Below are 115,343 nucleotides of genomic sequence, written 5' to 3'. Positions count from 1 at the left end.
TGTATTTTCTTGAATGGTTGAGAATAAAGGCATAGATGCCATCGGTTCTACGATCGTGCTTTGTGTAGGAAGAGTCGGATGTTTTTTGGAGCTCAGCCAACGAGCGAACATATGGTATTTTCTCCAAGCTCTAGGATGTTGTGCTAGTATCTTTTCCTTAAGTTTCCTGCGGTATGCGTGTGAAAAAAAGCTCGTTGGGTGCGAATAGGTTCATCATTAGCATGTTGATTGCGCTGATGGTTTGAAAGAACAGAATTTCGGGTAAGTATGCTTAGGATGCCTAACATTCATGTAACGATCAAAGGAGGAAAAACCTATGTATAACCACATTCTTGTTCCTATCGACGGTTCTCAGCAATCTGATCAAGCATTGGATCATGCGATCAAGCTTGTTAAGCATATATCTCCGAATGCCCGGATTACTGTTATCCATGTGAGTCCTCTATTGATCTTAAACGAACCACCGATAAGTGTTCCGCTTAGTGAAACACTGGCTGAAGAAGGACAGAACATTGTTGAGCCTGCGTCGGCGAAATTGATGGAGAGCAGGATCGCTTTCAAAAGTGTGACGTTGACCGGTGATCCATCAACGACCATCTGTCATCAGGCAGAAATAGATGGCCACGACTTGATCGTGATGGGTTGCCGCGGTGTTGGTCTGATGTCGGAAATCCTCCTCGGCAGCGTGAGTCACGGTGTGATCAAACATGCGAACTGCCCAGTTTTGATCATTAAATGAGGCTTAAATGAATAAATGCTGCACCTTAACGGCTAATGGCCGAAAAGGTGCAGCTTTTTTGTGGTATTGGACTGGCACGTATTTTGAAATCGAGCAACGCAACCAGCATCAATTAACGCTGCTGCGGGGTGGATGAGAGGAATGCCGCTCGACAAAACGGGTATCCACCCTGATTTTGGAGGTGGCCTCGACGCCGTGCTCGATGGATTCGATTAACAAATCGACGGCTAATTGAGCCATGCGTTTTTTCTCGACATGAACGGTGGTCAGCTCCGGTGAAATGATGCGAGACTCCGATATATTGTCAAAACCAACGACAGATACTTGCTCAGGTACCCGAATCCCAAGCTCTGTCAACGTCTTCATAGCGCTAATGGCAATGTAATCACATTCACAAAAAATAGCGGTGGGGAGTTGGCGGCCCGTTTCCATATACGCCTTTATTTGTTTCTTAAGGTCCTCCTGGGACGATAGCATCGTCGGGGCTACAGCAAAGATGTGGTCAGGATGGATCTCGAGCCCTTGTTCATGCAAAGCCTCATAAAAGCCAACTTTACGCTCCTCAAAATTCTGAATCCGAACATTGGAAGCAATATAGCCAATTTCCTTATGTCCGATGCCGCATAGATGTGCGCCCGCTTGATAGGCCCCCATGAAGTTGTTCATGCTCACAAAGTGGACTGGCAGCTTATCGAAGCAATTGTCGAGGACAACAAGGTGAGGCCCCAGCCGATTGGAAATGTCCAGAATTTCCTCAGGACTAAGGTTATTCCCGAGTAAAATGATGCCATCGCTTTGGTTATCCTCCGCAAGCGTTCGAATTTCGCGTTCGAAATACTCCATATCAACAGATGAAAAAAGCAAGGAATAACCTTTGGAGCGGCAGCGATCCTCAATATAATGAATCAGCTCTCTAAAAAAAGGCTGCTGATAATAGGCTTCAAGCACGATTCCCGAGTTGGTAAAAACGAGAAAAGAGAGTGACTTCACGGCGTTTTCGGCAGCAGATACCCGAGGCTTCGGGGAATAACCACTTTCCCTGGCAATTTCAAGCACACGGTCGCGGGTCTCCGAGCTGATTCCCGTTTTACCATTTAGAGCAAGTGATACCGCAGATTTGGAAACTCCGGCCATCTTCGCAATGTCTTCCATTTTCAAGTCGAACAATCCCCATTTACTAAATTAGTTGAGTGAGTTTAGTTTATCCTTATCGCCAATAAAATGCAATGAATCATTTGAAATCAACTAAACAATTTATATAAAATTAACTAAATATAATAATAAACAGCATTGACGTCCTATTATTGACGTGTTAGCATGAGTTTATTCATAAAATTAGCTAAACAAATAGGAAAGTAAATATAATCATTTTAGCAAAAGTTCATCTCAACATTTTATTTGTTTAGCTAAACATATCGGGAGGCACATTCATGAAAAAATTAAAGCTGGGCTACGCACCGACTCGCAGATTCGTTTTTAGCGCTGAGGATGCGTTTAAGTACAAAGTGCTCATTAGGGAAAAAATCCAAAACTTCGGATTGGACATCGATATTGTCGATCTGGAAGGGATCAATTCGGAAGGCCTTCTCTATGACGATAACATCAACGCGGATCTCATCATCAATCGATTCAAACAAGAGGAAGTAGATGCCGTATTTTTCCCGCACTGTAACTTCGGTACGGAAGATACGGTTGCGCGTGTGGGTAAAGCGTTAGGCAAGCCGGTGCTGTTATGGGGGCCTCGCGATGAAGCTCCGCTCGAGGATGGTATGCGGCTTCGAGATACACAGTGCGGTCTATTCGCAACGGGCAAGGTGCTTAGGCGCTTTAATGTACCATTTTCCTATGTGACGAATACGCGTGTGAATGATCCTGTTTTTGAAAGGGGTTTCTCAAATTTCATATCTGCGGCCAATGTTGTTCGCCAATTCCGTTCTCTGCGTATCCTGCAAATCGGGCCGAGACCGTCGTCATTTTGGACGATGATGTGCAATGAAGGGGAATTACTGGAGCGTTTCGGCATTGAGCTGCACCCGATCACACTCGTTGACATTCAGCGCGCTACTAAGCGTATCGAAAATGGCCAATCCTCAGAATTGGCACAAGCGATGGATTACATCAAGGAGAAGCTGGACTGGTCGGAAGTGACGGAAGCGGATGTAAGGCGAATTGCCTCGCTGAAGGTAGCAATGAAGCAGTACGCTCAGCAAACAGGCAGCACGGCAATTGCGATTCAATGTTGGTCATCGCTGCAAGAAGCCATGGGGATTATGCCTTGTTTGGCGAACGCCATTTTGACCGATGAACAAATCCCGGTGACGTGCGAGACTGACATCCATGGTGCGATTACTTCCGTTATGGTTCAAGCTGCAGCGATGAATGAAGCGCCGACTTTTTTTGCCGATTTGACCGTGCGCCATCCGGAGAACGCCAACGGTGAATTGCTTTTCCACTGCGGGAATTTCCCAGTATCCCTATCCGTCGAGAATAAACCAAAGCTGCGTAAACATTTCTTGTTCGATGATCATGCCCCTGGAACTCACGAAGGTGAGATTAAAGGCGGCGGCATGACGCTGGCACGTTTTGACGGTGATCATGGCGATTATCAATTATTTCTTGGGAAAGCCAAGGGAATTCAAGGCCCTTATACACGTGGATCTTATGTATGGGTTGAAGTGAACGACTGGCCGCTATGGGAAGAGAAACTTGTGAAGGGGCCATATGTGCATCATTCTGTGGGCATTCATGCCAATGTCATTCCTGCTTTATATGAAGCATGTTCGTATATCCCTGGACTAACCCCTGACCCCGTGGATCCGACGGAAAGTGAAATTCAGGCTTGGCTGCGAGGCAAAGGCCTGTAAATAAGGAGGACATATGGAAATCAGAGCGCTTCAAGCGAAAGCAACGCAAATCAGGATGGATTTATTGCAAATGATTGCACAAGCACAAACAGGTCACACCGGCGGTTCACTTAGCAATACTGACATTTTAACCGCACTTTATTACCGCGTGATGGATATTGATCCTGCGAGACCAAAGGCGGTAGATCGCGACCGGTTTATTTTGAGTAAGGGGCATTCGGTAGAATCGCTTTGGTCGATCCTTGCGGACCGCGGATTTTTCCCAAAAGAGGAATTGGCGACTTTCAGTAAATTCGGCACGAAGCTCATCGGACATCCGAACAATAAGGTGCCAGGCATTGAGATGAACACAGGCGCACTTGGCCATGGGCTTGCAGTCGCAGTCGGTATGGCGCTTGCTGCGAAAAAAGACGGCGCAGCCTATCGAACTTACTGCCTTATGGGAGATGGTGAGCAAGCGGAAGGCTCGGTATGGGAGGCTGCAATGGCGGGATCTCACTACAAATTAGATAATTTGATTGGCATCATTGACCGCAATCGGTTGCAGATCAGCGGCTCCACGGAAGACGTTATGGGCCTCGATCCGCTCGAGGATAAGTGGACAGCGTTTGGCTGGCATGTTGTTTCCATCGACGGCAACGATATGCAAGCTTTGGTAGAGACTTTCGAAGCCGTACCCGCACACACTGGCAAACCGACGCTTGTCATGGCAAATACGGTTAAGGGCAAAGGGGTTTCTTTTGCAGAAAATGTTCCACACTGGCATCATCACGTGCCTAACCAAGTTGAATTGGAGAAAGCTCTGGCAGAACTAGCTGCCGCATTCGACAACTATGAGCAGAAAGGACAGGTGCGTTAAGATGAACACGATTCCAAATCGTCAGGTCATTTGCGATACATTGCTAGAGAAGGCACAGGATGACCGCTCCATTATGGTGCTTGCCAGCGATTCGCGAGGTTCGGCGGCTATGGGGCCTTTTGCCAAAGCATTCCCAGAGCAATTCGTTGAGGTAGGGATCGCGGAACAAAATATCGTGGGGATTTCCGCAGGACTTGCCCATAGTGGGAAAAAGCCGTTCGTTACGTCGCCGGCCTGTTTCCTCAGCATGCGCAGCATTGAGCAAATCAAGGTAGACGTGGCTTATTCGGCTACGAACGTGAAGCTGGTTGGAATCAGTGGAGGCGTTAGTTATGGCGCGCTTGGCATGTCCCACCACTCTGTTCAGGATGTGGCCGTTATGCGGGCGATACCAGGCATCGCCGTTATGATGCCGGCTGATCGGCATGAAACGAAGCGGATGACGGAAGCGCTTGTTGAGCACGAAGGCGGCGTCTATGTACGGATTGGCCGCAACGCGGTGGAAGATGTGTATGAATCTGACGACTACGAATTCATCATCGGCAAATCCGTGCAAATGCGCGAAGGCAGCGATGTGACGATCATTGCCGCAGGGGAAACGGTTCGTGTCGCATTGGATGCTCATGAAGCCCTGAAGGAAGCAGGGGTAACTTGCCGGGTGATCAATATGCATACGATAAAACCTTTGGACGCAGATGCCATTATTCAGGCGGCGAAGGAAACTGGGCGCATCATCACTGTGGAAGAGCACAGCGTTCATGGCGGACTTGGCGCAGCTGTGTCTGAAGTGGTTGTTCAAAATTGGCCCGTACCCATGCGAATCATCGGTATCCCGGATGAACCGGCGATCGCTGGGAAAACGGCCGAGGTTTTTGGTCATTATGGCATTAGCAGCAGCAATCTTAAGCGTGTGGCGCTTGAAATGCTTGGCAGACAGGAGTAATGATGATGGAAAAGTCCTATCTGCTCGCGATTGATCAAAGCACATCAGGTACGAAAGCGCTTGTTATTGACCGCGCAGGCCAGATAACGGCTCAAAGCGCGACTCCACATCGTCAGTACTATCCGCGTCCAGGTTGGGTCGAGCACGATCCTATGGAAATTTATGCGAATGTGATTCGTTCTGCGCATGAAGCTTTAGCGATTGCCGGAATCGGCCCGGATTCGCTAGCTGCCTTAACGATCACGAACCAGCGGGAGACGGCCGTGTTGTGGGATCAAACGACGGGGCTTCCCGTACATGCCGCGATCGTATGGCAGTGCCAGCGAACGGCAGACGAGTGCGCCGTCTATCAAAGGGCTGGGCACGAGGAGACCGTGCGCAGCAAGACGGGATTGATGCTCGATCCGTATTTCTCCGCTGCGAAATGGGGCTGGATCTTGCAGCACGTAGAGGGAGTGCGCGAAAAGCTGACGGCAGGCAAACTGCTCGCAGGTACGATCGACAGCTGGCTGCTGTGGAAACTGAGCGGGGGTAAGACGCATGCGACGGATTACACGAATGCGAGCCGCACCTCGCTTTTTAATATTCACACATTACAGTGGGATGAGGAGTTGTGTGGTCTCTTTGGCGTGCCGTCGGAGCTGCTTCCCGAAGTTAAAGCTTCGGATGAGATTTATGGCTACACGGAAGATAGAGAATTATTTGGCGATTGTCGTGTTCCCATAACCGGCGTGATCGGCGACTCACAGGGAGCTTTGTTCGGCAATCAGTGCTTCGAGACTGGTATGGCGAAAGCCACTTACGGCACAGGCACTTCGGTGCTGATGAATGTAGGGGATAATCCGATCCCGTCTGGCAACGGACTTGTGAGCGCCATTGCTTGGGGCAGAAAGGGCAAAGTGACCTATGCCGTTGAAGCCGTTATCCGTACCTCGGGTGACAGCTTGACCTGGGTTCGGGATAATTTGGGCTTGTTTCGTACATTTGAAGAGATGGAGCAGATGCTTGAGCATACGCCAGATAGTGAAGGCGTATATTTGGTGCCTGCGTTCGTAGGGCTTGGCGCCCCCTATTGGGACTCTTATGCGAGAGCTTCCATCACGGGGATGAATCGGGGTACCACCAAAGAGCATATTATTCGGGCAGCCATTGAAAGTATTGCTTTCCAGGTGCACGATGCTGTTAAACTAATGGAAAATGAAACCGCTGTTGCGCTCCAAGAGCTTCGGGCAGACGGCGGTGCATCCGATAATGTGAATTTGATGCAGTTTCAGGCTGACTTGTTAGGTAAAATGGTCGTGAAATCGGAGATTGCGGAATTGTCCGCTCTAGGCTCCGCGTATTTGGGCGGCGTCGGTATCGGCTTTTGGCCGTCACTTGAAGCGATAGGTACAAAGCTAGAAGGCTCTATCAAGTATCAGCCGAACATGTTGCCGGAACTGCGCGAAGCCCATTGTTCCGGCTGGAAAAAGGCAGTATCTTCCGTTTTAACACGGAATGTTTAGGTGTAAGAAGAAGCGATTACCGTGATTCAGTGGTCGTTAGCGTTGTAAAACAAGCTTAAATGCCGCGTGGGGCCTCATCCCGCGCTCTTGGCACGCCGTAACGTTGTTTTTTGTCGCTAACGTAGCTGCCATGCGCGAACAGCACTCGTTAGCGATGTAAAACAAGTTTAATTGCCGCGTGGAAGCCGCGCCACCTCCCCCAATCCCATCCGAGAGAGCCTAAAAGGCTGTCTCGTGCCTAAAAGTAGCCACAAACCCGTCAAATCTCCAGCGAGAATGCCAAAAACGCCCTCTCACAACCGCCACCTCCCCCAATCCCATCCGAGAGAGCCTAAAAGGCTGTCTCGTGCCTAAAAGTAGCCACAATCCCGTCAAATCTTCAGCGAGAATGCCAAAAACGCCGTCTCACAACCGCCACCTCCCCCAATCCCAGCCGAGACAGCCCAAAAGGCCGTCTCGTGCCCAAAACTAGCCACAATCCCGCCAAATCTCCAGCGAGAATGCCCAAAACGCCGTCTCACAACCGCCACCTCCTCCAATCCCAGCCGAGAGAGCCCAAAAAGCCGTCTCGTGCCCAAAACTAGCCACAATCTCGCCAAATCTCCAGCGAGAATGCCAAAAACGCCGTCTCACAACCGCCACCTCCCCCAATCCCAGCCGAGACAGCCCAAAAAGCCGTCTCGTACCCCAAAAGTAGCCAGAACCAGTCATCCACCACTTTAGGCATTCGTATTTAAGCACCCACAGTCCCATTAAATTAAGTTTCAGCTTTGATCTATCCCGAACGCTTTGTAATGTGGCACTGGTGGAGGATTTATGAAAACGTTTAATTAAAAATCACTCAAAGCTGATCCTTTGTCAGGCTCATGTTTGATAAACACAATACTTCAAATGTCCATTTATATGATCCCTTCTGCAGCTGAAATGCTTAGGATTTATCTCAATTCTTTGTAATTTAGAAATTACAATTCTACATATATCCAGTTTCATCAAAGCATGGTATGATGTGTGATGTTACAATATTTCGTATACGAATGATTTTTGTATGTAAGAGGGGGGCGCATTTTGGAAGAGGTTAAAGGACTTGTAGCTGAACTTACAAGACTGCATAAAGCACGGGCTTCTTTACTGTATCGAGAACTTCAGCGAGAAGAGCTTACAGGACCTCAGTTATTTATCTTGCGGGAATTGTTCTTGAAGGAACCAAGAAAGCTTGGTGATCTGGCCAAGTCTGTTCAACTCAGTAATAGCACCGTATCTGGTATTGTAGACCGGCTGGAACGTAATGGGATGGTGCAGCGAAATAGAGATGAGCAAGATCGCAGGGTGGTCTGGATTGGTACGACAGATTTCTGCCAACAGATGAAGAAATCGAAGGTTGAGACAATGAACAATGAGTTTTTTGCAGGTCTAGAGAACGTCTTTACACCGGAGCAGATTGCGACTTGCAGAGAAGTGGTTGGTACACTGATTAAACATTTGGAGAAAAAGCTGGAGGGAACGGAATGAAACGTAAATTAATTTTAATTATTATTCTGGCTGTTATTGTAATTAGCGGAGCCTATATCGGCGGTTATTACTGGTATCAGGGCGCTAACTACGTTGCGACGGACAACGCCCGTATCTCTGGGGATATCTATCGTGTCATGCCTCGAATTGCCGGCAAAATTAATACGCTTGGCATTAAAATGGGGGATACGGTTGTGGCGGATCAAATCGTTGGGCAGCAGGATATTACGAACTTATCAAATAGTTTATTAGATCAAGCGTCATTACGCTCTCCAATAAGTGGAACAGTCATTCAAACTTCTGCCAAGGTTGGCGAAGTGGTGGCCCCTGGGCAGTCAGTAGCGATGATTGTGGATAAAAATGCCCTATTCGTATCCGCAGATATTGACGAGACGAAGATCAAAAAAGTTCATGTGGGGCAGCTAGTAACCTTTGATGTCGATACATATGGCAAAACAGAATTCCAAGGAAAAATCTTGGAGATTGGTCAGGCAACAGCTTCTACGTTCTCCTTGCTTCCAACTACAAGTTCAAGCGGAAATTTCACCAAAGTAACACAACGCATGAGTGTAAAGATTTCTATAGACGATCATAAGGGATTGGATCTAGCACCGGGAATGAATGCTGCGATCAAAATCCATATCAAAGGGGAGTAAGGATTGCCCATGAAAAAACATCTTAACGTCGTTATATCTTTAAGTGTTCTAGCCGGTTCCATGATACTTGCGAGCGGCTGCACTTCCTCGTCGACTAGCGCAGCACAATCAACCGTGCCTTCTGTTAAAGTGATTACAATCAACAGTGCAAATGCCGTCGGAGCTAGCGGTAAATTAGCATCGGATCAAACCGTTCAAGTCGTGTCCAAAATCGGTGGTAAAATTGCCACTGTTTCCGTAGAAGAAGGCGCAAAAGTGAAAAAGGGCGATGTGCTTGTGCAGTTAGATACGGAAGATTTGCTCCAGCAGTTGGATCAAGCGCAAGCAGGACTGACGGCTTCGCAAGCCAAACTTGCTGATACAGAAGCGGGTGCCCGTTCGCAGGATGTGCAGGCGGCAGCATCAGGTGTTGAGCAAGCCAAAGCGGCTGTTAATCAAGCCAAAGCTGGTGTATCACAAGCGCAGGCGGCTTATGATCTTGTGACCAAAGGATACAATCATGCGAAGAATTTCTACGATCAAGGCGATGTTACTTCGGACGAATTGGATAAAGTAACGCTTGATTTTGAAAAAGCGAAGGCAGCTAATGATTCCGCTCTTTCACAACAACAAGCAGCGAATGCGCAATTGTCTGCGGCCGAAGCGAAGCTAGGCTTGCTTAGAGAAGGTGCAACGGCAAATACGTTAGAACAATTAAAAGCCGATGTAACCGCCAAACAAGCAGCTCTGAATCTCGTTCAGATCGCTGTGAAAAATGCGGGAGTCGTGTCTCCCATCGATGGCGTCATTGTTAAAAAGAACATCAATGCAGGCGAAATGGCGCAAGCTGGCGCTGCTTTATTGACCGTTGTAAATATGGATAAAGTGAAAGTGGAAGTTAGCGTGCCTGAAGGAATGATTAATTCGATCAAGCAAGGAGCCAAAGGAAACGTTATTGTTCCTAGTGTTCCAGGTAAAACGTTCGAAGGAACAGTTTCCTTTGTAAGCCCGGTTTCTGACACGAATAATAATACATTTCCAGTTAAGCTGACGGTAAACAACCCAGATGGAACCTTACATGCAGGTGCTGTAGCCAGTGTCGACTTCGGAGGCAGCAGCAGTGAAACTCGCGTTGAAGTGCCTAAAGTTGCGCTTATTCAAAAAGACGGCAAATCCGTCGCCTTCAAACTGAGCGGTGACGCTGTCCAATCCGTTGTGCTGCAGACCGAAGATAAGAACCAAGACTGGGTATATCTCAAAGGAGACTCGGCTCTGAAACCGGGAGATAAAATCGTCTTGAACCCAGGTGACAAGCTGACAGACGGAGCCAAGGTTCATGCCGAGTAAAGGAGGCTGCTACAATGTCAACAACAACGGCAGATACAGCTACTCCGGCAGTTGAGCAACAAGAGGAGAAAATTACAGTCTACCAGTGGTTAGCGCTGTTAGTACTCATTCTAGGCACATTTCTAGCCATTTTGGACAATAGTTTAATGAACGTTGCGATACCAAAACTCATGGCTGTATTCGGTTCCACATCTACGGAAATTGAATGGGTTGTCACGGGCTATATGCTCGCTTCAGCGGTTGTTGTTCCTATGGGGGGCTTTCTAGCGGACCGATTTGGTTATAAAACAACGTTTCTATCAACGGTGACAGCTTTTATCATCGGCTCCGTATTATGTGGGATCGCATGGAGCGACACGAGTCTTACTATTTTCCGAATTATTCAAGGACTTGGCGGCGGTTTTATTATGCCAGTCGGTATGGCCATGCTCTACCAGATCATGCCTCGCAGCAAAATCCAAGTTGCCATGGGGATCTGGGGGATTGCAGCGATGGCTGCGCCTGCGATGGGGCCAACCTTAAGCGGATATTTAATTGATAATTTTAGCTGGCGATATTTATTTTACATCAACGTTCCCATTGGTATTATTGCCGTAGGTCTTGGTTTGATTATCCTGAAAGAGACACCGAAACGTGCAGGACTGAAATTCGATTATGTCGGCAGTATCTTGTGTATGATTGTTTTCAGCACACTGCTATTGGCATTAACGGATGGCCAAGTGGAAGGTTGGACTTCTTTCTATATCGTGGGTTTGTTCTTCATCTCTATTTCAAGTTTTATCCTATTAATTTACATCGAGCTTGGTAAAGACAATCCGATTATGGATTTTCGATTGTTCAAAAACTCTGTGTTTACGTTAAGCTTGGCAGCCTCAAGTTTCGTTATGATTTCCATGCAGGGTGGGATCTACATGATGCCGATTTTTCTGCAAAATGTTACAGGGTTGACACCTATGCAAACAGGGCTCGTCATGATGCCGCAATCGATCGCGATGGCTTTCATGATGCCCGTTGCAGGAAAGCTTGTTTCCAAATATGGGGTCGTGCCACTTAGTATCTTAGGTTTGGCTATTATTGGCTTCACAACCTTAGAAATGCATGTGCTTTCCCAGCAAACGTCTACACATTGGATCAGCGGTTTGCTCGTTATCCGAGGAATTGGTATTGGTCTGTGCATGATGCCATTATCTTCGGCTGGGATGAATACGCTGCCTAACCATTTGATTGGCAGGGCTTCCTCCGTATCCAACGTTGTGCGTAACGTCATGGCATCGCTTGGTATTGCCTTGCTGACTAGTATTATGAATAACAAATCAACGCAGTTCGGAGTAAGATTCAATGAATCCATTTCTACGAGTACACCTGCGTTTGCTGATTTTCAGACAAATGTCGTTAATCGTTACTTAGAACTCGGAACGGACGCAAGTTCTGCTTCCGGTGGTGTTATCGGCGTTTTATTCGGGCTCGTACAAAAAGAGGCTTTAACAAGAGCCATAGCTGACACCTTAATGGTATCTGCGGTTCCGGCTTTCATTGCGATCGTTTTGGTCATTTTTATGCGGAAGAGAAAGAAAAGTCAGGCGGCCGAGCAGCAAGCTACCAAAGATTCTGATGCTCAGCACCATGTGATGATTGAAATGTAAAACGCTTAGGAGGAACGAAAAAAAATGAAAATTCAATTCAAACAAGTAGCTATGACGCTCGTTCTGTCATCGGCTTTGCTGATGTCGGGACTTCCAGCGCTAGCAGAAGGAACGGATGCTACGGTTGCTCAAACAGCAGCAGCTCCGGTCTACAAGATAAGCGATAACCTTCAAGTTGCAATCGAAGGTGTCTCTAGCGAGAAAACAGCAAGCGGAGTGCGTCTCGGTTCTGTCATTAGAATCATAAACACGAGTAATCAGACCCTTCGCATTCCCGACTATGAGCTTAAAGTAAAAACGACGGATGGTACCGTGTATACCTTGCGCCCAAGCAGCAGCAATGCACACGGGGTGCAGCCGGAGTCAGAAGTCGAATTGACGTATTTGAAAGTCATTAACCGTCAAACAGAAGTGGATCTAAGCGATCTATCGCTGATTGATGTTAACTATGATGTGTATCCGAAACAGGAAACGATTCTATTTTCTGCTCCAATCGACGGGTTGGTATGGAACGGAAATCGTGGAGGGTTTAAAAAGGCTCCAACGTCCATCAAGTGGGGAGAAACGTTCAGCATCCCAACTGTGGCATCACCCCTGCAGTACAAAACGGTAGATGTAACCAAAAGCAACAGCAATGATGGCGTTGTGTATGTTGTGAAGCTTCTGGTAACCAATCCGAACGATCAATCCGAAACATTGCCAGCAATTGAATTGGATGGCAAGTCCAAAACGAATCTGTATACAGGCAAACAGGTTGAAGCGGATCCTGTTGTGTTAGATGCAGGTCAGAGTAAATATGTACATTATGCGATTAGCGCTGATATGGATACCGTACTGGACAGCATCAATGTCCTTACATCCGAAAGCTTTACGCAAGCTGATGCAGCAGGTAATGTAAAAACCTCTGCATTCACAATCGGGAAGCTGAATGTTGAGATGCCAGGTACTGCAGGTGCCATTGGCAGTTATACTTTCGGAACGCCGATTGCTTTTGAAAAGTGGAATGACGTTATTAATCAGGATCTTGATGTAGCTTTGGTAGAGCTGCATGTGACGGATAACAAAGACCAAGGCAGCAAAGTCGCTTTTGCTAAATTTACATTGACCAACAAGGGGGTAAGTGACATTCCTGTCCCAGCTTTCCAAACGATGTTGTCGAGCTCAACTGGTTATGATTACACAGGTTCCAGACAAAATGATGCTCAGAAGTCTATCGCGCCTGGAACTTCAACGGTTGTCAGTTATGCATTTGTTCTGCCAGTGTCTGAGACAAGTGATAAATTCACGATGAAAGTGCAGAATGAAATCAATGGACAAGCGGACGGAGAAACCAAACCAACGTTCAAGTCAACGATTGCCTCTTATCAGGTAGCTGTACAGGAGCCAGAAGATAGACACGAAATCTCCTTGTATCCCTATAAGGTTAATCTGAAAGACTATATGTTGTCACAAATCACGTCCCCTGGACAAACGATAGCTATCAATTACACCTATAAATTACAGCTGTATATGGATCTCATTCGTGATCCTAAAGTGTTGGTAGACAATAACTTCTCCAAATTGAAATTTGAGTTGGTAGATCGTTCTGGAACTATTTTGGGTTCTAAAATCTTCCCATTCACTGGCACGGATCGTTTAGTTAATGGCAAACAAACGTTAACCTTCAGCAACTTAACGACGGACCAAATTCAAAATAATGTATTAGTTAATGTGTATGAAGTGTTGAACACACCTTCAGGCGAAGTAGATCGACTAATTGCAGAGTTGAAATAAATGATGGGTGACCCTTACTTTTGTAAGGGTCTTTTTTTATTTTTGCGAAATCGCCAATTGTTTTGGAGAAATCATCAATGATCCTACCGAAAATCATCATGCGTTTTCTCATTTTACGCATAGGAACGGACTCCCCCTTCCATTAGGCTTAAGGAAGAGATGCATCTCACCATAACCATAATGGAGGGTCAATGAATGAAGAAAATGTTAGCTTCAACAATGACCGTCATGTTGATGAGCACAATGATCGCCTGCTCTTCTCAGACGGAAACTACGCCGCAGACCAATGAGACGAAATCACCTGGGGCGGCAACTGCCACCACATATCCAATCAAAACGGATAAAACACTTACTTATTGGGGTGAGTTAACAGGTAACCTAACGGGGGTGAAAACATCTCATAATGATGTGCCTTTCTTCCAGGATTGGCAAAAGAAAACAGGCGTACCGCTGAAATTCACGGCGCCACCAACAGGTCAGACGAAAGAGGCGCTTAACGTTATGCTGGCGTCCGGAGATTTGCCGGATATGATCGAGTACAATTTCCTGAGTGATTTCCCAGGTGGGCCTGAGAAAGCGATTAAGGACGGTTACATTCTCAAATTGAATGATTTGATCGATCAATACGCGCCGAATTTGAAGAAATACTTAAAGGAACACCCGGAAATTGACAAAATGGTCAAAACGGATAACGGCAGCTATTATGCGTTTCCTTTCATAAGAGGGGATGAGTATCTCCAAGTTTTCCAAGGTCCGATTATTCGGAAGGACTGGCTGGACGAGCTGGGACTTCCTGTACCGGAAACGATTGATGAATGGACGACGACGCTCAAAGCGTTCAAAGAGAAGAAAGGAGCAGCGGCACCGCTTTCTTTCATTTCCAAGCCGCGTTTCTTCAATGAATCTTATAACGGCGCATTCCTGGGCGCTTTTGGCATTAATCGCGGTTTCTATTTAGAGAATGGCGACATTAAATTCGGACCTGCAGAGAAAGGGTTCAAAGAGTATTTGAGCTTGTTCAATAGTTGGTACAAAGACGGTCTTTTGGATAAAAATATTGCCACGGTTGATACGAAGGCGTTGGATGGCAGCTTCGCTTCAGGCGGAACTGGCGCAAGTATCGGCAACGCAGGCGGCGGGATCGGGAAATGGCAGCCGCTTGTTCAAGGGAAAGATCCGAAGGCGCAATTGGTCGCAGCGCCGTATCCGGTGCTGAAAAAAGGCGATTTGCCGAAATTCGGCCAAAAGGATAGACCTTACTCTTCCGGAGGTATCGTAGCGATTACTTCCAAAGCGAAAGATCCTGAGTTAGCTACAAGGTTGCTGGATTATGGCTACAGCGAGGAAGGCCGCATGTTCTTCAACTTCGGAACGGAAGGCGTAAGTTACAAGATGGAGAGCGGATACCCGAAATATACGGATTTGTTAATGAAAAATCCAGATAAATTAGCTCCTGCGCAGGCGATGTCCATGTACGTACGCGGCAGCTATAATGGTCCATTTATCCAAGATAAACGGTATGCTGAGCAGTTCTTTACGATGCCTACGCAGCGTGAAGCCGTGGACATTTGGAAGAAAACGGACGCTGACAAATACAGCTTGCCGCCGCTGACACCAACACCGGAAGAGAGCTCGGAATACGCGAAAATCATGAACGACATCAACACATTGGTCGATGAGATGACGCTCAAAATCATTTTAGGCAACGAACCCGTTAGTCAGTATGAAAGTTATATTGCCAAAATGAAGTCGCTAAACCTGGATCGCGCAATCGCGATTCAAAAAGCAGCGCTTGAACGCTACAACAAGCGGTAAGCATGGGAATACAGATAGGGAGGGCTTCTAGCAGCCCTCTCTCCTACTTTGAATTGGGGTGAGGATGAAGGTGGAGAATGCCAGACCGCTTGAGAAAGCGCAGCTTGCCAGGAAGAAAGTGGACGTTAACCGTTATGTCCGCGACTTCATTTTAAACAAATATTTATATCTGATGATGGTACCCGTTCTTGCTTATTATCTCATTTTCCACTATGCACCGATGTATGGAGCCTTGATCGCATTTAAAGAATATTCACCAATGAAAGGGATACTGGGTAGTCCCTGGATCGGATTTAAGCATTTCCAAGACTTTTTTGGCAGCTATTATTTCTGGCGTATTTTGAAAAATACGATCGTAATTTCCTTGTACTCCCTAGTGTTTGAATTCCCGGCGCCGATCATTTTGGCTCTGCTTATCAATGAAGTGCGCAGCAGAATGTTTAAGCGGGTAGCCCAAACGATCACGTACATGCCGTATTTTATCTCGATGGTCGTTATTTGCGGGATTATTACCGATTTTACGAATGCAGATGGGGTTATTAATAAAATAATGATGGTGTTCGGTTATGACGGACAAGCGATGCTGCAGAAGCCGGAGTTATTCCGTCCTATCTACATTCTGTCGGAAATTTGGCAGCGAATTGGCTGGGAGTCCATCATTTATATTGCTGCATTAATGGGAATTGACCAGGAGCAATATGAGGCGGCTCGGATGGACGGGGCTAGCAGATGGAAGCAAATTATTTATATTACGCTGCCGGGCATTATGCCGACCATTGCCATTATGTTTATTTTGCGGATGGGGAACTTGCTGAATGTAGGGTTTGAGAAAATTATTCTGCTATATAACCCTGTAACTTATGAAACCGCAGACGTGATCTCGTCTTTCGTCTATCGTAAAGGACTCTTGGAGTTCGGATGGAGCTACAGCTCAGCCGTTGGTTTATTTAACTCGGTCATCAACCTGATCCTCTTGATTACAGCGAATTATATTAGCCGCAAAGTTAACGAAAGCAGTCTATGGTGAGGTGAAGGTTATGACAAAACAATCTAGCATACTTGAGAAATTGTTCGATGCCGTTATTTATTTAATCCTGATCGCGCTAGTCATTGTAACCTTATATCCGCTGCTTTACGTGCTTTTTGCCTCGTTAAGCGATGCGGGGCGATTAGTTGCGCACAAAGGGATTTTGTTCAAATCACTTGGTTTTAGCTTGGAAGCGTACAAAGGTGTCATGAAAAATCCAGGCATTCTTATTGGTTACCGGAATACGTTGTTCATCGTTGTCGCTGGCGTTACGGTGAATTTGCTAATGACAGCGCTTGGAGCATATGTGCTTTCTCGTAAAAATGTCATCTGGAACAAAGCGTTCATGCTCATTATTGTGTTCACGATGTTTTTCCATGGAGGCTTAATTCCCTTATATCTAGTTGTCAAAAATGTGGGTCTGCTTGATTCCCTATGGGCGACAATCATTCCTTTCTCCATCGGTACGTTCAATCTGATCATTATGCGTACAGCATTCATGTCCATCCCGGACAGCTTGGAGGAATCGGCCAAAATCGATGGCGCGAACCATTTTACAATTTTGTTCCGAATCATTATTCCGCTTTCCATGCCAGTCATTGCCGTTATGATCCTGTATTATGCGGTGGATAAATGGAATGGTTGGTTCTACGCTTCGGTGTTTATCAAAAGCCGAGATCTGTTCCCGCTGCAGCTAGTCCTCCGCGAAATTCTGATCGCGAATTCAACGGACGGGATGTCCGTCGGTGCGGATGCAGGCGATCGTCACCAAATTGGAGAAACCATTAAATATGCAACGATTATTGTTGCGACTTTGCCGGTGCTTTGCCTTTATCCATTTGTGCAACGTTTCTTCGTCAAAGGGGTTATGGTTGGTTCTTTGAAGGGATAAAACCGTTAAAATCCGGTCCAAATAGAGCTTTTGTCAATCGAATTTGTCATTTTGGACATTCCTCCTCTTGTATATAAAGGTATAATATAGGGAAGTGGAGACGATCCCTTCAGTCCTGTATCGATCATCCAATGGGAGGAGGTCCATATTGAACATCGGTTTTTTATGGCGAAAACGAAAAAGTATTATTTTTACGTGGATGATCTCCTATAGCGCTGTTTTGTTCATCCCAATGATGATGAGCTTAATCATTTATTCGCAATCCAGCAACGCGTTAAAAAGCGAGATTCACCGGGCCAATGACTCTTTACTCAAACAAGTGCGCTATACCATCGATGCACAGATCGATTTAATGAAACGATTAAATATGGAGATCACATGGAATGCGAAGCTGCAATCCTTGATGTATTCCAACATCCGTCAGAGTGACGATCAATTCCTTGCTTTTCAATTAGTGAAAGAATTTCGGATGTACCAGACCTCCTATGCGATGATTGACGAATTCTATGTGACTTGGGATCAGACGTCCTCGATTCTTCGGCCTGGTAATGTCCGTGATATGAAAACAGCGTTCGATACCATACATAATACAGGCACGCTCAGGTACGAGCAGTGGCTGGATACGATTAACAATGCTGCGAACAATCAGTTTCTCTTGCTGCCGCATACAGATGCGGAAAGTCCGCAAACCTCCATTGCGTATATTGCGCACCTGCCCAAAGACCTGAACGGGAAACAAACGGGGACCGTCGTTGTAATGGCGGATTTGGAGCGATTCCAGAAGGCGATGGAAACGATTTCTGGTTTTAGCGGGGGGCAAATTTTAATACTTAACCATGACAATCAAGTTCTGCTTTCCAATTTACCTGTGTCAGTCAATACGAACCTGATTCTGGAACAAGCGTTAGATCCGGATCATGTGGCGTATTCGCCGGCAAAAAACGGGGATTCAGAACTCTTTTATATGCAATCGGCGGTATCTGATTTAAAATATGTGCTGGTTATTCCCAGTGGAATTTATTGGGAGAAGGCGGAATATGTTCGCAACTTCACCTACGTTAGTATTCTCATTTCGCTCATTGGAGCTGGTGTGTTAACCTGGTTTTTCATGCGCCGCAACTATTCGCCGATTCAACGGCTGGTACAGTCGCTCTCGGACAAGCATTCCACTGAGGAGCGGACAGATGGGAATGAGCTGAGCTTCATTCAGCGAGTTATCTCCGATACCCGCAGTGAAAAGGATCAGATTGAGCTGCAATGGCAATCACACCAATATGTCCTGCGTTCCAATATGATGAACCGGCTTCTGAAAGGGAAGATCGATACCCTTATCTCCTATGAGGAAGCGTTTAAATCTTTTGATATGGAACTTATATCGAATGAATTTGCAGTTATTTTATTTGCTGTTGAAAATAATGATAAACTTTCGTCCAATTTGCCGGGGATGGATATGAATGAAAGGCGGAAGCTGATTCAGTTCATTATTACCAACGTGGTTGAAGAGCTAGTCGGACATCGCCATCATGCCGGTTATGTCGCGGAAGTTGACGATATGATGGTTTGTTTAGTCAATTTTACCGAAAATGAGGCCGCTGAGCGGAAGGAAGATCTGAGCTGGATCGCCTCTGAAGCCCAGAGATTTCTGCTGCGGTTTCACATGGACTTGACCATTTCAATCGGAGGCATTCATTCCACTCTCTTCGGTGTGGCGCAGGCTTATCGTGAAGCACTGGATGCGATGGAATACAAGATGGTGCGAGGGAAAAGTGAGATCATTACGTATGATGAAATCCGGATCGATTCCGCAGATAAGCTTCAACTAGGTTATTATTATCCACTGCAGGTGGAACAGCAAATTATTAATTTGATCAAAATTGGCGATTATGACTCGGCTTCTGCGAGCATGAGCGAGATCATGGAGCGGAATTTCAATAAACCACTTGTGTCGCTGACACTGGCTAGATGTTTAATTTTCAATCTTGTGGGTACGATGGTGAAAGCGATTAATGAACTTGGGGACGGCGATAGTCGATTGCTGGGTGATAATCCATTATGGATGGATTCCATTATTGCATGCGACACGATTCTCGAAATGCAGCAGGAGCTGCTTGCTTTGCTCAAAGAAGTGTGTGCGCATGCTGCGGCAAAAATGGGATCGAACTCAAGCAAAGAACGCGCAGAGACGCTGCGTGAGCTGATTGCGAATGTCACCCGCTATATTGAGGATCATTACCAAGATGCTAATCTGAATGTCAATACAATCGGCGAACGCTTCGAGCTCAAGGGGAGTTACGTATCGAAGTTGTTCAAGGATGGAACCGGCGAAGGTTTGCTGGATTACATTACGAAATTCCGAATTCAACAGGCTAAGCGAATGATTGGCTACAAGCAGGACTCGATCTCCGAGATTGCCAAGAGCGTCGGCTACAATGAAGTGGCGACTTTCATTCGTGTTTTCAAAAAATATGAGGGGATCACGCCTGGGAAATACAAAGAGATGCACTGATCTGCTTGGTAGATCCCAGCTGATGGAGGATGACTAGATGAGAATGCATAGAAAAATACTCTTCCTGAACATGGTGATCAACGCCCTCGTGCTAACGGCCTGTTCAGCGGCGTTTCCCACTGCGACGCCGGGTGGACATACAACACAAGAAGAGGCAGCTCAGGAAGAGGGGCAACCTGATGCGCCTAAGACAACATTAACGTATTGGGCGGAGCTTAACGGCAACGCCGCAAGCGTAAAGCCGAATACGCAGGATATTCCATTTTTCCAAGAATGGCAAAAAAGAACGGAAGTCCGGCTCAAATTTATCCAGCCGCCAGCCAATCAGGCCAAAGAAGCGATGAATGTGCTTCTGGCGTCCGGGGATTTGCCGGACATGATGGAATATGAATGGGATAGCCATCCCGGCGGCCCCGAAAAGGCGATTAGTGATGGATATATAATGAGATTGAACGAACTCATTGATAACTACGCGCCAAATCTCAAGAAATATTTAGCGGAGCATCCGGATGTAGACAAGCAGGTCAAAACCGACAATGGCAGCTATTATGTATTTCCGTTCATTCGTGGAGATGAACTGCTGCGCACGTTTCAAGGTCCGATTATCCGCAAGGATTGGCTCGACGAGCTGGGCCTACAGACCCCGACGACCATCGATGAGTGGTATACGGTGTTGAAGGCTTTTAAAGAGAAGAAAGGCGTCGAGGCTCCCTTAACATTTCTGGGTGTTCCGAATCCGTTATTCGGCATTGAAGGCGGTGCTTTTGTTGGCGCTTTTGGGGTCAAGAAAGGTTTCTACCTGGATCAGGGTCAAGTGAAATTCGGCGCCATGGAGCAAGGGTACAAACAATTTCTCGCAACGTTCCACAAATGGTATGCAGAAGGGTTGCTGGATATCAATATAGCTACCGTGGATACCAAAACGATGGATTCGAATATGATTAGTGGACGAAGCGGCGCAACGGTCTGGAATGCTGGCGCAGGGATCGGAAAATGGCAGCCTATCGTGCAAGAGAAGGAACAAGGTGTCATGTTCGCCGCCGCGCCTTACCCGGTTTTGAAAAAAGGCGACAAACCGGAATTCGGACAGCGCAGTTATGCGTATGTGGGAACAGGCGGAGTAGCGATTTCGAGTAAAAGCAAACACGCAAAAGAGGCCGCCAAGCTTCTTGATTACGGGTACAGCGAGGAAGGACATATGCTGTTTAATTTCGGTATCGAGGGAACCAGCTATACCATGAAAGACGATTATCCGACGTACTCTGATTTCGTTTTGCGCAACGGAGATAAACTGGCTCCGTCTCAGGCGCTAGCGATGTATACGCGGGCCAGCTATTTTGGGCCTTTTGTTCAAGATATTCGGTATATGGAGCAATACTATACCTTACCTCAGCAGAGGACAGCTATTCTGGATTGGTCGAATACGAATGTTGACCAACATATGATGCCGCAAATTCCGAGAACGGAGCTGGAAAGCGCGGAACTTTCCTCCATTATGAACGATGTCACAACGCTAGTTGATGAGATGTCTTTGAAAATTATACTTGGGGTAGAGTCTGTGGAAGCTTTTGATAGTTATGTGAGTAAAATGAAGTCGTCCAAAATAGATCGTGCGATACAGATCCAAAAGCTAGCTATTGATCGATATGAACAGCGTTAAGTAAGAATTGGGGTTAACGCTTACCCTTCCTGTTATTTTTTTAAATACAGATAGGCAAACGATTCGTAAAGCCATATAATTAGAAGGACAATCAAAGTTATTCAGGAGGAAGGGAATCATGTCATTAATCGGAGAAGAACGCAAAGACTATATACTAAACCTGCTTAACCTTGAGGGTAAAGTAAAAACAACAGACTTGGTTGATAATCTGAATGTTTCTTCCGAAACGATTCGCAGATATCTCGAGGAATTGGAAGAAGAAAATAAGTTGAAGCGGGTATATGGCGGTGCCGTCAAAATCAATATCTCCCGTGAGGAACCGTCCCACCTAAAGAGAGAAGTTTTGCATGCAGAAGAAAAACGAATCATTGGTCGTTCAGCGGCTACATTAGTAGAAGATAATGAGGTCATTTTCATCGATGATGGCTCTACGACGCTGCACATTATTGATTATTTGCTAAATAAGAAAAATTTGACAGTACTTACTAATTCAGTTCCTGCTCTTTACTTGCTTATCGATTATAAGAACAAGGAACTGCTCTCTGGAGATATCTTCTTTATCGGAGGGAAAGTAAGCTCATTACAGTCTCGTGTCGTTGGTTCGATGGCTGAAAAAATGATCGAGAACTTTTATGTGGATAAAGCCTTTATTTCGATAGACGGCATTATGCTGGACAAAGGGATCACAGCTTTCGATGAAGATCGCGGGCAATTTGCGAGGAAACTAATTGACCAATCGAAGATTAGCGTTGTGGTAACGGATAGTTCGAAATTTGGACAAGTCCAATTTTATAAAATTGCGGATTTGAACAAGATCGATATTATCGTTAGTAATGTGGACGCTCCGAAAGAGTGGAAGGAACAGTTAGTACAAAAAGATATTACTTGGATTCAAGCGGAATAGAAAATAGGCGATGAAAATCGCTTGGGAAGAGAAGCATCTGAGGGTACGTCCTTAGATGCTTCTTTTTTATCTGCCTCGCGATAAAACCCATTGCTTCACCCATATCCGAGAATCGAGAAAGCCTAAAAGGCCTTTTCAGCGCCGGAAGCGACTCAGATGGCAGCCGAGAAGTCCGAAAAGGCTGTCTCGCGATGAAAACCCATGGCTTCACTCACATCCGAGAATCGAGAATGCCTAAAAGGCCTTTTCAGCGCGGGAAGCGAGTCAGATGACGGCTGAGAAGCCCGAAAAGGCTGTCTCGCGATGAAAACCCATGGCTTCCCCCACATCCGAGAATCAAGAAGGCCTAAAAGGCCTTTTCAGCGCCGGAAGCAACTCAGATGGCAGCTGGCATCCTCATACACCGAATTATCCCCCCCACAATCAATTCTTTCACCCATATATCGGTAATTTTTCGACTTTTTTATGAAAATACTCCACTCTCAATTGAAGCGTTTACAGCTAAGATGAAAACAGTAAACGATATTGAGGTGACTAACAGAAGTGATACATCCACTCGTGCAAATGGCAGGTATTGATAAATATTTCCCAGGGGTACAGGCGCTTTCGAACTGCCAATTTGAATTAACCCCTGGTGAGGTCCATGCCTTGGTTGGTGAGAATGGTGCAGGCAAGTCGACGATGATGAAGATTCTAACCGGCATCTATCAGAAAGACGGCGGACGCCTCCTGTTGAAAGGCAAGGAGGTTCAGATCCCTGATACCAAGACAGCGCAACTACTAGGCATTAGCATCATTCATCAAGAGCTCAATTTAATACCCGATTTGACCATTGCTCAGAATATGTTCATTGGCCGGGAGCCGCGTAAAAAGCTGCGATTTTTATTAGACGAAAAGAAAATGAATGACGACACGAGTGCGCTCCTGGATCAGCTTAACCTAAGCATGGATCCACGTATGAAAATATCGGAGCTTAGTGTGGCCAAACAGCAAATGATTGAGATCGCCAAGGCTTTGTCTTTCAATTCCGAGGTGCTCATCATGGATGAACCAACCGCGGCACTGACGGAAACGGAGATTAACGAATTATTTCGGATGATTGAGAGGCTGCGCCATAACGGTGTAGGCATCGTTTATATTTCCCATCGTATGGAAGAGTTAAGAAGAATAAGCGACCGGATAACGGTCATGCGGGACGGCCATTATATCACCACAGTGAAGACGCAAGATACGTCCATGGATACGATTATTTCGATGATGGTTGGAAGGGAAATCGTTGTTGAGAAACGGCCAAGCCAGCAAACTGGATCGCAGAAAACCGCCTTGCAGGTTAGAAATTTGAGCAGAGGGAGTGCCTTCAAGGATATCAATTTTACCGTGCATGCCGGTGAAATAGTAGGCGTTGCCGGATTGATGGGAGCAGGCCGAACGGAGATGGCACGTGCTATCTTTGGGGCAGACCGTATGGACACTGGCGAAGTCTATGTGGATGGGAAGATAGTGAACATTCGCGGAACCCATGATGCGGTGAAACACGGTATTGGTTATCTCTCCGAAGATCGGAAGCGATATGGGCTTGTTGTGGATATGGAGGTTGGGGCGAACATTGCACTGCCATCCTTGAAGAAATTCCGGAATCGATTCGGATGGATGAAAGACGGGCGCATCGAACAAGTCTCGGGTCAATATGTGGAGTCTTTGAAAATAAAGACGCCAAGTGTTCAGCAGAAAGCTAAGTTTCTGTCAGGAGGTAATCAGCAGAAGGTCGTCATCGGGAAATGGCTGCATCGCGATTGCCAGATTCTCATCTTTGATGAACCGACAAGAGGTATCGATGTGGGGGCCAAATCGGAGATTTATGCGCTGCTCGAGGATTTAGCCAAACAGGGCAAGGCTATTCTGATGATTTCCTCCGAGCTGCCCGAAATTTTGCGTCTAAGCCATCGTGTTCTGGTGATGTGTGAAGGCAGGATAACCGGTGAGCTTCCAGGGGAGCTAGCCACCCAAGAAGAGATTATGAAATTAGCGACAAGCCGCAAGTAAGAAAGGATGGACATCCATGCAATTAAGCAGTTTGAAGTCTTCTAGGCCAATCATTCGAAAAACAGCCGCAACACAGAAGTTGTTAGCTTTCGCCAGCTTAGCGCTATTAGTTGTTATTTTCTCGGTATCTTCCAGCAATTTCTTGCAATTCACGAATATCGTCGGAATTCTCTTATCAACCGCTGTGATCGGTGTCCTGGCGTTAGGCTCAACGTTTGTTATTATTGCTGGCGGCATTGATCTCAGTGTCGGCACGGTCATGACCTTCTCTGCTGTGATGACCGGTGTGTTCATTACGAACTGGCATTTGCCGATTCCCATTGGGATTCTGGCAGGAATTTTAACAGGTATCCTCTGTGGATTGTTCAGCGGATTTGCTGTAGCCAAGATGAATATTCCGCCGTTTATTGCAACGCTGGCTGTCATGATGATGACGAAAGGCCTGTCACTTGTGATTTCGCATGCGAAGCCGATTTATTTCAATGAAACGCCAGCGTTTCGTGAAATCGTGATGGGCACAGCACTGGAGAAAGTGATTCCGGGCTTTGCCGTTCCGAATGCCATTCTGATCTTCTTCGGGCTTGCCATTATTTCAAGCTTGGTGCTGATGAAGACGGTTATTGGACGTTATAACTTTGCATTAGGCAGCAATGAGGAAGCGACGCGATTATCCGGTGTAAACACCCGTTTCTGGAAAATTTCGATCTATGTATTAACTGGTTTGTTTAGCGGAATTGCAGGGGTCATGATCGCCTCGAGATTAGACTCCGCTCAACCGGCGCTTGGCATGGGGTACGAATTGGAAGCCATCGCGGCGGTCGTCATTGGGGGCACTTCGTTAAGCGGCGGCCAGGGATCTATCTTGGGGACTGTAATTGGAGCTTTGATTATGAGTGTGATGACCAATGGTTTAAGGATTTTGTCCGTTCCTCAAGAATGGCAGACGGTAATCGTTGGGATTGTGGTTTTACTTGCGGTGTATGCAGACATTCTGCGTCGGCGTAAGGCGGGGTAATGACCTCCGGTATTCCTTCTTTGTAAGAATTCATATACCAATTTCATGTAAAAGGGAGACGGCAAAATGATAAACAAAATGATAAACAAAATGAGTAAAATGGTCATGACTACCGCTGTATTAACGCTTTCAGTAGCTCTTCTGGCTGCTTGTGGATCAAGCTCAACATCCAGTACAACAACGTCAGCATCTGCCAAACCAGCTTCTTCAAACGCTTCAAAGCCTTACATTCCTGTCATTTCCAAAGGTTTTCAGCACCAGTTCTGGCAAGCAGTGAAGCAAGGAGCAGAGAAGGCTGCCAAGGAATATGACGTGAATATTACTTTCGAAGGTCCGGAAACCGAAGCGCAAGTCGATAAACAGATTGAAATGCTGCAAGCTGCCTTGGATAAAAAGCCTACCGCCATCGCTTTCGCAGCGCTGGACAGCAAAGCGTCCGTCTCGCTGCTGCAGAAAGCGAAATCGGCGAATATCCCGGTTATCGGTTTCGATTCCGGCGTAGACAGTGATATTCCCGTCACGACAGCTGCAACGGATAACAAGAAAGCCGCAGCGCTCGCCGCTGACAAAATGGCGGAGAAGATTGGCGATGCCGGCGAAGTTGCGCTGGTTGTGCATGACCAGACGAGCCGCACCGGCGTTGATCGCCGAGATGGCTTCGTCGATCAAATGAAAGCGAAGCACCCGAACATCAAAATCGTTGATATTCAATACGGCGGCGGCGACCAATTGAAATCAACCGATTTGGCCAAAGCGATCATTCAAGGGCACCCGAACTTGAAAGGTATTTTCGGAGCCAATGAAGGTTCGGCGATTGGTGTCGTCAACGCGGTAACAGAGCTCAAAAACGATAAGCTTGTCATTATCGGCTATGACTCTGGTAAAGCGCAAATTGACGCTATTAAGAGCGGTAAAATGGCTGGAGCAATTACCCAAGATCCGATTGGAATCGGCTATTGGTCCGTCAAAGCGGCGGTCATGGCGAGCAAAGGCGAAAAAGTAGAGAAGACCATAGATACAGGCTTCCATTGGTATGATAAAACGAATATTGACTCCGCTGAAATTAAAGCATTGCTGTATAACTAAGTTTAGATGAGGTTGCTCCTACGCGGGCAGCCTCTTTCTCAAAAAGAAATTCCTCCTCTCAAACAGGAAATGTAAGCGCTATTCTCGAATAGAGTTGAAGTTCAGAGAGAATTTGTTAAACCTGAGGTGGTACGGTGTATTATACCCTAATCATAGTTGATGACGAAGAAGCTGTGCGAGAGAGTATTCGTGAGAAAATAGATTGGGAGGCCTATGGCTTTGAGCTAATTGGTTCATACGGGGATGGGAGAGAGGCTTTGGATTCCCTAGAAGTCCGTCTGCCGGACGTTATGATTACGGATATTTCTATGCCCCATATGGATGGGCTGACTCTTGCTGCTGCAATTGCGGATCGCTACCGGGATATTACCGTCATCATCATGACGGGGTTCGGAGAATTCGAATACGCCAAACAAGCTGTGAAGCTGAAGGTTTATGATTATGTGATGAAACCCGTTAGCCAGGACGAATTTACGGGTATTTTACAACATTTGAGAGATGAGCTGGATGAGAAAAGGATAAGGAATGAAGATGTGTCCAGGCTGCAAAGCCAGCTAAATATGAGCTTGCCTTTATTGCGTGAGCAGTTTCTGGAACGCATGGTAACCAGTGAAGTGAAGAAAGAGGAAATTCTCAATAAATTTGCTCTGTTCCAATTGTCACTGCCCGGGCCGTACTATATGGCGGCAACGTTAGACGTGGAAGAGTTTATGTATCCAATGGCAGCGAAAATAAGCTCGGAGACCGAATTGCTGCGGTTTGCCGTGTATAATATTGTTCACGAAATTTTTGAATTGGAGCAAGGCGGTATTGTCTTTCGAACGCGAGATGAGAGAATCGGCATTATTTTCGCCGGGGAAATGACATATTTGATTCTAGCCGTCCAGAAATATGCGGAGCAAGCCGCGCAGTGCATAGAAAAGTATGTGAGAGTTCGCGTTTCGATCGGGATTGGCAGACCGTATCAAACGATGGAGGAGCTGTCCAAATCCTATGCCGAGGCGGTTTCGGCGCTCGATTATCGATTTATGGTCGGTAAAAACAAGATTATCTCAATTGAAGATATCGTGCATGGCAAGGGCCAGCTGCAGGTGCATCATGCGGAGTGGGAACGTAAGCTGATCGCTGCGCTGAAGACGGGGAATAAGGAGCTTTTCGCTAGACTGCTGAATGACTGGATGCATGAGCTGCGCGCTTCGCAATCATCAGTAGAACGCTGCTACATTTATGTGCAAAGGTTTCTTGTCTCCATCATTCAATTATTTGAGGATTCCGGACATGACACCCTGGAGGCCGCAGATATTCTGGGACAGGTACGAGCTTACAAAACATTAGATGAAATAAAGGTATGGCTGGAGTCGTTATGTTTGCAATTGTTCGAGCAAGTAATGATGAAAATGGCGCAGGATGTAGATTCATTGTTAATTCGGTCTGAAGTGTATATTCTAGAAAACTATCACAATGAGAACTTGTCGCTGAATGATGTTGCCCAACACGTATACATGAGCATGAATTATTTCAGCGGGCTGTTCAAACAAAAGAAAGGCCAGTCCTTCATTGAATATGTCACATGGATACGCCTAGCCAAGGCGAAAGAGCTGTTAACCGAGACGAATTTGAAAGCCTATGAAATTGCCGCGAAGATCGGATATGGCGACCCGCAATATTTCAGCGTGATTTTCAAGCGGCATCATGGGATGACGCCCAAAGAATATAGAGCAGCAAGTAGAGAGGGGATCTCTCTTGAATAAGAGGCGTTTGTTTAGATTTAAAAGCATACACACGAACATAGCTGTCGCTTTCTCTTGTTTGATCATAGGCACTACGCTTATTTTGAGTTATAACACGTATCGCCAGTCGTCGGACTCCGTTACCGAAAACTCCGTGCAGTACACGAATGAACTGATCAATCAGGTCGGAACGACCATTGAGACGTACATTGATAATATGAAAAGTATTTCCTCCCTTCTATATAACAATGGGCAAATCAGACAGTACTTAACGATGGCGGATCCACATTCAGATGTAGGACTAAGCCTGGTAAACGCTATCGAAAGCTCCCTGCACGTGATCGTTCAATCCAGAAATGATATTAGTGCAATTCTTTTCATAGGCTCCAATGGAGCAGTGATCTCGGACAGAGAGCAGGGCGCTCTGAAGAGTTATCCGGAGTTGATTGCACAGGATTGGTATACGAAAGCGAAAAATGGTTCCATCTATATCTCCTCTTCGGAGGTTGAACATGTCTATCGAAACGAATATCCATGGGTCATCTCCATGAGTCAGCAATTTCGAGGTAACGACCGATTAGACAAGACCGGCGTGCTGCTGGTTGATTTGAACTACACGATTATTAATGACCTCTGCAGCCATATTCAACTTGGCAAAAGAGGTTATGTGTTTATTGTCAATTCCGAAGGTGACCTCGTTTATCATCCTCAGCAGCAAATCATACATACGAATTTGAAAAGTGAACCCATTGAAGCGATTCTAGCCTCGGAAGACGGGCAGCTATCTTTGAAAGAGAATCAGCATGAGAAAATATTATCGATCCGAACGACGAATTTCGGTTGGAAAATTGTCGGTGTCACGTATCCCGAAGAGCTAGTTGCCAATAAGAAAAAGATGCAGCTCTCTACGGTTCTATGGGGCAGTGTTTGTTTGATTATCGCGCTGGGTATTTCGATCGTACTTTCTTTTACACTCAGCAGACCGATTAAGAAGCTGGAAGCGAATATGAAACAGGTTGAGCAGGGCAATTTTGACATTCGAGCGGATATCACGCAAGCCGATGAGATCGGGAAGTTAGCGAGAACCTTCAATGTGATGATTGTCAAAATAAAAGACCTCATGAAGCAAATTGTTCATGAACAGGCGCTGCTTCGGACAAGTGAAATCAAAGCGCTGCAATCCCAAATCAATCCCCATTTCTTGTATAACACACTGGAATCTATCATTTGGATGGCGGAAACGAACAAAATGAGAGAAGTCGTGAAGATGACCATGGCACTCTCCAAAATGCTGCGGTACAGTATTGGTAAAGGGGAACAAGAGGTTTCCGTCTCCATGGAAATGGAGCACTTGGCTAACTATCTAACGGTTCAGTCGATGCGATATACGAATAAATTTTCTTATGAGATTGAAGTTGAACAAGAGCTGCAAGGCTGCCGCATTCTAAGAATAGTTCTTCAACCGCTCGTGGAAAATGCGATTTACCACGGCATTAGGCGAATGGAAGAACAGGGGCATATTCGGATTCAAGGCCAGTTGGTTGACGCAGTTATTCAAATTACTGTAAGCGATAACGGTTTAGGTATGGATAAAGCCAAGCTGCTAGGCTTGCTGGGGCCTTCCAAGGATCAGGGGCTCGGCGTTTGGAATGTACATCATCGTATTCAGCTGTTTTATGGTTCAGCGTATGGCTTGTCTTTCGAAAGTGAGCTTGAAGAAGGAACGACGGTCACATTGCGGATTCCTTGCTCGGAGTTGGAGGTGAAAGACGAATGAAGCGCTGGTTATTCTTAATTGTCATCGCGTTTTTGTCCATTGTTGTTTATATGTACGGCTTAAAAACAGCAGGTAAAAATAATCAGCCCATCGTTTTTGTACCCAAGACGATCGATAAGCAAATTGAGTTCTGGCAGGTCGTCGAGCAAGGCGTCAATGCCGCTGCCACAGAGATGGGGAGTGAGGTGAAAGTAGTCGGCACAGAGACCGAACAAGATGTCGATGGTCAAATTCGGCTATTACGCGAAGTAATGGCGATGAAGCCGAAGGCGATTGTCTTGTCGGCTCTAGATTACGAGCGAACGGTGCCTATCGCACACGAAATTGTGAAAGCCGGCATTCCCTTGATTACCGTGGACTCTGGTCTCAGGGGAGGCATTTCTAAGTCCTTTATCGCCACGGATAATGTGGAAGCGGGGAAAAAAGCGGGTGAAGCGCTGATCCAGACACTCCCGAATCGCGGGCAAGTAGCCATTATTAATTTCATTAAAGGGTCGTCTACAGCGATTGAAAGGGAAAACGGTCTTCGTGCTGCCATTCAAAAGGACATGGGATTTCAAATTCTTAATACCTATTACAGCGAGGGGTCTTCGGGCATAGCTTACGACATTACGATGAAGCTTCTGAAGGATTATCCGGATCTGAAGGGGATTGTCGGATTAAATGAGCCTTCAACCCTTGGCGCGGCAAAGGCGCTTCACGACTCGAGGAGGCCTGGGGAGGTCAAGTTGATTGGCTTCGACAGTTCCATGGAAGAAATCGGTTTCCTGGAAGAGGAAATCATTCAGGCGATGGTCGTCCAAAAGCCGTTCAATATGGGTTATGTGGCGCTAAAGACAGCGGTTCAACTGAGTAATGGACAGAAGGTGAAGGGAATGATCGATACGGGTTCGGAGGTTATTTGGAAAACGAACATGTTTACCAAACCGAATCAGAAGCTGCTGTTTCCAATCCTGGATAAGCGCCCTTAGCGGATGCATTCAGGATGGTTTCTTTTCTTGTTTTCCTTGCTGAAACTGACGAATATCGTCGAAAATTCACCTGATGAAATGGTGAGTACGACGGAATTCGACACCAAATTATTCCAAAAAAACTTATTGCATTTTCCAGTAATCCGCTGTACGATACAGGTATTAGTTAAGCGCTTACATTCTAAGTGATCAAGATTAAATCGGTTTAACAAATATCCATACCATACGTTTAATTCCTCTCGGAAGAGGGGGATTACCCTGTGGTTATGTGCTTTGTTAAACCGATTTAATCGGTTATTTGTTGTTCTCTTTGGCGCGATATTAAGAAAGCGCTTTCCTTAGTTCTCATTTTACTTAAACCGGTTTAAGCTTGAATCTATCTAGGGGGTGGAAGGGAACCAATTTCCAGTTCGTGATGAGGAAGATTGAAGTGCCAGATGAATGATGGAGGGGATAGGTTTGAAAATAAACCGCCTATTTTTGGGCTTAATGATGATGATTTTTGCTATTGTTTTTGCTGCCTGCGAGAGTGAAAGTGAAGTTAGTCCCAAGGCGAGCTCTGCCGTAGAGGCAACGACGGCTCCTGTTGCCTCCGCTCCAGCAAAAACAGATGGATTCAAAGAAGCTCCTATGCTTACTAAGCTTGTGAGCGCAGGCACACTAAAGCCAGTGACTGAACGGATGCCTGCCAAGGAAGATATCATGGTAGAAACCGTAACCGAGGAGATCGGCAAATACGGCGGAGATTGGAAGATGCCATGGACCGGACCGAATGACCGTTGGGCAGTAGGTCAGCCTACAGAGGAAGCTCTGTTCCGTTTCAAAAAAGATGGAAGTACGGTTGAACCTAATGTGGCCAAAAGCTATGAGGTGAACAAAGATTCTACCGAATTCACGATCCATTTAAGAAAAGGCATGAAATGGTCAGACGGAGTGCCGTTTACGGCCGATGATGTTCTCTTCTACTGGGAGCACATGCTTACCAAAGAAACGTTCGGCAAAAAAATATATGATGCCTATTACTCTGTTGACCCTGTAACAGGAGAGAAGGCTTTGGCGACAGTTACTAAGGTTGATGACTATACGTTTAAGGTTGTGCACAAGTATCCAAGCGTACAATTTCTGGAACGCGTCGCGATAGACAACAAATGGTTCTTCGCACCAGCGCATTTCCAAAAAACGATTCTTCCTGAATTTGTCGGCCAAGAGAAAGCACTTGAGATTGCGAAAAAATGGGGCTTTGAAGACGTAAAAACGTTCTTAGTCGCAACAGGCTACTACTATTGGGTGAATCCACAAATCCCGACCTTGCGAGCTTGGGTGGCAAAAAATGACCCGAACAGCGATCAGTTTATTATGGAACGCAATCCTTATTACTGGAAAACAGATAAAGAGGGCAATCAGCTTCCGTATATGGATCGCATCGTTGCTACCAAAGTACAGGATCCTGCACAACGTATTCTGGGAACACTGGCTGGTGATTATAATCTGCTTGATTTCGATTTTAAAGATTTCACAGTCCTCAAGGAAAATGAGAAAAAAGCAGGGTTCCGTGTTATGCCTTGGACGACTCCCAATTGGTCAAGTGCTGGCCTGCAGCTGAATCAGACGATTGCAGATCCGAATCTGCGCAAGCTGTTTCAGGATATTCGATTTAGAGAGGCATTGTCTGTTGCCGTCGATCGAAAGGAAATTTCGGAAATTGTTACGAACGGTTTAGGCGCTCCTCAGCAAGCATCGGTTCCTGAAGGGTTGGTTGGTTACCAAGCAGGATGGGCAAATCAATGGAGTAAGTTCGATGTGAATCGGGCTAATCAGCTGCTGGATGAGATTGGTTTGACCAAACGCGACAAGAATAATTTCCGGCTGAATGCAGACGGTTCTGATCTGACGATTACAATCATTGAAGGTAGTACGAATACAGCTAGTTTCCTGGAGCTTGTCAAAAAGTATTATGAAGCAGTAGGCATTAAAGTAGACCTTAAAGTTGTGGATCAAGGAACTCATCAAGAGCTTAAATATGCGAATAAAATTCCCGCGACAACAGAAAATATCTCGCTCGTTAACGTAGCTTTCCGTCCTGATACGCTTGTTCCTCTGAGGGTGTTGACGCCTTGGTATGGACATTATGGATTGTACTCGTCTTCCAATGGCAAAGAAGGTGTCAAACCAGAAGGCGATGTAGCTTTAATTCTCGACTACTGGAATAAAGTTAAAGCATCTACAAGTAAAGAGGAGATCGAGAAGTGGAGTAACGAGATTGTGAAGCTGCATCAGAAAAATCAATGGATTATCGGCTACGCTGGTCCTACACCACGTCTTGTGGTCGCTTCCAATAAAATGGGTAACGTACCCAAAGAATTAGTATATTCTGATGAATTCCGCAGCTTAGGGCACGGACATCCCGCGCAATTTTTTATCAAACCATAAATAAGCTTTGAGCGGCATAGGGGGATTCCAATTCCCCCTGTATCGTTCAGCGGCATTCTTGAATGATACGGAGAGGATAGGGTAGAGATGCTCCACTATATTTTAAAAAGAATCGTCTTGGTTATACCGGTTATTTTCTTTATCTCCATGATTGTCTTCTACATTATTCAGCTTCCACCAGGTGACTATGTGTCTACGTATGCCGCTAAAATGTCGGTTGCAGGCGATGTCATGTCAGAAGCCGATATAGCTGCAATGCGAGCAAGCTTGAAATTGGATCAGCCTTGGTTTATTCAGTATGTAGCTTGGATGAGCAATATGATAACGAACTTCGACTTCGGATATTCCTTCAGCTATAACAAACCGGTTACGACGGTTATCTCGCAATATATGGGGTTAACGATTATCGTCTCTTTGGTGACTATGGCATTCACATACGCAGTAGCGGTTCCGATCGGTATTTACTGCGCTGTAAAGCAATATTCGATTGGTGATTATATTTTTTCGGCTATCGGCTTTCTTGGCATGGCAACGCCGCATTTCTTAATGGCAATTATATTAATGTATTTGTCCTATGTATACTTTGGCGATCCCTTGTTAGGTCTATTTTCAAGTGAATTCGTTAATGCCGGTTGGTCGTTAGATAAGGTAATGGATTTACTCAAGCATATGATCATTCCAGTTATCGTTATTGGTTTGGCGAATACGGCCGAGTTGATTCGAGTTATGAGAGGTCAAATGCTGGACGAACTGAATAAGCCAAATGTGGTGACAGCAAGAGCAAAGGGCTTATCCGAAACGAAAATATTAGTCAAGTATCCGACACGTGCAGCTATGAACCCGATCGTGAGCACAATAGGCTGGTCGCTAACATCCATTTTCACAGGTTCCACCATTACAGCGATTGTTCTCAATCTTCCCATCCAGGGACCTGTTATGTATAACGCTCTCTTAGCTCAGGATATGTATTTGGCGGGTACATGGCTATTGTTTATGGCTGTTTTGACGGTTCTGGGTACATTGATTTCAGATATTTTATTGGCATGGCTCGATCCAAAAATTCGCACTGAGTTCAGAGGTATGTGACCATGAAAACAATACCAATCGTCGGAAGACAGAAGATAGCGCCAATCAAAGATGCCCCCAAAGGTGATCTTTCCCACAGTTCGCAGTGGCGACTGATGTATCGTCGTTTAAAAAAGCATAAATTGGCCCGCATCAGCTTAACTATTCTCGCGTGTTTTTATGTAGCGGCCCTATTTGCACAGTTTCTTGCGCCGTATGGCTTGCAAAGCTATGACAGTAAATATGTCAATGCGCCTCCTGTAAAAGTAAGCTTCAAGGATGCAGAAGGCCAGTTTCATCTGAGGCCATTCGTGAATGAGCTGAAGTCGGGAAGGGACCCTGTGACACTCCGGAAAATATTTGTCCAAGACGAGAACGTTCGTCATCCGGTTCGCTTTTTTGTAAAAGGTGAAACCTATAAGTTTTTAGGTCTATTTTCAACGAGTATCCATCTATTTGGTGTTGATGCTCCGGGACGCATATTTCTGTTCGGTACGGACGGTATGGGCAGAGATTTATTATCCCGTGTTTTCTTAGGAAGTCAAATTTCATTAAGTATCCCCCTTATAGGCGTATCAATTAGCTTTATTTTAGGTTTGTTTATCGGAGGGGTATCCGGTTATTTCGGTGGTTGGCTGGACTCGGTTATACAGCGGAGTATTGAAATCATTCGTTCATTTCCGACGCTGCCGTTATGGATGGCATTGTCAGCTGCAATACCGGCGAGGGTTCCTATTGTCACTATGTATTTGTATATTGTCATCATCTTCGCCTTTATTGGTTGGACGGAATTAGCCAGGGTTGCTAGAGGGAAGTTTATCTCTTTGAAAAATGAGGAGTATGTGTTGGCGGCCAAAATTGCCGGGGTCAGTGACGCGAAAATTATTATTAGACATCTGTTGCCTGGATTTATCTCTTATTTGGTTGTAGCGACGACCTTAGCCATACCTGGTATGATTCTTGGCGAAACAGCCATGAGTTTCCTAGGCCTCGGAATACGCTCGCCTGCTACGAGCTGGGGAGTTCTGCTGCAGGAAGCACAGCAAATCGAGAATGTTGCTTTGTATCCGTGGAAATTGATCCCTTTGGGTTTTGTTATCGTGACGGTTTTAACTTTTAACTTTCTTGGTGATGGATTGCGCGATGCTGCTGATCCGTACAAGAAGTAACTCATTCTAGTCTAAAGCGAGGGGATCCTATGACATCGCAAGCCTCCGTTTCACAATCTGAACGCCCCCTTCTGTCTGTCCAAGATCTTAAGATTCGCATTCAAATGGATAATGGAGAAATGAAGGCCGTTGATGGCGTTGACTTTGACATTAAAAAGGGGAAGACGCTGGGCCTTGTTGGTGAGTCCGGCTGTGGGAAAAGTTTGACTAGCAGAGCGATTATTAGCATTAATCCCAAAGAGTGCGAAACCACTGGAAAGATTGTGTATCACTCCGAATCGGAGAAAGCATTAAATCAGTTGGATTTATTGTCGTTACCTACACGTAGTAAACAAATACGTTCGATTCGTGGCAGAAAAATAGCCATGATCTTTCAAGAGCCGATGACCGCATTTTCACCGATGTACACGATCGGGAACCAGATCATGGAAGCTATTTTAATCCACCGAACCAAGAACAAAAAAGAGGCTAAAAAAATTGCGCTGGATATGCTTAGTAAGGTCGGGATTTCCGATCAAGAGAAGCGTTTTGACCAGTTCCCGCATGAGTTCTCCGGGGGGATGCGTCAGCGGGCGATGATTTCAATGGCCTTGTCCTGCAATCCAGAATTGTTAATTGCCGACGAGCCTACTACAGCGCTGGATGTAACGATTCAAGCGCAAGTACTGGAGCTTATGAAGGAACTTCAACGTGAATTTGGTATGGCTATTTTGCTGGTAACTCATGATCTTGGGATTATTGCAGAAATGTGTGATGAAGTTGCTGTTATGTACTTGGGGAAGATAGTCGAACAATCAACAGTGAAAGAAATTTTCAATAATCCTAAACATCCCTACACCAAAGGGCTGCTCAAATCCATGCCCAAGTTATCTGGAAACAGGCATGCAAGGTTGGAATCCATCGATGGAACAGTGCCAATGGCAACCAATATGCCACCGATGTGCGGTTTCTACGAGCGCTGTTCAGATCGAATCGAAGGTGTATGCAATACGCAAGCTGTTCCGAAAACGCATATCTCCGATAACCACATGGTGAGATGTTTTCTCTACAAGGCTGAGGGCGAGGGAGAATAAGCATGTCTAAACCAATTTTGAAAGTAAATCAGTTGAACAAGGATTTTCAAGTGAAATCCACAAATAAGCTGTTTAGTAAACCTTCCTCCATCCGTGTGCTGAATAATGTTTCTTTTGAACTTTTGGAAGGAGAGACGTTAAGCATTGTCGGAGAGTCAGGCTGCGGTAAAACGACTTTAGGACGATGTATTGTGAGAGGGATGGATGCAACATCGGGGCAAGTTCTCTATCATCCGGAGGGAGAAGGGCAAGTAGACTTTTTGGGATTACGGGGAAAAGCATTCAAGAAATATCGCAAAGATATTCAAATGATTTTTCAGGACCCTTTTTCATCTCTAAGTCCTAGAATGAGCGTGTATGACATTATTTCCGAGCCGCTTTTGGCCAACTTCAAGCTGTCGAAATCACAATTGGATGAGAAAGTGACCTTAATTGCCGAAAAAACGGGCTTAAATGTCAGTTATCTCAAACGGTATCCTCACGCTTTCTCTGGCGGGCAAAGACAGCGAATAGCGATTGCGAGATCTCTCATTTCCCAACCAAGACTGATCGTTTGCGATGAAGCCGTGTCGGCGTTGGATGTCTCGATTAAAGCCCAAATTATTAATTTGCTGAAGGATTTGCAAGAGCAGCTTCAGATCACCTATATTTTCATTTCGCATGATTTATCGATCGTACAGAACATTTCCGATCGGGTCGCGGTCATGCACTTGGGTAAAATCGTAGAGTTGGCGCCTGTTGATTCGTTATTTACCCATCCGATGCACCCGTATACCGAAGCGCTTCTGTCAGCCGTACCAGAGCCAGATCCCAATACGAAGAAGGACCGTATTATTCTGGAAGGAGAAGTTCCTAATCCGGCTAATCCTCCGAGCGGTTGTCATTTTCACCCGAGATGCCGGTATAAAACGGATAAATGTGTTGGGCAAGAACCTGAATTGCAAGCTATAGGCAATGATAATAATCATTTTGCTGCGTGTCACTACGCGAATCAACTAAACCTGAGAGGTGTAACTCATGAGTCATGATAGGACGAATATTTCAGCGCAAAAGAAACTAATTGTTTTCCTGGACTGCGGCGACACCATTATCGATGAAGGCACTGAAATTAGGGATGATCATGATATTGTTATTCAAGCTAATGTGATTCCAGGAGCTGATATCATGGTGAAGACGCTGGCTGAACGGGGGTATACACTTGCAATTGTAGCAGACGGCAATGCCCAATCTTTTAAAAATATTTTGACGCAAAATGGTCTGTACGATTATTTTACGACGATGGTGTATTCGGAGACGGTCAAAGCCTCCAAGCCAAGTCCTCGGATGTTTAAAGCAGCGATTGGCGCTTTAGATCTCAGCGAACAGGACTGTTACCGGATTGTCATGGTCGGCAACAACTTGAGCAGGGACGTCAAAGGGGCCAACCAAATGGGGATCACGAGCATCTTCTTGAGCTGGACGCCACGATATCCGAAACTGCACGCAGACGAAAGTGAAATCCCCCAATATACTATCAGCCATCCGCTGGAGTTAATTGAATTAGTGGAGCAGCTCAATGAAAAATTAGCATAAATGGATGGTTTTCTGAAGGGATGTTTATACAGATATGGCTAAAATAGATGACGTTGCCAAGTTAGCAAAAGTGTCGAAGGGAACCGTTTCCAATGTTTTTAGCCAAAAGAGACCCACAAGCAATGAAGTGAAAGAGCGAGTATTACGTGTTTCCAAGCAGTTGAATTATGTGCCGAATCATATCGCTCGCAGCTTGGTGACGAAGAAAACGATGGCGATCGGGTTAACAATCCCGCATGGCAACTTCTTTTTTAGCGCCTTTCATACACAATTCATCAATGGGGTCATACTCGAAGCCTCCTATTACGGATACCGGGTGCTGCTGGATATGATTCCTTTGCAAAAGGTTCAAACCCCGTTCTTGTCTAGTTACCCAATCGATGGTGCTGTTGTCATGCGTCCAACAACAAATGATGAGCGAATTCATCTAATGGACTCGGAGAACATTCCATTCGTTACGGTTGGCAGGGTCATGAATCCAACGGTTCTTAATGCGTATAGTGTAGATAATGACAACCGAGCAGTAAGTTATCATATTTGTGAATATTTAATTGGAAAAGGTCATCGAAACATTATGTTTTTAAATGCTAACGAGTTAATGACAGTATCCATCGATAGAAAAGAGGGCTTCATCAAAGCAATGGAAGATCATCATCTTCAAGTCGAAGAGCACATGATACACCATAAGCCTGATCTAAGCTCAAATGTATACATGGATTACGGGTACGAGGAAACGATGGCCACTCTCGGGGAACTTAAGAAAGGGGTAACTGCAATCATTGCTGATGATGACCGCACGGCTTTCAGCGTTCTTAATGCAATTAAAGACCTTAATCTCAAAGTCCCTGAAGATGTTTCCGTTTTCGTTATATGCGGAGATTTATCCATGATGGTTCAATCGAATCCATCGCTAACCAGTATGGATTTGCAGCCATCGGAATTAGGTGCTCAATCGGTCAGACTGTTAATGAAACAACTAGGTGTACTATCGGCTGACGTCCAGAGAAATGTCATCATTCAAAGTAAAATAATTGAAAGAAGTTCTTGTTCCACGCTGGGGGAAGCAGAGGGACGAGAGAAAATGTTTTATGGACATTACAACCCTTTAGAGGAAGTTAAGTAGTTAGTCAAGAGAGGCTGTCCCGAAGTCATTATTTGACTGAGGGACAGCCTTTTGTGCGCTTGTGAGAGCACCTCCTTAGATTAACGGGAATAACTACCGCTAAATAATGAAGTAACACGGCTGCAGCATGAATAAAGGGAATTTCTCCTGTTGATGGGGATGATTGAGCTTGGAAGCAGGGTTAAAGAGTAAATTAACGGTAATTTTTCCAGTTATTTTGTTTTCTGAACTAGAACTTGCTTAAATAAAGGGGGTTTTTCCCGCTATTTGAATCGGCTCTATAAAGAGGCTGTCCCATGTCATTATATGACCGAGGGAAAGCCTCTTTTTTGTATTTTTCGATGGTTTCGTGTGATGTTCGCGTTATATTTCATGACGCAATCGGGTTGATATTCCTGTTTTCTATGTTTTTAGGAGTATTTCGAAAATAAATTGCTGTCATGTCACCTATAGTGACATTAAAGTGGTTGACACATTCGAGGAGAAAAGCTTATAATTCCATTATAAAAACAACCAAAAACAATTAAAATCAATTAAATAAGGTTGTTTTTAAGTTTATTACTGAAGGAAAACGATGTGGGGGGGATCTTTGATCGATAGCCGATCAGCGTAAACAACGTTTTGCACCCAGACCTTACAAAATTAAAGTAGAGAGAAGCGTGTGTAGTATCGGAAGGAACAGATTATAACCAGGAGAGGAATCGGAACAATGAAAAAATTAACTAGAAGTTTAGTCGTTGCGGTTACATTGGTTACATTATTATCGGCATGCGGCAAATCTGCAACCATCACTGAGTCGACACCTGGAGCAGTCGCAAGTTCTGCTGGAAAAGGCAATATAGATTCAACCAGTAAGGAATTGACGGTGTATACGGCACTGGAAGATGATGCGATCAAGAGCTATCTAGCTAGTTACAAAAAGAAATATCCCGATATTAAACTTAACATTGTCCGAGATTCGACGGGAGTAATCACAGCTAAGCTGCTGGCCGAGAAAGACAATCCGCAAGCAGATATTGTATGGGGATTAGCGGCAACAAGCTTGTTGGTGCTCGACCAAAGTAATCAGTTAGAACCCTATGCTCCGCAAGGGGTAGATCGCATACTTCCAGAATTTAAAGATAAAAATGTACCGGCACATTGGGTTGGCATCGATGCTTGGGAGACAGCTTTCATCGTCAACAAAACGGAGATGGATAAGCGTAAATTGCCAATTCCTGAATCGTATGCCGATTTAATTAAGCCGGAATATAAAGGGCTTATCACGATGCCTAACCCGTCCTCCTCAGGAACAGGCTTCCTGACCGTATCTGGATTAGTCCAATTGGAGGGGCAAGAAAAGGCTTGGGACTATATGAACAAACTGCATGATAATGTTGCCATGTATGTTCACTCCGGATCGAAGCCCGCTAAGTTGGCTGGCACGGGAGAGTACCCAATCGGTATTTCTTTTGGATATCGCGGTTTGCAGGAGAAAAAGAACGGTTCTCCGGTAGAGGTTGTGTTCCCGAAAGAAGGCTCCGGATGGGACGTAGAAGCTAATGCACTTATTAAGAAAAAAACGATTAAACAAGTGTCCCAACAGTTCCTGGACTGGGCAATTACAGATGAAGCTATGAAAGAATACAACAAAAACTATGCCATCTTGGCTATCAAAACTGACAGTTCAGTACTTCCTGAAGGTTACAAAGTGGACCCGATCAAACAATTAATCAAAAGCGATTTAAACGAAATTGCGAAGAATCGGGCAAGTATTTTGGCTGAATGGGATAAACGATATAACACGAAGAGTGAACCGAAATAACGAAGCCAGTTTATTGAACGGCTGCTGCCTAGACCTGTCTAGGTCAGCAGTCGCTCCCTTCTCAAATCTAAGTTCAAGGAGGCAGCTTATGACAGAAGCATATTTATCTATTCAAGGTGTGAACAAAACATTTGACTCCTTTACAGCGCTCAGAGAAATAAATATTGATATTAAAAAGAATGAATTCATTTGTTTGCTCGGCCCAAGCGGCTGTGGTAAAACAACCTTGCTGCGTATCATCGCCGGTCTTGAGAAACCGACGCGTGGGCGAATAACGGTTGGGGGCAAGGACATCACGAATCTGCCGCCATCCAAACGAAACTTCGGTATGGTCTTTCAATCTTACGCCTTATTTCCAAATTTAACAGCAGCTCAGAATGTGGCTTACGGGCTGCAGGGGAGGAAACTTACGAAGAAGGAAATTAGTGACAAAGTAAGTGAGGCGCTGTCGCTGGTCGATTTACTGCATTTGAAAGAACGCTATCCTTCACAGCTTTCAGGAGGCCAGCAGCAGCGTGTTGCCCTTGCCAGAGCTGTCGTTTTATCGCCTGATTTTCTCCTGTTAGATGAGCCATTGTCGGCCTTAGATGCCAAAGTTCGGACCAAACTGCGTGAAGAAATTTGTAGCCTGCAAGAAAAATTGGGTATTACAACAATCATGGTCACCCATGATCAAGAAGAGGCATTGACCATGGCAGATCGGATTGTCGTTATGAATAATGCTGAAATTATGCAAGTTGGAAGCCCTCAGGATGTGTATGATCAACCGGAATCGCCTTTTGTAGCGGATTTTATAGGATCCATTAACTTCTTGGCCTATGGGCTTCGCAAAGGGAACATACCGCTCACCAATTTTGCCGTCAGACCCGAACATATTCGTATTTCTTCTCCAGGTTCAGGTTACCAGGCTGTCGTTAAGCACATGGAGTTTAGAGGTCCGTTTTATAGATTGCTTTTGCAGCCCATCCGTGAGTTGAAGGAATTGTTAGGGAATCAGATGCTCTCCGTGGATGTCTCTTCCCAGCATGCACAGAAACTGAATTTGATGAAGTTTGCTGAAGTATCTGTTGAGTTTCCGCAAGAAAGAGTCATTACCTTTACACCAGATGACATGGTGATTGCGTGATGGAGAAGCGAAGCGATGCCTGGACACCGCCTGTTCGCCGAAACTGGGGAGAACTCCTCAATTTACAAAACTTCCTTATCGTTGTACTTGTTATCACTTTGACGTTTACGATATTAGTGCCTCTCTGTTTACTGTTCAGTAAAGCTTTTTTCAATACGAATGCAGAGTTCATCGGAATTCAGAATTTTATCAAATATTTTACAACACCATCTTTGGCGCAATCCTTGTGGAATACGGTGTGGGTTTCATTGCTTTCTACAGGTATTGCCGTTACCCTAGCCTTCTTATATGCGTATGGGATAAGCCGGACGGCCATCCGAGGTAAAGCCTATTTGCATTATGTCGCAATGCTGCCGCTTTTTGAACCGACCATGATGCATGGAATTGCTTTAACGTATCTTTTTGGCAATCAAGGAATTCTGACATCTGGTTTTTTTGGAGCATTGCCGAGTGGTATTCATATCCCGATCTATGGTCCTGTGGGCATCGTCATTTCCGAAGTCATTTATTTGTTCCCACAAGCTTTTCTCATATTCATTACTGCTATGTCGATCACAGATCAGCGTTTGTATGAAGCGGCGGAGACATTGGGGGCAGGCAAAGTGAGAACGTTCCTGACGGTTACCTTGCCTTCGGTCAAGTATGGATTAATCAGTGCCATCTTCGTTTGTTTCACGGCTTGCTTTACGGATTTCGGGGCGCCACAAGCAATCGGCGGCAAATTCAACGTATTAGCCACTGATATTTATAAGCAAGTTATTGGTCAGCAAAATATGTCAATGGGCGCTACAGTTGGTATTTTGTTAACCGTTCCAGCGATTATCGCTTTTGTAGTAGACCGAATGGTAGAAAGAAAACAACGCTCCATGCTTTCTTCCAAATCAACACCCTATCGGATTGTTGCGGGGAAAGCTCGCGACACCGTCTATCAACTGTTTGGTGTAATCATTTCTATCCTAATACTCATTCCATTACTTACGATCGCATGTGCTTCGTTGATTAAAGTTTGGCCTTATAACTTGAATTTCAGCTTCAAACATTATGATTTCTCCCATGTTGCAGGGTCAGGACTTGATCCGTTCTGGACCAGTTTGCAGGTATCGTTCTTCACAGCAATTGTCGGGACAATCGTCACGTTTCTGTTTGCCTATCTAATCGAGAAGTCGCGTCATTTGAACGGACTTAGGCAGATTGGCTATTTTCTGTCGGTACTGCCGTTAGCACTGCCGGGGATGGTCATTGGTTTGGCTTACATTTTCTTCTTTAATAATCCGAACAATCCCATGAACTGGATTTATGGATCCATGATTATCCTTGTACTTGCCAATATCACCCACTTCTATGGGGTGCCTTTCATCACAGCAACCACAGCACTGAAGAAGCTGGATAAAGAGTTCGAGCTCGTTTCCGAATCGATGCGCGTACCCTTTTACAAAACACTGCTGAGAGTAACGGTTCCTATGTGTCTGCCGGCGATCATTGAAATTGCGATGTACCTTTTTGTCAACTCGATGGTTACTGTTTCTGCTGTTGTGTTTCTGCGCTCTGCGGATTTGAACTTAGCGGCAGTGGCATTGGTGAGTATGGAGGATGCAGGAGATGTAGCTGCGGCAGCAGCAATGGCGGTGCTCATCGTGATTACGAATATTATCGTAAGACTGCTATACACCCTGCTTTCCAAAAAAGTAAGAAAGAAAACAGAGGCTTGGCAGATCCGAAAGTAGCCGCTACCAATTAACAACGAGGCAGTTGTGTAAGGAGGTTAACGTTCGTGTCACTTATCGGGGAAGAACGCAAGGAGTATATCCTTAATCAAATCAATTCCGAAGGCAAAGTTATTACCAATGAGCTTGTCGAGGTGCTCCAGGTTTCTTCGGAAACCGTGCGCAGGTACTTGGAGGATCTTGAAGAGTCTAACAAGTTGAAGCGGGTCTACGGCGGAGCGGTGAAGGTTAATCATTCCCGAGAAGAGCCTTCCCATTTGAACAGAAAAGTACTGAATGTAGAGGAAAAACGTAAAATAGGCAAAGCAGCTGCTGCCCTTGCCCAGGACAATGAAGTGATCTTTATCGATGATGGCTCGACGACGCTGCAGATGATCGAACATTTGCTTGATAAGGAGAATCTCACGATATTAACAAACTCCATTCCTGCGCTCCATTCGCTCATTGCGTATAAGAACAGGGAGTTGTACTCCGGGGAAATATTTTTCATTGGCGGCAAAGTAAGTTCACTGCAATCCAGGGTTGTCGGCTCATTGGCGGAGAAAATGGTGGAGCATTTTTATGCAGACAAAGCGTTTATCTCCATCGATGGGATGATGATTGACAAAGGGATCACATCTTTTGATGAAAAACGCGGTCAGTTAGCGAAGAAGATGATGGAACAGGCCAAAATGAACATTGTGGTCTCCGACCATTCCAAAATAGGCATGGTGCAATTTTATAAAATGGCGGACTTGCGGGATATCGATGTCATCGTCAGCAATGTTCCTGCACCGGAAGAATGGGAAGCTGAACTAGAACAAATGCATGTAGAGTGGATCACGTCAGAATAAATATAGATTTGCTAACTAGGAGAGGGATGGTAATGATGTCGAGAAATTATGAAGGTCAGATTCAAGCGGTTATTTTTGATTGGGCAGGTACGATGGTTGATTATGGATGTTTTGCACCACTGGACGTATTCTTGCGGATATTTGAGAAGCGGGACATTGCCATAACAGCGGAAGAAGCGCGCGGTCCGATGGGACTTTTGAAATGGGATCATATCCATACGTTATGCGCCATTCCAAGAATCGCACAGCTATGGAAAGATAAATTCGGAGCTTTGCCTACCAATGCGGATGTGGATGATTTGTATGCCGATTTCGAACCTTTGCTTTTTGAAATTTTACCGAATTATACGGATCTGATCCCTGGAGCCCTGGACCTAGTAAAGGAACTGCGAGCTAGAGGACTGAAAATTGGTTCTACGACCGGATATACCGCAGAAATGATGGAAGTTGTGAGCCGGGAAGCGAAATTGAAAGGGTATGAACCGGATTCTTTGGTTACTCCTTCCGAAGTTAAAGCTGGGCGGCCGTATCCGTGGATGTGTTACGCGAATGCCGTGAATCTAGGGGTTTATCCGTTCCAGGCAATTGTCAAAGTAGGCGATACGGTCAGTGATATTCAAGAAGGTGTCCATGCAGGCGCATGGAGCGTAGGGGTTGTAAAAGGAGGAAGCGAGCTCGGTCTTACCGAGGAGGAAGTCCATACACTGCCTGCTGCGGAATTGGCAGCAAAAATGGCCGTTGTGGAAGAACGTTTCCGTCAAGCTGGGGCTGATTACGTGATCCCGACGATCGGCGATCTTGTGAAAGTGATTGATGATATTAACGCCCGTTTATCAATAGGTGGCCAATAGATGAATATACCTAAGGAGGTTTCAACAATGAATATTGATTTGATCGAAGATAACCCCTATTTGCTTTTGACCCCTGGACCCCTATCGACTAGCAAAAGGGTAAAAGCAGCCATGTTGAAAGACTGGTGTACGTGGGATGATGATTATAATCGAATTGTACAGGATATTCGCGCTAAACTTGTCCAATTAGCGACCAAGGAGACTTCGCTTTATACCTCCGTTCTTATGCAAGGCAGCGGCTCATTTTGTGTAGAATCGGTCATCGGAAGCGTTATTCCACAGGATGGCAAAATTCTGGTTATGGCGAATGGTGCTTATGGTCAACGGATGGCTCAAATGGCAAAAATGCTGAACATTCCGCTGGTTCTCTTGGATAACGGGGAGGTTCAACCTCCAGATTTGGATCAATTGGAATATACGCTGCGCAAAGAAACGGATATTACGCACGTGGCTGTTGTTCATTGTGAGACGACGACAGGCATGTTGAATCCGATAGAAGCGGTGGGCCACATAGTTAAGAAATATAACAAAACTTATATCGTAGATGCGATGAGCTCCTTTGGCGGAATTCCGATGGATATCACGGACTTACAGATTGATTTCTTGATCAGCAGCGCTAACAAGTGCATACAGGGTGTCCCAGGATTCGGTTTTATTATCGCCAAGATTGATGAAATGAAAAAGTGTGCCGGATGGGCGCGTTCCCATTCCCTTGATTTGTTTGACCAGTGGGATAAAATGGAGAATTACAATGGCAAATGGCGTTTTACATCACCTACTCACGTCGTACGTGCTTTCTATGAGGCACTGAAAGAGTTGTCAGATGAAGGCGGAGTTATCGCCAGATACAATCGATACAAAACAAGCCAACGGGCACTCGTCAAAGGAATGAAGGTACTCGGATTTGAGACATTACTGCCAGAGGCGTTGCAGTCGCCAATCATTACTTCCTTCCTATATCCGGAAAGTGAAGCGTTCCAGTTCCAAACTTTATATGAGAAATTGAAGCTCAGAGGTTTTGTGATCTATCCGGGTAAAATTACGAATGCCAACACGTTCCGAATTGGCAACATTGGTGAAGTGGAAGCCGCCGATATGATTCGTCTTGTGGATGCCATACAGCAAGAACAATTCTGGATATAGGTGAAGGAGATGTATGAGCATGATTATTGGTGTGCCGAAAGAAATTAAAAACAATGAAAATCGTGTTGGAATTACCCCAGCGGGCGTAGCCTCTTTTAAACATTATGGGCATGAGGTTTGGATTGAAGCTAGTGCTGGTTTGGGCAGCGGCTTCGAGGATAAGGATTATTTGGCGGCAGGAGCAATAATCGTGCCTACGGCTGAGGATGCTTGGTCGGCTGAGATGGTGCTTAAAGTAAAAGAACCGCTTGCTGAGGAATACGGGTATTTCCGCGAAGGCTTAATTCTGTTCACTTACCTGCATCTTGCTGCAGAATCCGAGTTGACCCGGGCGTTAACGGACAAGAAAGTCATCGCCATCGCTTATGAAACCATTCAACTAAATAACGGATCTCTTCCGCTTCTGACACCGATGAGTGAAGTGGCTGGCAGGATGTCCATTCAAATCGGCGCACAATTCTTGGAGAAGTCCAAAGGTGGAAAAGGCATTCTCCTTGGCGGAGTTCCAGGAGTAGCGCCAGCTGAAGTCGTGATCATCGGCGGAGGCGTGGTGGGGACGCAAGCGGCCAAAATGGCTGTTGGTCTTGGAGCGAGCGTGACGCTTCTTGATGTAAATCCAGAGCGGTTGCGCCAATTGGATGACCAGTTCCAAGGACGTCTACGCACGTTGATGTCGCACGGAAGCAATATTGCCGAAGCTGTCAAGAAGGCGGATCTGCTGATCGGCGCCGTATTGATTCCGGGCAGCCGTGCGCCACGACTTGTGACTGAAGCTGTTGTCAAAACGATGAAACCAGGTTCCGTCATTGTGGACGTAGCCATCGATCAAGGCGGCTCGATTGAGACTATCGACCGTATTACAACACACAGTGATCCGACCTATGTGAAGCACGGTGTTGTGCATTATGCTGTTGCTAATATGCCTGGTGCAGTCGCGCAGACATCCACAGTTGCTTTAACGAACGTCACGGTAGGCTATGGATTGCAAATTGCCAATAAGGGCTATCGTGAAGCTGGGTTGCAGCATCAAGATTTAGCGAAAGGTTTTAATACAATTGAAGGTAAAGTTACTTATAAAGCTGTTGCTGAAGCGCAAGGGTATCCCTATGTTGAGATTAATGACATACTAAACGGTCTTTCCGTATCCGTATAACAAGCCTCGTGTTGTAGTCAGATGCAAGTTGAGAGGAGAGACACAGTGTTGATATCTCCCTTTGTTATCAAGTTAGGTATTGCTTTATTTCTTGGAATGTTAATCGGAATTGATCGTCAGCTGAAACATAAGCCGGTAGGCATGAAAACAAACATGGTTATTTCTGTTGCTAGCTGCTTAATCACCATGGTTTCGATCGAATCCGTAAGCCGTTTCTCTATTCCAGGTCATACCAACATGGACCCAATGCGGCTTGCTGCGCAAATCGTCAGCGGCGTCGGTTTCTTAGGCGCAGGCGTCATTTTAAGAAAAAACAATGATGAAATTTCCGGTTTAACGACAGCATCCATGGTGTGGTCAGCATCTGCGCTCGGGATAGCAACTGGTGCTGGGTATTATTTGCAGGCATTTGTAGCCGTCATTTTTATTATTTTCTCTGTCAATTTGTTTCCTGTCATCATTAAATGGATCGGCCCTCGCTCACTCAAGCAAAGATATCTTGAAGTAAGAATCATTTGTCATGAAAGTCAGGATCCCAACCGGATTTTCAAAAGGTTGAAGGAACTAAACATTCAGATTGAACGCGTTAAAGTGAAAGATGTAGAAGGCAGCTCGAGTCAGATGGAAATGAAGTTGTTAACGTATGAAAAAGTGCAAGTAACGGATCTCTATGCTTCGCTCAAATCTGTTGAACATGTTTCTTTTGTGGAAGTAGAAAGCAGATAACTTCGTGGTGGGAATCAAAGCCCCAGTCCTTTTACAGCGGACTGGGGCTTATTTTTATTCTGGTAGGGAGACTCCAGCCCAAGGGATTGGACTACTCTCCGTCGACCTACCGACTGGCATATACATGGCCCCATCAACATCCAGGATTTGTGCGATGACTTGATTTGGCAAGAGATTCCGACCATCAAGCACATAAGGCCGATGCATGAGGTGAAGCAGGTAGGGCCAATCGAGTTCTGCGAACTGCGGCCATTCGGTCATAATCATGACAGCGTCAGCCTGGGCTGCTGCGGCATAAGGGGAATCCATCACCTGAACGGCTTTGGCTCCAACTTGCCTGACGACAGGATCGAAGGCTTGAACCGCAATGCCATGACGCTCACAATGAGCTAATAAGGTTAGAAATGGCGCATCGCGAACATCATTTGTATTTGGCTTGAACGAGATGCCTAATACGCAGAGACGCTTGCCTAAGGGATTGCCCCAAAGAGAGATAAGTTTGGCCATCATTCTTGGAATGCGCTGATCATTGACCTTAGCGACAGCTTCCAAAATTGGAAGCGAGCTGCCGATCAGCTTCCCGGTTGTTAGCAGAGACTGCAGATCCTTGGAGAAACAGGAACCTCCATAGCCAACACCTGCCGACAGGAATTCAGGTCCGATGCGCTGGTCGGCGCCAACTCCGCTCATGACGTGGCGGATATCCGCGCCATAGCCTTCACACACATCGGACATCATATTCGCGAATGAGATTTTCATCGCAAGGAAGGCATTCGAGGCGTATTTAATGAGCTCGGCGCTTCGTCTGTCACAAACATGTATGGGAGCGTCGATTCCTTCATATAACTGGCGAAGCAGCGATTCGGCTTGAGGAGTTTTACAACCGAATACGATGCGACCCGGCTCCATGAAGTCGTTGAAGGCGCTGCCTTGCCTTAGAAATTCAGGATTAAAGGCTACCTCTGTACATAGTCCAGCCGCTAGCAAAGTAGCTTCCAGTTCATCGCAGGTACCAACGGGTACCGTGCTTTTTATGATCACAAGAGGGGGACATGTGCCGGATTGCATCAAGTGAGACAGCACTTCATGGATATGCCCGAGGTCCGTATGACCGTCCGATCGTGTGGGAGTGCCCACAGCAATCATCAAAACATCTGTGTCTGATGAAGCTTCAACAATATCTGTCTCGAAGCGGAGTAAGCCCTTCGCATAGACATCAGCTAACTCTGGCTCCAGTCCAGGCTCCCAGACAGTCAACTTATTTTCCTTCAATCCGCGAATGACGGGCTCGCGGTCAACGGCAATGACTTCGTGCCCCAGCTTCGCAAAGCATACAGAGGCAACCAAGCCTACATACCCTGTTCCGACTAAAGCTAATCGCATGGATGTCCCCTCCTTTAAGCCGTATAGAATCCAAGTTTGCTTCCAAGCTGGCGAGTATCAATAATTTGTTCGTAGTCCTCCAGCAACCTATCAAAGATAGCGTCCCATGAGCGTCCGAGAGCAAAACTTCTTGCTGCGTGCCGGAAATCTACCCAATGTTCCGGTGCATGGACGAAATCGTTAATGGCACGGATGAAAGATTCCGGCTGGCGAGGCTCGCATAAGGTTCCTGTCTGTCCGGGAACGATCATGTCCCGTACGCCTCCGCTATTTGCGGCGATTACCGGAAGGCCGGAAGCCATCGCCTCTTGGACGACATTGCCGAATGTTTCGGTACTGGAAGGGAAGACGAAGAGATCTGATGAGGCATAGATTTCTGCGAGTTCTTCCCCTTGCTTGTAACCGGCAAATGTCACATTATTCGGTGCTTGCTCGCGCAGCTCGTCAAGTTGTGGTCCGTCTCCTACGATGAGCCAGTGAACACGTTCTTTCAGAGAATCAGGCAAAGTGCGCATAATAGCCGATAAAGTATCAATATCCTTTTCAGGCGCAATGCGCCCCACATAGAGGAGGAGGTAAGGGGCTGTAATTCCGTATCGTTCGCGAACCGCGTTCTTGTGCTTATCGGGAGTGTAGAGCGCGCAATCGACACCTCTGGACCAGAGCAGCATGCGGTCGAAGCCTTGTGCATGAAGCTGATGCATGGTATCGGTTGAAGGGACGAAAGTGGCGTCACAGGATTGGTGAAACCATTTCATGTACGTCCAATACAAAGGGACAGCTCTTTTCATCCGGTAGTAGGTCAAATAGCGATCAAAGTGGGTGTGATAGGAGGCTACATGCGAAATTCGGTGCTTGCGGGCGTAGTGGAGACCGCATAAACCGATGTTAAACGGTGTTGCCATATGGAGCAGTTGGGGACGGAAGCGGTCAAGCTCAGAACGCATAGACATAATGTTGGGCAAGGCAATCCGGCATTCGGGGTAGAGGAAAAAAGGGACGGAGGGTACGGGGCGAATCAGTTCGGAGTAAGCCATTTCATCCGTACATTTCGGTGTGAACACAAGATGCTCAACACCACGACGGTTCAAGTAATCCGTAAGACGTCCTAACGTAAGTGCAACGCCATTCATTTGAGGAACATAGGTATCGGTAAACAACGCGAGGCGCATAAGAATCCCTCCTGTAGTTCCTAGATGCGTTTAGCGTAACATCCGATTATTTGTGGAACGTTAACCGCATGTTAATTCTTTTTTAAATAAGCAAGGGCTTGATTACAGGCGTAAATTCCCATTTTGTCGAAAATCAATGGGGAAATGGTTGCAGAAATCGACATACAGCAATGAGAGATTTGGAATATGATAGAGAGGAAGGTAGAGTTCACTCGTAGAAGGGGCTGATCGTTGTGGGCAAAATACAAATATCCTCAAAAGGGATCGAAAAAACTCTTCGTAAATTTGATTATTTGCAGGCGATTTCCGAATATATTTGGAACGGCTTCGACGCGCAAGCTACAGTGGTAGACGTTAAACTTCAATTGAATGTGCTCGGCGGCGTTGACCATATCGTGATCTCGGATAATGGCTACGGCATTGATAGGCGCGAGTTGGAACGGAAATTCACGCCATTTTTTGAGTCGGAGAAGCAGATAGATCCAGAGAAGCGGACTAGAACCACATCGGCGATGCATGGCAAAAATGGGATCGGCCGCTTAACCTTCCATCGCTTTGCTACAGATGCGACATGGAAAACGACCTATGTGGACGGCTTGCTGAAAAATACATATACCATTCAAATTCGCTCAAATTATTTGGATGACTATAAGGTTTCGAGTATCAAATTGACGGATGGAGAGCCAGGCACGAGTGTAACTTTTCACAATATCATGCAGGATTTCATCGTTGAGCATTTATCTGCTTACTTATGCAAAGAATTTGGTTGGTTTCTGGAGCTGCACGCGGACAAAGATTTCGATCTTCGCCTGGATGGCGAATCGCTGGATTATTCGAGTCTGATTGGGGAAAAAGAGTGCTTTGACCTCGTTCATCCTGGCAGCCAAACTCCCTTTCAAGTTAAATTTGTACGTTGGCAGGATCGGATTAACCATGAATATTCCAAGCTATATTTCATAGACTCTCATTTGGAAGAAAAGTATAAACAGCCAACCACCTTTAATAATAAAGGGGACTCCTTTTACCATAGTGTTTACATTCAAAGTAAACTGTTCGACTATTTTGATTTTGAGAGCGATGATCAAAGCGGGCAGTTGGAAGCAGCTTTTGGTGTGAGCAAGAAAAGCGACGCTTTCCAATTTTTGTTGGAAGAAATCAATGCATTTATTAAGCAAAAAAGAAAGCCATATTTAGAAATACTGTCTGACCATGTCATTCAAGAATTTGTGGAAGCGAAAGCTTTCCCGGATTTCACGGACGGTCCTGAGGATACTGTGAGGAAAAACGAGCTGGAATCCGTCATTCGGGAACTGTGCCAGTTGGAACCGCGGGTGTTCGCTAGATTAAACCTGGAACAGAAGAAATTAATGGCGCATCTTATCCATTTGGCGATGGGCTCGGCGGAGCGGCAGCGGTTGTTGGAGGCTTTGTAAGCGGATGTGAATCCCACCTCGGTAGTTGCATACAGAGTAGATCTGTATGTGTCTACCGAAGTGGGATTTTTTCATGGGTGAAAAACGGCCGTAACGCGCTTTGCCCGTACTGCAACGATGTTTTGCATCGTTGCAGTCGTTGAAGGAGCGGCGGGGAGCCATGTAACGATGATTTGCATCGTTACAAGTGAGAAAAACGGCCGCAACGCGCTTTGCCCGTTCTGTAACGATGATTTTCATCGTTGCAGTCGTTAAAGGAGCGGCGGGGAGCCATGTAACGATGATTTGCATCGTTACAAGTGAGACCTTTGCTCGGCCTACGCCATAGTTTAAGACCGCTGCCGATTTCGGTACTCCGAAGGGGAGATGCCATAATACAGCGTGAACTGTTTGCTGAAATGATGAATGGAGGAGTAGCCTAAATCCTCAGCGATGTCCGTGACCGATCGGGCACTTTCTTTTAATGCGGCTGCGGCTTGCTTCATGATGACGGAAGTCCAGTAAGCCTTGGGAGACATGCCCGTGGCTTGTTTGAACAGTTGGTGGAATTGCGTTTTCTTCAGCTTGCTTTGTTTCAGCCAAGATTCATAACTGGAACCCAAGTAGGCTTTTCTGTGAATGTTATCGAGCAGAGGCTTGATTCGGAAATCAATGAAAGGCGTGTAGGTATGCAGCTGTACAATTTTTAGCAGCAAAGCTTGGAGAAGGCTTTTGGCGATAGCATCTGAATAGGGGGCAGAATTCTGATGCTGCTCTACGACTAGGGCGAACAGATCGGTAATTGCGCTTTTATGCTGGAAATGGAGCAGGTTAGGCAAGTTGTCTAAGTCAGGATTCGGTTCGATAGCTGTCAAAATGTGAGGATCGAAGTCGGCTTCTTTCCATACAAGATGCTTGTGCCCAGCGTCTGGGCGCGGTTCCCACAAGTCACAATAAATATTATAGGTGGATAGCGCATGTGCAGCGTCAGAATGAAAAGAGTGCTGCAGTTTAGGCGGAAAATAGAGCAAATCACCTTTGGCTATGGGGAAGGTACCGGAAGCGAGGGTAACAGCTCCTTTGCCGCCAGTCACGAGGTGGAAGGCATAGCAATAGCCTAATCGGAAAGATTCGCTGCCATTTTTCTCATAAGGAAAACGGTAGTGATGGGCGGTTCTTACGGTTGGATTCATCGCTGTCAAAATCGGCATCAGACAGTCTCCCTTTTACGCGCAGGTTTATCATCTAATTGTATGTCATAATGCCTGGGTTGAAAAGAAATAACCGGAAGAATTGATCAATCATTGAACAGCCGGATAAATACGATTTACCTCAAAGATGCTAAATTAATAAGTGTAGATCACCTTTGGGGAGGAATGGTAACAATGAACGTGAGCCAAATCGGCGGAAGTTTGAGCAAAGAGCAAGTTGACTTTTATAATACGGAGGGCTATCTGGTAATTCCTAATCTGCTTCAGGAGGATGATCTCGCGCAGGCAATTGAAGCAATGACGACCAAGGTCTCGGAAATTGCGGAGGAGCTTATGCAGGCGGGTCTCATTCATGATAAATTAGAAGATCGTCCATTTAAATATCGTTTGGCGGAGTTGTTCAAAGATTTAACAGCGGAGCATTTTCTGAAATATGGAAGAAGCTGGAGAGATAGGATTCCCGGTTATTTTCACTTAATGAGCAATCCCAAAATTTTGGATGCGGTTGAATCCTTAATCGGCGGAGAGTTGTTCTCCAATCCGGTATATAATACGCGACCGAAAATACCAAAGGTTGCCGCAGGCGCTGTGCCTTGGCACCAAGATAAATCCTATTGGCCTGATGCCAATTCCAATCCAGTGATCACGGTTTGGATTCCGCTTGTGGACGCAAATGAGATTAACGGTTGTTTGCATATTAAACCGCGCACACACCGTAAGCGCTTACTGAAGTGGCATCAAGAATCAGATACAGGAACAGGGTACACGGCTTTGCGTGAAAACCAATTGGGCAAAACGAAGACAGTAGTTCTTCCGGTTTCTGCAGGAAGCGCGATTCTGTTTAATGACCGTTGTCTGCATATGTCAACGCCTAATTTATCCGATGAGGTGCGTTGGAGTGTAGACCTGCGTTATCAGCCTACAGACCAGGACCCCATGCCGGGCCATGGAGCAGGTTTCCTGGCAAGAAGCTATAAGTATCCAGATCGAATTGCGACCTTGGAGGATTGGCTGGCAAATCGGATGGAACATTCACCCATCTCGTCTGTCTAGTCCATTATAATATGGAAAAATATGGTCGATATTTGGGGGGATACTGTCCCTAAACAAGGAGTAGGCTCTTCCTGAGCCGCTCCTTTTTGTACATTCGACATTATCCATAAAGTGGAAAATTGCTTTTTGCCCTTATTTGGAAAGGAAAATGCAGAAGAACATAGAATTGTTACTAGATAACATGCGTTTATTGATAGGGTGAGGACAAACAACATGGATAATAGGATACAGAGTAAACCAATACCGACAAATTGGATGCAGCAAATTAACCAACTATTCGACCTTTGCTTTCACCATACAAATGCCAGCATTGCGGTTATTGATCTTCAAAATCATATTTTGCAGGTGAACGAAGCGTATGAACAAATGTACGGTTGGACGAATGATGAAGTTTATGAAAAGTGTTTAAAGACGGTTCCCTTATACGAAGTAGATCGCGTAAGAAATATCCATTCACATGTGATTCTTCATGATCAGGCTGAATGTTATGAGACGCATAAACTTCGCAAAAATGGCGATTCTTTTTTTGCTAGTATGACTATTTCCCCGCTAAAGGACAATGAAGGCCGTATTTTTGCGCTAGTCGAAGTGGCTAGAGACATCTCTAATCGTAAAATGGAAGATGTGAAGCTGAAAGAAAGCGAAGAACGCTATCGTAATTTGGTCGAGCACTCACCGGAACCCATTATAGTGTACTGCGATTCGGTTATCGTGTACGCAAACCCTGCTGCATTAAGGCTAGTAGGTGCTGAAAGTGAAAATCAGCTTCGAGGGAAATTAGCTTTAGAATTTATTCATCCGGATGAAAGAAATGAGCTTCAAGCGCAGATCGAACAGTTACTGAAAGCAGAGAAGCCTACAGATATTATTGAAAAGAAATTGGTAAGGCTCGATAATCAACTGATCAATGTCGAAATCAGAGCGGTTCTAGTTGAATATTTGGGCAAACCATCGATCCAATTGCTGTGCAGAGATATTACGCATAAAAAAGTGATGGAATCAATCGTTCGCGAACGAGATGAAGAGTATAGGCGCATGATTAAATTACTCCCTGAGCCGATCGTAGTGCATCAGGAAGGAGTTATCTGTTACATCAACGATATCGGGCTCAGTCTATTAGGGGCATTAACGCCGAATGAAGTTATAGGTAAAAGTGTCACGGAATTCATACACCCCGATTTCCATGAGATTTTTCAAGAGAGAGTCAAGTCCGTTGAGCTAGTTGATAAATATATACCATTTATTGAACTGAATCTGTTAGGTCTGCACGGAGATCGCATTGCTATCGAGGCATCATCTGTCGTTCTACATAACTATTTGGAACGTCCTGTTATCCAGACAGTTCTACGAGATATCACCGAACGCAAGACAGCGGAAGAGATGTTGCTTCAATCGGAGAAGCTCTCCGTTGTCGGACAGTTAGCCGCAGGAATCGCGCATGAAATTCGAAATCCACTGACTTCGCTTGTTGGATTTTTGAAGCTTATTAAGTGTGCTCCTACCAAAAAGATCGTCGAGTACACAGATATTATGCTGGTTGAGTTAAATAGAATCAACAGCATTGTGAACGAGTTCATGCTCATTTCGAAGCCGCAAAGAAGTAAGTTTGAAGATAAAAACATCTGTGACATTATCGATAATGTGGTCTCCCTGCTTCAACCCCAGGCGCTCCTGCATAATGTCGAGATTCAATTCAATAGTAGGAACGATGACGTGTATATGGTTAAAAGCGATGAAGGCCAGTTGAAGCAGGTATTCATTAATCTGTTGAAAAATTCCGTAGAGGCCATGCCCGGTGGGGGCATCATTGATATTGCTATTCAACGTCTTGGAAATAAGAAAATGTCGATTAAGCTCAAAGACAATGGGATTGGAATCGCTGAGGAGCTTATACCTAGACTGGGTGATCCCTTTTTTACGACAAAAGAAGAAGGAACTGGGCTCGGAATGATGGTTTGTTTTCGGATTATAGAAGCGCACCAAGGGAGTATGAAGGTTCAAAGCAAGCTGGGAGTAGGAACTATGATTGATATCGAACTCCCTTTTGTGCTATAAAAAGAGTACTTTCAACGTCTTTTTCATTTGAAATAAAATTTCACAATTTCTTCAAAGCATGTCGACAAAGTTTTACAAACTTCTGAGGAATCTTGATTTATAATAAAGAAACTAACGAAACTGAACAGAAGTGGTGTGAACTGTTGAGATGGAACTATTACTACTGAAAATTGAAGCATTACGCATGAAGATGATAGAGGAAGCCGAACGTCACGGCTGTTTTACCCATGAAAAGGTCGTTGCGATTAGCCAACAATTGGATGAATATATTATCCGGTATTACGTGCTGAAATAAAAAATCAGCAGGTTGACGATGAGACATCGCGGTGATAATATGGGATTAATCCAAGTGAGTAACTTGGTTTAAGTGAAGCAGTTTGACCGACCGTAGAAAACGGAGGCAATCCTTTGATGGATTGTCCTTTTTTTTTTAATAACCAATGGACAGGGAGATGTGGATATGAGTATTGGACAAAGACGACTAGGCAGATCAGGGCTGCGCGTATCAGAGGTAAGTCTAGGCACGATGGCTTTCGGCAGATGGATCGGGGAGAAGGAATCTGCGGAAGTGCTGGATACGGCGCTTGATGCAGGGATTACCCTTATTGATACAGCTGATGTATATGGCTCTGGGATGGACAAGGATAATCCGCTTGAAACAGGCGAGTCCGAAACCATTCTCGGTAACTTGCTTGGTGCTCGCCGTCATGAAATCGTGCTTGCGACCAAAGTTCACGGACGTGTTGGACTAGGTCCGAACGATGCTGGTCAGAGCCGATATCATATCTACCGAGCTGTTGAAAATAGTCTTAAACGGTTGAAAACGGACTATATTGACTTATACCAAGTACATAGATTCGATGAACAAACGCCGCTCGAAGAAACTTTGCGAGCGCTCGACGACCTTGTTCGTCAAGGGAAAGTCCGCTACATTGGCGCCTCGAACTATGCGGCGTGGCAGCTTGCTAAAGCTCATGGCATATCAGCGCTGCAGCGGCTTGAACGCTTCGAAAGCGTCCAGCCCGAATACAGCTTGATTGCACGAGGAATCGAACAGGAGCTGCTGCCGTTCGCCATCTCCGAGGGCGTAGGCGTTATCGTGTACAGCCCGCTGGGACGTGGTCTTCTGACAGGGAAATACGCCTACGGTCAGCAAGCGCCGGCAGGAACTCGCGGTGCTGCGAATGAGAAACGGCTGCAAGCGCTGCTGGAGCAAGAGCGGCACTTCCATCTTGTGGAGCAGCTGAAGCCAATCGCAGCACGCAAAGGCTGGACACTTGCTCAGCTGGCGCTGAGCTGGGTTCTTAGTACGCAGGGTGTCACATCCGCGATTCTCGGTGTATCCAAACCGCATCACATTACGGATATTTTGCCAACGGTTGCTGAGAAGTTGACCCAGGAAGAGCTGAAAGAGCTCGATGCGGTGACGAGAAGCACACAAGCGGATTTGGTTCGAAATTAAGACAGTAAACAGAAAGCTGCTCCTGGAAGATTATCTTCTGAGGGGCGGCTTTTTTTTGTATATAACTTATATGTTTTTGGTGTTTTGAAAAACTACAGTCCGCTATTTCTCTGAAAAGGTATGTTTTTCACAGCAAGGGGAACTACGGTCCGCTATTTTTGCCGATTCACCTGAAAAACGAACCATGGAGGACAAATAAGAGCTTGTAGTTCCGTCAGAAGGAAAAATGCTCGCTTTTCTCCAAATAGCGGACCCCAGTCCTCCCTGAGTGAACCCCAGTCCTCCCTGAGTGAACCCTTAGTCCTTTTTCCGCTTAGGATGACTTCCTCCCTGACGGTTTTTCTTGTACCCACTCTAGGAATAACACAAGTAAACCTAAAAAAAACGCTACAGATACAGGAAAAATTTAACTATAATGAACATTGTTAAGCGCTTACACGGAAATAAACGTTAGTATTCAAACATGAAAGGAGGTCGCGCTTCGCTTTAAACCATCTGTTCACTCTAAGCACGCCTCACGCCTGTTTATCTGAATTAGCAGCAATGCGTACTGCTTCGAACACAAAAGTTAATCATTGACTAGGAGGATTATGATGCGAAAAAAAGTGCTAAAACCGATTCATTACTTAGTTATGCTTTCCTTGTTGTTATCGACTGCGTTAATTTTTAGCAATGTTACCTCGGTGACAGCAGCATCCATTGCGATCACGAACCCTGGCTTCGAAAGCGATGCAACAGGATGGACGAAAGTTGGTTCCGCTGCGATCTCAACAAGCGATCATCACAGTGGCACTCGTTCGGCCAAATCCACAGCTACCGGTGGCGGTTATAAGCAAACAATATCCGGCCTTACAGCAAACACCAGCTATACGCTGAAAGCTTGGATTCTCGGTCAAGGCGCTATTGGCGCTAATACCTTTGGCGGCAGTGAAGTTACGGCAGGCGGCAATACGACAGCTTGGACGCAATTTACCGTCAATTTTACGACAGGTGCGACGAATACTAGCGCCGTGATTTTTGCTAGAGGCACGAGCTCTTCCGACGTGCGTTTTGATGATTTTACCCTTGACAGCGGCACTAGCTCGACACCAACTCCTACCGCAACGCCAACATCCACACCAACACCGACGCCACCTACAACTCCTACACTCCCATCTGATGTCCTATATTTGAAAAATTGGAAAATCACTTTACCGATTCCGAAGCAATCCGGCTCCACAAGCCCACTCGAGGTGTTACAGCCAGCGTTAAATACGTATTCGATTGATCCTTGGTTTAAAGTTGTGCACGATGCGGATGGTTATGCCGTTCAATTCCGAGCTAACCATGGCGCTGTTTCAACGTCCGGGTCCAGCAACCCAAGAAGTGAGCTGCGCGAGATGAAGGATAATTATACGACGGGAGACTCCAGTAATCAGATGGCCTGGGGCAGCAATGACGGGAAAACGCATACGATGTACATTAAGCAAAAAGTGACTCACCTGACAACGGTTAAACCGCAAACGGTCGTTGGCCAAATCCACGATGTCGATGATGATGTGACTGTCTTCCGTGTCGAAGGTAATAATCCTGGCGGCGTTTCCACAACAGCCAAAATTTACATTACAGACGGGGACAACACCCATGGCTATTTGCTCGATAGCAACTATACGCTGGGAACTTTGTTTACGGTTAAAATCATTGTAGCAAACGGTGTTATCTCCTATGAGTACAATGGTCAAACAGTGCCATACACGCAAACGAAAAATGTAACAGGATGTTTCTTCAAAATTGGGAACTACACGCAGTCCAATGACTCAACTGCACCTGGCGAAAGCCCAGATGCCTATGCGGAGAACTGGGTGTACGACTACTCAGTCACACATCAATAAGCTGCTATAAGAGCTACTGATCTGGTGTGTCTTTAAAAAGCGTAGCGCAAAATTGACTAAGACTCATACCTGTTTTCCTTTTAAAAATTTTACCGAAGGCATGGATATTCGTATAGCCGACCTCATTGGCGATTTCGCCGAAGGATTGGCCGGACTGGAGCGCGAGTTCCTTGGCTTTTTCCAATCGAACCCAGACCAAGTATTGCACAGGCGACATGCCGAATGCGCTGCGGAACTGCGTAATGATGTAGTTACGGCTCCAGCCGGTTAGCTTCTCTAGATCTTGATGCGTAAAGCCAACTTGCAAATGGTTGGAGATGTAGTTGCGAATAAGAATGAGCTTCGCTTTGTTAGCATCTTCTTTTTTTGAAGTGCTGACGGCGAGCTCTTTTTTTTGTTGGGACATTTGAAGCAAGACTTGTGTCAGCAGACTTTGGCATAGAAAATGGTCCGTTATCTCCGGCATTCGGTAATGATGCACGAGCTCGGTCAGTTTATGCTCGATCGTGTGATTTTGGTAATTCCCCATGTAATGAGGGCCGATTTCTTTGGAAGCATGAATGACTTGGTGGATGGGAAAACCGGTTTCACCGAAATGAAAAACAATCGAGATGCAGACATAAGGCTCGTTCTGCCGTGTGGTGATGTAATGAGGCTCGTTCGGTCTATGAAACATCAAATCACCGCGTTCTGTCACATAATCGTGCCCGCTAATATGATAGTCTGCGACTCCCTCAACGACATACTGCAGTTGATATTGCTTCAACGAGCGTTGTTTCAATTTCCAGCCGTTAGGGGCATGGAACATGTGGGCAAGCGTAATATACGGTGGGAAATAATATTGCTTTAACTGTTCAAGCGTTTCACTTGGCTCCATAAAATAAAGCTTATTCGTCATCGTTGGCCTCCGCATGATCCGTCCAAATGCATGACTCCATTATACAAATTTATGGAAATCTACAATAGTGTGATTTTGGTAACCATTTTGTTACTTTGGGATAAATACTTCCGTGGGGCTGGTCTGTACAATGAAAGCATATTCATCAAGGAGGGGAGGCACTCAGCGATGTCTTCAGCGAGTGGAAGAAGAGATTACAGCCTTACAGGCAAGGAGAACCAGCGCGCCCAAGATAGGGGGCTCGTAACCACAGAATGGTACACATCGCCCATACCTCGTCAGAGGATGAAGGAGCTAATGAAGCGTAAAGATGGGCCTGCGATACGGGACACGATTATTTTATTCGTGCTTCTTATAACTGCTGGAATCCTTGCGTATTACTCGTGGGGAACTTGGTGGGCTGTTCCAGCATTCTTCATTTATGGCACGTTATATGCATCTCCGGGAGATTCGCGTTGGCATGAATGCGGGCATGGGACGGCTTTCAAGACACCTTGGATGAATGAAGTGGTGTATCAGATTGCTTCCTTCATGGTACTGCGCTCTGCTACACCATGGCGTTGGAGTCACACGCGTCACCATAGTGATACGTATATTGTGGGGCGTGATCCCGAGATATTTATGGAAAGACCACCGATCTGGCGCATTCTCATTATGGAGATTCTTCATCTCTACGGCGGACCAAAGGAAATCAAACGATTTTTTCAGCACTGTCTAGGGAAAGTGGATAGCACGGAAAATGAATACATCCCCCAGTCAGAGCGTCCCAAAGCCTACCTGGAAGCACGTATCTACTTGCTTATTTTAGCATCTGTTATCGCGCTTTCGATTTACCAAATGAGTTTCCTGCCGCTAATGTTTATTGGCCTTCCGACCTTCTACGGTACATTGCTGATGCTGTTATTTGGATTATCGCAGCATTTGGGGCTGCATGAAGATGTGCTGGATCATCGTTTGAATACCCGCACGGTGTATCTGAATCCCGTGTTTAGGTTTCTTTACTGGAATATGAATTATCACGTTGAGCATCACATGTTTCCAATGGTGCCCTATCATGCACTTCCTGCGCTTCATAAGGAGATGCAGGGAGATTGTCCGAAGCCATGCAGTAGTTTGGGCGCTGCGCTGAAAGAAGTGATGATCGCGCTGATCAAACAAGGCAAAGACCCGTCGTATACGATAGTTAAACCCTTGCCCAGTACAGCGCGTCCTTATTACTATGGACCAGCGAAGATGCCCGATGCCAAAGAAGTGAAAAGCACGGAGACTAACCCTGCGATGACCGGAGGAATGACGCATGGTGCCTGATGAGTGGATTGTAGCATGCAGAGCGGACGAAATTGAGCGGGAAGACGTGATCCGTTTCGATTATAGCGATCGTTCCTTCGCTATCTACCGAACGGATAGAAATGACTATTATGCGACGGATGGTTATTGTACACATGGGAAGTTTCATTTGTCAGAAGGGCTTGTCATGGGAAATATAATTGAATGTCCGAAGCATAATGGGAGATTCGATGTGACTACCGGGCAAGCGAAGCGGGCGCCGGTTTGTGTGGATCTGAGAACCTATCCAGTGAAGGTAGAAGCTGGGAAAGTTTTCATTAAGCCTTAGAAGATTTTAAGGAGAATCAGGCCTTAGGGAGGATGAATGTGGGAGATAGGAGTGTCGTGCAAGTTCAGGCAGGAATATATAAAGGATGCAGCTCTCTTACCATTGAAAATGAACAGCTCAAAGTAGAGCTAGTCCCGCAGCTTGGCGGGAAGCTGGTTTCAATGATCTATAAGCCAACTGGCAAGCAGTGGCTGCTTGATTCAGGGACGCGTCCTCTTGAGCAGCCAGCGTTTGGCTCAACCTTCACGGATTGGGATATGAGCGGATGGGACGAATGTTTTCCAACGATCATTGCCTGTCCTTCCGGCGTGGATGAACATATTCTATTGCCGGATCATGGAGAGCTTTGGTCGCTTCCCGGAACCTGCAAGGTCGAAGAGGGGACTGTTGACTGTACAATCGCTAGTCCACAGCTGCCCTACCGATTTTCAAGACGACTATCTTTGGTGGACGCAGACAGAGTTAGGCTAGCGTACCGCGCCGAGAATGATGGCGATAAACCCATTCCCTTCCTATGGGTACCACATCCCCAGTTTGCGATTACAGAACGGACGCGACTTCTTCTCCCTGATGCCATGGAGCGTATGTTGTGTGTTTTTGGAGGTAAAAAGCTTGCGCTTGGCAATTCCTATTCCTGGAAGGAGGTCTCACAGCTTTCACCGAATGTAACTGGAGATGCACGCAAGTTTTATTACGAAGGGAAAGTAACCGCTGGATGGTCGGGTCTGTATGAAGAAGAAAGCAGTAACTATTTCATTATGTCTGTATCGATGGACAAAGTTCCCTATATCGGCATCTGGATCGACGAAGGAATGATCAATGATCGTGTTACCTGTGCGCTTGAGCCGAGCATTGGCTACTATGATTCTCTAGAGAAAGCCATAAACAATGGGACGGCGCAGGTCATTCCGGCAAAAGGTTCTTTCGAATGGGAAATGGAACTTTCACTTGGTGTTGGTGATTGGTCAAAGGGGATTCAACCCATGTAAATGCCTACAGAAGGCTTAAACGTTAGGTGGTTACAACTTTGTTGCGTTAAGCTGTATACTTCACTGGGCCTGTCTAATATAATGGAAATAGATGGAATGATTGTTTGATCTACATAATCTTAAGATTTTGAAAGCGTTTCCCCTATGCAAAAGATGAGGATGGTTCACGGATGTTTGATCGACGAAAGTGACATTTCAAATTTGGGAGGAATTCGAAGATGGCAGGAAACAGAGCAGTCGTGTACAACAAACCAGGGAGTGTAGAAATCCGGGATACGGATTTTCCGGATCTTATTTTACGTGATGGTCCAGGCGTGAATCCATTAAACGTGGGACGTAAATGCGAGCATGGCGTCATTCTAAAAGTTGTCACGACGAACATTTGCGGCAGTGACCAGCACATGGTCAGGGGAAGAACGACGGCGCCGTCGGGCCTTATTTTGGGACATGAAATCACGGGAGAAGTGATTGAAGTTGGACGGGATGTGGAGTTTATCCAAAAAGGGGATCTAGTCTCCGTTCCGTTCAATATTGCCTGTGGACGCTGCCGCAATTGCAAAGAGCGCCATACGAATGTATGTCTGAATGTGAATCCGGATCGTCCCGGATCGGCCTATGGTTATGTCGATATGGGCGGTTGGGTAGGCGGGCAATCCGAATACGTCATGGTGCCGTACGCTGATTTTCAATTGCTGAAATTTCCGGACAAAGCACAAGCGATGGAAAAAATTCTTGATCTAACGATGTTATCCGATATTTTCCCAACGGGATACCACGGTGCAGTTAGCGCTGGTGTACGTCCAGGCTCGACCGTATACGTTGCCGGTGCAGGTCCGGTCGGACTAGCTGCAGCGCATTCTGCGCAACTGCTGGGCGCAGCGGTTGTTATTGTTGGCGATTTGAACGCAGAGCGGCTCGCTCAAGCGAAAAGCTTCGGATGCGAGACCGTCAATTTGCGTGAGCACGCTAATTTGGCGGAGCAGATCGAGCAAATTTTGGGCACGCCGGAAGTGGATTGCGCGATTGACTGCGTCGGCTTCGAAGCTCATGGACATGGAAAGGCGCACGGCGAGGCGCCAGCGACTGTGCTAAACTCCATCATGGAGGTTACGCGTGCTGGCGGCAGTCTGGGTATTCCGGGGCTGTATGTGACCGGCGATCCTGGGGCTGTGGACGAGGATTCCAAAATTGGCACGCTTAAAATTCGGTTCGGGCTCGGCTGGGCCAAATCCCACACGTTCGTCACTGGCCAAACGCCAGTCATGAAATATCATCGCGACTTGATGATGTCGATTCTCAGCGGCAGAGCGCAAATCGCGAAAGCGGTGAACGCGACAAAAATTTCCTTAGAGGAAGCGCCTAATGCTTACCAGGAATTTGATCGCGGTGTGTCGCGGAAATTCGTGATAGATCCGCATGGGCTTGTGAAATAGAGGGTTTTGTTGAAGACATTCTCAGTCCATGGACTGGGGATGTCTTTTTGCGTTGTGCGGCGGTTGTCACGCTGGAATGAATTAGCTCGAGCGCGGAGCGAGTACTGCAACGATGTTTTACATCGCAGGAGCTGCTGTCGCCGAGGTGGTTGGGCGCTGTTACGATGTTTTACATCGTTACAGGTGAAAAAGAGCCGTCTCGAGCGCGGAGCGAGTACTGCAACGATGTTTTACATCGCAGGAGCTGCTGTCGCTGAGGTGGTTGGGCGCTGTTACGATGTTTTACATCGTTACAGGTGAAAGCGCGACCTTTAGAATGTCTGTCAAGCCTGCAGGTTTAAGCATGCCAGCATCGAAGTATTTAACAGATGAAGTTGCATCCAATGGACACGGAGGTAAATAAATGAATACGTTAAAAGAACCACTGACGAACAAAGGCCGCAACGTGAGGAGCATTCTGGAAGTCATCGATATCCAAACAGGTGAGCGAACACAGCTGGCCTATTACGATTACCTAATCGAGGCTCCGAATTGGACGAGTGACGGTAACCGACTCATTTATAATAGTTTGGGCAGTCTCTATTCCTTTGATATTTTGGAAAGTGAAAGCACGCTTATCGATTCGGGGTACGTCAATCACTGTAATAATGATCACGTACTATCGCCCGATCAAACACAAATTGCGGTAAGTCATCACACACAGGAAGACGGCCAGTCCCGCATTTATATCGTCCCGCTCGAAGAGGGGCATCCTGTTCTCGTTACCCCAATGGCGCCGAGTTATCTGCATGGCTGGTCACCAGATGGCAGTGAGCTAGCCTATTGCGCTGAACGGAACGGACAATATGATATTTATACAATCCCGGCAGCCGGAGGTGTAGAGAGACAGCTAACGGATAGTCCTGGTCTGAATGACGGACCTGAATATTCGCCGGATGGCAAGCATATCTGGTTTAATTCCGTGCGAACGGGGCTGATGCAGGTATGGCGCATGAACGTAGATGGCAGCGAGCAAACGCAGATGACTTTTGAGGAGAGTAACAACTGGTTTCCGCATGTGTCCCCAGATGGTGAGCTTGTAGCGTATATTGCTTACAAAAAAGGCGATGTTGAACCCGGTGACCATCCCCCGAACAAGGTTGTGGAAATACGATTGATGCCAAGCGGTGGTGGCGAAGCTAGAACACTGGTTAAACTGTTTGGCGGTCAAGGCACGATTAACGTAAACTCATGGTCGCCAGATAGCAGCAAGCTGGCTTTTGTTAGCTACTCATTGATTTCACCCTGATTCGGTACAACCATAATCCAATGAATCCAGTGATCACCATGCTGAAAATTCCGTCAGGACTAGGCATCATCAGGAAAGAATAGCCAGATCGAATCTCGATAAATTTTTTTAAGATTAAGGTATCAATGAAAGCATTACCCACGGTATGCATAAGTACGGCTGGCCAGACGCTATTCGTCAACAGCCGTATTTCGCCGTATATGATGGACAAGAGGACAACGCCAAGCACCAAACGCGGTAAAAAAGTAACCATGTGTTCTGTCGTATCGATAAAAAGAAATAGGTAAGGGAAATGCCACACGGCCCAAATGAGGCCGATGTAACTATGAGAGAGCAGCTTATTCCAGCCAAGCGCATACACTTTTGGCGCTAAATAACCTCTCCATGCAAACTCTTCACATATATTTTTGATGAAGCTGGGCAGGATCGCAATCCCAAAGGCAGAGAGAAATAGGGGAGTTAAAGGGGTTGTATCAATCAGCCCATCATGACCAATTAGCAGAATCAAGAGCGTGCAGCAGGGTGAGAATAGGGCACTGACCAAGTATAGGTGAACATTTTTTCTAAAATGAAATCGAATACCAAAGTCCTGCCAACCGTCTCCGCCAACCGTACGAAATAACATCATCGCCAGAAGCGGAGTGACAATCCAGATGAGCTGCCCCAGGCTGCCATTGGCATCCCTGCCCACTTGTAAATCGACAAGCCGACCCAACCATCCGCAGCAGACCGCAAGAAATGAAAAAAGTAGGATGTTCCTGAACCGCCTATCGTAGATTAGTTTCATCATCGTTTCCCCTTGCACACAAGATAAGGCTTATCCCCTCAAAATGAACGAATGAAAACCTATTAAACTCGAATACATATATGTAAAAACCTATTTCAGCATTACAAGGAATAGACTTTTTTTTAATCCAAAAATGAGGCTGGAAAATAATTGTTGAAGCATTTGAAATCCTGTAGTAATATCAAATTAAGCGCTTAACCTCATCAGGGATTAAGTGCTTAAAACAAGAGAGATTAAGCGCTTAATCCCTCGGGATAGCAAAGGAGATCGAGATACCTATGAGCACAATCCGCTTAACGATGGCGCAAGCTTTGCTTCGATTTTTGGACAATCAATACATATCAGTTGATGGTAGTGAGCAGAAGTTTGTTGAAGGTGTTTTCGGGATTTTTGGACATGGCAACGTGACGGGCATTGGCGAAGCGTTGGAACGAAGCGCAGGCAGTCTTACTTATAGGCAAGGTAAAAATGAACAAGGTATGGTGCATTCTGCAATCGCTTTCGCCAAACAGCGGAACCGGCAGCAAATTTATGCCTGCACGAGCTCGATTGGCCCAGGTGCATTAAATATGGTCACAGCTGCTGCGACAGCGACGGTTAACCGCATTCCGGTGCTGCTGCTGCCGGGAGACAATTTTGCCTCCAGACAACCAGATCCTGTGCTGCAGCAATTAGAATCAATTCAGGATTATACGATATCGGCCACGGACGCTTTCAAAACGGTAAGCAAGTACTGGGACCGAATCGTCAGACCGGAACAGCTGATGACAGCTGCCGTTCAGGCTATTCGTGTATTAACGGATCCGGCCGAGACCGGAGCAGTAACCTTAGCTCTGCCGCAGGATGTACAGGCAGAGGCCTACGATTATCCTTTAGCTTTCTTCGATAAGAAAGTCCATTATATCGACCGTCGACCAGCCGCAGAAGGCGCGGTCAAACGTGCAGCAGAGCTGCTGAAAGGCAAGCGGAAGCCGCTCATTATCGCCGGCGGCGGCGTGCTGTACGCTTCCGCATCGCAGGAGCTTGCTGCGTTCGCCGAAGCCTTTGGCATTCCCGTGGCCGAAACACAAGCCGGCAAAAGCGCTTTGCCTTGGAACCACCCGCTGCAGGTCGGCGCAATCGGTGTGACAGGGTCGCTGGCAGCCAACCGGCTTGCGCAAGAGGCGGACGTCATTATCGGCGTCGGTACGCGGTACTCCGATTTTACGACAGCGTCGAAGTCGGCTTTTGCTCATCCTGATGTGCAATTCGTAAACATTAACGTCAGCGGATTTGATTCTGCGAAATTAAATGGCGTGGGGATTACCGCAGATGCGAAAGAAGGTCTTAGCGCCTTACGGGAAGCGCTTACGAAGTCGGCTTATAGCACCGCTTATGTAAGCGGGGAAATTGACGGGCTTAGAAAGCAATGGACCGCTGAAGTGGACCGTTTGTACGCAGCCCAGCATGAGGCTGGACTAGCGCAAACTCGTGCATTAGGTGTAATCAACGCAGAGATTGACCCCTCCTCCGTCATCGTTTGCGCTGCTGGCAGCCTGCCAGGTGATCTGCACCGATTATGGCGGCCTGTCGAGCCCAAAACCTATCACATGGAGTACGGCTTCTCCTGTATGGGGTACGAAATTGCCGGAGCATTCGGCGCTGCACTGGCAGAACCGGATCGTGACGTATACGCCATGGTAGGCGACGGCAGTTACTTGATGATGCATTCCGAGATGGTCACCAGCCTACAAGAAGGACGCAAAATTACCGTTTTGCTGTTTGACAACCACGGCTTTCAATGCATTCATAACCTCCAAAGGAGCCAAGGCAGTGATGGCTTCGGGAATGAATTCCGTTACCGTACTGAAGCAACAGGCGGTTTGACGGGAGCCTACATGCCCATTGATTTTGCCACGCATGCTCGCAGTTTGGGTGCTAAGGCTTATAGGGCAAATACGGCTGAAGAGCTTCAGACAGCGCTGCGGCAAGCCAAGCAGGAGAGTGTGACTACACTCATTGAAATTGCCGTCGTTCCAGGCACGAATACCGATGGCTATGAATCCTGGTGGAATGTCGGCGTACCCGAGGTTTCCGTCTCAAGCAAGGTTGTGCAAGCGCACGAAAATATGAAGGCCCGCATTCAGGCGGTCACCATTATTTAGCGAGAGGGGATACGAGGCATGGGAAAACAGCCTTTTAAACTTGGCATACATCCAATTAACTGGGTTGGCGAGGATGTGAAGGAACACGGCGCTGATACCACTTTTGAGCAAATTGTTGACGATATTCGGGCGTTAGGCTTGACCGGTACAGAGATGGGACGCAAATACCCGACCGATCCTGCCGTATTGAAGGCAGAGCTTGCGAAACGTGGCATTGAGCTGGTTTCACAATGGAAATCGGTGCTTTTTTCCGACCCGGCTTATCGGGAGGCAGAGCTTGAAGCTTATCGCAAGCATGTGGAGTTTCTTCATGAAATGGGAAGTACGGTCATCTCTACCTGCGAAGTGGGAGGTTCACTGCACTTTGATCCGCGGCGTACGCCTAACGAGAAGGAAGTACTGCGTTTCGATGAAGCAGCCTGGCGTTCGCTGGCGGATGGCTTGAATGCAGCCGGAGCTATCGCGAAGGAATACGGTCTCAAACTAACGTATCATCATCACGGCGGAACGGCTGTAGAGCAACCGGAAGAAATCGATCGTTTAATGGAACTGACCGATCCTAATCTTGTGTATCTATTGTTTGATACAGGTCATGCCTATTATGGCGGCGCAGATCCGCTTGCGGTTTTGCGTAAGCATTACGACCGTATTGCATATATTCATTTAAAGGATATTCGGCAAGAGATCCTCGACCAAGCGCGCGCTGCGAACGCGGATTTCGTTACTTGCATCCGACAAGGTGTGTTCACGGTACCGGGCGACGGATGTCTGGATTTCGCTCCGATTTTCCATGAGCTGCTGGAACGCAAATACAGCGGGTGGGCAATGCTCGAAGGCGAGCAAGATCCTGCTGAACATCCAGCTTACGAGTATGCGAAGAAATCGCTTGATTTTATCCAAACGCTCATATCCCAAGAAAGCAGGTAGAGAAGCCATGACTTATGTATCTTTTCCTACGAATAAACCGCTTGATTTTGTAGCCATTGGACGCTTATGCATCGACTTGAATGCGAACGAAATTCATCGCCCCATGGAAGAAACGATGACTTTCACCAAATATGTAGGTGGATCGCCTGCGAACATCACGATTGGGATGTCGCGTTTGGGTCTGAATACGGCTTTCATCGGGAAAGTCGCTAACGATCAAATGGGCCGTTTTATTACAGACTATCTACAGCGCAACAAGATCGACACCACTGGTGTTGTGACAGATACAACCGGAGCCGTGACAGGGCTTGCTTTTACAGAGATTAAAAGTCCTACCGATTGCAGCATCCTGATGTACCGTGACAATGCAGCTGATCTTAAGCTGACATCTAACGAGGTTCAAGAAGAGCTGATCGCACAGGCTAAGGTGCTTCTTATTTCCGGGACGGCTCTAGCCAAAAGCCCATCGCGGGAAGCGGTATTCCAAGCGCTTAATTATGCGAAAAAGCACGGCGCAGTCATCGTCTTTGATCTGGATTATCGCCCTTATACATGGACATCCCCGGAGGAGACGGCGGTTTATTATAATCTGGCTGCTGAAAAATGCGACATTATCCTCGGAACGCGTGAAGAGTTTGATATGATGGAGTGTTTCGAAAATAATGAGTCTTCCAATGACAAAGTGACAGCTTCCAAATGGTTTAACCATTCTGCCAAAATCGTCATCATCAAGCATGGAAAAGATGGCTCCATCGCCTATACGCAGGATGATGAGGGTCACCGGGCGAAGAGTTTTCCGGCCAAAGTCGTCAAAACATTCGGGGCAGGAGACTCCTATGCTGCAGGTTTCCTATATGGCGTCATGCAAGGCTGGACGCTTGAGAAGAGCATGGAATTCGGGAGCGCTGCCGCATGTATCGTCATTTCCAGCCATAGCTGCTCGGATGCGATGCCTAGCGTCGACCAAGTAGAAGACTATATTGAGCGCTGCAATCGCAATGAAATTACTGCCTCATAGGCGAAATTCAGAAACCAGGCAACATTGAAGGGGGAAACGACAATGACACAAGTATTGAAAAACTTGATTGGCGGAGCATGGGTAGAATCAACTGCATCGCATAACGAAGCTGTGATGAATCCAGCAACCGAAGAAATAATTGCTTATGTGCCATTTTCAACCAAAGAGGATGTAGATCAAGCCGTTCAAGCGGCCAACGCTGCTTTTAAAACATGGAGCAATACACCTGTTCCGCGCAGAGCCCGCGTTCTGTTCAAATATCAGCAGCTGTTAGTCGATCATTGGGAAGAGCTGGCTCGCCTTGTAACCAAAGAAAATGGAAAAAGTTACACGGAAGCTTACGGTGAAGTCTTGCGCGGTATCGAGTGCGTCGAGTTCGCTGCGGGTGCGCCGAATTTGATGATGGGCAAGCAGCTTCCGGATATCGCAACGGGGCTGGAGTCTGGCATGTATCGCTACCCGGTTGGCGTTGTTGGCGGTATTACGCCTTTCAACTTCCCGATGATGGTGCCTTGCTGGATGTTTCCACTGGCGATTGCTTGCGGGAATACGTTCATTTTGAAACCGTCCGAGCGGACGCCGCTGCTGGCTAATCGTTTGGCCGAGTTGTTCATGGAAGCCGGCTTGCCGGAAGGTGTGCTGAACATCGTTCACGGCGCGCACGACGTGGTTAACGGCATTTTGGAGCATAAGGACATTAAGGCGGTTTCTTTCGTAGGGTCACAGCCAGTCGCAGAATATGTGTATAAAACAGCCTCCGCACACGGGAAACGAGTACAGGCGCTTGCTGGCGCCAAAAACCATTCCATCGTCCTGCCAGACGCTAACCTTGACCTAACAGTCAAAGAAATTATTAATGCTTCCTTCGGTTCCGCGGGAGAACGCTGCATGGCTTGCTCAGTTGTTGTAGCCGTGGGAGATGTAGGCGATAAGCTCGTAGAGAAGTTAGTGGAAGCTGCGGACAAAATTACAATCGGCAATGGGAATGAAGATGGAGTTTTCCTTGGACCTGTCATTCGCGGACCGCATAAAGAGCGCACGCTGCAATACATTCAAACTGGGGAGCAAGAAGGAGCTTTACTGCTGCGCGATGGACGCAAAGATACGGCTGTGAGCGGTGAAGGCTACTTCGTTGGGCCAACGATTTTTGACAACGTGCAATGTGACATGAAAATTTGGAAAGACGAAATTTTTGCCCCTGTGCTCTCTATCGTGCGGGTAGATTCCCTAGAGGATGCTATCGATTTGGCTAATCGTTCGGATTTTGCGAATGGCGCCTGCATCTTCACGGATAGCGGAAGCGCTGTAAGACAATTCCGAGATACGATTGATGCCGGGATGCTGGGTGTCAACCTTGGCGTACCAGCGCCAATGGCATTCTTCCCATTCTCAGGATGGAAGAAGTCTTTCTATGGCGATCTGCATGCGAACGGCACGGATGGCGTTGAATTTTATACACGGAAGAAAATGGTAACAGCTCGCTGGTAATGTAAGTAGAAAACGTGATGGAGATAGAGAAGGAGTGGAAGGCATGGCGCTTGTTTCGATGAAAGATATGCTGCAAAGGGCACTTGAAGAGAAGTACGCCGTAGGGCAGTTTAATTTGAACAACTTGGAATTTACCCAAGCCATTCTGCAAGCGGCACAGGAAGAGAAGGCACCTGTCATTCTCGGTGTCAGCGAGCCTTATATTCCTTATATGGGCGGGCTTCCATGCATTGTAGGAATGGTTAATGCGCTCATTGAACATTACGGAATTACCGTGCCGGTTGCGCTTCACTTAGATCACGGCACAACTTATGAGGTGTGTGTACGGGCGATTCATGCAGGCTTTACCTCTGTGATGATCGACGCCTCGCACCACGGATTGGATGCGAACATTGAGGTGACTCAGCGGGTCACTCAAATGGCTCATGTCCTTGGGGCAACCGTCGAAGCAGAGCTTGGAAGAATCACTGGACGCGAGGATGACTTGGTGGTGGACGAAGCCGAGGGGATGTACGCAGTGCCAGAGGATTGCGTCAAATTGGTGTATGAAACCGGGATAGACTGCTTGGCTCCTGCTTTAGGTTCCGTGCACGGACCTTACCGGGGTCAGCCTAAACTAGGCTTCGACCGGATGGGCGAAATTCAGCGACTGACAGGTCTGCCGCTTGTTCTGCACGGCGGCAGCGGTCTGCCGGAGAGTGAAATCCGGCAAGCGATCGCTTTGGGGACTTGCAAAATTAATGTCAATACAGATAACCAATCAGCCTGTACAGCAGCGATCCGCAGCTATTTACAAGAGCATCCGGAAGCTTACGATCCGCGTAATTATTTGATCCCGGCGAGGGAAGCGATCAAGGCTTCAGTGAAGGCGAAAATTCGTTTGTTCGGCAGTGATGGTAAAGCGGGAGGAAATGTACAATGAAGAAGATCAGAGTTGGCATCATCGGTGCGGGACGAATCGGAAAAATTCATACGGATAATTTGTTGAAATTACCGCAGGTTGAAGTCGTTGCGGTGAGTGATTTATTTGCTGGCGAGGAGCTTACAGCTTGGGCAGCGGAAAGAGGCATCGATCAAGTCGTACAAGACAGCCAAGTGCTAATCGCTAATCCCGACATTGACGCTGTGTTTATTTGCTCGTCGACGGATACGCACGTACCCTTGATTAAGCAAGCGGCGAAAGCGGGCAAACACATTTTCTGTGAGAAACCAGTTTCCATGGACATTACGCAAACCGAAGAGGCGCTGGAAACGGTACGTCAAGCAGGAGTCCAACTGCAAATCGGATTTAATCGCCGATTCGATCATAACTTTAAACGTGTGCGCGACCATGTGCAAAATGGGACCATCGGAGACCCTCATATTGTAAAAATCACATCGCGCGACCCGAATCCTCCCCATCCGGATTACATTAAAGTTTCTGGCGGTATTTTCATGGATATGATGATCCACGACTTTGATATGGCTAGATTCGTAACCGGCAGCGAAGTGGAAGAGGTGTATGCACAGGGGAATGTGCTGATCAATCCGGTTTTCGCTGAGCATGGCGATGTAGATACGGCTATTGTGACGCTTCGCTTCGCAAACGGTGCGCTCGGCGTCATCGATAATAGCCGCCAGGCCGTCTACGGTTACGATCAGCGCGTAGAAGTATTCGGCTCCAAAGGCAGTGTCGCCGTAACCAACGATCATCCAAATACGGCGGAAATCTCCACAGCCGAAGGCATTATGCGGGATAAACCGCTGCATTTCTTCTTGGAACGCTATAATGCAGCGTATATCCTTGAGACTCAAATGTTCATTGACAGTCTAGTGAATGGTCATGCGCTGCCTGTTGAAGGCTTTGACGGGCTGCAAGCAGAACGGATCGCATTGGCTGCGAAGTTCTCTAGAGAGCTGCAGCGTCCAGTGAAAATCAGTGAAATCAGCGAGCTGTTGTCGCAGCAGTCTGTAGCACAATAAAGCTCAATTAGGTGGTAGGGAGGCAGGGATCGTATGTCGGATTCAAATCTGATCGTTAAAGCCCATGAGGCAGATAAAGAGGGTGTCGTCCTTACCGTCACTCCCGAGTCTGCAGGGTGGGAGTATGTCGGGTTTCAAGTCGTCAAGCTTGCAGAAGGCCAAGTTCTGCGTCGTGAAACAGGAAGCAATGAAATCTGCCTGGTCCTTTTAAGCGGGAAGGCGGACGTCTCTACCAAGCTCCAATCATGGCAAGGAATCGGTGAACGGATGAGCGTATTTGAGAAGATTGCACCTTATTCCGTGTATGTGCCGAATGATGATATATACGAAGTTAAGGCCCTTACGGACGTGGAGTTGGCGGTATGCGCCGCTCCAGGTTTTGGCCGATACCCGGCCCGACTGATTGAGCCAGCTCAGGTTAGCATCGAGGCTCGCGGATATGGCAATATCGAGCGCCGGATTCATAATATCCTCCCAGAACAGGAGTCAGCTGACAGCTTACTCGTTGTGGAGGTCTTTACCCCAGATGGGCATTGGTCCAGCTACCCGCCTCATAAGCATGATCGGGATTCGCTTCCTGATGAGTCATTACTGGAGGAAACCTACTACTTCCATGTTCAGCCAGAGCAGGGCTTCGCAATTCAACGTGTGTATACAGACGATCGCTCCCTGGATGAGACGTTAGTCGTCCGTGACGGTCAAACGGTGTTGGTGCCAAAAGGTTATCATCCCGTGTGTGCGCCGCCTGGATACGAAGTGTATTACTTGAATGTGATGGCAGGGCCTACGAGGACGTGGAAGTTCCATAACGATCCCGATCACGCTTGGCTCATGACGAAACCTCGCGAATAGCGGCTGTATGACCGGGTTGCAACTTGGATGCCTTCTGAGCATAATAGAGACTAATGTGGATGAAACAACGATGGGAGAAGCAAATGAAGGCAACCATATATGATGTAGCCCGTGAAGCCGGTGTATCGATAGCGGCCGTTTCGCAGGTAATTAACGGAAAAGGCAAAATCAGCGAAGAACGCCGCAACGAAATTTTTCTCGTTATGCAGCGGTTAAATTATCGACCGAGCGTAATTGCTTCAGCTTTGACAGGCAAAAAAACATACACCCTCGGGCTGCTCGTCCCCGATATTTCTAATCCTTTTTTTGCTGAAATCGCGCATGCGGTTGAAGATCAAGGACATAAGCTCGGTTATAGCATCGTCATCTGCTCTACGCATAACGAAGATGAGCGAATTGAGCGGTACTTGACGCTGCTGCAGCAAAAGAGTGTAGACGGCATGATCATCGGTACCGGAATGGATAATTTGGAGCTTTTGTCTCCCTTGGTAGATAAGTCGATTCCGATTGTTTCCATCGCTCGGGAGATGGCAAGTCCTTATGTGCAAACTGTGCATGTTGGTGACTTCGAAGGGGGCAAACTAGCGGCGCAGCATTTGCTGGAGCTCGGACATACCCGGATTGCTGTGTTGGCCGAGCATCTGAAGGTCAGTTCCTCCCGTGAGCGCATTCGCGGGTTCCGCGAGGCGTTAGCGGGCGCTGGGCTGGAGCTGCCGGAAGACTCAGTGAAGTCAGGCGGCTATGATCTGCTTCGCGACGGCAAACGCCAAACGATGGAGCTGCTCCAGCAGGAGGGGCGCCCTTCGGCGCTCTTTTGCTGTAACGACCTGCTCGCTATTGGTGCGCTGCAAGCCGCCAAAGCTTTGGGTCTACGCGTGCCGGAGGATGTGTCGATCGTCGGCTTCGACGATACGATTCTGGCCTCGGTCACAGACCCGCCTTTGACCACGATCGCCCAGCCCATTGAAGCGATGGGCAAGCTGGCCGTTGATCTTGTGATCGCGCAGCTCGCGAACAAGGCGGAGGCAAAGCCGGAGCAAGTGCTTAAACCGGTGCTAGTTGTACGCAAGTCTACCGGAGTGATAAACAAGTAAACAAGCAGGGACCAGTCGATGATTGTCGAATGGTCCTTTCTTGTTGGCTTGGAAGGTGATATTCTTGTTTTATAAAGTTGTTTTGGCATTCTTTATAAAATGGGGAGGAGATTTTTTTGGAAGCTAATAAGTCCTGTTGTTCAGCAAGTCGAGATTCAGCTACACAAGTTCACTCCGACGCTCCGACACCTGTTCAGGCTCAGACTCAAGAGATCGGTCCTATCGATAGTCAAACTTTGGACAAGTCGAGCATGATCTATTTGGATGGGGGCACGTTCCTGATGGGGACGGACGATCAAGAAGGATTCCCAGCAGATGGTGAAGGACCGGTACGCGAAGTGACAATCAAGCCTTTTTACATAGATCCATGTACAGTGACCAATGCGGAATTTAAGCAATTTATTGATCAAACGGGGTATCGAACCGAAGCGGAATCGTTCGGATGGTCATTTGTGTTTCATCTGTTTGTGTCTGAAGCCACAGCCCAAAAGGTGAAATCCGCAGTGCAGCAAACACCGTGGTGGTGGGTTGTCGAGGGAGCTGATTGGCAGCATCCGGAAGGACCGGACTCGAGTGTGGAAGACAGGTGGGATCATCCGGTGATCCACGTGTCGTATCAGGATGCGCTTGCTTACTGCAAATGGTCTGGCAAACGTCTTCCTACAGAAGCCGAATGGGAGTACGCAGCTCGAGGCGGCTTGGTGCAAAAGCGCTACCCTTGGGGGGATGAGCTGAAGCCGGGCGGCCAGCATAGATGCAACATTTGGCAGGGGAAATTCCCGATCAAGAATAACGCGAGCGATGGCTATGCGGGTACTGCGCCGGTTCGAGCTTTCGAACCTAATGGTTACGGATTGTATAACGTTGCGGGCAACGTTTGGGAGTGGTGTTCGGATTGGTTCAGCCCGGACTACCACATCAAAGCCAAACGAGTGAACCCGTCAGGCCCTCCATCCGGCCAAGCCCGTGTGATGCGCGGAGGGTCATACTTGTGCCACAAATCGTATTGCAATCGGTACCGGGTAGCTGCGCGAAGCAAGAACACACCGGACAGCTCAACAGGGAACATTGGATTCCGCTGCGCAGCGGATGCTGAATAGAGACATTGTTTTCACAATAGGAGGTTCAGCTTACAGTGATCAAGTGTAGACATTGTTCCAAAATGACAGATCTTCAATTGCAGAAATGTACGCACTGCGGAGTAGTTCTGGGTTATTCAGTTGCAGAGAAATTCGATCTACTCGCTGAATCGGTTGAGCATGCACTGAAGAAGGAATTGGAAACGAGAAGAAAGCTGAAGCATTGACGGGAGATAGTCAGAAAAGACATGGAAAGGTCGCTTATAGAGCGGCCTTTTTGAGCATATAAGCATTTATATGTTTTTGGGTAAGTGAAGTTATCCCTTTATTTAACATTATTTAACTAATTCAGGGTTTTGGGAGTGTTTTCCACCCCTGGTTTTTGTTTCAGGTGGGGTCGATGGGTGGCGCCTGGAGAGAGTCAAGCTCATTGCTCATTGGATGAATTCCAACGAACATGCGATTTTTGACGCTTAAATGCCATTCTCGTTGGACTAAATCCAACAAAGAGATGAATTTTGTGAGGGTTCAGCACCATTGTAGCTGCTCTTGTTGGATTTCATCCAACGAAAAGAAGAGTGAACACGTATGCACAGCGTTCTCATTGGATTTCGTCCAATGAGAGCTGGTAGTAAGCTAATTCTAGCGTGTTTAAGTACTGATAAAAGGTGGGGTGCAATAGAGAGGTAAGGTGAGTGGAGAAATTTTCAAGAGGAGTCTAAATGGATTGTCCCCTTGGAACTGGGATGCTGAGAGGATGGATTATTTGTAAGTAACGCCGATTACTCCTGTTATTTTCAAATCGCTAAACAAGCCTGCCCATACTCACTGTATACATGACCGTCCCGACAACTGTTTCCCACAGAACCCAATCCGGTTCGCCTCCCCCGGTTTAAGTTCGCAATTAAGGTCAATTTATTGATATTCAGTCCAATTTAATCTCGAGTCAGACCAAGTATACTTAATTTGTAGACGCTTACAAGTCTGCAAAATAGAGTGACTGGGGTGATATTGATGTACGCAGGTTTCGCGTCACGGACAGCTAGAAGGAAAATGTCGTTCATGATGATCTGGGTGTTATCGGTCATGATGCTTTGGGGGTTGGTCTATACGCCGCCAGCGGCAGAAGCAGCGGTTACCGGTTTCGTCACACGCTCGGGGAACCAGCTTCAACTGGGGGGCCAGCCCTTCCGGTTCAGCTCCGCGAATATTTACTGGCTGGGGCTGGATGAGAACGTGCCGACGAATGGCACGATTGATTTCCCGACGTCATTCCGCGTGGATGACGCGCTCGCAACAGCCAAAGAAATGGGCGCAACGGTTGTTCGTTCCCATGCCATCAACTCTTTTGGTTGTGCCAAATGTCTTATGCCAACGCTCGGTACCTATAACGAAGCCGCTTGGCAAAAGGTTGACTACGCCATTAAAGCAGCAGGCGATCAAGGGATCCGCTTAATTCTGCCGATTGTTGATATGTATAACTACTATCATGGCGGTAAGAAAACGTGGACCAAATGGTATGGGTATCCAGATGATGGCGTCATCTACACAGGGTATGAATTTTTTAGCGACGCCAATATTATTAGCGCATTTAAGCAGCATTTGAGCGTCCTCCTGAATCGGGTTAATACCTACACCGGGGTAGCGTATAAGAACGATCCGACAATTTTGGCTTGGGAGACGGGCAATGAACTTGGATGGTTTGATAATCCGACACAGCTCAAGAATTGGACACAGGACATAGCCAACTACCTGAAGCAGCAAGACCCGAATCATTTGGTGGCCGATGGTAATTATGGCGTTGCAGATGCGCATTTGGCGATTGCCAGTATCGACATGTACTCGGACCATTTTTACACGTGGGGGAATAAAGGGTTGTCGGTACCCATTCTGCAGCAGCAAGCGAATAAAGTCAGAACGGCCGGGAAAGTGATGTTTGTCGGGGAATACGATTGGACGAATGAGCAGTTCGGAACTTTGGCAAATTTCCATACGGCGATCGAAAATGATTCGGTCATCGCAGGTGATATGTACTGGGCACTATTTGGCCACAACGACAACTATGGTTATGTGCAGCATCCTGACGGCTTCACGGTTCATTACCCTGGCGATACCACCTTTATGCGCACACAAGCACAGCAGATGAGAACTCACGCTTATAAAATGAGAGGCATCACCACGCCGCCGGCTCATGGGATTCCGGGAGCACCTCTCATTACGGGTTCGTCGACGTCCGGTGGTAAGTATGTGCTGAACTGGCGCGGTTCGGTGCCATCTGACAAGTACACCGTAGAGCGTTCTACGGCAGGCAGCAGCGGACCTTGGACGGTTGCTTGCAACCAATGCGCAACTGACAATCAAACGCCATGGACGGATGCTGGCTCTACAGCAGGCGCAGCAACTTGGTACAGAGTAAAGGGACATAACTTATCCGGTATTGCCGGCTCTTATTCGAATGTGTACGCGATTACCGGCACGCAGCTGCCTGCACCCGGAAGCTTCACGCAATCGCTGCCAACTAGCGGATCTACGAATGTCAGCGTAACGCCGCAATTCACATGGGGAGCGTCTTCGAATGCTTCTTCCTACACGCTCGTCGCCTCGGATAATACGACTTATACGAATCCTGTTATCAACGTTAGCGGACTCACAAGCACCAACTACACACCTACCAGTCTGCTTACGAACAACAGAACCTATTATTGGAAAGTGACAGCGCTAAACGGCACAGGGTCCACGAATGCCTCCAATGCAGGGCTGTCGTTCACAACGGTTGCGCAATCGGCTCCGACGACGACGGTGGATGATTTCGAAAGCTATGCCTCAGATACGGCGCTGCAATCGGCTTACGTGAGAAACTCCAGCGGGAACACGTTTACAGTGACTCGCGATACGGCGAACAAGGAAGCGGGCAGTTACGGCATGAAAATCGCCTATGCCGTTTCAGCTGCAACGGATTATGCTGGGGCCGTCCATACGCTCGGTAATGCAAATTGGACCGGTAATACCAGCTTAAATCTATGGGTTAAACCTGATGGCTCGAACCGCACACTCACGATTCAGTTCAAAGAATCAAACGGGGAGCTGTGGGAAACGTATTACACGTTAGCGGGGACGACGGCAACAACACTTTCGATACCTTTTACCAGCTTCCAACATCCGGGTTGGTTTAGTGGGGGGAATGGGGTCGTCGATTTGGGTTCCATTTCGGAGAGCAATCTTTATTTGAATAAAGGAGCAGGCGCAGACGGCAGCAGCACGATTTATGTGGACTCCATCAAGCTCGGAAACGGAACAACGCCTCCACCGCCAACTCCTGTGAACATTGACAATTTCGAGGGATATGGCGGTTCTAATGGCAATCTACAAGCAGCTTATGTCCCTAACAGCAGCGGCAATGCAATAACAGCTTCATTGGATTCAGCCAATAAGTCACAAGGCACGTATGGATTGAAGCTTGCGTATACGATGGGTACCCCGGATTATACTGGCGTCATTCACACGATTAGTCAAAATTGGACCAGCAAAACCGGCATCCAATTCTGGCTGAAGCCTGATGGCTCGAACCGCACGTTGACGATTCAGTTTAAGGAATCGAGCGGTGAGCTGTGGGAGAAGGCTTACACGCTCTCAAGCACGACAAGCGGAACAATTACATTGCCTTTTACCACATTCGCGCATCCTTCTTGGTATACGGGCGGGAACGGTACGAGAGATTTAGGTGCAATCGCGGAGTTTAATATTTACGTGAATCAAGGCTCAGGCGGCGCAGGTTCCAGTACGATTTATTTGGATGAAATTCAAGCTTACTAGGCTGTAGCAGGAAATTTTTTTGGAAAATCCGAAGCCGTCATGCGGAAATGTCCGTATGATGGCTTTTGCCTATGTGATAAAATGAAAGACACCAGTAGGAATAATCTGGAATGCCCCAAGGGTGGGATGAATATGGTCCGCATCATTGTCGTCGAAGACGAAAAACCGATTCAATTAGGCATCGTCAGCATGATTGAACGGATGGAGCCTGATTATCACGTGCTGGGCTCGTTTGGAAACGGGCTGGAGGCTTTGCGATTTTTGAACACACAGGCTGTAGACGTTGTTATTACGGATATATCCATGCCAAAAATGGATGGCTTTGAGCTTGCTGAACACGTTCGTAAGCAATACCCCCGAACGCATATTGTCATTCTAAGCGGGTTCAACCAATTTGAGTATGTCCGAAATGCGCTGCGCAAAGGCGTTAGTGATTATTTAGTCAAGCCTGTTAACAAAAAGGAGCTAGCGCAAATGCTACAGCAGGTGAGAGACTGCATGCAGGAAGAGCAGCATCAGAGAGAGCCAGAAACGGAAGCTTATGAGCGAAAAGTCGTCAGTACAGTCAAGAGGATTATTGAGCAGGCTTATCATCGTGAAATTGAGCTTTCCGAGCTCGCAAATCAAGTATATTTGACTGCCAGTTATGTTAGCTTTCTATTTCGCAAGGAAACGGGGATGACAATTACGGACTATATTATGCAGCTGCGCGTAACCAAAGCCAAGGAGCTGCTGCTTCGTCAATTGGAGCTCAAAACGTATGAAGTCGGCCAGGCTGTCGGTTACCCGGATGCGGCGTATTTCAACCGTTTATTCAAAAAGGTCGTCGGCATGACGCCACGGATGTACCGGGAGCAGACGAAGCTGTCTCATTTGCCGAACGGAAGCTAAAAAACTGTATTTGGCAATGCAGTCCAATAAAAAGCCAAGCCAGTACATTTTATCCGCAGAGTGACCCTCCTATAATTGTAGATGATCCAATTTGCAGGATACAGGGGAGGCGAACTTGTGCTAGTGAAGAGCATGTGTGCAAAACTGCTGGTAACATTATTGTTAGTGTCTACGATCTTTGGAGGATGGTTAGGAGCATCAGAATTGAAAGCGGATCCAATTTCGACATTGGATCATTTTATTACCCGTACAGGGGATAGGCTGATGGACGGTACGAGCGAGTACAGGTTTATTGGGGCTAATGCACCTACACTGACAATGGTGGAAGATGGCTACTGGCATGCGCCGACCGAGTGGGAGCAGCGGGATGCGTTCCAAGCGCTTAAGCAGATGGGCGCAACGGCAACAAGAACCTATGTGTTATCGGTTAAAAAGCAAGCGGATTATCCGGGCATGATTCGTCATGTCGAAGGACCGGGGCAGTTTAACGAGGATGCATTTAAAGCGCTTGACCGTGCGCTTGCACTTGCCAACGAATATGGCATTCGCTTAATTATTCCTTTCGTGGATCAATACGAATGGTGGGGCGGGATTGGCGAATATGCCGCCTTTCGAGGCAAAAACAAGGATGATTTCTGGACAGATCCGCAAATTATCGCGGATTTCAAAGCGACCATCTCTTATGCACTTAATCGTGTAAACACGATTACAGGTATCCCCTACAAGAATGACAAGGCGATTCTCGCTTGGGAAACAGGCAATGAGTTGACGCCATCATCCCCGACTTGGACGTCGGATATCGCCACTTTTATTAAGAGCAAGGATGCTAATCATCTAATTGTTGACGGTAAATATGGCATTGATGAGTCCTCGCTTGCGGCTGGCAGTCCAATTGATATCGTGAGCAATCATTACTACCCGAATCACTATGATAACTACGCCAATCAAGTTAGCTTGGATAAGTTGAAAGCCGCAGGCAAGAAAGCCTTTTATGTCGGCGAGTTTGGCTTTATACCAAAAACAAAGTTAACACCGTTCCTTAACAATGTTATTGAAAGCGGTACCAGTGGGGCATTAATTTGGAGCCTGCGCTATCACAGCGAGGATGGCGGCTTCTTCCGTCATACGGAAGGAACCTATGACGGCGTTTTCTATGAAGCTTACAAATGGCCGGGCTTCCCGGCAGGTGACAGCTTCGAAGAAGCAGCGACTCTGGCGTTGCTGCGTGATAGGGCGTATGAAATTCGCGGCATCGACAATGAGCCGGCAATAGATGCGCCAGCTGCGCCGGTTATGCTGCCTGTCGATACGGTGTCCCGTATCGGATGGAAAGGATCAACGGGGGCGGCAGCCTATACCGTGGAACGATCGGTTTACGCTGCTGGACCGTGGCAGGTTATCGGTGCAGAGGTGTATGATGCGGCAACGAGCGATTTGTTCGACGATATGAAATCTGTGACTGGGGCCACTTACTACTATCGAGTGAAGGCTGTAAATGCCACAGGTGAATCTCCCTACTCACAGGTCATGGGTCCTGTCATTGCCAAGCATGCAATCAGCGATGAGCTGATTGATTACAGCAAAATGTACCAGTATGCAACGGATCTCGCCTTTACAACGGATTCACCGGAGCTGTTTGCGGGTGATCATTACCGGCTAAAGCTGCAGCCGAATGCCGTGGATCAATTCGTTACGTATGCTCTGCCTGCGACAGCGAGCCAATCACGTGAAGTGAAAGCTTTATCCTTGCAGGTCACGGCCTTCAGAAGCCCTGAGCATCCAACGAGTGAGTTCACGATTTGGACCTCTGCGGACGGAACCAACTACACGGAGCTTCCAGTGACCAAAGCGGAATCAGGCGGGAGTTGGACGCAGGTAATTTACCGTACAAACAGTTTCCCGACGGATGCGGTTTATTATAAAATCGTTTTTCCGGCAGGAGATTCATTCTCCCAATTGGGTGGTGTGGAGCTTGTTTACAATCATACAAGCGGGGAAGAGCTTATCTATAAAAAGGCCAGCTCAGGCGCGGACTTCGTGACGGGGATATTGACCGATGAGATGAACAATGCGCTCAAAATGGTTGAGCATACGCCGAACTTATCGTTCACCTCGGACAATCCGCAATACTTCGGCAATGACCTTAAGAGGTTGACACGCACAGCGAATGAAGCCGAGTCGTTCGTGTATCGAACGACTGGGAATATGAACTATTTTGTCATGACGAGTTATGCAAGGCAAAATCCAAGCGACTACCGACTAGAGGATTTCACGTTCTCAACCTCAACCGATGGCATCCAGTACACACCTCTGCAAGGGCTCGCTAAAGAGGAAGTGCCTGGCGAGGGCTACTGGAACCGCACGGTGTACACAGCGTATACACTGCCAGCCGACACGAAGTACTTGAAGACTGTGTTCCCGCTAGTTCCTTCGACGCATGCCGACCAGACCTGGAATCCACAAGTGGGACGTATTCAAATCGGCGTCGGCGATGAGAAGCTAGAGCCGCCTAATCATGAAAAAAGTGCGGTTATTGAGAATTTTGAGGATTATAACGGCTCGAATACGACATTGAATCAAACGTACACGAAAAATCAGTGGGGCTCGCCACTGTCAATTTCAATCGATGGCGTTAACAAATCCGAAGGTAATTATGGCATGAAATTGAACTCTTCCCTCAGCGCAGGTTGGGCCGGGATGGAGAAGGGCATTACGAACACCGATTGGTCTGGCAATAGCGGGATTTCCTTCTGGGTGAAACCAACCGGCGGCACAACAGGTATTTCCATCCAATTTAATGAAGGCATGGAAACGAATGGTGAAGTGTGGAAAACGGATCTGCAAGTGTCAGGGGAAGAGGCTCAGCTTATCCAATTGCCTTTCAGTAAATTCTATGTTGCTGATTGGTGGAAAACATCCAACCCGGCAGCAGGAAACAATCAGATTGATCTATCCTCGATTATTACGTTCTCCTTGAATATGGATGGCCAAGGTGAAAGAACGCTTTATTTTGATGATTTTAGATTGTATAAATCACCGGTAGTTGATTTATTTGAAGGCTACGGAGACGACAATAGCAAGCTGCAAGCAGCATATAAGCGGAACACAAGCGGCGATGCAATCACGTTAACGCTAGACACTGACCATAAGCAAGCGGGTAAGTACGGTCTGAAGCTTGACTATGAGATGACAGATATCGGCTATGCAGGCGTTAGCAAAGCGATGAGCGGAGCAGATTGGTCAGGTTATAACGGCTTGCAGCTGTGGGTGAAACCCGGCGAAACAAACCGTGGGTTGACTTTGCAAATCAAGGAATCCAGCGGTGAGTATTGGGAGGCCAAACTACTTACCTCCGATATCGTCGAAGGGCTGCTGAGCCTTCCCTTTGGTGCCTTCCACCAGCCTTCCTGGTCCAGCAAACAGAATGGACTGTTAGATCTGACCTCTGTGGAAGAGTTTTCAATTTATGTCGACAAAGGAGCAGGAGGCAATGGAGCGGGCACTTTATACGTGGATTCCATTGAGGCAGCTCACGTCAAAAGCATAGATAGCTTCGACCTCTATAACCAGTCCGCTGCGGTGCAAGCGGATTATGTGCCAAGTCAGTGGGGCGATACGATTCAAGCTGCATTAGAAAGCGATACAAAGCAACAGGGGAAACATGCCATGAAGCTAAGCTATACGCTGACGGACGGCATTGGTTATGCAGGTGTCACACGTACGCTTGGCCAAGCGAACTGGACGCAAAACGGCAATGCGATTTCCTTCTGGCTGAAGTCTAACACGGCTGGACATGGACTTACCTTGCAATTAAAGGAAAGTGACGGCGACATCTGGGAAGCGCAAACGGCCATTACAGGAACTGAGGCGCGTGTAGTCCAAATTCCATTTGGCGGATTTGCCTTAAATAAACAGTGGTCTACGGGCGATGGCCAATTGAATTTGGCTAGCATTGCCGAGTACTCGATCTATGTGAACAAAGGCTCAGGGCAAGCAGGCGCGAATATGATCTACTTGGATACATTGGAGATTGATCAAGTGCCAGTGATCGACAATTTCGATTACTACGGCGGCGGGGGAGATTTGGTTGCAGGCGGCATCTATACGACCAATGTCTGGGGAGGTCCTGTAACTTTTACGCCGGATGCATCCCAGAAGGAAGCGGGTGCTTTTGGTGGAAAATATACGTATGAGCTGCCAACAGCATCCAAAAATTTCGCTGGGGTTAACAAGAAACTCGATCATATGAACTGGACAACATATGACGGTATTCGCTTGTGGATGAAAAAAGATGCTTCTAATCGGAAGCTGACGATTCAGTTCCTGGAGACTAACGGGGAAGCATGGGAGTCTTATATCACGCTTAGCGATGACGCTGCCGGTGTGATAAAGCTGCCGTTTAGCAAGTTCCAGTTAGCTCCATGGAGTACCAGCGGAGACGGGAAGCTAGACCTAAGCGATATCACGGAATTCTCCCTTTATGTCAATCAGGGGGATGGTGCAATAGGAGCAGGAACTTTATATTTTGATACTATCGAGATTTATCAAGATGGAATAACGTCCCCACCGATTGATGTCTCAGACAGAGGTGGCAGTGGCAGTGTCGGCGGCGGCAGTTCACCAGTGCTTGCTGTTGTTGAGAAAACCAACGAGCTAGAGTTGACAGCTAGCTCGCTAACCGTGCGTACTGTGACTGACAGCAATGGGCAATCCATAAAGCAAGCTGTCATTAAGGAAGATGCTCTCAAGCAGGCTGTTGAACTTTTAGCCAAAAAGCCACCAGGCACGCCAATCATCCTGACATATGATGAGTCGTCCCTCGACGAAGTGCTCATTCCGAGCTCTGCATGGTCGGGATCAGGGATTCTAAAGCTTCAAACGAAGTCAGGGACGTATTCGCTCCCGCCTTCGATTATGGAGAATCCGACAGTTCGGGATATGACTCACGAACTTCAACAACCGATTATGCTTCATGTAGCCATAACACCATTAGCAGCTGACGATGCTGCCAAAGTGCGCGAAGCAGCGCAGAAACAAGGTGCAGCACTAATTGGTCAGCCTGTTGAGTTCCGTCTTGCCATAAGCGGCAGCGATAAACGAGTAGAACTTCAAAACTTCGGCTCGCTTTTCGTGAAGAGAAGTTTGTTCACGAACGCTTCGGAGGATGTAAGCCATGCTTCGGCGGTTACTTACGACGAGCAAGCAGGAACATTTACGTATGTTCCAGCGACCTTTATACAGCAGGACAATGCAGCAGAGGCGGTCATTCGCAGAAATGGCAACAGTGTATATGCGATCGTTAAGCATGATCAAACGTTCAGCGATGTTCCAGCCAACCACTGGGCGCAGTCGGCCATTCAGGAGCTGGCGTCGAAGTTCCTGCTAACCGGCATGACGGAGAACACCTATGCACCTGATCGCTCAGTCACGCGAGCTGAGTTTATAACGATACTGACGAAAGCATTAGGGATTGTACCGATTAGTAAATCATCACCTGTCTTTACTGATGTAGGGGCTAGCGATTGGTTCGCAGGCCCAGTCCATGCTGCCAGAGAAATTGGCTTGATTGAGGGATTCGAAGACCAAAGCTTTAAGCCGAATAGCACGATAACCAGAGAGCAGATGGCCGTTATGCTGCAAAGAGCTCTTGCCTTGGCTGAAATTAAAACGGCTGTGAAATCATCCGCTGAGTTGACGTTCACCGACGAGGCAGCCTTCTCCTCGTGGGCCAAGGATGCGATTTCGCAGGCGGTGGGAGCGGGGCTGTTGAGCGGTTATCCTGACGGCGCTTATCGCCCTCAAGCTGTAGCTACACGCGCCGAAGCAGCGGTTGTTTTCCAACATCTAATAAGCATAATGAAATGACGCGATGAGGGGGCTTCGGCCCCCAAATCTGTTTGCATTTTGTTGTCTAGAGACAACAAAACAGGAAATACAGTACAAGGAAAAACAAATTCGTACCATTTTGTTGTGAAATCGAAAGTCCTATAATAAGGATGTAAGCGCTACATAAACTAGCTAAATGGGGGAAAAACGATGAAAAAGACGATAACAACCTCAACCGCTTTATGCCTGTTAACAGCACTTCTCGCTGCTTGCAGTGGTCAAAGTACAACAACAACCACAACAGCGAGTGCGACACCTGAAGCTAAGGCTTCAACAGCAGCTGTGGCTACAGAAGCACCAAAAGCAGCAAATCCAAATGATGAGATAAAAGGAAAGATCGTATTCGCCACTAACCGGACGGATCTGATAGACACGAAGCTGAAAGAATACCGGGAAGCTTTCAAGAAAAAATTCCCGAATGCGGATGTTGAATTTGAAGCCCTGAAGGATTATGAAGCCGCTATCAAACTGCGATTGGCGACGGCTGAAGTACCCGACGTTGTGCTCATTCCGAACATTCCAAATACACAGCTTCCTGATTATTTTGCTCCACTGGATGATCTCGGGCTCAATGACAAAATCCGGTTCAAGGATTATAAGACAGCTAACGGCGGTACATATGGACTCGTGACTGGCGGTTCGACAACAGGTATTGTTTATAACAAAAAAGCTTTCGCCGATGCGGGTATCACTGCGCCTCCAAAAACGCTGGACGAATTTTATGCCGCCTCCGAGAAATTGAAAGCGAAGGGCATCGTTCCCCTGGCTACGAACTATAAAGACAAATGGCCGCTCTACACATGGCAGCACGTGGCTGTAGCGATGTCAGGCAATCCGAACTTCTGGAATGACCGGATTAAGCAGGAAAACGCGTTCGATCCGAACGGCGCTTTCGCGAAATCGCTGGGGATTCTCAAGACGCTAATCAGTAAAGGTTACGCCGAGAAAGATATCAACTCCACGAACTGGGAGCAGTCCAAGAAAGATGTCGCTTCCGGTAAAATGGCGATGTACCTGCTGCCTAACTGGGTCATCCCGCAAGTGATTGAAAACGGCACAGATTCCGCAAACGTGGGCTTCTTCCCAATGCCTTTCGACAACAGCGGCAAGCTGACAACGTTAATGACACCAGACTATTTCTACGCGGTAAGCAAGAATAGCAAAAACCTTAAAACAGCGAAAGCTTTCGTGAAATGGTTAGTCGAAGAATCGGGCTATGATGACTTTGCTGGCTTCATTCCATCGCTGAAAGATAAGAAATCCTCCGTTACACAGCTATCCGATTTCTTGGCAACGAAGGATCTGAACTTCGTGGAAATTGCTGCTGACAACAGCGATGCTATGGCTATTCAAAATAAAGCGCAAATTGATTTGAACGATATTGCTCAAGAGGTTGCCGTAACGGATGTTGCTAAAGTATTCGATAAGTACAATAAGAAATGGAATGAAGCCAAAAAAGCGCTAGGTAAGTAGTCTACAACCAACACCCGAATAAGGTTGGATACTGGATGTTCTAATTATCCAACCTTGTTCTTCAAATTAAATGGCAATGAGGTATGGAAATGACCTACCAACGACAGAAAATCGGCTTGATTGTAATGTTCCTCTTCGCTCCTTTGCTGCTCCTAATGACGTTCACTTATTATCCCGCTCTCCGGCTGATCTATTTAAGTTTTACTTCGTGGGATGGCGTGAGCCCATTGAAGGCATGGGTGGGCCTGAGAAATTACATGGAAATCATGGAGAATCATGAGGTCTTTTATGTCTTTCTTCATAACATCGCCTACTTTGTTGGCGGCATTTTGCAAAATGTGATCGCCTTTTTCTTTGCTGTACTGCTGAACAGTAAGCTAAAGGGCCGCAATATGTTTCGGACTGTCTTATTTCTGCCCTACATTATGAATGGTGTAGCTGTCGCTTTCATGTTTGGTTACGTTTTTGACACCAATATGGGGTCTCTGAATTATTTCCTTGGCATGTTTGGTTTTGAACCTGTTAGTTGGTTAGGCAAGCCTGGGCTTGTGAACGTATCACTGGCTTCCATATCGGCATGGAAGTTTATGGGTTTCAACATGGTGGTGTATTTGGGGGCGCTGCAGTCGCTTCCGGAGGATATATTTGAGGCGGCAAAAATGGATGGTGCTCGCAGATTACAAGTTTTGCGTTACATCACATTACCTGGTATGCGGAAAATTATCGAGCTTAATCTGTTTCTGACGGTGATCGGGGCCTTGGAAGTGTTTGATTTGCCCTTCGTTCTGACCAAAGGCGGTCCTTTATCCGCCAGCAAAACGTACGTTCAGCAAACAGTGGAGACAGCGTTTCAATATAATAACTTTGGTCTCGCCTCAGCGATGAGCGTTCTGCTCATGATCGTAGTCATTGTCGTCGTATCCGCGCAGCGCAGAATCGTAGGAGGAAAGGAGGACTAAATCTATGCAACCTAGACCGCTAACGGTAACCGTGAAGTACGTTCTCCTGGGTGCGGCAAGTATTATTATTATTTTTCCACTATACATTTTGTTTATTAACGCATTCAAGGGCAGCAAGGAATACGGGATGTCCAGCGCTTTTTCGCTGCCGAATTCGTTCCTCGAGTTTGAGAATTTCCGCCTTGTATTTGAAAGGGGCAATTTGGGGCAGGCTTTTCTCAACACCGTAATCATTATTGCGCTTTCTCTCATCGGCAACATCGTTATGGGAACAATGGTCGCGTATGTGCTCGGCCGGTTTACTTTTCCTGGACGCGGGTTGATCCTCGGCTTATACACGGGGGCAGCTATCATCCCGGCAATCACGACGCAGGTTGCTATTTTCTCGATTATCAAATGGCTTGGGCTGTTTAATACGCATTTTGCGCCCGTACTGCTTTACATTGGAGCTGATGTTGTTCAGATTTACATTCTGCTGCAGTTTATTCGCAACATTCCGTATGAATTGGACGAAAATGCCATGATGGAAGGCCTATCCCTTTACGGCATCTTCTATAGGATTATCGTTCCGCTGCTGACGCCGGCCATTTCAACGGTTATCATTCTTAAATCCATTTCAATTTATAATGATATGTATACGCCCTACCTGTACATGCCTTCTCAGAAACTGGGGGTCGTTTCCACAACTCTAATGAAGTTTACGGGGACAAACAGTGCGGAATGGCAGCTAATCTGTGCGGCGATTCTCATTATTTTGCTTCCGACAGTGCTTCTTTACCTGTTTTTACAGCGCTATATTTTTTCCGGTATTACGAACGGTTCCGTGAAATAAAGGGAAAGCAGGATACGGGACTGTGCAGGTGGAATAGTAACCCAAGACTCTAAAACGGAGTCGTGGGTTTTTCTGTTGTTGGTTAAGAAAGGGCTTTCATTTCACGCGATGAAGCTATCTAAGACTAAACAGGGCTAGGGGGAACCAGATTTGCTGAAAGATATATGGCACTGGATGATCAGATTATCTTTGACGCAGAAGCTTATTACCGTGTTCGTCATCCTGATAACCGTACCTATTGTGACGATTAGTATGATCTCTTACTCCAGTTATTCTAAATCGATAGAAAATAATACAGCAGTCTATGTGAATCAGATTTCTCAGAAAATTCTGGAGCGTGTCGATCAGTATGTCTCGGATATTAAGCGAGTGACGGGCAGCCAAATATACATGCAAGATATCCAAGAGTCGCTCGCTAATCCAACTAAAACACTTGAGGAAACGAACCGGCTGCAAAATTTCGTCAAAGGCTTAAATTCGCTCAAAAATGATACGGAATCTGTCTACATTTTTGACAACTACGGCAATATGTACGATAGCACGAAAAATGATACGATCAGGGCCGATATTCGGCAGCAAGCTGTTGATCTCAGACAGCGAGTAAGAAACGCGCAAGGCTCATCTATCGTCATTTCCACGCAAAAAATAACGACAGGACGCGCGGATAAATACTATTTTTCCATTGCCAGAGAATTGAAGAATACGAACTCGCTTGAAGGGATCGGCATGATTATTTTCGACTCCAGGATTCAAGTGATTGGAGATGCGGTGCGTGAGCTCGACAGTATCACCAAAGGGCGCACCATGGTCATTGACGATCAAAATACCGTGATTTACGACAGTGATCAAAAGTTGATTTCAACGAATGTTGCGCAGAATGATCTCGTGCAGAAAGCCGTCGGTGCGCAGGGCAGTTTTAAAATGAACCTGGAGGGCGTTACCTATTTGACCTCCTATACGACTTCGGAAGTAACGGGCTGGAAGCAGATTGTGTTGATTCCGGTCAATCAGTTGACGCAGGAAACAAGAGTTACACGTGATTTTACGATGGTGCTCGTCTTGTTATCCATTACAGTAGCTCTAATCGCTTCCTCCTTAATCGCTGTCGCTTTAACACGCCCTCTGCGTGATTTAATGCGAACGATGAAACAGGTGAACAAGGATAATCTGGATGTGCAGATACAAGTCAAGTACTCGGACGAGTTCGGCATACTGGCGAAGCATTTTAATAATATGATAAGAAGAATTCATGAGTTAGTGGAAGAGGTCTATCAGACGCAAAACCGGAAACGTGAGGCAGAGCTCCGCTCGCTGCAGCATCAAATCAATCCGCATTTTATTTATAATACACTCGAGGTCATACGGATGACAGCAGAAGTGAAGCGTGATTATGAGATATCAGAAATGACATATAATCTAGGTGAGTTGCTGCGCTACGGTATTTTGCGGGGAACCGAGAAAGTGACGATTGGCAAGGAATTGGATCATTTGGAAAAGTACATTGCTTTACAAAACTTCCGGTTTTCAAAGGATATTCAGATACACCTGGACATTTGTGAGGAACATATGGGCTATCCGGTGATTAAGCTGCTGTTCCAACCGATTGTGGAAAATGCAATTCTGCACGGCTTCGAGACGAAGGAAGATGATTGCCATATTACGATTTCCTCGCAAGAAGAGGGGCAGATGGTTTATTTCAGAGTGACTGACAACGGTTGCGGGATGAATGAGGACCAGCTGGAGGTGATACGCAGTGCCCTTCAAGGGAAGATGGAGGAGAAAAGAACCAATATCGGCATTGCCAATGTGAACGAGCGCATTGTGCTGCAATATGGTTCCCAGTATGGACTTCGCTTAAGTAGTAGAGAGGATGCTGGAACAACGGTTACGATTGTGCTGCCTTTATTAGAAGCAAGAAAGGAGAGCGCTTAACATGATGATGAAAGTTGTGATCGTTGATGATGAGCAGCGAATTCGTCTAGGCCTGCAGGCGATGATTCAATCGATGGAGCTCGCTGTTCATATGACAGGACTCTGCGCAAACGGGATTCAAGCGATGGATAAAATGAGTTCCTGGGAGGAAGGCGACTGTAAGGTCCTTCTTACCGATATCAAAATGCCCATGATGGACGGCATGAAGCTGATCGAAAAAGCGCGGGGAGCTTTCCCGGATGTCCATATTATTTTGCTTAGTGGGTTTAATGAATTTGAATATGCCCGGCAAGCGATTCGTTATGGTGTTGTCGAATATTTATCAAAGCCGGTGAATAAAAAAGAATTGTTTCAAACCCTGAAGCGGATTCAGACCTCCTGGGGCCTTGCGATCCCTGAAGAAGATGCTGAAAAGCCTAGCCAGGAGGACGCAAAGGGACATAAAAAGCAGATCATCGGGGATGTGATTCGGATGCTGGAAGCAGATCTGAATCAATCGGTTGACCTCAATGATTTGTCTACGAAGGTCGGGTTAAACGCCAGCTATCTATGTAAACTGTTCAAAAAAGAAACGAACAAAACGATCACTGATTATGTCACGGATCTCCGCATCATGAAGGCTAAGCATATTTTGGAGGATTATCCGGATGTGAAAATGTATGAAGTGGGCTCTCTTGTCGGCTATGCCGATCCAGTCTACTTCACCAAACTGTTTAAAAAGACGGTGGGCATGACGCCGAAGGAATATCAGAGCGGTCTGCGTTAGAGGGCCACCCAAACCGCAAAATAGTCGTATTTTTGCACAAGATGTGTGTACATTTGGAAAGGGAATATTGGTAAGCTTGAACCAATAAGCTGAAGGAGGAAATAATCATGCTCAAAGTAGCTATTATTGGTGCAGGGGCCATATCGACCGCACATATCGAAGCCTATTTGAAATTCCCGGAGCGCTGCCAAATTGTGGCGATTAGTGATATCTATGTGGACAAGGCGCAGGAGCGAATTGACCATTATGGGCTGAAGGCCAAAGCCGTCAAAGATTATAAAGAACTGCTCACAGGGGAAATTGACCTCGTTTCCATCTGTACACCACCGTATACCCATGCTTCATTGGCTGTTGAATTTATGGAGGCTAACACGCATGTAATGGTGGAAAAGCCGATGGCGTCTTCGCTTGAAGAATGCGATGCAATGAATGAAGCGTCGAAGCGCACAGGCAGGCTGTTGTCCGTTGTAGCTCAAAATCGGTTCAAAACGCCGATGATGAAAATGAAGTCTGTCCTCGAAAGCGGACTCATGGGGAATATCCTGCATGTGCAGGTAGATTCGTTTTGGTGGCGCGGTCATTCGTATTATGATCTATGGTGGCGCGGCACATGGGAAAAAGAAGGCGGTGGCCCGACGCTGAACCACGCCGTGCATCATATTGATGCGTTGCTGTGGATGATGGGCAGCCCGAGTGAAGTGCAGGCATTCATGAGCAATGTTGCCCATGATAATGCCGAAGTGGAAGATCTATCGATCGGCATGCTGCGCTACGCGAACGGATCGCTTGGTCAATTGACCAGCTCTGTCGTTCATCACGGGGAAGAGCAGCAGTTGATTTTCCAAGGCGCTAAAGCGCGTGTCTCAACACCTTGGAAGGTGAAAGCATCGAACTCCAAAGCGAACGGTTTCCCTGAGCCGAATGCAGAACTGGAATCACAGCTGCAAGCTTTCTATGAAGCTCTGCCGGAAGTTGTGCATGAAGGCCATGCAGGCCAGATCGATAATGTGCTTACGTCCATTGAGACAGGTGCACCTCTCCTGATCGATGGAATTAGCGGCAGACAAACGCTTGAATTAATCACGGCTATCTATAAATCGGCAAGCACTGGACAATTGGTGAAATTCCCGATCGGTCCCGAGGATGCTTTTTATACCCGTGAAGGTGTTCAAGCGAATGCCATTCATTTCTATGAAAAAAATAAGTCGATCGAAAATTTTGCAACGACTTCCATTACAACGGGAAGCAGCTACAAATAAGGATGCAGCTTAATTAAGTCAGCGCTGCTTCTGCCATTGCAGGCGGAATTGATGCGGTGTGCTGCCCATTCGGCTTTTAAACATTTTGCAGAAATAGGAACTGTTCGTAATGCCGATGTTTTCAGCGATTTGTGCAATCGACTGCTCGGTTGAGGTTAGCAGCATGACAGCTTGCTGCATTCTACGTGCTGTCACATAGTCGGAAATGCTGCTGCCTGTACACTCTTTGAATAGGTGAGAGAGATGGTAGGGAGACAGGTGAAGCTCGCTGGCCATGTGCTCAAGTCGAAGCGGCTCTGTGTAATGCCCTTCAAGCCAGCCAAGAATGCGCTCAGCCTGATGCTTATGACGGGTATGGCCGGAGTCGAACTGCACATCACTTCGCTCCCATATTTGCCGTAAGGCACGGAAGAAGGCAACCAGGAATAAGGAGAATTCCTCCAGCTCGTCTTTCTTCGCCAACATCGGTATTTTCTCTTCTAGGCTTGGGAAAATGGAAAGCAGCGATTCCGGTTCGCCGATATTGTAAAGGCACGGCGCAGGCAGCTTGCTAGTGTGCATTTGTTTGAAAAATGTAAGCAGCTTCGGCCATCTCTCAAAATAAGTTTCATAGAGATAGGGCTCATAGTGCACAATAGAGCGGATGAAAGGCGTATCGGGACTCACTTGGATATGATGCAGCTGATAGGGCTGGAAAACGCAGAGCATCCCAGCGGTAACTTCATAACTTTGCTGATCCACAATCAGCGTGCCCTGCCCTTCGTGTACAAACAAAATCTCAACACCTTGATGAGCATGAAAGGTGCCATGGAACTGTTCGTTGCCGATCGTCTGGCGGCGATAGGCAAAGTAGAGCGGACTCTCGCTGAAGCTAAGATTCTGAATATACGTCATCTGAAGCACGTCCCTCTGCTGCCGCGGCAGCGTTAAAAGAGCTTAATCCCAGCTTGCTAAGGCTGATGGATTAAGCTTTTTTGTAAGAAATTAAATGACTAAGCGTTTCGGGGAACTACAGGCCGCTAGTTCCATTAGTCAGATGCTGATGTTATTCCGCCGTTACTTTTTGCATTTTGGCAGGGTTGTTAATTTTGTAAGGTACAGGATGCTTGCTGAGCTTCTTGGCTACGATTTTGCACTCAAAGGTGACGGTATCTCCGACTTCGAGCTCTAGTTTTTTGAGCGTGTTGCTGTGACTGGACCACGCTGTGCCAATCTCCATCGCAGGGTCCGTGATGGAAACAGCTTCATAAATAATGACTTCATCATCATTATCAGAGAAATTGTTAGGGACGGTTGTGAATTCCTGGACCGTAGCAATCATTTTCACTTTATCTTCAGGCAGCTCCAGCTTAGGCGCCTTCTCTTTTTTTGCTGCTTTTTCTTTCGGCTGCTTGGTTTTCGGAGCTTTCGCTTCTTCAGCCTCTTGCTCGGCAGGAGCGGAGTCGTCTGCGATGGACTCCACAGCAGCAACGGCCACTTCGATTTCAGGCTCTGCAGCCTCAGCTCCAGCGGTCTCATCTGTCGTTGCCGTTAGTCTTTGGCTGTAATTGGCCGCCTGCATCTCCTTCAGATAGGAGGGATGTATGCAGTGCAGCTGTTTGTTGTCGAATTCAATGACAGCTGTCATTTTATCCACCAAGCCGACGATGTCGCAAGGCAAGTTCATGCCGTTGTTTTTATAGTAAAAAGCTTTCGTTTTGGCTGCTTTCTCAGAGAGCAAGCCCCATTCTTTACACTGCTCCAGTTGTTCGGTTTCATCCTCGAAGGTTGTGTAGGTTTCGGGCTGAATGGTGAATGCAAGTACCATGTTCGGTGCCGCCTTTCTATGTATCTATAAGATAAGGTTCCATTATTGTTCTAATCGGAAGTCGTCCGTTTTCTCGCCATCTTCCCAAATTTCCACAAATAGAGCTTCGCTGTTATCGAAATCAGCTGGCGTGAACGATAGCGCTTTCTCCTCGTCTGTGCCTACATAAACATTTTCCATTTCTTCGCCGTCGAAAGAAAGAATGACGTATATTTTCATGCCAAAATGCCTCCAAATAAGTTGATATGGATTATTATAACACAATCGTCCAAAAGTTCGCATGAAGTGGCATAGTAAACGTGCAGCCTGTTGGCACCGTAAAAGTATCAATAGAAGCTCCAACTGAGTTGCGAATGGTCACATCTACGTGTCTTCCACTTGATGCTGATGGAGAATTGGCCTACACTTTTAAGCTCTGCTGAGCTTGAAGAACTTATTTCTAGGCTTGCGACTGCTCCCAATGTGATTGATTTCGTTTGATTAAGTACAATGCGGACTCTGATTCCGTACGGTTCGTTCCAAATGGAAGGATGCGCCCCGTGTTGAGTGTTCGCCAGTATTGCACGCTTTCGCATTTGCTTTCTTGTGAAATGCTTCCGCAGATTTCATCGGTTACGAGCCGTTTCTGAACTGGAGATGTTTTCTTCTTTCTACAGGTCATCTTTTTAGTTCTGCAAATTTTGCATGATTTTCTAACACGTCTTTTATGACTCGGCAAAGGAACCACCTCCTATACACCAATTTATGGATGAACCCTCGTTTATGGTTGGACGACTTGACTAATGAATCCATCCTTGTTTATGTCTAATGCCCTGTCGCACTGGCTTAAAATCCCGCCAAAGTTCATATACATCAATACAAGCTCGAAGGCCAGAGATGAGCCAAGAGTTTCTCAGCAAACGGCTGCGCGGAATAGGATTGAGGGGGGTTCTAGGATGTTGATTGCGGTTATTTGCGTAATCGGGTGTCTCTGCGGGTTTATGCTTTTTAGAAAAAATGTACTTCGGCCTGATTACATGCCAAGCGCAGATAAAGTGAAGCTGTCCGTCATTATTCCGGCTAGAAATGAAGCGTGCAACTTACCTCATTTGCTCCATGCACTCAACATACAAACCCTGGAACCCTTTGAAATTATCGTTGTAGATGATTTTTCGGAGGATGACACCAAGGAGGTCGCGGAAAGTTATGGCGTTACCGTTATCTCTAATCCCAGCCTTCCAGAGGGCTGGACCGGCAAAAATTGGGCCGTGTGGAATGGCTATTTGCATGCCACTGGAGATATGATCGCCTTTCTTGACGCCGACATCCGGCTGGTACCTCGCGCATTGGAAATGTTAGTCATGGCCAGGCAGCAAGCCGGGGGTGTCATCTCGGTCGTCCCTTACCACTACACGGTGACTTTCGGTGAAAGGTTGGCTCTTATTTTTAATTTCTTAGGGCTTTTTGCTTTCACGTCACCTTTTGAGAAAGACAACCCGAATAAGGGACTGTACGGATCTTGTATTTTAACAACAAGAGATGATTACGAAACCATTAAAGGCCACGAAGGCATTAAGGCGGAGATGCTGGACGACTTGAATCTTGGGGCAGCCTTTCGCAAAGCCGGTATCGAAGTAACGAATTTCATTGGCTACGGTCTTGTTTCCTTCCGCATGTATGCGCAGGGAATGAAAAGCCGAATCCAGGGTTTCGGTAAAGGAGCAGTCCTTGGCACATCCAAGCTGAAGGGCGGAACTATCGCCCTTATTGCTCTATGGGTCGTCGGACTTATTGCTTCAGAAACGTTCTTTTTATTTATAAACACGTCTTGGTGGCTTCCTTTGTTTATGGGTTATTTGATCTATATGTTTCAGCTGTTCTACTTCGTTAGGTATGTAGGGAAGTTTGGCTTCGTCATGCCCATTTTGCATATCTGTTCAACGATATTTATGGTTGTTGTCATGCTGTACTCCGTTTATCAAGTGGTGTTTCTGGGCCATGTAGCGTGGAAAGGAAGAAATGTCAAAGTAGGAAGCAGGCGGGAGCTATGACCCTCGTATGGACGGCTTGCGCTTTTTTATCAGGTTCTCTGATGTTTTCTTATTGGCTTGGACTCATGGCCAGGCACAATCTAAAACACGTTGGAGATGGCAATCCAGGCGCCTTGAATTTGTGGAAAGCAGCGGGGTATCAGATCGGGCTGGGAGGCATTATTCTCGACTTTTTAAAAGGGTACCTGGTGCTGGTTTGGATCTTTGGATTTAATTTGGATAATGCACGTGTTCAAGGCTACGCCCTGATTCCTGTTGCGCTCGCACCAATCGTGGGGCATGCGTTTTCGCCCTTTCTGAAAGGAAAAGGAGGCAAAGCGATTGCTGTTACTTTCGGTGTTTGGAGTGCGCTGACGAAGTTTGAGGCTTCCCTCGCATTAGCGATCATTTTGGCCGTTAGCTTGGCTGTAGCGAAGCTGTCAACAAGAGGAAAGCCCATTTCCTCCTCGGCAGACGGGCTGCAAGTGGTAGTAGGTATGCTGCTTTTAGGCGTGTATTTGTATATAAGCGGCTATGTGGAAGCCATTTTGTGGGTGTGGCTGGGGAATGTTGTGCTAATCGGGTATAAGCATCGAAAGGAACTTGCCTTTTATTTGTCAAAGAAGCAGTCTGAGCCAGGCGGCGAATAAACGCGCTAGGACGCAGCCAACAAGGAAATAGGGGTCACTACGATCTGATTACATACTAGTCCCGACTAAGGGAAAAACTAGGAAACAATCAGAAAGGAGTGACCCCTTCGCATGGATAACAGCCTTCACTTAAAAGAGGAACGCTTAAATGCTTTAAGCCATGGAATCGGCGCGGCGCTTAGCGCTTTCGGCCTCATGCTGCTCCTTCAGCGAGCCGCGATGTTCGAGGATTTTGCTTATACGATTAGCAATGCGATTTATGGCTTATCCTTTTGCATGGTTTATCTGTCCTCCACACTCCTGCATTGCTCTCGTTCGCGCAAATGGGGAGAGCGTTTCGAAATGCTGGATCATGCTGCCATTTTTATCGCTATTGCGGGTTCTTACACACCATTCCTCATGATTACGCTACAGGGGACATTAGGCTACTCCATGCTGCTGCTGATCTGGGTGCTTGCATTTGGCGGTGTGCGTTATATCAAGTTCATCATTCGGCGATTTATCCCATGGGGATTACTCCTGTACTTGCTGATGGCTGGTTTCATGGCTTCGTTGATTTTACCGCTGCAAGAAAGGCTTCCTCTAGTGGCTATCACTTGGATCGTAACCGGCGTGATTCTATACAGTATCGGATTGTTATTCTTTCTATGGCGAAAATTACGCTATCATCATCTCGTTTGGCATATATTCGTCATTGCCGGCAGCGCTTGTCATTTCATTGCGGTGTACACGTTCGTGATGCCTGCCATGCTTTAACTACAAGCTAGGGCCTATCCGCAGAGCTAGGTAGACAACAGTCTCCTCCGGACTTCTGAAGGGGGATAACTCTTATATTTTTTATAAAGTTTTGTAAAATAGTTCGCGTTCCCGCAGCCGATTCTCTCGGCAATCTCGGTGACCGTCCATTCCGTTTCACGCAGTAGACGGTCAGCTTCGTTAATTCGCAGCCAATTAACAAAATCCACGAAAGTTCGCCCAGTCAGCTTTTTAAACGTTTTGCAAAAATGGTAGGGGTTGAGGTTGACCAACCTCGCCGCTTGTTCAACAGAGAGCGGCTCCGCAAGATGAGCCTCAATGTGCTGAATTAACGGCTTGAATGACTCGGAGTGCCGCAGGGGAGCAGGTTTATCCACGAACTTCTCAGGCAGAAACTGCCTGGAAAGTAAGGCGAAAACAAGATGAAAGTTATGCTTAATGACAAGCTCGTAGGCCGCGGCTTGTTGCTCAAACTCATCGGTCGATTCACGAATAAGCCGCCGAAAAGGAGCACCAAGTTCGTCGCTTGCGCTAAGCTTAGCGGGTAGTTCCGCACGTCCATCTAAGAAAGGCAGCATGTACCGCTCGTAGACAGGATCGGGATGCAGCATACGCAGGAGGGAAGCGTTGAAGACAACGGCTACGAATTCCACGTCTTCATCGGATGCGTTATAACCAACATGAAGCGCCCCGGCAGGAACGAACAGCAGGTCGCCGGCGGTTGCCTCATAAGGGCGGCTATTGATATGAAACTGTGCTTTGCCAGCCTGCATATCGATAATTTCGAAGTGCTCATGCCAATGGAGATATAGAATAGTGTCATCCTTTTTGGCCATCCGGGATCGGTTCCGATAAAAGCGGATCGGATAGTTACTGTCCCAGAGAGGTGTTTTCTCCCTTAAATCTTGGGGGTAAGTCATGCGCTGCCTCACTTTCTAGTCATGCGAGAAATAACGGTATTTGAACAAGATCAGATAGGATTATTGGAATTATTGCTGATTATTTGAGATTGTGATTTTATTTTAGAGCAAGATTGGTGTGGTTTTCAATAGGAGATTCATCTTGCTAAAGAAAAGGTGTTTAAGACCATAAAAGAGAATATAGCAATATCAAAAAGTAACATGGGAGGTTTTATGAACTTAATAGAAACGGATGCAAAACCTAATGGCCGATTTGGTCTAAAAGCTATCATATTTGATTTTGACGGTTTGATTATGGATACGGAAACTCCTTGGTACTATGCTTTTAAAGACATTTATCAGGAACACGGACTCGAACTTTCGCTTGAACTTTGGTCCAAAAATGTGGGAACTTCCTTCGATGAGTTTAACCCCTATGTTTATCTGGAAACCTCCATCCAAAAGCCTTTGGATCATGGACATATTAAACAACTGTGTAAAGAGAAGTATGCAGCGTACTTGGGAGAAGCGCAGCTGCTTCCTGGTGTGCATAAGCTTTTGGAAGCAGCCAAGCTAAGAGGTCTGCGTATAGGTTTAGCGTCCAGTTCTACGCGTGATTGGGTGCACAAATACTTGAAGGAGCAAGGCATCTTTGCCTATTTTAATGTGATTCACACAGCTGATGATGTCAAGCGGGTGAAGCCTGACCCTGAGTTATATACATTGACCCTTGACAAACTTGGAGTAGCTGCTACGGAGGCTATCGTTTTTGAAGACTCACCTAATGGGTTGAAGGCCGCTAAGGCAGCGGGAATTCGATGCATTGTCGTACCGAATGAAGTTACACGGAACTTGGAGTTTTTGGCCCATGATTTGATGGTTGCTTCACTAGAAGAAATTGATCTTGGTGTATTTTAGAACGCTTTACCGTAACGGAAATTAGGCGGAATGCAGTCGTAAGAAACCTGTTGGAATAATTCTATCTTAGTTTTGTGCTAGCTCTAATTAAGAATGTCTATTAATTATCTCATTCAACTTTTTTATAATAAGGGTAAGGTTACAGCATTCAATACACGCCAAGGAGGCAGGAACAATGCAGGAGAAACAACCTTTACTATTAACGGATGAGCAAATGAGAGAGTTTATTACAAACGGGTGTCTGATTCTTAAAACAGATTTTTCGCATGCGTTTCACGACAATTTGCTTGAGCAATTAAACACGGTGTACGCCGAAGAGGGTAATCCTGGAAATAACTTGCTGCCGCGTATCCGAGAGCTGCAAAAAGTATTCGACCATCCTGTTGTTACTGGGGCATTAACGAGTGTGTTAGGTCCTAATTATATGATGCATGCACATAGACATGGGCATTTCAATGCGCTGCCAACCGCTGGGGGCTGGCACAAAGACAGTTATTGGGGATATGACCGCGTGCGCAATCATCATCCGAACTGGGCAATGATTATGTATTTCCCGCAGGATACACCAGTAGATTTGGGGCCGACAGGCATTATGCCAGGCACACAAAATCACCAAAAACGGGCATTCGAAGCCAATGAGCATCCAGCTGAAGTTTTGGCAAGTGGAGAGGCTGGCACTTTCGCATTGATCCACTATGATATTTGGCACCGTTCCACGCCGAACATTCTTGGACAGCCGCGTTATATGCTGAAGTTTGAGTTTATGCGCACTGAGCTGCCTAAGCAGCCAAGCTGGAATAATCAAGAACGCGAATGGAAGAAGCCTGCGAACCTGCTTGCGCCGCTTGCTGCGCATGATTTGATGTGGGAAGAGACATGGAACTGGTTATCTGGTGAAATCTGTTCCTTGGCAGGAACGGCTTCATCCGATCCGCAGGAAGTACAGGAACTGGCAGGGAAATTAAGCGGTGAAGAGACGATCGCCATCAATGCCTCTTATGATCTTGCTCGCAGAGGGCAAGCTGGGGTGAATGCTTTGCTGGATGGGCTCCGCAGCGATGATGTTCATGTATCGCGAATCTCCGCGTATGGTTTGGCGGTTGCTGGAAGCGAGGCGGTTGATGGGTTGATCGCAGCACTAAACCACGAGAATGTAAATACGGTAACGCATGCTGTCTTTGCATTGGGAGAATTGAGCGGTTTAGCAGCAAAAGCGGTTCCGGCTCTAACACAGTTGCTAGGTCATCCGGAGGATAAAATCCGCAGCGCTGTTGTTGATGCTCTTGGCTTTATGAGCTCACCTGTAGAGGACGTTGTTGCTAGCCTAACCCGCGGCCTTCAGGATCAGAACGCACAGGTGCGCTTCATGGCCAGCTTATCATTGTCCCGCTTAGGCGCTTCAGCAGAGCCAGCTGTTCCGCAATTGGAAATCGCGCTGGATGACGAGAACAGATATGTTCGTGCGCATGCCGCGGAAACGTTGAACTACATTGGCACGGAGCGGGCGAAAAATTCGCTGATCCGGTTCCTGCTGAACAACCGCTGGTGCTCTACAACAACGAAGGCGAACTCTTTTTATCCGTGAACCACAGTAAACAGCAGTAAATCATAGATGACACGTTGATCTACGAAAGAGGCTCTCTCTCAGCCATCACCATGGCTTGGAGATGGCCTCTTTTGTCCATCTATTGGTTATTTTCAATGGTTTTTGGTCTCAAATCACGGAAAGCCGTAGGTTTAAATCCAGTTTGCTCCCTGAACATACGGGAGAAATACGATAGTTCCATCCCTAACGCGTCAGCAATTTGGGAGACGTTAAGTTCCGTCGTCATCAGCAAATCTTTGGCTTTTTCTGAACGAAGATGATTCATGTATTGAATAGGCGAATAGCCCGTAAATTGTTTGAAAGCATTGATAAAATAATTAGGATGGTAATGCGCAAGGCGAGAGAGCGTATCCACGGATACATTTTCAGCAATATGCTGTTCCATGTAAAGCAGGACTTTGTTCATTTTCTCAAAAGTAGGCGTGGAGGTCAGGTTGAGCTTGACGGATTGATTTTGCTCAATGAAATCGGCAATAAACGTCATCAGAATCGAGTAGGCTCGAAATTCTGAGGTTATGCTATCGCTCTGGCTATGTGCAATCAACTGTTCAAAGGCTTTTGCCTGCTCTTCAGGGTTCTTAACCTTTAAGCAAGGGGAGGTTTGCAAAATTTGAAATAAATCCAAATCCCCGATTTTGGCGGAAAAGTGGCACCAGTATTTCCCGAAGGTGTTGTCGCTAATCGTACCATAAGCTTGGTCACTTCCGGCTGGAAGTAAATATAACTCGCCTGGTTTCGGATAGTAAGTCTGATCCCCAATCCTGACATAACCTTCGCCTTCGCGTATAAAATAAAGTCGGTTAAATGGACAGGCGGGATTCTCATCTGTCCAAGATTTTTGGACTTTGGTATAGGCCGCATAGGATAAATCCAGCTTCGCCTTGGCAAGGTACTTCTTCCAGAACGTGCGTTCACTCGCATTCATTCCGTTCTTCATAGCCTATATTCCTTTCACGAATAAACGGCAAATACCCTCAGTAAATTGCTCCTTGGTATACCCCAGAACTTCCCTGTGATATAAATATTGATCCGGAATGAGGGAGGCCAGAATCGTATTGACGGTTAGTGTCACATCGATAGGTTGAATTTCTCCTTGCTCCACTGCGCGGATTACCAAAGGAGCCATAAGATTATGGAGCCGCACAAAAAGCGGTTTTTTATGCAAACTGAAGCTGCGCTTGTCCGTGTGCATCGAGACGATGGTCGAGAGCAGGGTAGCTTTCTCATCGATAAAATCAATAATTCGAACCACGCACTCGGACAATTGTTTCATCGCGCTTAGATCTGGCTTATTTTCAGCAATTTCGGCCTCAAGTGAAGTAAGGAATTGATTGGTTGTTGAACGCAGCAGATCACTGCAGACATCACCAATATGTGAGTAACGGCGATACAGCGTGCCTTGGCCCACTCCGGCTTCTTTTGCGATTTGATGCATGGTTACGTCTTCAATGTTATGAGTTTGAAAAAGGGTTTTTGCCGTTGAAAGGATGCGTCGGCGATACTCCGAATCGCGTTCCTCACGTCGTCCGCAGATCGGATTTTCTTCTAGTTCTGATTCAAATAATGCTTTTTCTTGATCATCTGTATGCTTCATACATACTCCTCCCGAACAAATGACTCCTCTAAAATAAACGATACATTTGACATTGCGGACAATTGTCCGTAATATGGTGTTGCGGACAGATGTCCGTTATTATTGTAACACGATCTTGTGTTATTGTCGAAGGAGGAGTCAACGATGAGTAAACCATCAGTCCCCGGCGCAGCGGAGCCGGAGTTTAAGATTACAAGCATATTAGTGCCGCTTATTGCCATTATTTCGGGCATTTTCATGGTCATACTTGACTCAACAGCGATGAATGTCGCGCTATCGAAGCTGGTCGTAGATTTCAAAACGGACCTGCCGACCATTCAGTGGACCGTTACGGGTTACATGTTGGCAACGGCTGCGGTGATTCCGCTTTCCGGATGGTTATCCGACCGATTTGGCGCGAAACAGGTATTTTTGACATCCGTTGTCCTATTCACCGTTGCTTCTGTGCTTTGTGCTACGCCAAACAGTGCGGAATGGTTAATTGCTTTCCGAATTCTGCAAGGCTTAGGCGGCGGTTTCGTTATGCCGGTTGCTATGGCGTATGTGTTCCGTTTGAGTCCTCCGAATAAAATCGGTCAAGTGATGGGGATGCTCGGTGTGCCGATTTTGCTTGCCCCAGCTATAGGACCTATTTTGGCAGGTTGGTTAGTTGAGTATCATTCCTGGCATTGGATTTTCCTGATTAATCTGCCAGTTGGTATTTTCAGTCTGATTTTCGGATTATGGAAGCTGCCGTCTACCCCGCGTAAAGAAGTAGCCGGTTTCGATTTGCCGGGGATGATTCTTGGGCCTATCGCTTTTGCTGCTTTGTCTTATGGGATTACACAAGGGGCGGAGAGTTGGTCATCCGCAAAAACGTTAGGCGGAATTATCATTGGCGCTGGTGCATTGATTGCTTTCATCATTGTTGAACTAAAAGCCAAAATTCCTCTGATAGAGCTGCGCGTATTCAAGTCTGTGGATTTCTCCTTTAGTATCTTCGTGCAGTGGGTTCTGCAATTCAGCTTGTTCGGGGCCATTTTCCTGCTGCCGCAATTTCTTCAACAAGCCCGTGGTTTTGGGGCGTTCGATACGGGCTTGACGTTATTCCCTCAAGCCATTGCTTCTGGCATCATGATGCCGATCGGTGGATATCTGTTTGATAAAATCGGTGTCAGGTGGTTGGTTGTCGTCGGACTTACGCTTGTCTCCGGGGCGATTTATCAATATTCGCACGTGGATTTAACGACGGAGAGCTCTGATCTGCTTCTGCCTTTGATTATGGCTGGATCAGGTATGGGACTGATGATGATGCCGCTCAATTCGCATTTAATCAAGAAAGCACCGCAAGATTTGGTGAGCCGGGTGACGTCGTTAACTAGCGCGATGCAGCAGGTCATCAACTCATTTGCAGTAGCTACGCTGGTTACCGTACTTTCCTCGCGTGTCTCCACGCTAATTACGGAGAAGAACATTGTTATTACAGGTCCAGCTGATATGCAAAAAGCGATGTTGGCCGTAGCCCCTGAAGCGTTCGGCTATACGTTCCGCGTCATGCTGTTTATCGCTATTGGCGGTATTTTCCTTGGATTGTTCCTGCGACGCGGTCAGCATCAGCCGACTGGGGAAGGCAGCAAACGTGAAGTTTCGATAGAAGCGCTGCACTAGAATAATTGAAAAGCTACCCGTATCCAATTGGATGACTGGGTAGCTTTTTCACTCATAGGAATGAGATCCTCGTGTACAAATCATTTACTCGTTCGTTAGTTTTAACTTATCCAGCAGCTTGAAAAACAGGCTAAGCACAATAGCAACAATCGTGGCAAGCGCCATGCCCTTCAGTTCAAAATGCCCCAGCTTCAACGTTGCGCCGCTAAGACCGATAACAAGAACCGTCGTTGTCAGAATCAAATTGATGGGTTTGGCATAATCAACCTTCGTCTCCACGAGCATCCGAATACCGGAAGCGGCGATGATGCCGAACAACAGCATGGAAACGCCTCCCATGACAGGCGTAGGAATTGTTTGAATCAAGGCCGAGATTTTCCCAACAAAAGAGAGAACAACCGCCAGGATCGCTGCTCCGCCAATGACCCAAACCGAGTAGACGCGGCTAATCGCCATGACGCCGATGTTCTCACCGTACGTTGTATTAGGCGTGGAACCAACCAAGGAAGACAACATCGTTGAGATCCCGTTTCCAAGCAAGGATCTGCTTAGACCTGGGTCTTTGGACAAATCTTTTCCCACCATATTGCTGGTTACGATCAAGTGGCCAATATGCTCTGCTATGACAACAAGTGCCGCAGGAGCGATGATTAAGATACTTGCCCAATCAAACGTTGGTGAGTAGAAGGTCGGCAGCTTAAGCCACTGAGCCGCGCTTAAGGTTTCTTTAATATGTACTAAACCGAGCAAGGCTGCAAGCAAGTACCCAAGGATGATAGCCACCAGAATAGGGATGACTTTCAATAGCCCACGAAATACGATAGAGCCTACCACACCTATCAAAAAAGTGAAAATAGACACCGTGATCACGGTCATATCGGGAACCCAAGCTTCTTTGGCATCGGCAGGTGCGATAATGCCAGCCATAGAGGCTGCTGTGGGCACTAACTCTAGACCGATGACAGACACAATAGCGCCCATCGCGGCAGGCGGGAAGACAACGTCAATCCACCTTGTTCCCACGAAGCGAATTAGCAGAGCGATGATCGTAAAGATCAGACCGACAACAAGAAATCCGCCTAGTGCCGCACTATAGCCCTTTTGACCGAGGACGACGAAAACAGGCGAAAGGAAGGCGAAGCTAGACCCCAAGAAAGCGGGGATTTTTCCTCTCGTGATGAAAATATAGAGTAGGGTACCAATCCCATTCATCAACAATATCGTAGCAGGATCGACATGAAATAGAATGGGGACAAGCACGGTGGAGCCAAACATCGCAAATAAATGCTGTAAGCTAAGCGGGATGCTTTCGCCTATGGAGGGGCGTTCATCAACTTGAATGATACGAGACACGGTGTAACTCCCTTTCTGTTTCTTCTCGTTCGATATCTTATCATAAAACGTGCTCGCAGGTAACCCTTACCAATCTTTCCGCAGAGCAAATAAATCATGCAGCTCTTCATTAGAGAGCTCAGTAATCCACGCTTCGGAGGTGGAAATAACATTTTCGCTCAGACTCATTTTGCTCTCGAGCATCTCATCGATTTTCTCCTCTAGCGTGCCCAGGGAGATGAATTTATGCACTTGCACGTTCCGTGTCTGTCCCATCCGGTAAGCACGGTCTGTGGCTTGGTTTTCTACAGCTGGATTCCACCAACGGTCAAAATGGAACACGTGGTTTGCGGCGGTCAGATTGAGACCGACACCGCCTGCCTTCAGTGACAGAATAAAAATACCAGGGCCGTCAGCAGCTTGGAACTTGTCAATCATTTTGTCGCGTTCTTGCTTCGGCGTGCTGCCGTTCAGGTACAACACGGGTTCGTCCCGCTGTGCCCGTAAAATATCGACCAGCAGCTTGCCCATGCTGACATACTGCGTGAAGATCAGGCAGGAGTCGCCTTCATCCCGCAGCTCGCCAACCATTGCAGCGAGCCTTTCCAGTTTGGCTGAGCGTGAGATGAAGCCTTCCCGGCTGTCTTCGTCAAGTAAGCTCTCCTCGGAGAGGGGAGCCTCCTTGGTCAGTAGAACCGGATGGTCGCAAAGCTGCTTAAGCTGGGTTAACGCAGAGAGGATTGCGCCTTTGCGCTCCATGCCTTCGAGCTTTTGCATGCGCTCCATGAGGTTTTTGACCGCTTGCTCATAAAGAGCGCCTTGCTCGGCGGTCAAGTTCAAGTAGACCTTCATCTCCTGCTTATCCGGCAAATCAAGCTGGATCGCAGGATCTTTCTTTTTCCGGCGCAGCATAAAAGGTTTGACGAGCTTCTGGAGCTGTATCGTCCGCTCCTCGTCTTGGTGTTTCTCGATCGGATTCGCGAAACGATGCTGAAAGCCACGCTGATTCCCCAAGTATCCGGGATTCAGGAAGTCATAGATCGACCACAGCTCAGACAACCGATTTTCGATCGGTGTGCCTGTCAAGGCGATTCGATGTTTGGCTTTTAGCGAACGAACGGCGGCAGACTGTTTGTTCTGGGCGTTCTTAATATTTTGCGCTTCATCTAGGCAAAGGGAGCTCCATACTGTCTCTTGCAGCGTTTCTTGCTCCATAAGAGCAGTCGTGTAAGAAGTCAGCACGATATCGGTGTCCTTCAAGGCTGCAGAAAGCGCTTCGCCGCTTAAACGGCCTTTGCCATAATACAGCAGGACTCTGAGCTCTGGGGCAAAACGGACCAGCTCCTTCTGCCAATTGCCGAGTACAGAGGTAGGGCAAATCAGCAGAGCAGGCTGCTCGGATTCTGCTTGGTGATGCAGCAAATAAGTGATGAATTGAATGGTTTTCCCAAGTCCCATATCATCGGCAAGGCAGGCGCCAAGCCCGAAATTTCTTAAATAGGTTAACCATGTGAAACCTTCATGTTGATAGCTGCGCAGTTCAGCGCGCAAGCCTGCAGGAACAGGGATCTCCTGCAGCTCTGACGGCTGTGCAAGCTGACGCACAAGCTTCATCAGGTGCGCGTTTAATTCAACTTCCAGTTTGATTCGTTCTTCATTCTCAGCGTCATCTTCAGGCGAGGCACTGCCCTTAGGTGAATTCTCTTTCTCCGACTCATTAAGTAAGTGAAGTTGGAAAATATCAAGCAAAGATAAACCTTCTTGCGGGTCAACGCTGGACATGAGTCTGCGAATTTGCTCAAGCAGAGCAGGGTCTAGATAGACCCACTGGCCGCGGAAGCGTATGAGGCGCTCATTGCGCGAAAGCAGTGCAGCGAATTCGGCTTCGCTTAGATCCGCTTCCCCAATGGCGATCCGCCAGTCGAAGTCGACCAAGGCGTTCAGCCCAAAGAGCGACTGACCTTTGCCTCCAGCCTCGGCGGATACCTTTGCGCGCAGCCGCGGCTTGCGCTTGGAGGCAGCCTCCCACCAGCCAGGGAGCATAACGTTCCAACCGCCGTCTAGTAAGTGCCGGCTGTCTGTCGTTAAGAATGTCCAAGCCGATTCATCGTCTAAAGGATTAGACAAGAGCTCGACACCGCTGCTTCCGCTCGGTAGAGGTTCGGCTAACCTGGCTGCCCAGCCGGAAGACCGTTCCAGCACATAAGGACTCCATGTGCTATCCCAAGTTCCTGCTGCGGTTCCGTCCGCAGTAAGACGAATTGGCGCGAGCAAGGTGCGATCTTGCTTGTCCTGCAGGACAAGACGGAGGCGCCACGTGTCGTCCTCTTCATCTGGCTCGAGCAGCTGCAGCGCAGGGCGGAACGGTGCCGTGTCAGGACGCCATCCTAAGGAAGCGAGCCATTCTTCTTCCGTCAGAGCAACTGGGGAAGCGGACCGTTGGAACAACGCGGGGTAGTCCCGGCGTAGGTCGGAAATCGCCGCTTCGCTTGCGTAGTTCTCCGCGGTGACAACGGCAGAGAACGCTGCGCGCAGCCCGGTTAGACCTTGACCCAAGGCATCAAGGTTTTGAAATGCTGCCCAATCGAACGATTTCAGCGCGTCAGATTCCGCATCCCAGGTCCAACCCAGCTTCCCTGTGCGGAAATCATGCAGGCTAGGTACATAGCGGCCATCTTGCGCTTCTTGATACAGAAGCGGTGCGATCTCGCGCATCGCCTTCATGCCTTCATTGCCATCAACAAAGCGGAGGATGTCCATAAGACCAGGCTTGGTGAAGAAGGGAAGCACCATGTCCGCCGGGAGCACGACGACGGAGATGTCTCCCGCCTGCTGAAGGTCCAAAGCGGTGCCGTAATAGGAGTGTTCATGCCAAGCGAACATTAGATTTCGCAGCTTTTCACCAGGTACATCGCGGTCGTCAAGAAATCCCCAGAATAAAGCATCGCCGCTATCTGTTAATGTCATGCTCACTTGTAAATCATGCAATATTGCGTTCATCCGAGCAGCTTTCCTTTCCTAAGTTCCTCTTGCAGCGCCCGCAGCCTGCTATGACGTTCAACGAAACCGGTAAAAAATGTATCCCAGTGGCCGGGCTGCTTCATTTTTTTGTATACTTTTTCGAGTCTTTTCAAAAGTCTGACGGCTGCCTTATAGTCATGACGGTTTTTCAAACCAACATAATGGTTTACAGCTTGATGGTAATAGGGTAGAAGCAGCTGAGGCGCTTCCTTTTCAATAGGCTGGAGCACACTGACTCTGTGAAAAAGCGGATCGTGGCCCTGAAGAATCTGCATTTCGAGCCAAGCCTTCCATTTGCCTTGTTCGTAGAGAACATTTTCAATGAGAAAGTAAGACCGCGGCAGGAGACTCTCAAATGCTTTCCACATCAGCGCTTCCGCCTCTGGATATTGAGTGACAGCTTTTTGCCAATATTTCGCGTAGGTATCGAGTTCACGGGTTCGCGGATTGTTGAAGAAGACCGCCGTTTTGGTTAGCCAGTCGACAAGTTCCTCCCAGTTGGAGGTATCCTGAAGGTGGTCGAAGAAAGTAACGAAAAGATAGGCCGGCGTGTCTTTGAAGGCTGGACCATCCTTGAGTGCCTCCCAAGCTTTCTTCGATTGTGACTTCAGAAGGTATAAGTAAGCTTTCGCAGCTGAAAGCGATGGCGTGGCGGCAGCGTCATCTGATAGCTCTGTATCGATGGCGTCAACTTCCTTAGGCGCGTAAGATAAAGCCGCAGCGTTTCCTGAGGTCATCCATTCGTTCCAAAGTGCTGCGTATACGCCAAAATCTTGATAACTGTGCCCTTGTTGTTCGGCAATCTGTGTTCTGAGATACGCGAATGTCGTCTCAAGGCGCTCGCTGGACTCGGAGAGAGCTAACTGGGAAGCGTGCTCTTTCAGCCATGTCAGAATATCATCGTAAATCTTGTAGATCGCTGAAGACGTAAAAAAACTCGTCCCGCCCTGCGTGTTCTGCCCTTTTATTTTTCTCAGAAGGAATAACGCTTGATGTAGTTCAAAAAATGCCCGATCCTGGTCCGAAAAAGGAATAGCAACCTGCGTTAGCGTACTTAGATGACTGCGCAACTGCTGAGCGTAAATGCCTTGATCATAGGTCGGTTTTATGGAAACGGTGTACTGATCCAGAAACTGCTGCCAGCCGCTTACCGACAGGGACGGCAATTTCAGGATGGCGGATTCCGAGACTGCTTGCGAAGCCGCGCGTTTGAGCTGCATTTTGGCATTCATAATTTGGGTTGCCGGATATCCGAGGCGGTCAGCCAGCTCCATCATGACAGCGGCTTGGTGCTTGCAAGCGCCATGCACCGGGCATGTGCAGCTGCCATCTTTGAACTTATTTAGATTAAGCGAAACACGATAAGGCTCAGACCCATCGACTTTCGCTTGTACCAAACGAGCGTCAGAAATGCTCAATGAAACAACTTGACCTTGTTTAAAATAGGTAAACCCTCTGGAAAGAGTTACGTCTGTATAGGCTTCAGCCACATATTCGAGCAGCTTCAACCACTCTTCATCATTTAAAACAGTAGAAGTACTCATAGGAAGGCTCCTTGCTAATGAATAGAGTATCTAATAACCTTATTAGTATAAATAGTGAAGCTAATATTGTAAATTTTGTTTCTTGTTTAAATTGTTTTTTTTGAAAAAAAGGAAGGTAGGGTGAATAAATGAGAAAAAGAATAGTCATAATTGGAATAGGACTAATTACACTTTTTCTTCTATTGTATGGGTTATCCAAATGGATGAATGCTAGGAATTTCCAAGTTTTCGGCGGGCTAACCAGTTATGTTGAGACGAATGAAAAAGTTGTGGCATTAACGTTTGATGATGGACCGACGGAACAAACCGCTTCAATTTTATCGCTTTTGGGTAAATATCAAGCAAAGGCTACTTTTTTTCTAATAGGAAGCGAGCTTGAGAAAAATAGAGAAGAAGGGCAGCAGATCGCCAAGGCCGGACATCAGATCGGGAATCATACTTTTTCACATCAACGAATGGTTTTCAAAAAGCCGTCTTTTATCCACGAAGAAATTGAAAAAACAAACCGGCTAATACGAGAGACGGGTTACGAAGGCGAAATTGATTTTCGGCCGCCAAACGGTAAAAAGTTGATTGGATTACCTTATTATTTACATAAGCAGCATATTCAAACGATTATGTGGAATTTGGAGCCGGACACGAATTTCAGCGCAGCAACTGACAAAGTAAATGAAGTCATTCAACACGTTAAGCCGGGCTCTATCATTTTGCTGCACGCTATGTACGATAAGTCGGAGCTTCTTGCGATAGAAGGTATCTTGGATGCTTTGACGAAGGAAGGCTATACCTTTGTGACTGTCAATGACCTACAAAATAGATAATGTTCATTCAGCATGAGCCGCATTGACAAAAGATACTGTAACATTTATAATTACAGTATAGCTAGTGATTACAAAATAACGCTAAAGGCGGTGCTGGATGATGAACTATCAAATCAGTGATTGGGTTACAGCCACTACGAATCAAGATGAAATGTTACATGGGTATGTAGAATCCATGGATGTGCTTGGAGGTTTGACTCGCATTTATGTGATTGCATCCGACCGTGAATCGACGATTGGTAAAGTCATGGAAGTCAGTAACCAAGATGTTAAAAAATTACCGGCAATTTCGCTGGATATAGAAGAACAAGTGAAAAGTTTGATCGATGTTGCCCTCGCCGTGAGAGACGAAATGTGGTTCCTTGAATTGACAGGTAAGCTACTGGCTATTCAACAAAATGAGTCCAAACGTGGTGAGCGCGAATTATTTCCGTCACTTACTTTCAAAAACCGCTTAGGCGTTGATCAGCTATAATGAAAAGCCAATCCAAGACATGTGAACCGTGTCGAGTGGATTGGCTTTTTTTGGTGGGAGTCCCCCGAATTCGTGGGTCCCACCGCTGTAACGATGTTTTTCATCGCTAACGCGTGCTGAACGGGCCAATTGCGCGCTGTAACGATGAAAAACATCGTTAACTACCGAGGGAGTCCCCCGATACCGTGGGTCCCGCCGCTGTAGCGATGTTTTTCATCGCTAAGG

Annotated in this window: 95 protein-coding genes (1 of these 95 running past the window's edge); 77 read left to right on the top strand and 18 right to left on the bottom strand. The window is 46.8% G+C overall.

Annotation, left to right across the window (positions count from 1 at the left end; genetic code table 11):
• Positions 1 to 111 carry the 5' portion of a spore germination protein gene (locus AC58VC_RS26435; protein ID WP_497372961.1) on the bottom strand. The gene continues 1,449 nt to the left of window position 1, outside the view, so 111 of the gene's 1,560 nt are visible here — the first part of the coding sequence; it begins with the start codon at positions 109 to 111; the stop codon falls past the left edge of the window.
• A 205-nt stretch (positions 112 to 316) separates the two neighbouring features.
• On the opposite strand from AC58VC_RS26435, the gene AC58VC_RS26430 reads away from it, so the two are divergent.
• Positions 317 to 739 carry a universal stress protein gene (locus AC58VC_RS26430; protein WP_497372959.1) on the top strand — a complete coding sequence of 141 codons (423 nt, stop codon included), beginning with the start codon at positions 317 to 319 and terminating at the stop codon, positions 737 to 739.
• A 108-nt stretch (positions 740 to 847) separates the two neighbouring features.
• Here the strand turns inward: AC58VC_RS26430 and AC58VC_RS26425 are convergent, their stop codons facing one another.
• On the bottom strand, positions 848 to 1,897 hold the full coding sequence (locus AC58VC_RS26425) for a LacI family DNA-binding transcriptional regulator (protein WP_497372957.1): 1,050 nt from the start codon (positions 1,895 to 1,897) through the stop codon (positions 848 to 850).
• Positions 1,898 to 2,169: 272 nt separating this feature from the next.
• Here AC58VC_RS26425 and AC58VC_RS26420 point away from each other — a divergent pair, with 272 nt between their 5' ends.
• The 4 genes from AC58VC_RS26420 to glpK are packed head-to-tail and all read left to right on the top strand — an operon-like array spanning position 2,170 to position 6,910.
• A complete protein-coding gene (locus AC58VC_RS26420) occupies positions 2,170 to 3,603 on the top strand; it encodes an L-fucose/L-arabinose isomerase family protein (RefSeq protein WP_497372955.1) in 1,434 nt (477 codons plus the stop codon).
• Positions 3,604 to 3,616: 13 nt separating this feature from the next.
• Positions 3,617 to 4,462 carry a transketolase gene (locus AC58VC_RS26415; protein ID WP_497372953.1) on the top strand — a complete coding sequence of 282 codons (846 nt, stop codon included), beginning with the start codon at positions 3,617 to 3,619 and terminating at the stop codon, positions 4,460 to 4,462.
• Between the two features lies 1 nt (position 4,463).
• Complete coding sequence (locus AC58VC_RS26410; RefSeq protein ID WP_497372951.1) at positions 4,464 to 5,405, top strand: transketolase family protein; 942 nt, start codon at positions 4,464 to 4,466, stop codon at positions 5,403 to 5,405.
• Positions 5,405 to 6,910: a glycerol kinase GlpK gene (gene glpK, locus AC58VC_RS26405; RefSeq protein WP_497372949.1), complete on the top strand. Its 1,506-nt coding sequence runs from the start codon at positions 5,405 to 5,407 to the stop codon at positions 6,908 to 6,910. Before AC58VC_RS26410 ends, glpK begins: the two co-directional genes overlap by 1 nt.
• 371 nt (positions 6,911 to 7,281) lie before the next feature.
• Here the strand turns inward: glpK and AC58VC_RS26400 are convergent, their stop codons facing one another.
• A complete protein-coding gene (locus AC58VC_RS26400; RefSeq protein ID WP_497372947.1) occupies positions 7,282 to 7,431 on the bottom strand; it encodes a hypothetical protein in 150 nt (49 codons plus the stop codon).
• Positions 7,432 to 7,975: 544 nt separating this feature from the next.
• Between AC58VC_RS26400 and AC58VC_RS26395 the strand changes: the two genes are divergently transcribed.
• The 32 genes from AC58VC_RS26395 (at position 7,976) to AC58VC_RS26240 (ending at position 49,035) form a co-directional block, all read left to right on the top strand.
• A complete protein-coding gene (locus AC58VC_RS26395; RefSeq protein WP_497372945.1) occupies positions 7,976 to 8,419 on the top strand; it encodes a MarR family winged helix-turn-helix transcriptional regulator in 444 nt (147 codons plus the stop codon).
• On the top strand, positions 8,416 to 9,075 hold the full coding sequence (locus AC58VC_RS26390) for an HlyD family secretion protein (RefSeq protein ID WP_497372943.1): 660 nt from the start codon (positions 8,416 to 8,418) through the stop codon (positions 9,073 to 9,075). The genes AC58VC_RS26395 and AC58VC_RS26390 overlap by 4 nt, the downstream gene beginning before the upstream one ends.
• 9 nt (positions 9,076 to 9,084) lie before the next feature.
• Positions 9,085 to 10,401 (top strand): efflux RND transporter periplasmic adaptor subunit, encoded by a 1,317-nt coding sequence (locus tag AC58VC_RS26385; RefSeq protein ID WP_497372941.1) that lies wholly within the window; start codon positions 9,085 to 9,087, stop codon positions 10,399 to 10,401.
• 14 nt (positions 10,402 to 10,415) lie between these two features.
• Positions 10,416 to 12,044 carry a DHA2 family efflux MFS transporter permease subunit gene (locus AC58VC_RS26380; protein WP_497372939.1) on the top strand — a complete coding sequence of 543 codons (1,629 nt, stop codon included), beginning with the start codon at positions 10,416 to 10,418 and terminating at the stop codon, positions 12,042 to 12,044.
• A gap of 24 nt (positions 12,045 to 12,068) precedes the next feature.
• Entirely contained in the window at positions 12,069 to 13,817 is a 1,749-nt protein-coding gene (locus tag AC58VC_RS26375; RefSeq protein WP_497372937.1) for a hypothetical protein, read from the top strand.
• A 195-nt stretch (positions 13,818 to 14,012) separates the two neighbouring features.
• Positions 14,013 to 15,632 (top strand): extracellular solute-binding protein, encoded by a 1,620-nt coding sequence (locus tag AC58VC_RS26370; protein ID WP_497372935.1) that lies wholly within the window; start codon positions 14,013 to 14,015, stop codon positions 15,630 to 15,632.
• Positions 15,633 to 15,804: 172 nt separating this feature from the next.
• Positions 15,805 to 16,659 carry an ABC transporter permease gene (locus AC58VC_RS26365; RefSeq protein WP_497373300.1) on the top strand — a complete coding sequence of 285 codons (855 nt, stop codon included), beginning with the start codon at positions 15,805 to 15,807 and terminating at the stop codon, positions 16,657 to 16,659.
• Positions 16,660 to 16,669: 10 nt separating this feature from the next.
• Entirely contained in the window at positions 16,670 to 17,551 is an 882-nt protein-coding gene (locus tag AC58VC_RS26360; RefSeq protein WP_497372933.1) for a carbohydrate ABC transporter permease, read from the top strand.
• A 148-nt stretch (positions 17,552 to 17,699) separates the two neighbouring features.
• Positions 17,700 to 20,057, top strand: coding sequence for a helix-turn-helix domain-containing protein (locus tag AC58VC_RS26355; RefSeq protein WP_497372931.1), 2,358 nt, complete (start codon positions 17,700 to 17,702; stop codon positions 20,055 to 20,057).
• Between the two features lie 37 nt (positions 20,058 to 20,094).
• The gene (locus tag AC58VC_RS26350) at positions 20,095 to 21,717 is read left to right on the top strand and encodes an extracellular solute-binding protein (RefSeq protein WP_497372929.1); all 1,623 of its coding nucleotides are present in this window, start codon (positions 20,095 to 20,097) and stop codon (positions 21,715 to 21,717) included.
• A gap of 118 nt (positions 21,718 to 21,835) precedes the next feature.
• A complete protein-coding gene (locus tag AC58VC_RS26345; protein ID WP_497372927.1) occupies positions 21,836 to 22,621 on the top strand; it encodes a DeoR/GlpR family DNA-binding transcription regulator in 786 nt (261 codons plus the stop codon).
• 564 nt (positions 22,622 to 23,185) lie between these two features.
• The gene (locus AC58VC_RS26340) at positions 23,186 to 24,664 is read left to right on the top strand and encodes a sugar ABC transporter ATP-binding protein (RefSeq protein ID WP_497373298.1); all 1,479 of its coding nucleotides are present in this window, start codon (positions 23,186 to 23,188) and stop codon (positions 24,662 to 24,664) included.
• Between the two features lie 16 nt (positions 24,665 to 24,680).
• Positions 24,681 to 25,679: an ABC transporter permease gene (locus tag AC58VC_RS26335; RefSeq protein WP_497372925.1), complete on the top strand. Its 999-nt coding sequence runs from the start codon at positions 24,681 to 24,683 to the stop codon at positions 25,677 to 25,679.
• Between the two features lie 81 nt (positions 25,680 to 25,760).
• Positions 25,761 to 26,765: an ABC transporter substrate-binding protein gene (locus AC58VC_RS26330; RefSeq protein WP_497373296.1), complete on the top strand. Its 1,005-nt coding sequence runs from the start codon at positions 25,761 to 25,763 to the stop codon at positions 26,763 to 26,765.
• Positions 26,766 to 26,899: 134 nt separating this feature from the next.
• Positions 26,900 to 28,516 carry a response regulator gene (locus tag AC58VC_RS26325; protein ID WP_497372923.1) on the top strand — a complete coding sequence of 539 codons (1,617 nt, stop codon included), beginning with the start codon at positions 26,900 to 26,902 and terminating at the stop codon, positions 28,514 to 28,516.
• Positions 28,517 to 28,523: 7 nt separating this feature from the next.
• Positions 28,524 to 30,272 (top strand): sensor histidine kinase, encoded by a 1,749-nt coding sequence (locus AC58VC_RS26320; RefSeq protein ID WP_497372921.1) that lies wholly within the window; start codon positions 28,524 to 28,526, stop codon positions 30,270 to 30,272.
• Positions 30,269 to 31,243: a substrate-binding domain-containing protein gene (locus tag AC58VC_RS26315; RefSeq protein ID WP_497372919.1), complete on the top strand. Its 975-nt coding sequence runs from the start codon at positions 30,269 to 30,271 to the stop codon at positions 31,241 to 31,243. Before AC58VC_RS26320 ends, AC58VC_RS26315 begins: the two co-directional genes overlap by 4 nt.
• A gap of 459 nt (positions 31,244 to 31,702) precedes the next feature.
• A complete protein-coding gene (locus AC58VC_RS26310; RefSeq protein WP_497372917.1) occupies positions 31,703 to 33,673 on the top strand; it encodes an ABC transporter substrate-binding protein in 1,971 nt (656 codons plus the stop codon).
• 87 nt (positions 33,674 to 33,760) lie between these two features.
• Positions 33,761 to 34,759 (top strand): ABC transporter permease, encoded by a 999-nt coding sequence (locus tag AC58VC_RS26305; protein ID WP_497372915.1) that lies wholly within the window; start codon positions 33,761 to 33,763, stop codon positions 34,757 to 34,759.
• 2 nt (positions 34,760 to 34,761) lie between these two features.
• Entirely contained in the window at positions 34,762 to 35,907 is a 1,146-nt protein-coding gene (locus AC58VC_RS26300) for an ABC transporter permease (RefSeq protein WP_497372913.1), read from the top strand.
• A gap of 29 nt (positions 35,908 to 35,936) precedes the next feature.
• Complete coding sequence (locus tag AC58VC_RS26295; RefSeq protein ID WP_497372911.1) at positions 35,937 to 36,980, top strand: ABC transporter ATP-binding protein; 1,044 nt, start codon at positions 35,937 to 35,939, stop codon at positions 36,978 to 36,980.
• A gap of 2 nt (positions 36,981 to 36,982) precedes the next feature.
• Positions 36,983 to 38,008, top strand: a complete 1,026-nt coding sequence (locus AC58VC_RS26290) for an ABC transporter ATP-binding protein (protein WP_497372909.1) — start codon at positions 36,983 to 36,985, stop codon at positions 38,006 to 38,008.
• A complete protein-coding gene (locus AC58VC_RS26285) occupies positions 37,998 to 38,552 on the top strand; it encodes an HAD family hydrolase (RefSeq protein WP_497372907.1) in 555 nt (184 codons plus the stop codon). The genes AC58VC_RS26290 and AC58VC_RS26285 overlap by 11 nt, the downstream gene beginning before the upstream one ends.
• Positions 38,553 to 38,586: 34 nt before the next feature.
• Positions 38,587 to 39,675, top strand: coding sequence for a LacI family DNA-binding transcriptional regulator (locus AC58VC_RS26280; RefSeq protein WP_497372905.1), 1,089 nt, complete (start codon positions 38,587 to 38,589; stop codon positions 39,673 to 39,675).
• A gap of 709 nt (positions 39,676 to 40,384) precedes the next feature.
• Complete coding sequence (locus AC58VC_RS26275) at positions 40,385 to 41,479, top strand: putative 2-aminoethylphosphonate ABC transporter substrate-binding protein (protein WP_497372903.1); 1,095 nt, start codon at positions 40,385 to 40,387, stop codon at positions 41,477 to 41,479.
• An 88-nt stretch (positions 41,480 to 41,567) separates the two neighbouring features.
• Positions 41,568 to 42,605: a putative 2-aminoethylphosphonate ABC transporter ATP-binding protein gene (locus AC58VC_RS26270; RefSeq protein ID WP_497372901.1), complete on the top strand. Its 1,038-nt coding sequence runs from the start codon at positions 41,568 to 41,570 to the stop codon at positions 42,603 to 42,605.
• Positions 42,605 to 44,329: a putative 2-aminoethylphosphonate ABC transporter permease subunit gene (locus AC58VC_RS26265; protein ID WP_497372899.1), complete on the top strand. Its 1,725-nt coding sequence runs from the start codon at positions 42,605 to 42,607 to the stop codon at positions 44,327 to 44,329. Before AC58VC_RS26270 ends, AC58VC_RS26265 begins: the two co-directional genes overlap by 1 nt.
• Before the next feature lie 47 nt (positions 44,330 to 44,376).
• Positions 44,377 to 45,162 (top strand): DeoR/GlpR family DNA-binding transcription regulator, encoded by a 786-nt coding sequence (locus AC58VC_RS26260; protein WP_497372897.1) that lies wholly within the window; start codon positions 44,377 to 44,379, stop codon positions 45,160 to 45,162.
• A 35-nt stretch (positions 45,163 to 45,197) separates the two neighbouring features.
• A complete protein-coding gene (gene phnX / locus AC58VC_RS26255; protein ID WP_497373295.1) occupies positions 45,198 to 46,013 on the top strand; it encodes a phosphonoacetaldehyde hydrolase in 816 nt (271 codons plus the stop codon).
• A gap of 42 nt (positions 46,014 to 46,055) precedes the next feature.
• Positions 46,056 to 47,156 carry a 2-aminoethylphosphonate--pyruvate transaminase gene (phnW, locus tag AC58VC_RS26250; RefSeq protein ID WP_497373292.1) on the top strand — a complete coding sequence of 367 codons (1,101 nt, stop codon included), beginning with the start codon at positions 46,056 to 46,058 and terminating at the stop codon, positions 47,154 to 47,156.
• 19 nt (positions 47,157 to 47,175) lie between these two features.
• Positions 47,176 to 48,309 (top strand): alanine dehydrogenase, encoded by a 1,134-nt coding sequence (ald, locus tag AC58VC_RS26245; RefSeq protein ID WP_497373288.1) that lies wholly within the window; start codon positions 47,176 to 47,178, stop codon positions 48,307 to 48,309.
• Between the two features lie 21 nt (positions 48,310 to 48,330).
• Entirely contained in the window at positions 48,331 to 49,035 is a 705-nt protein-coding gene (locus tag AC58VC_RS26240; protein WP_497372895.1) for an MgtC/SapB family protein, read from the top strand.
• 54 nt (positions 49,036 to 49,089) lie between these two features.
• Here the strand turns inward: AC58VC_RS26240 and AC58VC_RS26235 are convergent, their stop codons facing one another.
• Complete coding sequence (locus tag AC58VC_RS26235) at positions 49,090 to 50,418, bottom strand: UDP-glucose dehydrogenase family protein (protein WP_497372893.1); 1,329 nt, start codon at positions 50,416 to 50,418, stop codon at positions 49,090 to 49,092.
• A 14-nt stretch (positions 50,419 to 50,432) separates the two neighbouring features.
• Positions 50,433 to 51,590, bottom strand: coding sequence for a glycosyltransferase family 4 protein (locus tag AC58VC_RS26230; protein WP_497372891.1), 1,158 nt, complete (start codon positions 51,588 to 51,590; stop codon positions 50,433 to 50,435).
• A 233-nt stretch (positions 51,591 to 51,823) separates the two neighbouring features.
• On the opposite strand from AC58VC_RS26230, the gene AC58VC_RS26225 reads away from it, so the two are divergent.
• The gene (locus AC58VC_RS26225) at positions 51,824 to 53,023 is read left to right on the top strand and encodes an ATP-binding protein (RefSeq protein WP_497372889.1); all 1,200 of its coding nucleotides are present in this window, start codon (positions 51,824 to 51,826) and stop codon (positions 53,021 to 53,023) included.
• Between the two features lie 187 nt (positions 53,024 to 53,210).
• Positions 53,211 to 53,351, top strand: a complete 141-nt coding sequence (locus AC58VC_RS26220; protein ID WP_497372887.1) for a hypothetical protein — start codon at positions 53,211 to 53,213, stop codon at positions 53,349 to 53,351.
• Position 53,352: 1 nt separating this feature from the next.
• On the opposite strand, the gene AC58VC_RS26215 is transcribed toward AC58VC_RS26220, so the two are convergent.
• Positions 53,353 to 54,213 (bottom strand): AraC family transcriptional regulator, encoded by an 861-nt coding sequence (locus AC58VC_RS26215; protein WP_497372885.1) that lies wholly within the window; start codon positions 54,211 to 54,213, stop codon positions 53,353 to 53,355.
• 174 nt (positions 54,214 to 54,387) lie between these two features.
• Here AC58VC_RS26215 and AC58VC_RS26210 point away from each other — a divergent pair, with 174 nt between their 5' ends.
• The 5 genes from AC58VC_RS26210 (at position 54,388) to AC58VC_RS26190 (ending at position 60,654) form a co-directional block, all read left to right on the top strand.
• Positions 54,388 to 55,266 carry a phytanoyl-CoA dioxygenase family protein gene (locus tag AC58VC_RS26210; RefSeq protein ID WP_497372883.1) on the top strand — a complete coding sequence of 293 codons (879 nt, stop codon included), beginning with the start codon at positions 54,388 to 54,390 and terminating at the stop codon, positions 55,264 to 55,266.
• Between the two features lie 213 nt (positions 55,267 to 55,479).
• Positions 55,480 to 57,321, top strand: a complete 1,842-nt coding sequence (locus AC58VC_RS26205; RefSeq protein WP_497372881.1) for a PAS domain S-box protein — start codon at positions 55,480 to 55,482, stop codon at positions 57,319 to 57,321.
• 148 nt (positions 57,322 to 57,469) lie between these two features.
• On the top strand, positions 57,470 to 57,616 hold the full coding sequence (locus AC58VC_RS26200; protein WP_497372879.1) for a Spo0E family sporulation regulatory protein-aspartic acid phosphatase: 147 nt from the start codon (positions 57,470 to 57,472) through the stop codon (positions 57,614 to 57,616).
• 165 nt (positions 57,617 to 57,781) lie between these two features.
• The gene (locus AC58VC_RS26195) at positions 57,782 to 58,783 is read left to right on the top strand and encodes an aldo/keto reductase (RefSeq protein ID WP_497372877.1); all 1,002 of its coding nucleotides are present in this window, start codon (positions 57,782 to 57,784) and stop codon (positions 58,781 to 58,783) included.
• Positions 58,784 to 59,376: 593 nt separating this feature from the next.
• The gene (locus AC58VC_RS26190; protein WP_497372875.1) at positions 59,377 to 60,654 is read left to right on the top strand and encodes a polysaccharide lyase family 7 protein; all 1,278 of its coding nucleotides are present in this window, start codon (positions 59,377 to 59,379) and stop codon (positions 60,652 to 60,654) included.
• 13 nt (positions 60,655 to 60,667) lie between these two features.
• Here the strand turns inward: AC58VC_RS26190 and AC58VC_RS26185 are convergent, their stop codons facing one another.
• Positions 60,668 to 61,552 (bottom strand): helix-turn-helix domain-containing protein, encoded by an 885-nt coding sequence (locus tag AC58VC_RS26185; protein ID WP_497372874.1) that lies wholly within the window; start codon positions 61,550 to 61,552, stop codon positions 60,668 to 60,670.
• Between the two features lie 168 nt (positions 61,553 to 61,720).
• Between AC58VC_RS26185 and AC58VC_RS26180 the strand changes: the two genes are divergently transcribed.
• The 6 genes from AC58VC_RS26180 (at position 61,721) to AC58VC_RS26155 (ending at position 66,877) form a co-directional block, all read left to right on the top strand.
• Positions 61,721 to 62,860, top strand: a complete 1,140-nt coding sequence (locus tag AC58VC_RS26180) for a fatty acid desaturase family protein (protein WP_497372872.1) — start codon at positions 61,721 to 61,723, stop codon at positions 62,858 to 62,860.
• Entirely contained in the window at positions 62,850 to 63,167 is a 318-nt protein-coding gene (locus tag AC58VC_RS26175; protein ID WP_497372870.1) for a MocE family 2Fe-2S type ferredoxin, read from the top strand. The genes AC58VC_RS26180 and AC58VC_RS26175 overlap by 11 nt, the downstream gene beginning before the upstream one ends.
• A 38-nt stretch (positions 63,168 to 63,205) precedes the next feature.
• Positions 63,206 to 64,156 (top strand): hypothetical protein, encoded by a 951-nt coding sequence (locus AC58VC_RS26170; RefSeq protein ID WP_497372868.1) that lies wholly within the window; start codon positions 63,206 to 63,208, stop codon positions 64,154 to 64,156.
• Between the two features lie 218 nt (positions 64,157 to 64,374).
• Complete coding sequence (gene fdhA / locus AC58VC_RS26165) at positions 64,375 to 65,589, top strand: formaldehyde dehydrogenase, glutathione-independent (RefSeq protein WP_161406325.1); 1,215 nt, start codon at positions 64,375 to 64,377, stop codon at positions 65,587 to 65,589.
• Between the two features lie 277 nt (positions 65,590 to 65,866).
• Positions 65,867 to 65,992 (top strand): hypothetical protein, encoded by a 126-nt coding sequence (locus tag AC58VC_RS26160; RefSeq protein WP_497372866.1) that lies wholly within the window; start codon positions 65,867 to 65,869, stop codon positions 65,990 to 65,992.
• Positions 65,993 to 66,877: a TolB family protein gene (locus tag AC58VC_RS26155; protein ID WP_497372864.1), complete on the top strand. Its 885-nt coding sequence runs from the start codon at positions 65,993 to 65,995 to the stop codon at positions 66,875 to 66,877.
• On the opposite strand, the gene AC58VC_RS26150 is transcribed toward AC58VC_RS26155, so the two are convergent.
• Entirely contained in the window at positions 66,852 to 67,664 is an 813-nt protein-coding gene (locus AC58VC_RS26150) for a CPBP family glutamic-type intramembrane protease (protein ID WP_497372862.1), read from the bottom strand. The two genes, AC58VC_RS26155 and AC58VC_RS26150, sit on opposite strands and share 26 nt — an antisense overlap.
• A gap of 278 nt (positions 67,665 to 67,942) precedes the next feature.
• On the opposite strand from AC58VC_RS26150, the gene iolD reads away from it, so the two are divergent.
• The 19 genes from iolD to AC58VC_RS26055 all read left to right on the top strand — a co-directional run bounded on the left by iolD (position 67,943) and on the right by AC58VC_RS26055 (position 96,039).
• Positions 67,943 to 69,808: a 3D-(3,5/4)-trihydroxycyclohexane-1,2-dione acylhydrolase (decyclizing) gene (iolD, locus tag AC58VC_RS26145; RefSeq protein WP_497372860.1), complete on the top strand. Its 1,866-nt coding sequence runs from the start codon at positions 67,943 to 67,945 to the stop codon at positions 69,806 to 69,808.
• 18 nt (positions 69,809 to 69,826) lie between these two features.
• Complete coding sequence (iolE, locus tag AC58VC_RS26140) at positions 69,827 to 70,735, top strand: myo-inosose-2 dehydratase (RefSeq protein ID WP_497372858.1); 909 nt, start codon at positions 69,827 to 69,829, stop codon at positions 70,733 to 70,735.
• Between the two features lie 7 nt (positions 70,736 to 70,742).
• On the top strand, positions 70,743 to 71,753 hold the full coding sequence (gene iolC, locus AC58VC_RS26135; protein ID WP_497373285.1) for a 5-dehydro-2-deoxygluconokinase: 1,011 nt from the start codon (positions 70,743 to 70,745) through the stop codon (positions 71,751 to 71,753).
• Positions 71,754 to 71,795: 42 nt separating this feature from the next.
• On the top strand, positions 71,796 to 73,241 hold the full coding sequence (locus tag AC58VC_RS26130; protein WP_497372856.1) for a CoA-acylating methylmalonate-semialdehyde dehydrogenase: 1,446 nt from the start codon (positions 71,796 to 71,798) through the stop codon (positions 73,239 to 73,241).
• Between the two features lie 43 nt (positions 73,242 to 73,284).
• Positions 73,285 to 74,163 carry a class II fructose-1,6-bisphosphate aldolase gene (gene fba, locus AC58VC_RS26125; RefSeq protein WP_497372854.1) on the top strand — a complete coding sequence of 293 codons (879 nt, stop codon included), beginning with the start codon at positions 73,285 to 73,287 and terminating at the stop codon, positions 74,161 to 74,163.
• Positions 74,160 to 75,203, top strand: a complete 1,044-nt coding sequence (iolG, locus tag AC58VC_RS26120; RefSeq protein ID WP_497372852.1) for an inositol 2-dehydrogenase — start codon at positions 74,160 to 74,162, stop codon at positions 75,201 to 75,203. The genes fba and iolG overlap by 4 nt, the downstream gene beginning before the upstream one ends.
• A gap of 33 nt (positions 75,204 to 75,236) precedes the next feature.
• Positions 75,237 to 76,055, top strand: a complete 819-nt coding sequence (gene iolB, locus AC58VC_RS26115) for a 5-deoxy-glucuronate isomerase (RefSeq protein ID WP_497372850.1) — start codon at positions 75,237 to 75,239, stop codon at positions 76,053 to 76,055.
• Between the two features lie 83 nt (positions 76,056 to 76,138).
• Positions 76,139 to 77,149 carry a LacI family DNA-binding transcriptional regulator gene (locus tag AC58VC_RS26110; protein ID WP_497373283.1) on the top strand — a complete coding sequence of 337 codons (1,011 nt, stop codon included), beginning with the start codon at positions 76,139 to 76,141 and terminating at the stop codon, positions 77,147 to 77,149.
• 116 nt (positions 77,150 to 77,265) lie between these two features.
• A complete protein-coding gene (locus AC58VC_RS26105; RefSeq protein ID WP_497372848.1) occupies positions 77,266 to 78,249 on the top strand; it encodes a formylglycine-generating enzyme family protein in 984 nt (327 codons plus the stop codon).
• A 35-nt stretch (positions 78,250 to 78,284) separates the two neighbouring features.
• On the top strand, positions 78,285 to 78,455 hold the full coding sequence (locus AC58VC_RS26100) for a hypothetical protein (RefSeq protein ID WP_497372846.1): 171 nt from the start codon (positions 78,285 to 78,287) through the stop codon (positions 78,453 to 78,455).
• Positions 78,456 to 79,242: 787 nt separating this feature from the next.
• A complete protein-coding gene (locus AC58VC_RS26095) occupies positions 79,243 to 82,041 on the top strand; it encodes a carbohydrate binding domain-containing protein (RefSeq protein ID WP_497372844.1) in 2,799 nt (932 codons plus the stop codon).
• A gap of 132 nt (positions 82,042 to 82,173) precedes the next feature.
• The gene (locus tag AC58VC_RS26090; protein ID WP_497372842.1) at positions 82,174 to 82,932 is read left to right on the top strand and encodes a response regulator transcription factor; all 759 of its coding nucleotides are present in this window, start codon (positions 82,174 to 82,176) and stop codon (positions 82,930 to 82,932) included.
• A 117-nt stretch (positions 82,933 to 83,049) separates the two neighbouring features.
• Positions 83,050 to 88,797, top strand: coding sequence for a carbohydrate binding domain-containing protein (locus AC58VC_RS26085; RefSeq protein ID WP_497372840.1), 5,748 nt, complete (start codon positions 83,050 to 83,052; stop codon positions 88,795 to 88,797).
• Positions 88,798 to 88,968: 171 nt separating this feature from the next.
• Positions 88,969 to 90,291, top strand: a complete 1,323-nt coding sequence (locus tag AC58VC_RS26080) for an ABC transporter substrate-binding protein (protein ID WP_497372838.1) — start codon at positions 88,969 to 88,971, stop codon at positions 90,289 to 90,291.
• Positions 90,292 to 90,380: 89 nt separating this feature from the next.
• Entirely contained in the window at positions 90,381 to 91,250 is an 870-nt protein-coding gene (locus AC58VC_RS26075; RefSeq protein ID WP_497372836.1) for a carbohydrate ABC transporter permease, read from the top strand.
• 4 nt (positions 91,251 to 91,254) lie between these two features.
• A complete protein-coding gene (locus AC58VC_RS26070; protein ID WP_497372834.1) occupies positions 91,255 to 92,082 on the top strand; it encodes a carbohydrate ABC transporter permease in 828 nt (275 codons plus the stop codon).
• A gap of 150 nt (positions 92,083 to 92,232) precedes the next feature.
• The gene (locus AC58VC_RS26065) at positions 92,233 to 94,014 is read left to right on the top strand and encodes a sensor histidine kinase (RefSeq protein WP_497372832.1); all 1,782 of its coding nucleotides are present in this window, start codon (positions 92,233 to 92,235) and stop codon (positions 94,012 to 94,014) included.
• A 1-nt stretch (position 94,015) separates the two neighbouring features.
• The gene (locus AC58VC_RS26060; protein ID WP_497372830.1) at positions 94,016 to 94,780 is read left to right on the top strand and encodes a response regulator transcription factor; all 765 of its coding nucleotides are present in this window, start codon (positions 94,016 to 94,018) and stop codon (positions 94,778 to 94,780) included.
• Between the two features lie 107 nt (positions 94,781 to 94,887).
• Positions 94,888 to 96,039 carry a Gfo/Idh/MocA family protein gene (locus AC58VC_RS26055; RefSeq protein ID WP_497372828.1) on the top strand — a complete coding sequence of 384 codons (1,152 nt, stop codon included), beginning with the start codon at positions 94,888 to 94,890 and terminating at the stop codon, positions 96,037 to 96,039.
• 18 nt (positions 96,040 to 96,057) lie between these two features.
• On the opposite strand, the gene AC58VC_RS26050 is transcribed toward AC58VC_RS26055, so the two are convergent.
• The 4 genes from AC58VC_RS26050 to AC58VC_RS26035 all read right to left on the bottom strand — a co-directional run bounded on the left by AC58VC_RS26050 (position 96,058) and on the right by AC58VC_RS26035 (position 98,507).
• Positions 96,058 to 96,933 carry a helix-turn-helix transcriptional regulator gene (locus tag AC58VC_RS26050; protein ID WP_497372826.1) on the bottom strand — a complete coding sequence of 292 codons (876 nt, stop codon included), beginning with the start codon at positions 96,931 to 96,933 and terminating at the stop codon, positions 96,058 to 96,060.
• Positions 96,934 to 97,084: 151 nt separating this feature from the next.
• Positions 97,085 to 97,846, bottom strand: coding sequence for a hypothetical protein (locus AC58VC_RS26045; protein ID WP_497372824.1), 762 nt, complete (start codon positions 97,844 to 97,846; stop codon positions 97,085 to 97,087).
• A 42-nt stretch (positions 97,847 to 97,888) separates the two neighbouring features.
• On the bottom strand, positions 97,889 to 98,065 hold the full coding sequence (locus AC58VC_RS26040; protein WP_164819425.1) for a hypothetical protein: 177 nt from the start codon (positions 98,063 to 98,065) through the stop codon (positions 97,889 to 97,891).
• A gap of 220 nt (positions 98,066 to 98,285) precedes the next feature.
• Positions 98,286 to 98,507, bottom strand: coding sequence for a hypothetical protein (locus AC58VC_RS26035; protein WP_497372822.1), 222 nt, complete (start codon positions 98,505 to 98,507; stop codon positions 98,286 to 98,288).
• A 274-nt stretch (positions 98,508 to 98,781) separates the two neighbouring features.
• Here AC58VC_RS26035 and AC58VC_RS26030 point away from each other — a divergent pair, with 274 nt between their 5' ends.
• The 3 genes from AC58VC_RS26030 (at position 98,782) to trhA (ending at position 101,261) form a co-directional block, all read left to right on the top strand.
• Positions 98,782 to 99,876, top strand: a complete 1,095-nt coding sequence (locus AC58VC_RS26030) for a glycosyltransferase family 2 protein (protein ID WP_497372821.1) — start codon at positions 98,782 to 98,784, stop codon at positions 99,874 to 99,876.
• The gene (locus AC58VC_RS26025) at positions 99,873 to 100,505 is read left to right on the top strand and encodes a glycerol-3-phosphate acyltransferase (RefSeq protein WP_497372819.1); all 633 of its coding nucleotides are present in this window, start codon (positions 99,873 to 99,875) and stop codon (positions 100,503 to 100,505) included. The genes AC58VC_RS26030 and AC58VC_RS26025 overlap by 4 nt, the downstream gene beginning before the upstream one ends.
• Before the next feature lie 111 nt (positions 100,506 to 100,616).
• Positions 100,617 to 101,261: a PAQR family membrane homeostasis protein TrhA gene (gene trhA / locus AC58VC_RS26020; RefSeq protein WP_497372817.1), complete on the top strand. Its 645-nt coding sequence runs from the start codon at positions 100,617 to 100,619 to the stop codon at positions 101,259 to 101,261.
• A 26-nt stretch (positions 101,262 to 101,287) separates the two neighbouring features.
• On the opposite strand, the gene AC58VC_RS26015 is transcribed toward trhA, so the two are convergent.
• Positions 101,288 to 102,181: a helix-turn-helix transcriptional regulator gene (locus AC58VC_RS26015; RefSeq protein ID WP_497372815.1), complete on the bottom strand. Its 894-nt coding sequence runs from the start codon at positions 102,179 to 102,181 to the stop codon at positions 101,288 to 101,290.
• 213 nt (positions 102,182 to 102,394) lie between these two features.
• On the opposite strand from AC58VC_RS26015, the gene AC58VC_RS26010 reads away from it, so the two are divergent.
• Positions 102,395 to 103,078, top strand: a complete 684-nt coding sequence (locus AC58VC_RS26010) for an HAD family hydrolase (protein ID WP_497372813.1) — start codon at positions 102,395 to 102,397, stop codon at positions 103,076 to 103,078.
• A gap of 175 nt (positions 103,079 to 103,253) precedes the next feature.
• A complete protein-coding gene (locus tag AC58VC_RS26005; protein ID WP_497372811.1) occupies positions 103,254 to 104,663 on the top strand; it encodes a HEAT repeat domain-containing protein in 1,410 nt (469 codons plus the stop codon).
• Positions 104,664 to 104,763: 100 nt separating this feature from the next.
• Here AC58VC_RS26005 and AC58VC_RS26000 read toward each other — a convergent pair whose 3' ends face one another.
• Entirely contained in the window at positions 104,764 to 105,621 is an 858-nt protein-coding gene (locus tag AC58VC_RS26000) for an AraC family transcriptional regulator (RefSeq protein ID WP_497372809.1), read from the bottom strand.
• A gap of 3 nt (positions 105,622 to 105,624) precedes the next feature.
• Positions 105,625 to 106,278 carry a TetR/AcrR family transcriptional regulator gene (locus AC58VC_RS25995; protein ID WP_497372807.1) on the bottom strand — a complete coding sequence of 218 codons (654 nt, stop codon included), beginning with the start codon at positions 106,276 to 106,278 and terminating at the stop codon, positions 105,625 to 105,627.
• A 144-nt stretch (positions 106,279 to 106,422) separates the two neighbouring features.
• On the opposite strand from AC58VC_RS25995, the gene AC58VC_RS25990 reads away from it, so the two are divergent.
• A complete protein-coding gene (locus tag AC58VC_RS25990; RefSeq protein WP_497372805.1) occupies positions 106,423 to 107,925 on the top strand; it encodes a DHA2 family efflux MFS transporter permease subunit in 1,503 nt (500 codons plus the stop codon).
• A gap of 84 nt (positions 107,926 to 108,009) precedes the next feature.
• On the opposite strand, the gene uraA is transcribed toward AC58VC_RS25990, so the two are convergent.
• The 3 genes from uraA to AC58VC_RS25975 all read right to left on the bottom strand — a co-directional run bounded on the left by uraA (position 108,010) and on the right by AC58VC_RS25975 (position 113,822).
• Positions 108,010 to 109,278 (bottom strand): uracil permease, encoded by a 1,269-nt coding sequence (gene uraA / locus AC58VC_RS25985; RefSeq protein WP_497372803.1) that lies wholly within the window; start codon positions 109,276 to 109,278, stop codon positions 108,010 to 108,012.
• 66 nt (positions 109,279 to 109,344) lie between these two features.
• Positions 109,345 to 112,257, bottom strand: coding sequence for a DEAD/DEAH box helicase (locus AC58VC_RS25980; protein WP_497372801.1), 2,913 nt, complete (start codon positions 112,255 to 112,257; stop codon positions 109,345 to 109,347).
• On the bottom strand, positions 112,254 to 113,822 hold the full coding sequence (locus tag AC58VC_RS25975) for an SWIM zinc finger family protein (protein ID WP_497372799.1): 1,569 nt from the start codon (positions 113,820 to 113,822) through the stop codon (positions 112,254 to 112,256). Before AC58VC_RS25975 ends, AC58VC_RS25980 begins: the two co-directional genes overlap by 4 nt.
• Before the next feature lie 128 nt (positions 113,823 to 113,950).
• On the opposite strand from AC58VC_RS25975, the gene AC58VC_RS25970 reads away from it, so the two are divergent.
• Together AC58VC_RS25970 and AC58VC_RS25965 are read left to right on the top strand one after the other, a co-directional pair.
• The gene (locus AC58VC_RS25970; protein ID WP_497372797.1) at positions 113,951 to 114,643 is read left to right on the top strand and encodes a polysaccharide deacetylase family protein; all 693 of its coding nucleotides are present in this window, start codon (positions 113,951 to 113,953) and stop codon (positions 114,641 to 114,643) included.
• A gap of 97 nt (positions 114,644 to 114,740) precedes the next feature.
• Positions 114,741 to 115,118 (top strand): hypothetical protein, encoded by a 378-nt coding sequence (locus AC58VC_RS25965; RefSeq protein ID WP_497372795.1) that lies wholly within the window; start codon positions 114,741 to 114,743, stop codon positions 115,116 to 115,118.
• Positions 115,119 to 115,343 lie beyond the last annotated feature (225 nt).

Source organism: Paenibacillus sp. J22R67 (genome assembly GCF_059692175.1).
The sequence above is the reverse complement of the archived record's forward strand: the minus strand, read 5'-3'. Positions and strand labels throughout refer to the sequence as shown.

Coding starts and splice junctions, on each gene's coding strand:
- AC58VC_RS26305 (WP_497372915.1), top strand. CDS start 33,761: ATGCTCCACTATATTTTAAAAAGAATCGTCTTGGTTATACCGGTTATT.
- AC58VC_RS26350 (WP_497372929.1), top strand. CDS start 20,095: ATGAGAATGCATAGAAAAATACTCTTCCTGAACATGGTGATCAACGCC.
- AC58VC_RS26420 (WP_497372955.1), top strand. CDS start 2,170: ATGAAAAAATTAAAGCTGGGCTACGCACCGACTCGCAGATTCGTTTTT.
- AC58VC_RS26035 (WP_497372822.1), bottom strand. CDS start 98,507: ATGACCTGTAGAAAGAAGAAAACATCTCCAGTTCAGAAACGGCTCGTA.
- AC58VC_RS26045 (WP_497372824.1), bottom strand. CDS start 97,846: ATGGTACTTGCATTCACCATTCAGCCCGAAACCTACACAACCTTCGAG.
- AC58VC_RS26390 (WP_497372943.1), top strand. CDS start 8,416: ATGAAACGTAAATTAATTTTAATTATTATTCTGGCTGTTATTGTAATT.
- AC58VC_RS26210 (WP_497372883.1), top strand. CDS start 54,388: ATGAACGTGAGCCAAATCGGCGGAAGTTTGAGCAAAGAGCAAGTTGAC.
- AC58VC_RS26040 (WP_164819425.1), bottom strand. CDS start 98,065: ATGAAAATATACGTCATTCTTTCTTTCGACGGCGAAGAAATGGAAAAT.
- ald (WP_497373288.1), top strand. CDS start 47,176: ATGATTATTGGTGTGCCGAAAGAAATTAAAAACAATGAAAATCGTGTT.
- AC58VC_RS26155 (WP_497372864.1), top strand. CDS start 65,993: ATGAATACGTTAAAAGAACCACTGACGAACAAAGGCCGCAACGTGAGG.
- AC58VC_RS26090 (WP_497372842.1), top strand. CDS start 82,174: ATGGTCCGCATCATTGTCGTCGAAGACGAAAAACCGATTCAATTAGGC.
- AC58VC_RS25980 (WP_497372801.1), bottom strand. CDS start 112,257: ATGAACGCAATATTGCATGATTTACAAGTGAGCATGACATTAACAGAT.
- iolB (WP_497372850.1), top strand. CDS start 75,237: ATGTCGGATTCAAATCTGATCGTTAAAGCCCATGAGGCAGATAAAGAG.
- AC58VC_RS26340 (WP_497373298.1), top strand. CDS start 23,186: ATGGCAGGTATTGATAAATATTTCCCAGGGGTACAGGCGCTTTCGAAC.
- AC58VC_RS26110 (WP_497373283.1), top strand. CDS start 76,139: ATGAAGGCAACCATATATGATGTAGCCCGTGAAGCCGGTGTATCGATA.
- AC58VC_RS26195 (WP_497372877.1), top strand. CDS start 57,782: ATGAGTATTGGACAAAGACGACTAGGCAGATCAGGGCTGCGCGTATCA.
- AC58VC_RS26160 (WP_497372866.1), top strand. CDS start 65,867: ATGTTTTACATCGTTACAGGTGAAAGCGCGACCTTTAGAATGTCTGTC.
- AC58VC_RS26190 (WP_497372875.1), top strand. CDS start 59,377: ATGCGAAAAAAAGTGCTAAAACCGATTCATTACTTAGTTATGCTTTCC.
- AC58VC_RS26380 (WP_497372939.1), top strand. CDS start 10,416: ATGTCAACAACAACGGCAGATACAGCTACTCCGGCAGTTGAGCAACAA.
- AC58VC_RS26335 (WP_497372925.1), top strand. CDS start 24,681: ATGCAATTAAGCAGTTTGAAGTCTTCTAGGCCAATCATTCGAAAAACA.
- fba (WP_497372854.1), top strand. CDS start 73,285: ATGGCGCTTGTTTCGATGAAAGATATGCTGCAAAGGGCACTTGAAGAG.
- AC58VC_RS26385 (WP_497372941.1), top strand. CDS start 9,085: ATGAAAAAACATCTTAACGTCGTTATATCTTTAAGTGTTCTAGCCGGT.
- AC58VC_RS26050 (WP_497372826.1), bottom strand. CDS start 96,933: ATGACGTATATTCAGAATCTTAGCTTCAGCGAGAGTCCGCTCTACTTT.
- iolC (WP_497373285.1), top strand. CDS start 70,743: ATGACTTATGTATCTTTTCCTACGAATAAACCGCTTGATTTTGTAGCC.
- AC58VC_RS26430 (WP_497372959.1), top strand. CDS start 317: ATGTATAACCACATTCTTGTTCCTATCGACGGTTCTCAGCAATCTGAT.
- AC58VC_RS26270 (WP_497372901.1), top strand. CDS start 41,568: ATGACAGAAGCATATTTATCTATTCAAGGTGTGAACAAAACATTTGAC.
- AC58VC_RS26240 (WP_497372895.1), top strand. CDS start 48,331: ATGCAAGTTGAGAGGAGAGACACAGTGTTGATATCTCCCTTTGTTATC.
- AC58VC_RS26205 (WP_497372881.1), top strand. CDS start 55,480: ATGGATAATAGGATACAGAGTAAACCAATACCGACAAATTGGATGCAG.
- AC58VC_RS26015 (WP_497372815.1), bottom strand. CDS start 102,181: ATGACTTACCCCCAAGATTTAAGGGAGAAAACACCTCTCTGGGACAGT.
- AC58VC_RS25970 (WP_497372797.1), top strand. CDS start 113,951: ATGAGAAAAAGAATAGTCATAATTGGAATAGGACTAATTACACTTTTT.
- AC58VC_RS26265 (WP_497372899.1), top strand. CDS start 42,605: ATGGAGAAGCGAAGCGATGCCTGGACACCGCCTGTTCGCCGAAACTGG.
- AC58VC_RS26130 (WP_497372856.1), top strand. CDS start 71,796: ATGACACAAGTATTGAAAAACTTGATTGGCGGAGCATGGGTAGAATCA.
- trhA (WP_497372817.1), top strand. CDS start 100,617: ATGGATAACAGCCTTCACTTAAAAGAGGAACGCTTAAATGCTTTAAGC.
- AC58VC_RS26010 (WP_497372813.1), top strand. CDS start 102,395: ATGAACTTAATAGAAACGGATGCAAAACCTAATGGCCGATTTGGTCTA.
- AC58VC_RS25995 (WP_497372807.1), bottom strand. CDS start 106,278: ATGAAGCATACAGATGATCAAGAAAAAGCATTATTTGAATCAGAACTA.
- AC58VC_RS26070 (WP_497372834.1), top strand. CDS start 91,255: ATGCAACCTAGACCGCTAACGGTAACCGTGAAGTACGTTCTCCTGGGT.
- iolE (WP_497372858.1), top strand. CDS start 69,827: ATGGGAAAACAGCCTTTTAAACTTGGCATACATCCAATTAACTGGGTT.
- AC58VC_RS26375 (WP_497372937.1), top strand. CDS start 12,069: ATGAAAATTCAATTCAAACAAGTAGCTATGACGCTCGTTCTGTCATCG.
- AC58VC_RS26415 (WP_497372953.1), top strand. CDS start 3,617: ATGGAAATCAGAGCGCTTCAAGCGAAAGCAACGCAAATCAGGATGGAT.
- AC58VC_RS26370 (WP_497372935.1), top strand. CDS start 14,013: ATGAAGAAAATGTTAGCTTCAACAATGACCGTCATGTTGATGAGCACA.
- AC58VC_RS26000 (WP_497372809.1), bottom strand. CDS start 105,621: ATGAAGAACGGAATGAATGCGAGTGAACGCACGTTCTGGAAGAAGTAC.
- AC58VC_RS26025 (WP_497372819.1), top strand. CDS start 99,873: ATGACCCTCGTATGGACGGCTTGCGCTTTTTTATCAGGTTCTCTGATG.
- AC58VC_RS26315 (WP_497372919.1), top strand. CDS start 30,269: ATGAAGCGCTGGTTATTCTTAATTGTCATCGCGTTTTTGTCCATTGTT.
- AC58VC_RS26080 (WP_497372838.1), top strand. CDS start 88,969: ATGAAAAAGACGATAACAACCTCAACCGCTTTATGCCTGTTAACAGCA.
- fdhA (WP_161406325.1), top strand. CDS start 64,375: ATGGCAGGAAACAGAGCAGTCGTGTACAACAAACCAGGGAGTGTAGAA.
- AC58VC_RS26055 (WP_497372828.1), top strand. CDS start 94,888: ATGCTCAAAGTAGCTATTATTGGTGCAGGGGCCATATCGACCGCACAT.
- AC58VC_RS26150 (WP_497372862.1), bottom strand. CDS start 67,664: ATGAAACTAATCTACGATAGGCGGTTCAGGAACATCCTACTTTTTTCA.
- AC58VC_RS26005 (WP_497372811.1), top strand. CDS start 103,254: ATGCAGGAGAAACAACCTTTACTATTAACGGATGAGCAAATGAGAGAG.
- AC58VC_RS26230 (WP_497372891.1), bottom strand. CDS start 51,590: ATGCGCCTCGCGTTGTTTACCGATACCTATGTTCCTCAAATGAATGGC.
- AC58VC_RS26215 (WP_497372885.1), bottom strand. CDS start 54,213: ATGCCGATTTTGACAGCGATGAATCCAACCGTAAGAACCGCCCATCAC.
- AC58VC_RS26300 (WP_497372913.1), top strand. CDS start 34,762: ATGAAAACAATACCAATCGTCGGAAGACAGAAGATAGCGCCAATCAAA.
- AC58VC_RS26060 (WP_497372830.1), top strand. CDS start 94,016: ATGATGATGAAAGTTGTGATCGTTGATGATGAGCAGCGAATTCGTCTA.
- AC58VC_RS25975 (WP_497372799.1), bottom strand. CDS start 113,822: ATGAGTACTTCTACTGTTTTAAATGATGAAGAGTGGTTGAAGCTGCTC.
- iolD (WP_497372860.1), top strand. CDS start 67,943: ATGAGCACAATCCGCTTAACGATGGCGCAAGCTTTGCTTCGATTTTTG.
- AC58VC_RS26180 (WP_497372872.1), top strand. CDS start 61,721: ATGTCTTCAGCGAGTGGAAGAAGAGATTACAGCCTTACAGGCAAGGAG.
- glpK (WP_497372949.1), top strand. CDS start 5,405: ATGATGATGGAAAAGTCCTATCTGCTCGCGATTGATCAAAGCACATCA.
- AC58VC_RS26185 (WP_497372874.1), bottom strand. CDS start 61,552: ATGACGAATAAGCTTTATTTTATGGAGCCAAGTGAAACGCTTGAACAG.
- AC58VC_RS26235 (WP_497372893.1), bottom strand. CDS start 50,418: ATGCGATTAGCTTTAGTCGGAACAGGGTATGTAGGCTTGGTTGCCTCT.
- AC58VC_RS26360 (WP_497372933.1), top strand. CDS start 16,670: ATGACAAAACAATCTAGCATACTTGAGAAATTGTTCGATGCCGTTATT.
- AC58VC_RS26410 (WP_497372951.1), top strand. CDS start 4,464: ATGAACACGATTCCAAATCGTCAGGTCATTTGCGATACATTGCTAGAG.
- AC58VC_RS26295 (WP_497372911.1), top strand. CDS start 35,937: ATGACATCGCAAGCCTCCGTTTCACAATCTGAACGCCCCCTTCTGTCT.
- AC58VC_RS25990 (WP_497372805.1), top strand. CDS start 106,423: ATGAGTAAACCATCAGTCCCCGGCGCAGCGGAGCCGGAGTTTAAGATT.
- AC58VC_RS26290 (WP_497372909.1), top strand. CDS start 36,983: ATGTCTAAACCAATTTTGAAAGTAAATCAGTTGAACAAGGATTTTCAA.
- AC58VC_RS26275 (WP_497372903.1), top strand. CDS start 40,385: ATGAAAAAATTAACTAGAAGTTTAGTCGTTGCGGTTACATTGGTTACA.
- AC58VC_RS25965 (WP_497372795.1), top strand. CDS start 114,741: ATGATGAACTATCAAATCAGTGATTGGGTTACAGCCACTACGAATCAA.
- AC58VC_RS26075 (WP_497372836.1), top strand. CDS start 90,381: ATGACCTACCAACGACAGAAAATCGGCTTGATTGTAATGTTCCTCTTC.
- AC58VC_RS26345 (WP_497372927.1), top strand. CDS start 21,836: ATGTCATTAATCGGAGAAGAACGCAAAGACTATATACTAAACCTGCTT.
- AC58VC_RS26030 (WP_497372821.1), top strand. CDS start 98,782: ATGTTGATTGCGGTTATTTGCGTAATCGGGTGTCTCTGCGGGTTTATG.
- phnX (WP_497373295.1), top strand. CDS start 45,198: ATGTCGAGAAATTATGAAGGTCAGATTCAAGCGGTTATTTTTGATTGG.
- AC58VC_RS26280 (WP_497372905.1), top strand. CDS start 38,587: ATGGCTAAAATAGATGACGTTGCCAAGTTAGCAAAAGTGTCGAAGGGA.
- iolG (WP_497372852.1), top strand. CDS start 74,160: ATGAAGAAGATCAGAGTTGGCATCATCGGTGCGGGACGAATCGGAAAA.
- AC58VC_RS26365 (WP_497373300.1), top strand. CDS start 15,805: ATGATGGTACCCGTTCTTGCTTATTATCTCATTTTCCACTATGCACCG.
- AC58VC_RS26175 (WP_497372870.1), top strand. CDS start 62,850: ATGGTGCCTGATGAGTGGATTGTAGCATGCAGAGCGGACGAAATTGAG.
- AC58VC_RS26285 (WP_497372907.1), top strand. CDS start 37,998: ATGAGTCATGATAGGACGAATATTTCAGCGCAAAAGAAACTAATTGTT.
- AC58VC_RS26200 (WP_497372879.1), top strand. CDS start 57,470: ATGGAACTATTACTACTGAAAATTGAAGCATTACGCATGAAGATGATA.
- AC58VC_RS26095 (WP_497372844.1), top strand. CDS start 79,243: ATGTACGCAGGTTTCGCGTCACGGACAGCTAGAAGGAAAATGTCGTTC.